The sequence below is a fragment of the Maribacter sp. 4G9 genome (assembly GCF_002742265.1).
Taxonomy (GTDB): Bacteria; Bacteroidota; Bacteroidia; order Flavobacteriales; family Flavobacteriaceae; genus Maribacter.
The window spans coordinates 1-111,843 of the sequence record NZ_MDGL01000061.1; the positions used below are offsets into that span (position 1 = coordinate 1).

At 41.7% G+C, this 111,843-nt stretch carries 103 protein-coding genes and 1 tRNA gene; 24 read left to right on the forward strand and 80 right to left on the reverse strand.

Annotated features, from left to right (window positions below; all coding sequences use genetic code 11):
• Positions 1–447 precede the first annotated feature (447 nt).
• Positions 448–780, forward strand: coding sequence for a single-stranded DNA-binding protein (locus tag BFP75_RS08290; protein WP_099544775.1), 333 nt, complete (start codon positions 448–450; stop codon positions 778–780).
• A gap of 284 nt (positions 781–1,064) precedes the next feature.
• Here BFP75_RS08290 and BFP75_RS08295 read toward each other — a convergent pair whose 3' ends face one another.
• The 32 genes from BFP75_RS08295 to hutH form a co-directional block, all read right to left on the reverse strand.
• Positions 1,065–2,726: a C45 family autoproteolytic acyltransferase/hydolase gene (locus BFP75_RS08295; protein WP_240531741.1), complete on the reverse strand. Its 1,662-nt coding sequence runs from the start codon at positions 2,724–2,726 to the stop codon at positions 1,065–1,067.
• Positions 2,727–3,602 carry a cupin-like domain-containing protein gene (locus BFP75_RS08300; protein WP_099544776.1) on the reverse strand — a complete coding sequence of 292 codons (876 nt, stop codon included), beginning with the start codon at positions 3,600–3,602 and terminating at the stop codon, positions 2,727–2,729.
• Entirely contained in the window at positions 3,602–5,152 is a 1,551-nt protein-coding gene (locus tag BFP75_RS08305; protein WP_123803362.1) for a phytoene desaturase family protein, read from the reverse strand. The genes BFP75_RS08300 and BFP75_RS08305 overlap by 1 nt, the downstream gene beginning before the upstream one ends.
• Entirely contained in the window at positions 5,149–8,832 is a 3,684-nt protein-coding gene (locus BFP75_RS08310) for a 1-acyl-sn-glycerol-3-phosphate acyltransferase (RefSeq protein ID WP_099544777.1), read from the reverse strand. The genes BFP75_RS08305 and BFP75_RS08310 overlap by 4 nt, the downstream gene beginning before the upstream one ends.
• The gene (locus tag BFP75_RS08315; RefSeq protein ID WP_317044516.1) at positions 8,825–10,024 is read right to left on the reverse strand and encodes a DUF2062 domain-containing protein; all 1,200 of its coding nucleotides are present in this window, start codon (positions 10,022–10,024) and stop codon (positions 8,825–8,827) included. The genes BFP75_RS08310 and BFP75_RS08315 overlap by 8 nt, the downstream gene beginning before the upstream one ends.
• Positions 10,025–10,080: 56 nt before the next feature.
• A complete protein-coding gene (locus BFP75_RS08320) occupies positions 10,081–10,563 on the reverse strand; it encodes a hypothetical protein (RefSeq protein ID WP_099544778.1) in 483 nt (160 codons plus the stop codon).
• The gene (locus tag BFP75_RS08325) at positions 10,560–10,931 is read right to left on the reverse strand and encodes a 3-hydroxyacyl-ACP dehydratase (protein WP_099544779.1); all 372 of its coding nucleotides are present in this window, start codon (positions 10,929–10,931) and stop codon (positions 10,560–10,562) included. The genes BFP75_RS08320 and BFP75_RS08325 overlap by 4 nt, the downstream gene beginning before the upstream one ends.
• Positions 10,932–11,522: a porin family protein gene (locus BFP75_RS08330; protein ID WP_099544780.1), complete on the reverse strand. Its 591-nt coding sequence runs from the start codon at positions 11,520–11,522 to the stop codon at positions 10,932–10,934. It abuts the gene before it with no gap.
• On the reverse strand, positions 11,519–12,127 hold the full coding sequence (locus BFP75_RS08335) for a hypothetical protein (protein ID WP_099544781.1): 609 nt from the start codon (positions 12,125–12,127) through the stop codon (positions 11,519–11,521). The genes BFP75_RS08330 and BFP75_RS08335 overlap by 4 nt, the downstream gene beginning before the upstream one ends.
• On the reverse strand, positions 12,108–12,725 hold the full coding sequence (locus tag BFP75_RS08340; protein ID WP_099544782.1) for a LolA family protein: 618 nt from the start codon (positions 12,723–12,725) through the stop codon (positions 12,108–12,110). Before BFP75_RS08340 ends, BFP75_RS08335 begins: the two co-directional genes overlap by 20 nt.
• Positions 12,718–13,494 carry a polysaccharide deacetylase family protein gene (locus BFP75_RS08345; protein ID WP_099544783.1) on the reverse strand — a complete coding sequence of 259 codons (777 nt, stop codon included), beginning with the start codon at positions 13,492–13,494 and terminating at the stop codon, positions 12,718–12,720. The genes BFP75_RS08340 and BFP75_RS08345 overlap by 8 nt, the downstream gene beginning before the upstream one ends.
• Positions 13,488–14,552 carry a beta-ketoacyl synthase N-terminal-like domain-containing protein gene (locus BFP75_RS08350; protein ID WP_099544784.1) on the reverse strand — a complete coding sequence of 355 codons (1,065 nt, stop codon included), beginning with the start codon at positions 14,550–14,552 and terminating at the stop codon, positions 13,488–13,490. Before BFP75_RS08350 ends, BFP75_RS08345 begins: the two co-directional genes overlap by 7 nt.
• On the reverse strand, positions 14,549–15,748 hold the full coding sequence (locus BFP75_RS08355) for a beta-ketoacyl-[acyl-carrier-protein] synthase family protein (protein ID WP_099544785.1): 1,200 nt from the start codon (positions 15,746–15,748) through the stop codon (positions 14,549–14,551). The genes BFP75_RS08350 and BFP75_RS08355 overlap by 4 nt, the downstream gene beginning before the upstream one ends.
• Positions 15,749–15,810: 62 nt before the next feature.
• The gene (locus BFP75_RS08360) at positions 15,811–16,068 is read right to left on the reverse strand and encodes a phosphopantetheine-binding protein (RefSeq protein ID WP_099544786.1); all 258 of its coding nucleotides are present in this window, start codon (positions 16,066–16,068) and stop codon (positions 15,811–15,813) included.
• Positions 16,058–16,672, reverse strand: a complete 615-nt coding sequence (locus BFP75_RS08365; RefSeq protein ID WP_099544787.1) for a 3-oxoacyl-ACP synthase — start codon at positions 16,670–16,672, stop codon at positions 16,058–16,060. Before BFP75_RS08365 ends, BFP75_RS08360 begins: the two co-directional genes overlap by 11 nt.
• Before the next feature lie 4 nt (positions 16,673–16,676).
• Positions 16,677–17,738 carry a methyltransferase gene (locus BFP75_RS08370; RefSeq protein WP_099544788.1) on the reverse strand — a complete coding sequence of 354 codons (1,062 nt, stop codon included), beginning with the start codon at positions 17,736–17,738 and terminating at the stop codon, positions 16,677–16,679.
• A gap of 59 nt (positions 17,739–17,797) precedes the next feature.
• Entirely contained in the window at positions 17,798–18,940 is a 1,143-nt protein-coding gene (locus BFP75_RS08375) for a beta-ketoacyl synthase N-terminal-like domain-containing protein (protein WP_099544789.1), read from the reverse strand.
• Positions 18,933–19,370: an acyl-CoA thioesterase gene (locus tag BFP75_RS08380; protein ID WP_099544790.1), complete on the reverse strand. Its 438-nt coding sequence runs from the start codon at positions 19,368–19,370 to the stop codon at positions 18,933–18,935. Before BFP75_RS08380 ends, BFP75_RS08375 begins: the two co-directional genes overlap by 8 nt.
• The gene (locus BFP75_RS08385) at positions 19,360–20,625 is read right to left on the reverse strand and encodes an ABC transporter permease (protein ID WP_099544791.1); all 1,266 of its coding nucleotides are present in this window, start codon (positions 20,623–20,625) and stop codon (positions 19,360–19,362) included. Before BFP75_RS08385 ends, BFP75_RS08380 begins: the two co-directional genes overlap by 11 nt.
• Positions 20,618–21,361, reverse strand: coding sequence for an ABC transporter ATP-binding protein (locus BFP75_RS08390; RefSeq protein WP_099544792.1), 744 nt, complete (start codon positions 21,359–21,361; stop codon positions 20,618–20,620). Before BFP75_RS08390 ends, BFP75_RS08385 begins: the two co-directional genes overlap by 8 nt.
• A gap of 10 nt (positions 21,362–21,371) precedes the next feature.
• Positions 21,372–22,379, reverse strand: a complete 1,008-nt coding sequence (locus BFP75_RS08395; protein ID WP_099544793.1) for a BtrH N-terminal domain-containing protein — start codon at positions 22,377–22,379, stop codon at positions 21,372–21,374.
• Positions 22,372–22,773: a hypothetical protein gene (locus tag BFP75_RS08400; RefSeq protein ID WP_099544794.1), complete on the reverse strand. Its 402-nt coding sequence runs from the start codon at positions 22,771–22,773 to the stop codon at positions 22,372–22,374. The genes BFP75_RS08395 and BFP75_RS08400 overlap by 8 nt, the downstream gene beginning before the upstream one ends.
• A 2-nt stretch (positions 22,774–22,775) precedes the next feature.
• On the reverse strand, positions 22,776–23,231 hold the full coding sequence (locus tag BFP75_RS08405; protein ID WP_099544795.1) for an ABC transporter permease: 456 nt from the start codon (positions 23,229–23,231) through the stop codon (positions 22,776–22,778).
• Positions 23,232–23,236: 5 nt separating this feature from the next.
• The gene (locus BFP75_RS08410; RefSeq protein ID WP_099544796.1) at positions 23,237–23,671 is read right to left on the reverse strand and encodes a hypothetical protein; all 435 of its coding nucleotides are present in this window, start codon (positions 23,669–23,671) and stop codon (positions 23,237–23,239) included.
• Complete coding sequence (locus BFP75_RS08415) at positions 23,672–24,805, reverse strand: beta-ketoacyl-ACP synthase III (protein WP_099544797.1); 1,134 nt, start codon at positions 24,803–24,805, stop codon at positions 23,672–23,674. It abuts the gene before it with no gap.
• Positions 24,805–25,731: a flavodoxin family protein gene (locus BFP75_RS08420; protein ID WP_099544798.1), complete on the reverse strand. Its 927-nt coding sequence runs from the start codon at positions 25,729–25,731 to the stop codon at positions 24,805–24,807. The genes BFP75_RS08415 and BFP75_RS08420 overlap by 1 nt, the downstream gene beginning before the upstream one ends.
• Positions 25,728–26,615, reverse strand: coding sequence for a lipid A biosynthesis acyltransferase (locus tag BFP75_RS08425; RefSeq protein WP_099544799.1), 888 nt, complete (start codon positions 26,613–26,615; stop codon positions 25,728–25,730). The genes BFP75_RS08420 and BFP75_RS08425 overlap by 4 nt, the downstream gene beginning before the upstream one ends.
• 24 nt (positions 26,616–26,639) lie before the next feature.
• Positions 26,640–26,882, reverse strand: a complete 243-nt coding sequence (locus BFP75_RS08430; RefSeq protein WP_099544865.1) for an acyl carrier protein — start codon at positions 26,880–26,882, stop codon at positions 26,640–26,642.
• Positions 26,883–26,893: 11 nt separating this feature from the next.
• Entirely contained in the window at positions 26,894–28,114 is a 1,221-nt protein-coding gene (locus BFP75_RS08435; RefSeq protein ID WP_099544800.1) for a beta-ketoacyl-[acyl-carrier-protein] synthase family protein, read from the reverse strand.
• A gap of 19 nt (positions 28,115–28,133) precedes the next feature.
• Positions 28,134–28,865 carry a 3-oxoacyl-ACP reductase FabG gene (gene fabG, locus BFP75_RS08440; protein WP_099544866.1) on the reverse strand — a complete coding sequence of 244 codons (732 nt, stop codon included), beginning with the start codon at positions 28,863–28,865 and terminating at the stop codon, positions 28,134–28,136.
• 28 nt (positions 28,866–28,893) lie between these two features.
• Entirely contained in the window at positions 28,894–30,015 is a 1,122-nt protein-coding gene (locus BFP75_RS08445) for a WG repeat-containing protein (protein ID WP_099544801.1), read from the reverse strand.
• Entirely contained in the window at positions 30,012–31,547 is a 1,536-nt protein-coding gene (gene hutH, locus BFP75_RS08450) for a histidine ammonia-lyase (protein ID WP_099544802.1), read from the reverse strand. Before hutH ends, BFP75_RS08445 begins: the two co-directional genes overlap by 4 nt.
• 118 nt (positions 31,548–31,665) lie before the next feature.
• On the opposite strand from hutH, the gene BFP75_RS08455 reads away from it, so the two are divergent.
• Complete coding sequence (locus tag BFP75_RS08455; RefSeq protein WP_099544803.1) at positions 31,666–32,910, forward strand: NAD(P)/FAD-dependent oxidoreductase; 1,245 nt, start codon at positions 31,666–31,668, stop codon at positions 32,908–32,910.
• A 29-nt stretch (positions 32,911–32,939) separates the two neighbouring features.
• On the opposite strand, the gene BFP75_RS08460 is transcribed toward BFP75_RS08455, so the two are convergent.
• The 3 genes from BFP75_RS08460 to BFP75_RS22560 form a co-directional block, all read right to left on the reverse strand.
• Complete coding sequence (locus BFP75_RS08460) at positions 32,940–33,542, reverse strand: hypothetical protein (RefSeq protein WP_099544804.1); 603 nt, start codon at positions 33,540–33,542, stop codon at positions 32,940–32,942.
• Between the two features lie 91 nt (positions 33,543–33,633).
• Positions 33,634–34,110: a serine hydrolase domain-containing protein gene (locus BFP75_RS22555; RefSeq protein WP_262497605.1), complete on the reverse strand. Its 477-nt coding sequence runs from the start codon at positions 34,108–34,110 to the stop codon at positions 33,634–33,636.
• 16 nt (positions 34,111–34,126) lie between these two features.
• A complete protein-coding gene (locus BFP75_RS22560) occupies positions 34,127–34,921 on the reverse strand; it encodes a serine hydrolase domain-containing protein (RefSeq protein WP_262497606.1) in 795 nt (264 codons plus the stop codon).
• Positions 34,922–35,142: 221 nt separating this feature from the next.
• On the opposite strand from BFP75_RS22560, the gene BFP75_RS08470 reads away from it, so the two are divergent.
• Positions 35,143–36,801: a solute:sodium symporter family transporter gene (locus BFP75_RS08470; protein WP_099544805.1), complete on the forward strand. Its 1,659-nt coding sequence runs from the start codon at positions 35,143–35,145 to the stop codon at positions 36,799–36,801.
• Positions 36,802–36,810: 9 nt separating this feature from the next.
• Here the strand turns inward: BFP75_RS08470 and BFP75_RS08475 are convergent, their stop codons facing one another.
• The 6 genes from BFP75_RS08475 to BFP75_RS08495 all read right to left on the reverse strand — a co-directional run bounded on the left by BFP75_RS08475 (position 36,811) and on the right by BFP75_RS08495 (position 40,812).
• The gene (locus BFP75_RS08475; protein ID WP_206073523.1) at positions 36,811–37,578 is read right to left on the reverse strand and encodes a nucleoside hydrolase; all 768 of its coding nucleotides are present in this window, start codon (positions 37,576–37,578) and stop codon (positions 36,811–36,813) included.
• Positions 37,579–37,590: 12 nt separating this feature from the next.
• Complete coding sequence (locus BFP75_RS22085) at positions 37,591–37,863, reverse strand: hypothetical protein (protein ID WP_206073525.1); 273 nt, start codon at positions 37,861–37,863, stop codon at positions 37,591–37,593.
• A gap of 145 nt (positions 37,864–38,008) precedes the next feature.
• Complete coding sequence (locus BFP75_RS08480) at positions 38,009–38,203, reverse strand: hypothetical protein (protein ID WP_240531742.1); 195 nt, start codon at positions 38,201–38,203, stop codon at positions 38,009–38,011.
• Positions 38,204–38,271: 68 nt separating this feature from the next.
• Positions 38,272–38,793, reverse strand: coding sequence for a ferritin (locus BFP75_RS08485; RefSeq protein WP_099544807.1), 522 nt, complete (start codon positions 38,791–38,793; stop codon positions 38,272–38,274).
• Positions 38,794–38,953: 160 nt separating this feature from the next.
• Entirely contained in the window at positions 38,954–39,784 is an 831-nt protein-coding gene (locus BFP75_RS08490) for a phosphatase PAP2 family protein (protein ID WP_240531743.1), read from the reverse strand.
• A 125-nt stretch (positions 39,785–39,909) separates the two neighbouring features.
• Positions 39,910–40,812, reverse strand: coding sequence for a histone deacetylase (locus BFP75_RS08495; RefSeq protein WP_099544808.1), 903 nt, complete (start codon positions 40,810–40,812; stop codon positions 39,910–39,912).
• 52 nt (positions 40,813–40,864) lie between these two features.
• Here BFP75_RS08495 and BFP75_RS08500 point away from each other — a divergent pair, with 52 nt between their 5' ends.
• Complete coding sequence (locus BFP75_RS08500) at positions 40,865–41,821, forward strand: L-threonylcarbamoyladenylate synthase (RefSeq protein WP_099544809.1); 957 nt, start codon at positions 40,865–40,867, stop codon at positions 41,819–41,821.
• Positions 41,822–41,837: 16 nt separating this feature from the next.
• On the opposite strand, the gene BFP75_RS08505 is transcribed toward BFP75_RS08500, so the two are convergent.
• The 4 genes from BFP75_RS08505 to BFP75_RS08520 form a co-directional block, all read right to left on the reverse strand.
• A complete protein-coding gene (locus BFP75_RS08505) occupies positions 41,838–43,985 on the reverse strand; it encodes a Tex family protein (protein ID WP_099544810.1) in 2,148 nt (715 codons plus the stop codon).
• A gap of 165 nt (positions 43,986–44,150) precedes the next feature.
• The gene (gene metG / locus BFP75_RS08510; protein ID WP_099544811.1) at positions 44,151–46,256 is read right to left on the reverse strand and encodes a methionine--tRNA ligase; all 2,106 of its coding nucleotides are present in this window, start codon (positions 46,254–46,256) and stop codon (positions 44,151–44,153) included.
• 126 nt (positions 46,257–46,382) lie between these two features.
• Positions 46,383–48,083: a DUF1501 domain-containing protein gene (locus BFP75_RS08515; protein WP_099544812.1), complete on the reverse strand. Its 1,701-nt coding sequence runs from the start codon at positions 48,081–48,083 to the stop codon at positions 46,383–46,385.
• A gap of 14 nt (positions 48,084–48,097) precedes the next feature.
• Positions 48,098–49,591 (reverse strand): DUF1800 family protein, encoded by a 1,494-nt coding sequence (locus tag BFP75_RS08520; protein WP_099544813.1) that lies wholly within the window; start codon positions 49,589–49,591, stop codon positions 48,098–48,100.
• Positions 49,592–49,780: 189 nt separating this feature from the next.
• On the opposite strand from BFP75_RS08520, the gene BFP75_RS08525 reads away from it, so the two are divergent.
• A complete protein-coding gene (locus tag BFP75_RS08525; protein WP_099544814.1) occupies positions 49,781–50,140 on the forward strand; it encodes a YraN family protein in 360 nt (119 codons plus the stop codon).
• Positions 50,141–50,227: 87 nt separating this feature from the next.
• Positions 50,228–50,887: an aspartate kinase gene (locus tag BFP75_RS08530; RefSeq protein WP_099544815.1), complete on the forward strand. Its 660-nt coding sequence runs from the start codon at positions 50,228–50,230 to the stop codon at positions 50,885–50,887.
• 201 nt (positions 50,888–51,088) lie between these two features.
• On the opposite strand, the gene BFP75_RS08535 is transcribed toward BFP75_RS08530, so the two are convergent.
• The 8 genes from BFP75_RS08535 to pdeM all read right to left on the reverse strand — a co-directional run bounded on the left by BFP75_RS08535 (position 51,089) and on the right by pdeM (position 64,202).
• Positions 51,089–52,417: a TlpA family protein disulfide reductase gene (locus tag BFP75_RS08535; RefSeq protein ID WP_165776563.1), complete on the reverse strand. Its 1,329-nt coding sequence runs from the start codon at positions 52,415–52,417 to the stop codon at positions 51,089–51,091.
• 16 nt (positions 52,418–52,433) lie between these two features.
• Entirely contained in the window at positions 52,434–53,741 is a 1,308-nt protein-coding gene (locus BFP75_RS08540) for a serine hydrolase domain-containing protein (RefSeq protein ID WP_240531744.1), read from the reverse strand.
• A gap of 212 nt (positions 53,742–53,953) precedes the next feature.
• Positions 53,954–54,286, reverse strand: a complete 333-nt coding sequence (locus BFP75_RS08545) for a TerB family tellurite resistance protein (RefSeq protein ID WP_099544818.1) — start codon at positions 54,284–54,286, stop codon at positions 53,954–53,956.
• A 106-nt stretch (positions 54,287–54,392) separates the two neighbouring features.
• Positions 54,393–57,800, reverse strand: a complete 3,408-nt coding sequence (gene mfd, locus BFP75_RS08550) for a transcription-repair coupling factor (RefSeq protein ID WP_099544819.1) — start codon at positions 57,798–57,800, stop codon at positions 54,393–54,395.
• A 211-nt stretch (positions 57,801–58,011) separates the two neighbouring features.
• On the reverse strand, positions 58,012–58,209 hold the full coding sequence (locus BFP75_RS08555; protein WP_099544820.1) for a hypothetical protein: 198 nt from the start codon (positions 58,207–58,209) through the stop codon (positions 58,012–58,014).
• Between the two features lie 152 nt (positions 58,210–58,361).
• The gene (locus BFP75_RS08560) at positions 58,362–62,369 is read right to left on the reverse strand and encodes a two-component regulator propeller domain-containing protein (protein ID WP_123803364.1); all 4,008 of its coding nucleotides are present in this window, start codon (positions 62,367–62,369) and stop codon (positions 58,362–58,364) included.
• A 300-nt stretch (positions 62,370–62,669) separates the two neighbouring features.
• Complete coding sequence (locus BFP75_RS08565; RefSeq protein ID WP_317044517.1) at positions 62,670–63,407, reverse strand: tryptophan-rich sensory protein; 738 nt, start codon at positions 63,405–63,407, stop codon at positions 62,670–62,672.
• 138 nt (positions 63,408–63,545) lie between these two features.
• A complete protein-coding gene (pdeM, locus tag BFP75_RS08570) occupies positions 63,546–64,202 on the reverse strand; it encodes a ligase-associated DNA damage response endonuclease PdeM (RefSeq protein WP_240531745.1) in 657 nt (218 codons plus the stop codon).
• A 78-nt stretch (positions 64,203–64,280) separates the two neighbouring features.
• Between pdeM and rbsK the strand changes: the two genes are divergently transcribed.
• Entirely contained in the window at positions 64,281–65,180 is a 900-nt protein-coding gene (gene rbsK, locus BFP75_RS08575) for a ribokinase (RefSeq protein WP_099544822.1), read from the forward strand.
• 11 nt (positions 65,181–65,191) lie between these two features.
• Complete coding sequence (locus tag BFP75_RS08580) at positions 65,192–66,187, forward strand: GRP family sugar transporter (RefSeq protein WP_099544823.1); 996 nt, start codon at positions 65,192–65,194, stop codon at positions 66,185–66,187.
• A 183-nt stretch (positions 66,188–66,370) separates the two neighbouring features.
• Here BFP75_RS08580 and BFP75_RS08585 read toward each other — a convergent pair whose 3' ends face one another.
• Genes BFP75_RS08585 through BFP75_RS08600 form a run of 4 tightly spaced genes read right to left on the reverse strand, consistent with a single transcriptional unit; the run spans position 66,371 to position 71,780 of the window.
• The gene (locus BFP75_RS08585; RefSeq protein WP_099544824.1) at positions 66,371–68,836 is read right to left on the reverse strand and encodes a ligase-associated DNA damage response DEXH box helicase; all 2,466 of its coding nucleotides are present in this window, start codon (positions 68,834–68,836) and stop codon (positions 66,371–66,373) included.
• The gene (locus tag BFP75_RS08590) at positions 68,823–69,077 is read right to left on the reverse strand and encodes a hypothetical protein (RefSeq protein ID WP_099544825.1); all 255 of its coding nucleotides are present in this window, start codon (positions 69,075–69,077) and stop codon (positions 68,823–68,825) included. The genes BFP75_RS08585 and BFP75_RS08590 overlap by 14 nt, the downstream gene beginning before the upstream one ends.
• Positions 69,058–70,761, reverse strand: a complete 1,704-nt coding sequence (locus BFP75_RS08595) for an ATP-dependent DNA ligase (RefSeq protein WP_099544826.1) — start codon at positions 70,759–70,761, stop codon at positions 69,058–69,060. The genes BFP75_RS08590 and BFP75_RS08595 overlap by 20 nt, the downstream gene beginning before the upstream one ends.
• Positions 70,758–71,780: a ligase-associated DNA damage response exonuclease gene (locus tag BFP75_RS08600; RefSeq protein WP_099544870.1), complete on the reverse strand. Its 1,023-nt coding sequence runs from the start codon at positions 71,778–71,780 to the stop codon at positions 70,758–70,760. The genes BFP75_RS08595 and BFP75_RS08600 overlap by 4 nt, the downstream gene beginning before the upstream one ends.
• A gap of 95 nt (positions 71,781–71,875) precedes the next feature.
• On the opposite strand from BFP75_RS08600, the gene BFP75_RS08605 reads away from it, so the two are divergent.
• Positions 71,876–72,307 carry a TerB family tellurite resistance protein gene (locus BFP75_RS08605; protein WP_099544827.1) on the forward strand — a complete coding sequence of 144 codons (432 nt, stop codon included), beginning with the start codon at positions 71,876–71,878 and terminating at the stop codon, positions 72,305–72,307.
• A gap of 141 nt (positions 72,308–72,448) precedes the next feature.
• On the opposite strand, the gene fbp is transcribed toward BFP75_RS08605, so the two are convergent.
• Positions 72,449–73,459, reverse strand: coding sequence for a class 1 fructose-bisphosphatase (gene fbp / locus BFP75_RS08610; protein ID WP_099544828.1), 1,011 nt, complete (start codon positions 73,457–73,459; stop codon positions 72,449–72,451).
• A 108-nt stretch (positions 73,460–73,567) separates the two neighbouring features.
• Here fbp and BFP75_RS08615 point away from each other — a divergent pair, with 108 nt between their 5' ends.
• From BFP75_RS08615 to BFP75_RS08625, 3 genes are all read left to right on the forward strand, one after another.
• Entirely contained in the window at positions 73,568–74,047 is a 480-nt protein-coding gene (locus tag BFP75_RS08615; RefSeq protein WP_099544829.1) for a GNAT family N-acetyltransferase, read from the forward strand.
• 23 nt (positions 74,048–74,070) lie between these two features.
• Complete coding sequence (locus BFP75_RS08620) at positions 74,071–75,318, forward strand: aspartate kinase (RefSeq protein ID WP_099544830.1); 1,248 nt, start codon at positions 74,071–74,073, stop codon at positions 75,316–75,318.
• 85 nt (positions 75,319–75,403) lie between these two features.
• Positions 75,404–77,218: a GNAT family N-acyltransferase gene (locus BFP75_RS08625; RefSeq protein ID WP_099544831.1), complete on the forward strand. Its 1,815-nt coding sequence runs from the start codon at positions 75,404–75,406 to the stop codon at positions 77,216–77,218.
• Position 77,219: 1 nt separating this feature from the next.
• Here the strand turns inward: BFP75_RS08625 and BFP75_RS08630 are convergent, their stop codons facing one another.
• From BFP75_RS08630 to BFP75_RS08705, 15 genes are all read right to left on the reverse strand, one after another.
• Positions 77,220–77,714: a GNAT family N-acetyltransferase gene (locus BFP75_RS08630; protein WP_099544832.1), complete on the reverse strand. Its 495-nt coding sequence runs from the start codon at positions 77,712–77,714 to the stop codon at positions 77,220–77,222.
• An 18-nt stretch (positions 77,715–77,732) separates the two neighbouring features.
• Positions 77,733–78,218: a DUF6428 family protein gene (locus BFP75_RS08635; RefSeq protein ID WP_099544833.1), complete on the reverse strand. Its 486-nt coding sequence runs from the start codon at positions 78,216–78,218 to the stop codon at positions 77,733–77,735.
• Between the two features lie 94 nt (positions 78,219–78,312).
• Complete coding sequence (locus tag BFP75_RS08640) at positions 78,313–78,636, reverse strand: ArsR/SmtB family transcription factor (protein WP_099544834.1); 324 nt, start codon at positions 78,634–78,636, stop codon at positions 78,313–78,315.
• An 83-nt stretch (positions 78,637–78,719) separates the two neighbouring features.
• A complete protein-coding gene (locus BFP75_RS08645; RefSeq protein ID WP_099544835.1) occupies positions 78,720–79,106 on the reverse strand; it encodes a hypothetical protein in 387 nt (128 codons plus the stop codon).
• 53 nt (positions 79,107–79,159) lie between these two features.
• A complete protein-coding gene (locus BFP75_RS08650) occupies positions 79,160–79,546 on the reverse strand; it encodes a VOC family protein (RefSeq protein WP_099544836.1) in 387 nt (128 codons plus the stop codon).
• 7 nt (positions 79,547–79,553) lie between these two features.
• Complete coding sequence (locus BFP75_RS08655) at positions 79,554–80,009, reverse strand: DUF1801 domain-containing protein (protein WP_099544837.1); 456 nt, start codon at positions 80,007–80,009, stop codon at positions 79,554–79,556.
• A gap of 1 nt (position 80,010) precedes the next feature.
• The gene (locus tag BFP75_RS08660; RefSeq protein ID WP_099544838.1) at positions 80,011–80,382 is read right to left on the reverse strand and encodes a VOC family protein; all 372 of its coding nucleotides are present in this window, start codon (positions 80,380–80,382) and stop codon (positions 80,011–80,013) included.
• A gap of 3 nt (positions 80,383–80,385) precedes the next feature.
• Complete coding sequence (locus BFP75_RS08665) at positions 80,386–80,847, reverse strand: DUF4199 domain-containing protein (protein WP_099544839.1); 462 nt, start codon at positions 80,845–80,847, stop codon at positions 80,386–80,388.
• A gap of 101 nt (positions 80,848–80,948) precedes the next feature.
• Entirely contained in the window at positions 80,949–81,359 is a 411-nt protein-coding gene (locus BFP75_RS22625; protein ID WP_099544840.1) for a response regulator transcription factor, read from the reverse strand.
• 9 nt (positions 81,360–81,368) lie between these two features.
• The gene (locus BFP75_RS08675) at positions 81,369–82,310 is read right to left on the reverse strand and encodes a 2-hydroxyacid dehydrogenase (RefSeq protein WP_099544841.1); all 942 of its coding nucleotides are present in this window, start codon (positions 82,308–82,310) and stop codon (positions 81,369–81,371) included.
• Positions 82,311–82,317: 7 nt separating this feature from the next.
• A complete protein-coding gene (locus BFP75_RS08680; protein ID WP_099544842.1) occupies positions 82,318–82,683 on the reverse strand; it encodes a cupin domain-containing protein in 366 nt (121 codons plus the stop codon).
• 19 nt (positions 82,684–82,702) lie between these two features.
• Positions 82,703–84,058 carry a magnesium transporter gene (mgtE, locus tag BFP75_RS08685; RefSeq protein WP_099544843.1) on the reverse strand — a complete coding sequence of 452 codons (1,356 nt, stop codon included), beginning with the start codon at positions 84,056–84,058 and terminating at the stop codon, positions 82,703–82,705.
• Positions 84,045–84,914, reverse strand: coding sequence for a 16S rRNA (adenine(1518)-N(6)/adenine(1519)-N(6))-dimethyltransferase RsmA (gene rsmA / locus BFP75_RS08690; protein ID WP_099544844.1), 870 nt, complete (start codon positions 84,912–84,914; stop codon positions 84,045–84,047). Before rsmA ends, mgtE begins: the two co-directional genes overlap by 14 nt.
• 55 nt (positions 84,915–84,969) lie before the next feature.
• The gene (locus BFP75_RS22630) at positions 84,970–85,599 is read right to left on the reverse strand and encodes a DUF4286 family protein (RefSeq protein ID WP_206073527.1); all 630 of its coding nucleotides are present in this window, start codon (positions 85,597–85,599) and stop codon (positions 84,970–84,972) included.
• A gap of 167 nt (positions 85,600–85,766) precedes the next feature.
• The gene (locus BFP75_RS08705; RefSeq protein ID WP_099544845.1) at positions 85,767–87,551 is read right to left on the reverse strand and encodes a tetratricopeptide repeat protein; all 1,785 of its coding nucleotides are present in this window, start codon (positions 87,549–87,551) and stop codon (positions 85,767–85,769) included.
• Between the two features lie 206 nt (positions 87,552–87,757).
• Here BFP75_RS08705 and BFP75_RS08710 point away from each other — a divergent pair, with 206 nt between their 5' ends.
• Entirely contained in the window at positions 87,758–89,065 is a 1,308-nt protein-coding gene (locus BFP75_RS08710; protein WP_123803366.1) for a ComEC/Rec2 family competence protein, read from the forward strand.
• A 3-nt stretch (positions 89,066–89,068) separates the two neighbouring features.
• Here BFP75_RS08710 and serS read toward each other — a convergent pair whose 3' ends face one another.
• Complete coding sequence (serS, locus tag BFP75_RS08715; RefSeq protein ID WP_099544847.1) at positions 89,069–90,340, reverse strand: serine--tRNA ligase; 1,272 nt, start codon at positions 90,338–90,340, stop codon at positions 89,069–89,071.
• 80 nt (positions 90,341–90,420) lie between these two features.
• On the opposite strand from serS, the gene BFP75_RS08720 reads away from it, so the two are divergent.
• Positions 90,421–90,801: a VOC family protein gene (locus BFP75_RS08720; protein WP_099544848.1), complete on the forward strand. Its 381-nt coding sequence runs from the start codon at positions 90,421–90,423 to the stop codon at positions 90,799–90,801.
• Here BFP75_RS08720 and BFP75_RS08725 read toward each other — a convergent pair.
• Positions 90,798–92,117 (reverse strand): HTTM domain-containing protein, encoded by a 1,320-nt coding sequence (locus BFP75_RS08725; RefSeq protein WP_099544849.1) that lies wholly within the window; start codon positions 92,115–92,117, stop codon positions 90,798–90,800. The genes BFP75_RS08720 and BFP75_RS08725 overlap by 4 nt on opposite strands.
• On the reverse strand, positions 92,117–93,046 hold the full coding sequence (locus tag BFP75_RS08730; RefSeq protein WP_099544872.1) for a bifunctional riboflavin kinase/FAD synthetase: 930 nt from the start codon (positions 93,044–93,046) through the stop codon (positions 92,117–92,119). The genes BFP75_RS08725 and BFP75_RS08730 overlap by 1 nt, the downstream gene beginning before the upstream one ends.
• Before the next feature lie 53 nt (positions 93,047–93,099).
• Between BFP75_RS08730 and BFP75_RS08735 the strand changes: the two genes are divergently transcribed.
• Both BFP75_RS08735 and BFP75_RS08740 read left to right on the forward strand, forming a co-directional pair.
• The gene (locus tag BFP75_RS08735; RefSeq protein WP_099544850.1) at positions 93,100–96,885 is read left to right on the forward strand and encodes a reprolysin-like metallopeptidase; all 3,786 of its coding nucleotides are present in this window, start codon (positions 93,100–93,102) and stop codon (positions 96,883–96,885) included.
• Entirely contained in the window at positions 96,882–97,565 is a 684-nt protein-coding gene (locus BFP75_RS08740) for a hypothetical protein (RefSeq protein ID WP_240531746.1), read from the forward strand. The genes BFP75_RS08735 and BFP75_RS08740 overlap by 4 nt, the downstream gene beginning before the upstream one ends.
• On the opposite strand, the gene pth is transcribed toward BFP75_RS08740, so the two are convergent.
• The 3 genes from pth to BFP75_RS08755 form a co-directional block, all read right to left on the reverse strand.
• On the reverse strand, positions 97,562–98,191 hold the full coding sequence (gene pth, locus BFP75_RS08745; protein ID WP_099544851.1) for an aminoacyl-tRNA hydrolase: 630 nt from the start codon (positions 98,189–98,191) through the stop codon (positions 97,562–97,564). The two genes, BFP75_RS08740 and pth, sit on opposite strands and share 4 nt — an antisense overlap.
• Before the next feature lie 83 nt (positions 98,192–98,274).
• Positions 98,275–98,928: a 50S ribosomal protein L25/general stress protein Ctc gene (locus BFP75_RS08750; RefSeq protein WP_099544852.1), complete on the reverse strand. Its 654-nt coding sequence runs from the start codon at positions 98,926–98,928 to the stop codon at positions 98,275–98,277.
• A 49-nt stretch (positions 98,929–98,977) separates the two neighbouring features.
• Positions 98,978–99,919: a ribose-phosphate pyrophosphokinase gene (locus BFP75_RS08755; protein WP_099544853.1), complete on the reverse strand. Its 942-nt coding sequence runs from the start codon at positions 99,917–99,919 to the stop codon at positions 98,978–98,980.
• A gap of 188 nt (positions 99,920–100,107) precedes the next feature.
• On the opposite strand from BFP75_RS08755, the gene BFP75_RS08760 reads away from it, so the two are divergent.
• Positions 100,108–100,189, forward strand: a tRNA-Leu gene (locus tag BFP75_RS08760).
• A gap of 402 nt (positions 100,190–100,591) precedes the next feature.
• Here BFP75_RS08760 and BFP75_RS08765 read toward each other — a convergent pair.
• On the reverse strand, positions 100,592–102,889 hold the full coding sequence (locus BFP75_RS08765; protein WP_099544854.1) for an ABC transporter permease: 2,298 nt from the start codon (positions 102,887–102,889) through the stop codon (positions 100,592–100,594).
• Positions 102,890–103,555: 666 nt separating this feature from the next.
• Between BFP75_RS08765 and BFP75_RS08770 the strand changes: the two genes are divergently transcribed.
• The 7 genes from BFP75_RS08770 (at position 103,556) to BFP75_RS08800 (ending at position 111,724) form a co-directional block, all read left to right on the forward strand.
• The gene (locus tag BFP75_RS08770) at positions 103,556–103,843 is read left to right on the forward strand and encodes a helix-turn-helix transcriptional regulator (protein ID WP_099544855.1); all 288 of its coding nucleotides are present in this window, start codon (positions 103,556–103,558) and stop codon (positions 103,841–103,843) included.
• A complete protein-coding gene (locus tag BFP75_RS08775; protein ID WP_099544856.1) occupies positions 103,840–104,697 on the forward strand; it encodes a toprim domain-containing protein in 858 nt (285 codons plus the stop codon). Before BFP75_RS08770 ends, BFP75_RS08775 begins: the two co-directional genes overlap by 4 nt.
• A gap of 185 nt (positions 104,698–104,882) precedes the next feature.
• Positions 104,883–105,179, forward strand: a complete 297-nt coding sequence (mbpA, locus tag BFP75_RS08780) for a mobilization protein MbpA (RefSeq protein ID WP_099544857.1) — start codon at positions 104,883–104,885, stop codon at positions 105,177–105,179.
• Between the two features lie 5 nt (positions 105,180–105,184).
• The gene (locus tag BFP75_RS08785) at positions 105,185–106,045 is read left to right on the forward strand and encodes a relaxase/mobilization nuclease domain-containing protein (protein WP_317044518.1); all 861 of its coding nucleotides are present in this window, start codon (positions 105,185–105,187) and stop codon (positions 106,043–106,045) included.
• Between the two features lie 4 nt (positions 106,046–106,049).
• Positions 106,050–106,505: a DUF6730 family protein gene (locus BFP75_RS08790; RefSeq protein WP_099544859.1), complete on the forward strand. Its 456-nt coding sequence runs from the start codon at positions 106,050–106,052 to the stop codon at positions 106,503–106,505.
• A gap of 281 nt (positions 106,506–106,786) precedes the next feature.
• Complete coding sequence (locus BFP75_RS08795) at positions 106,787–111,169, forward strand: AAA domain-containing protein (RefSeq protein WP_099544860.1); 4,383 nt, start codon at positions 106,787–106,789, stop codon at positions 111,167–111,169.
• Between the two features lie 9 nt (positions 111,170–111,178).
• Complete coding sequence (locus BFP75_RS08800) at positions 111,179–111,724, forward strand: hypothetical protein (RefSeq protein ID WP_099544861.1); 546 nt, start codon at positions 111,179–111,181, stop codon at positions 111,722–111,724.
• The last annotated feature ends 119 nt before the right edge of the window (positions 111,725–111,843 follow it).

A 111,843-nucleotide genomic window follows, 5' to 3' on the forward strand; every position in this document is an offset into this window, starting at 1 on the left:
GGCACCTGTAGCCCCCGTCCCACTTTAGCCAGGCCAGATGCGACAGGCAGCTGTCCGTGTCCGGGAATTTCTCCATAAAGTCGAAAAGGGACATGCTCTTGAATCTTTGCTCCATGTTCTTGATGTTTGTTTCCCCGAATTTACTACTTCTATCGTTATTGATTAAGTACCTAAGTCAATAGATTTAATTAATTGGGCTCATTTTGAATATTGGAATCTACCCTTTTTGTTTTTCTACTGAAATATAATTTAAATAATTTTAGTATTAATATATTCATTATAAATAATTGATATTATGTATTTTAAAAGTTTACAAACGACTGTAAACGATTACAAACGAAAATAAGTGTTTCAGAACCGAGTAATCTTTTGAGCTTAAAATATGTTTGTCCTGTCAAGTCAAGGAGGCTTGATAATATTAACTGTTTAACGCAAAAAATTAACATTATGAACGCACTTAAAAACAAAGTACAGTTGATTGGAAACTTGGGACAGGACCCAGAAATTATCACTATGGAAAATGGAACCAAACTGGCCAAATTTTCATTAGCCACTACCGAGAGCTACAAAAATGCCAAAGGCGAGAAAGTAGACGACACCCAATGGCATAACATCGTTGCTTGGGGGAAGACGGCAGAAATTGTAGAGAACTATTTGCTCAAAGGAAAACAGGTGGCTGTAGAAGGTAAACTTACCCACCGCTCATATGAGACCAAGGAGGGAGAAAAAAGATATATTACGGAAATTCGGTGCAATGAATTATTGATGTTGGGAAAATAATGTAATGTGAGTTCAATATTTGAGAGACATTATCCATTTGACTTTCATGATTCTATTACAATTGTCAGGTCGAGCTGTCATATCGAGCGCAGTCGAGATGCGAGACCTACTGCGACTTGAAGATTTCAAAAAGACTTCTCGACTGCGCTCGAAGGGACATTCTTATTAGCTTCTGCACCTATACAGTGTAGATTTCAATGTCGAATGCTCGTCAAATTAAATTGAAATTTGATATGCCCCGATGCCCTTTATGGGTTTCGGGGTTATTTTTTTTAAATCCCTAGTTATCGCAGTTTACGTAGATACTGTTCCACATTCTCCCGGTCAGGTACTGTGGTGATTTCTTTTTCCAAGGCCTTTTCAAAATATTTCTCGGCGACATAATCATATCCCATGTTGTAATTATATAAACCGGCCAAAAAATACCCTTCCCAAAAATTGGGGTTGAGTGCAACCAGATTTTCTAACCGGGATTGGTCTATATGGGCTTTTCCAGAAATGGCATCTTCCAATTCATCTCGCAACATTCTGTACCGCTCATAATTTTTATAAGCCTCACTTTGTAAAAAAGGGTCTTTAGGGATATTCAGGTTGGTCTGTGTTATAGGCTGGTTCGTTACCTTGGGTAAGTTAAAGACCTTGTTTAAATCATACGCTACAAATTCACCCAATTGATAGGGATTGCTGGACACCCAGACCAATAAATCTTCGGGCTGAAAAACAATACCGTGGTGGGCCAACAATTGGTTCAAGGCCTTTTCGTTCCCGTACCCGATACTTTCTTCATCCAGGCCCTCTTTGTTCCGCAGTATGGAAACCACACCTTCAGGACCAACTTTGGGTGTTTCTTCCAATAGTTCTTCCATACGCTCGTATCGGTATTGGGAATGGCTTTCCAAAATATGTTTCTGATTTTTTTTATCATTGGCATAGGCGGCACTTTGGAAGTGATTGGCACAGATCAACTGATTGTTATTTTCCACCTCATAGACTCCGAAATTATGCGGTGAAACCTCAATAATAGCCGCTTTTTTATCCTTGGCACTACCCACGAATATCGATTCCGATACAAAGACCTCTCTCTTCTTGGCAATGGCAATGGCCTCATCAATGGTGGAAGCATATTGCAAAATTTCGCGTGTAACTAAGGAAACCGGTGTTTTGGCAATCAATGGAAATTGGGACTTTCCGGCGTTCATGGTTACGGTAAGCCCTTGGTCGTTCATCCCGGAGACTACCCCGATCATACCTCCCCAGGTAACCGACATGAATTTGTGTCCATTTTCTGGTTCTACAAAAGCAATTATTTTGTTCTTGGCGAATTCGTCACCTGCATAAAAATCGAAATTCCTGCCGATCAATAATTTTCCGTCCTCGGTTTTGTCGCCCCAGGCTGCGAAGGAGGAACAGCCTACCAAAGCCAAATCCTGTAGTGCATGACCTATATCATGTGCTCCATGGAAATACATGACGCGCTGATAGGGTTTGGCGATATAATCATAATTGGGGGAGGCATATTTGGATATTCCATAGAGCTCCGTTTTATATTGGGCATCTATGTTGAGGTACATTTTCCGGTTGAACCATGCCAAGAACTTTCTCAGCAAATTTTGATAGCCCTTGGAGGGGACCAGTTCATCTATCTTCTTTACGAAAATGTCCTCCTGTTCGTTGAACAATTCTTGGGTAAGGCTTCCCGTTTTTAAACCCAATTCCAAAGAATTTCCACTGACATGGAGCTCCCAAAGCCCCTGTTTATTCTTTCGTAGAAAATTATCGGCTATGCTATAGGTGGAATCATTGATTTTTTTTCGCTCGGGAATTTGAGTTTCGTAGGCGGCAATGTCCGGTTTTTCTAGTAGGGATTTCCTAACCCCACAAGAGGAAAGAACACCTATACATAGAATGAGTGTAATTGCACGGTATGCTATTTTTAATTTTCCCAATTAGGTGAGATTAAGGATGTTCTTATGCGTTTTTTCTATGGCCTTTCTATCCTTGTAATCCAACCATTTCTGTCCCCAATGCTTTCGGGTAAAGTTGTCAAAATTGCGCATGACCAATACATTATAAAGCATGTTCGCGAATCTTTTGGGGTTTCGGGGAAGCGCGCGGAGCGTCATGGAGAAGCCGCCATCCAGATATTTTATATAGTGCCAATAACCGCTAGGCATAAAAAGGGCGTCCCCATGTTCCATATTCGCCGTTATACCTTCAGCATATTGTAGGGCAGGATACTTTTCAAAATCGGGATCGTCCATATCGATAGATTCCAGATTATGGATGGAATAGGGAACCCGATAGAGGTATTTTGTCTGTTCCGGTGAAAAGAGGGTCACATGTTTATGTCCATCAAAATGAAAGTGCATGCTATCTGGCAAATCGATATCATAATGCATAAAAACCTTGGATTCTCCACCGCCAAAAAAGAGTGCGGGCAATTTTTTGAAGAATTTTAGGCCTATGTCCGGATATTCGAAGTCGTGCACCAAATCGGGCATTTTCTTCAGGATTTCATAAAAGAATATACGAAGGTCGGTGGGTTTGGTCTTTAGGATTTCAATATAATCGGCCAGTTTCATTTCTTGGACCGGGGCGTATACGCTTTGCTTGTCCTTGGCAGGTTCGTTGTTATAAAGAGGTACAATTTGGTCCCCGGCTTTGTTCTGTATATAGTCAAGGGTCCATTTTTTATACGCTGGCCAATCCTTGGTCAATCCCTTGAGTAAAACCGGCTTTTGGGGTTTATAATAATTTTCAATGAAATCTTCCTTAGAAATTGTTTCCAATACGGTAATTGGAGTTGTTTTAAACGTACCCATTAGACAGTCATTTTTTTGTTGGTCTTACTGGAAAGTTCGTTGGTGATCTTGTTAATTAAATAGGATCCGCCCAAGATTTCGGAACAGGTAACCACCCCACTGATGGTTACGCCAAGAATACCGTGCATATTCAGGCTTTGACCAGTCAAATAGAGGTTTTCAATCTTGGTACGGGGCGATATAAAAGACTTTAGTGGATCGTTTACGTCCTTTACATAGCCATACATGGAACCTTGATGATTTCCGATGTAATCCCGATAGGACAAGGGTGTTGATGCATACACGGATTGGATACATTCCCTAATAGTAGGGAACTTTTTTTCCAATTCTGTTAGGAAGATTTCCGACTTGTATTTTTTGAATGCTTCATAGGTCTTTCCACGTTCATTTTTTTGGGCTACCGTATTATAAGTGTCTTCCCATTCCTTTACCTCTTCATATCGCATATACGTGATGGCCGTAAGTTGCTCGCCCCATTCATCCTGGTTTTTGCGAACCCCCATGGAAACCATATAGGTCTCGGGCCAAGTCTGTTCAGTGTAATTATGTGCCTCCCAAATTTTTCTATAATCCTTAAAATGATAATAATTTTTGTTCAGATATTTGAACGTTTTGGGCTTAAGGACGATATGGATGCTAAAGGCAGATATAATACTTTCCATATCTTGAATACGACTCGTGTACGATTTCCTAAAATGTTCCTCCCCGATCATCCGTAATGTATGCTTGGGTTCAATGTTGGATATAAAAATGTCCCCCGAGACGGTATTGCCATTTTTTAAAGTTACCGATTCCAACTTCTTGTCCTTACAGGTCATATCTACTACCTCACTGTGCTTGTAAGCCTCCCCTCCATTTTCCTTAAGTCTTCTAATCAGCAATTTGGTGATTTGGCTACCGCCATCCGCACAGCGATAAGCACTTTCAATGTAAGAATTAATGGATAGGGCATGAACGTATAGCGGCGTTTTATCCGGGTCGCCTGCATATAACAGGTTGGACCCCGCCAAAACCGCCCTCAACTTCTCATTTGCAGTAATACTTTCAATATAATCCTTTGCGGTTTGTTGAAATATCTCAGCATCGTTGCCATAAGGCTTGCCCTCTTCCAAATTATATAAAGGAAATTTGTTACAAATGGCTTGAAGTTTTTCGCAATAGCTTGCTATGGCCTTTTTTTCCTTTGGAAATTTCTTTATCAATTGGGCGATAAAATTATCGTAGCCCTGGGCATGGGGATAAGCGGTATCATCATTATCAAAGGTGATGATGTCAAAACCATCCGAATTCATTCTTTTTAAATGAAGTCCATCCAAAATACCTAGATAGTCAAAATAGCGGTATAGATTTTGACCCGGGGACAGACCTCCTATATAGTGCACGCCGGTGTCAAAAATCGTCCTGTCCCTAACAAAGGTCTGTAGATTGCCTCCAAACTGATTGTTTTTTTCCAAAACACAGACACTACGGCCTTCCCGAGCCATGATATTGGCGGCTACCAAGCCTCCCATACCACTGCCGATAATGATGACATCGTAATGCGCTTTCAATTTGATGGTTTTTTATTAAGAACAATAAATTTATCATTTTGCATAGTAACCAGGAAATCTGAGGACAAAACTTCTCTGTAATCCAATAACCTGCCCGTTTTTAGCAGAATGATGGTTTTAAAGTTCCTTATTTCTATGGAGGAAAACGAAAAGTTATCCAAATTAATAAGTAGTATATCCGCGGTATTTGAAAGCGCATCGTATATGGAAGTATAGCATGTAATCCTGGCGTAATTATGAAATAGGAAATTCTGCTCCAAAGCGGTTGAAGCCTCGTAGTTTTCCAAATAGGTGTGCATTTTTCGATCTATTGAATCCAAGGAGAATAGCAGATCCAATTGTCCCATGTCTCTTGATAGATGGACGATACTTGTTTTTGGGGGAACTAACTTTAGTAATTCATGATACGTTGCACTGTTTTGTTCTGTATCCAATTTCACCCGATTGAAAAGAGTATCCCCTTTATACCTGAAATTCTCCAAAAGGGTTTTGTTCCAGTAATCTTTGGTTTCTACATTATCCCGCAGTTTTTGAAATTCTTTTCTAAATTGTGCACCAACCTTTTTCGCCTGTTGGGAATAATTTTCCCCAAATCGGGTATCCCCAAAGGGTATTCTCTGCATGATTTGCACGGTAATACGACCATCCCTGATTACAAAACTGCCTTTGGGCAACACCTCGGAATTACCATGTATCAATATGGGGATGAGGTCCAACTGAAATTTTTCGGCCAAATAAAAAGCCCCCTTATGAAACCTTTTTATTTTGTTGGAGGTGGAGCGGGTTCCTTCTGGAAACGCTATTATGGAAAACCCTTGTTCCAATTTTTCCTTTAGGTATACTTCGCCATTTTCCACACCCCCGGAAACAGGATAGGCCCCAGCTAATTTGGCGGCTTTCCCAAAAATGGGAGAGTTGTACACCCAATCGTTCACTAAAAAGATACTCTTGGGATGTAACATGCCGATGCATAAAATATCCAGAAAGGAAGTATGGTTGGAAATCAACATGGCCGGTTTTTCAAAAGTTTCCTTTGAAGGATTCAATACCTGCTTTTTAACGAAAGGGTTGGTATATAAAACGGATTTCATCAATTTGGAGACCGCTTTGTGGAACCAAAGATTTTGTTTTTTAGCCTGATTGGGATTGAAAAGGGTAACAATCCAGGCATAAATGGAAAAGAGTATTCCGCCCAACCCGAAATATAAAAAGGAACCTACGGAATGGATGAAATACCGAAGAGAAATCGGTCGCTTATTTCTATTGCCTATAAATAGCCGAAACAATAAGGGTTGTATGGTAAAGGCAACAAAAGCTGCGGAGAAAATACCAATTAACGATACCCGTGAAATGGCATAAAGTGCCGGGTGTTTGGCGAAAATCATGACGCCCACGCTGGCAATTGTTGTAATGACCGAAAGAATTATGGAGGTTTTATGCGTGGGAAGGCATTGGGTACCCGTTCGATGTTCTGTAAGCAATCCATTGGTAACAAAAATGCTGTAATCCACTCCCAATCCAAAAATAAAACTGCAAATGATAATGTTGAATATGTTGAATTCAATGCCCAAAAGTCCCATAACGCCCACTGTCAAGAACCACGTTAGAAAAATGGGAATGGCCGTTACCAAGGTAAAGGAAAGGCTACTGTAAAATAAGCCCAAAATAATGACTACGGTTATAAGGGATAACCAAAGCAAACGATTAAAATCCTCTTTTAGAGTGCCCAGGAAGGACTCGTTCACTTCCTTTCTGTTGATCAGGAGTGTATTTTGATTGTGGGAGAAATGTTCCTTGATTATGGGATATTGTTCTTCATTCAGCTTGATCAAGGATGTGGCCGTTGTTCCGGAGCTATCGGAGACAATGTAATCATTGATATTCAAGGCGGGGAAATCCTTGAAATCAGTTACTTGCATTGGTTTAAAATCGCTATCGAGCCAAGTATAAAAATTTTGAAAGGTGCCAGCCTTGAAACCCAAGCCTTGGGCACTAGAATTTATATTTTCCCGTAAGGAGTCGTTCCTGGTTTGGGACCAAAAGTCTTGCCATTGCGCTATTTTATCTTTTTGGGTCCTATTGGATTTCACTAGACTGGATACCGAGGTGAAATTTATGATGCTTTGTTCCTTTTTAAGCTGCTGTAACTCGGCATAGATATTATCGTTCTCTTGCAGAACCTTCTCCCGATCTGCTCCGTAGGTGGATAGATATACGGACTTTGACTCCAAATCCGTAAGCGACTCCAACTTTTTTTGGGCCTTTTGCAATACTTCAGATTCAAAATTCAGTTTGGCGATGTCCTGGTCAAAACGAACCTTGTCATAGAAAAAAACACTAATGATAAGCCCCAAGACAATGATGCCGATTGCCCATGTGTTTTTGTGGAATTCGAACGCGGCCACTTTCTCCAGAACGCCAGGACTTTCCGTTTTAACTCCTTCAAACGCGTATACCTGAGGAATGAACAACAACGAAAAGACCGCCGCACCAACCACACTCACCGAAGCAAAAATCCCCAAATCCTGTAAGGCTTGGGATTCTAAAAATAATAGACATAAAAAGGCCGAAGCCGTTGTTAGACTGCTCATTAAAATGGAAGGGGCCACTTCACGGTACATGAGTTGCAGTTCCTCCCCTTTTCTTATGTGGGTTAATATATGCAGGGCATAATCCAGGGTGACCCCCAATAATATGGCTCCTATGCCCAAGGATACGGCGGAAAGTGATTCACGGGAAATAGCCAAAAGAGCCAACGCCAAAAGCGCCCCAAAAAGGGTAGGGGCAAACAGTATAAAAGGAAGGGTAACCCGTCTATAGAAGACCATAAGAAGTACAAGTAGCACCACCATGGCTATGCTTACCGTAAAAATAATATCGTTCTTTATCTGTTGGGCATTGGCCACCGCTACCAAAGCGGCGCCAAAAAAGGAAACATCCACTTTGTCGCCATACGTGTCGTTCAGTTTTCGCTGGATTTCATAAAGTCCATCGGCCAACGGTCTGTTTTCCACGGTGGCACTTGAGGGATACGTAGGGGTGATGAAAAGTAGGATATTGGTTTCCTCCTTGTTCAACAAAAAGCCGTTTTTAAGGATAAAATCCTCGGCAACCCCTATTTTTTGAAGTTTTTTAAGAGCAATAAAGGAGAGTCCCAAGGGGTCCTTTATGATAGTTTTTTTTGCGATGATTCCAGAGGGGGACACCAAGCTACGGTAGTTTTGCTCCATTTGAAGTTGGATACTATCCCTTGAAAGCTTCCCTTCGATTTCCTTATAATCGGTTTCGTTCAAAAAAAGGGGCAGATTGTCATAGACCAGATCCAGTGTGTTCAAGACCTGGGCATCGTCTACCTTACCTTGAATGTTTTTTACATACCCAGAAAAGCCTTCTTGGAGACTGTCTACAAAGTCCCTCGCGAACAGGGTCAATTCCTCCACGGAACTCGATTCCCCTTTTTCAATGTTCACAATGATCTTGTCCGTAAATGCGATGGACTTTAATACTTTTTGAACGCGTCTTGTCTCTGGATTGGAAGGTATCAAGGCGGTGATGTCGTCCTTGAAATGTACCTTGGAAACGCAAAATGCTAGACCTACAATTACAAGGAGTAGCAGAAAGACACTGATTCCCCTATGTTTTCTAATATGTTTGTATGTCCTAAAAAAGAAATCACCCATTGTTCACGGCCATTTTCCGCTTTCCAAAAAATGTAAGGGTAAGATAGCCTATTCCGCCTAAAAGTAATGCGCCCGTAAGGGCCAATACCATACTCCCCAACAAGTAAGCCTTTAAATGTATCAGGAAATTAAAATTTTCATTTATGGAATCCAAAGAGAAGGTAAAGGATTCCCCTAAAATCCAACTACCTGTCTGTAGACTTGCTAGTACTATAAATGGAATAAAAGGCGGCAAACTTACATTGGAAAAGGCAAAGGCAATGGGCTTGTTCAGTTTAAGGAGAAAGGATAAAAAAAGTACCAATAGGGTATGTAGTCCCCACAAAGGGCTGAGACCTATAAAAACCCCCAAAGCAATTGAGGAGGCCTTTTTCGCAGGAGTATCCTTACTTCCCAGAACATCGTTCAGCAGGAATTTTTTAATCCCCTTTTTTTTAACCTTTCTAAAAAAATCCCTGGGTTTTATATAGAAAATAGTAACCAGGACAAACCAAGTATTCAGGATGCTAATACGAGTAAAGTCCGGCACCGTTCTAAAATGGGAGACACGGTCCACGTCATCATATACTATTTTAACCGGTACGTTTTTGACCAAGGTTCCGTTCCATGAAGCCTTTACGATCACCTCAATTTCAAATTCAAACTTGGGTGTGTAAAGGGATAGCTTTTCAATTTCCTTCAATGGATAAAGACGAAACCCACATTGTGTATCCTCTAGCCATGTTCCTGTTTCGAACCAAAACCAAAAATTGGAGAATTTGTTACCAAAACTACTTTTGCCCGGTACATCGGCCTGGGCCATGTTTCTGGCTCCTATGTACAGTACATTTTTTGTTGCCTCGTTCTCCAGGGCATCCAAAAATACGGGGATGTCGTCCGCAAAGTGTTGCCCATCGGAATCCATGGTAATGGCATATTCATACCCCTTGTCCAAGGCTTCTGTAAATCCGGTCCTAAGGGCCTTGCCTTTACCTTGGTTTTTTTCAAGATGGATTTGATGGATCTTGGAAAAGCCTTGTAAAATTTCAAGGGTGCCGTCCGTGGCACCATCGTTAACTACTATGATGTTCGAAGTGAACCGCAATACATCCCGCAATACCCTGGCCAATGATTTTTCATTATTGTACGTTGGTATCAGTACACAGCAACGCCATTGTTGCATTCTCTCCATTATGGATGCTTGGTCTGGCACTTGGTTTTGATTTTATGATGCTAGAAATCCCAGTAAAGATACATAATCAAAAAGGTCTAGAAGCCCAACTTTTCCGTATCTGAAAAAGCCTTTGAGTCCTTGATATATTTCTGGATCATATTTTTTAAGGAGCCACCCTTCAATTCCGAAAAGTGCTGAAGAATAAAATTTTTATCGGCCTCCATAGCATCTCGGTACTTTACAATTTTGGGCGCATTTTCCTGTACGCTCAATCGAATGAATCGGAGTTCAATATTTTCCGGGTTGGATGCTACGGCGGCTTCGATGATGGCGACTCCCTCCTGAAAAAATTCCTTTTTATCCTTTACTGTTTTTGCGTGTTTTGCCTTTAGGGTAAAAACGGCTCCTTTATAGCAATATAGTACGGCGTTGTTCTCCAAGGTAATCGTGGCCAGCAACTCGTTCAGGTTATCGGTCTTGGAGGTGTCTTCTATGGCTTCGGGATATAGCTTGCGGACTTCCTCAATATGAATGAAAAAAAGAAAAAAGGATAGAAATCCCACGAGTACCAATTTCATTCGGCTGTAATTTTGAAATTGGCGTTCAATTTTAATGCCAAGGTATCTTCAAAACGTACGGTATTCTTGATCTTGACTTCGTTTTCATTCTGGTCAAGTTCAATTTCCAATTGTACGATATCGTTTTTCTCAGGGTTGATAACGGCCATGAACTTAACATTCGAAGCTACGGACAACACTAGTTTTTTCTCCAAGGATTTTTCGGTAAGCTCCTTAATGATTTGTATTACACAAACACCGGGCAATACGGGATGGCCGGGAAAATGCCCTTCGAATATCTCATGTTCCTTATTGAGTTTTATAGTGGCCTTCACATGAGGTTCCGCATACTCGAATTCCTGAATTTCGTACAATCCTTCTAACAACATCTATTTTCTTTTAAATTTATAGGAAGCACCCAATTGAAAAACACCGTTCAGGTTGCTTCCATCTTCTTCATAAAGGTCATCGGCCACAAAAAAGTCGACACTAACGGTCCCCTGTTTATAACGTGCTTCCAAGATAAGTCCAAAATTAAACTCATATACCATACCTCCAAATACCACAACATCAAAAGGGGATATTTCGCCATCTGCATCACCGTTGAACAAATTCACAAAGTTATTTTTTAGGTTTATGTCCAACCCCAGGCCTAGGTTAAAATGAAACCCTTTAGCTGGTCCTACATAAAATTTATTGGCGGCCATTACGGACAAGTAATCAATTTGAACATCCCCAAAATCGGGACTAACGGAGGCACCGCCTTGGGAGGAGTATAAAACTTCAGGTTGGATGGCATACCTGGCCGAAATGGGAATGTCCAGAAACCCGCCAATATATAATCCCGATTTAGGTTCCAAGCGGGTTTTGCTAATTCGACTTTCATTGTAGCCCAATTTGATGCCTGGAGCCACCTGTGCTTTTGATTCCGATATGCCGGCACAGGCAATAAAAAAGAGTATGGTGGCTAACTTGTTCATTTGATGGCCCGTAAAGATATGGCAAGTTTCAAGTTTTTATGTGAAATTTGTATATGTCTTGCCATGGTGTTGCCTATTTCAAAAAATGCGATGTCTACCTTTTCCCTTTGGTTTCCTACGCGTGTGATATTGGTCAGGGTATCGTTTTTGAACGTGTAGTATTGTATTTTGGAACCTATTTTGACTTTGTTCAATATGTTCTCCCCCTTTTCAAAGGTTTCCAAAGGGGATGTTTTTTCCTGGACCAGGCTTCTAAAATCCTGCTCCAATACACTCAAAAGAATCTTACGGTCTAGTTCTTTTAGGATACGGTTTACCTTAAATTCAGTCTCGCTTATAGAGAAGTCAAAGATGGTATTTCCTAGTTCTGTGGTAAAGGCAATCCGATGGGTTTCATCATCCATCTTCTTTAATACCAAGATCCCCCCAAAGGTATTCTTAAAAACGGTGATATTGGATTTGTAGACATAGTCCTTTTTTTTATCAGAAAAATAAGGGTTGACGATTTTTTGACTAACGATTTCAGTAGTTGTATATCCTATTTTTTTAGGATAGGAAGCACAGCCCAAAAGGAGTAGGAAAAGGCTAAAGGTCAAAAACCGCATCTGGAATCGCTTTGTTTTCTACCCTATTTGAAAATACGATTCTGGTATAATCGCCACTGGGTTCGATCATTTTTACTTCTTCTACGGTTCCCTCTTTGGAAAATGTGATGTGAAATGCCTTTATAAAATCCGAAAATTTGGGGTCTTTGGGCAAAAAGTGAACCAGGGGGGCACCATTTTCCCTAAAGTAGGCAATTTCAAATTCATCGGCGCTGAACATATCCCCGTTGATACTGGCACTGATCAAATGATTAAGCTGTTTGAAGAGTTCGTTGGAGCCCAGGTCCAACTTGCTCTTATTGCCGTTATCGTTAATGAGGAGTTTTTCATCTTTAAAAACAACCTTGTACGAAAATGGTTTTTGATATTGCCAACTGACATTATCAGGGCTTTTATAAGCTAATTTTCCGCTAGATTCAATATCATTGGACAAAAAGTCCAGGTGTTTGTACTGAACAAAGTCACTGGAGATGGTTTTGGTTTGTTCCGACTTTTGTTTTACCAATTTTTGAAGTGATTTTGATTCTTCAACGGACATTTTGGTCTGTGCGAAAGCCATACCGGAAAAAAACAGGAAGATTGCCAATAGTCTATACATAAGCCCTTATTTGCAGTAATTGGTCCACCGTAACCGATTCCAACTTTCTGTTCTCCAAAAATACCAATAATCGTTCCAAAACGACCACGGATTTTGCACTGGTATCATGAAGTAGGATAATGGAACCTTTTTCCGTTTTGGAAGTTATCCGTTTCAAAACCTGATTTTCATTCCTAAAAGTGGTATCCAAGGAACGAACGTTCCAACCTATGGAATTAAATTCTAGGTTTTTTACGGCTCGGGCTATGCTGGGGTTGGTGACGCCAAAAGCGGGCCGATACAAGGCCATTTTTAAACCCGTTAGGTTTTCCACAAGTTCGTTCGTTCGATTCAGCTCTTGCATTACTTTAGATGTGCCAAAAAAGCCAAAGGTGTTTGCATGTGAAAACGTATGGTTCCCTATAGAGTGTCCTTGCCTTATGATTTCCTTTAAAAGCTCTGGATGTTTCTCAATATTTTTCCCGATGCAGAAAAAGGTTCCTTTGGCGTTGTATCGTTTAAGAAGGGATAGGACTTTGGGCGTATGTTCCGGGTGCGGGCCGTCATCAAAGGTAATGGCAACTTGGCTTTCCGCTATTTCCCTGTTTGAGTTTAAGGAGTCCAGGTGGTAGTTCCATCGAATGAAAAAAGACCCGCATAATGTCAGTAGGAACCAACTGATGGCCAAAAGGGCAAATAGGATCCGGGGAATGGGTATAAAAATCGAAATGGCAAGAAGGACTATCAAGCCCAGCAGAAAAATAGTATTTACATTTTTCCGCTTTAGCATTTTTCCAATACTACCAGACTATGGTTTTTACCTCGATATTGGTTATATAACAAAAGCCTTTTTGGTTGGGTTACTTTTATATCGTTCCAACGGATTAACTCAGGAACCTTTCCGGTTTTTAAAATTTTATTGGCCATCCAAAAACCGAAACCGGATGCCGTGTCGTACTCCCCGGAAAGATGCTTGTAAACATATTGGGGAATATCCTTAAAAATGGAAGTTTCCAAATCGTGGTAAATTGTATCGTAATCCACATCGCCATTATTTCCCAGAATCACTCCGTCCAAATCCTCCTTACACAAGCCATTTTTCTCCAAAAAGGCCATAATCGTATGGGACACTTCAGAATTTGCCAAGGTATTGTAGATACCCATTCCAATAAGTTTTGAATACGTGGAGGCTTGTTTTTGGTTGGACATAACAAAAAAATGGGACCCTTCCCCAAACACGATGCCCTTGGTACCGGAACGGAGTACCTGCTTCATGGAAACAGGTTCTTTTTTTATATGGTCAATGAATTGATGGGTGGTTACATGGTGTTCTACCAATTCGTCCACGGCGCCCACCAGAATATTTTCGGCTTCGTTATTTTGCAACTGTAGCTTGGCGTCCCATAAACTGGATTCGAACGAAATGTTGGAATGGACATAGGTAAAATTATATCCCTTGCACCCCATATCCAAGGCAATGGAGCCTGCTACGGTGTTATGGGACGATTGAATGAATCGGGTAGGGGTAAGGTATTGTTCGTCGTTATCCAGTAAATCCCGTACAAATTTTTCGGATTCGCCCAAGCAACCTAGACCCGTTCCTACGATGATGGCATCCACATTTTCCAGACCCGCTTCCTTTAGGGCGTTTTGGGAACTTACGGCACTCATTTTAATGCCTTTAGCCATTCTACGGGCGGCGGCTGGTGGAATGAAGTCCTTATAATTGGGATCTACAGCTTTTACCGAAGTGCCTTCGTAATCCACCAAGTCATCCAAAAACCCTGAAGTATCAAAGGTTTTTTGAACGGAAACCGAGCCGATGCTATTTACGAAAACTTCCTTCATGCCTCTTTGGTAAAAATAAGGGTAGAACAATTCCCGCCAAAACCAAAGGAGTTGGAAAGGACCGTTTTTATCTCCTTGTTCATTAATTGGGTCTCGGGAACCAGGTTAAACTCGGTCATGGGTGTTTTAAAGTTGAGGTTTGGGTAAATAACGTTGTTCTGGATGGACAATATTGAATAAACGGCCTCAACACCCGCAGCTACTGCCAAGGTATGACCGGTAAAGGGTTTGGTGGAACTGAATTCTGGTATTTTGTCCTTAAAAACACGGAGGATGGCACGGCCTTCGGAAAGGTCGTTGTTGGGTGTGGCCGTTCCATGTGCATTGATATAATCCACTTCGTCTGGAGTAATACCTGCAACTTTTAAAGCTTTTTCCATGGCTAGAACGGCCCCGTCGCCGTTCTCAGAGGATGCTGTTTGGTGATAGGCATCGTTGGCGTTCCCATACCCTTTAACATAGGCCAAGACCTTTTTGTTTTCCTTGGAAACGATGGCATCGGATTCCAGCACCAAAAATGCGGCCGCTTCACCAAGGTTCAATCCTTTTCGGTTTTCATCGAAAGGGGTGTTGTAGGTGTCGGATAAAATCATCAAGGTCTTGAAGCCGTTTATGGTAAACTTTGAAAGGCTGTCCGACCCGCCCACGATTACCCTGTCCAGTTCACCACTTTTTATCATTCTGGCCCCTAACATTATCGCATTTGCGGCCGAGGAACAGGCCGTGCTAATGGTCGTTACAAAGCTTTTTGAAAGACCTATGGCATCGGCAATTTTTTGGGTGGAATCCCCGGCATGCAAAGAGTTGATATGGTTCCAGTGAACATTACTTTCATAAAAGTCGTAGAAATATTGCTCGGATTTGTCCATGCCGCCTACAGTGGTGCCGGATATAAGTCCGGTACTGTACTCCGATATATTATGAATGCCTGCTTGCGACAAGGCTTCATTTGCTGCCATGATACCCAGCAGGGGTGTCCGCGAATGGGAATCTGGAGGGAGGCCCAGTAATTTTTCCAATTCTTCATTGGTCAACGGAACTTCACCCACCATGATTTCATGTTCATGGACCGTTTTTATACGGCGGACTTTGGATATGCCCGTTTTACCGGAAATCAAGGAAGCGAAATTATCCGCAACATTGTTACCAATAGCGGAAATTAGGCCCATTCCAGTAATCGCAACTCCTTGATTCATTGAAAATATTTAGACAAATAGCAGATTACAACTTGTATATAAATCTGTGATAGGGTGTCAAGTTATGCTTTGTTCGCACTAATGTAAGCGGCCATGGTAGCGATGGACTCGAAGATTTTTCGGCCTTCCTTTGGATCGGCCAGTTTAATGCCATAATCCTTGTCCAACATTACGATAAGCTCCAAGGCGTCAATAGAGTCAAGGCCCAAACCGTCTCCAAACAATGGGTCGTTGTCCGCAATTTCAGCTGCTGTAACATCTTCCAGGTTCAACTGCTCTATAATTTTTTCCTTTAATTCTTGTTTCAAATCACTGCTCATGGGTCGTCTTATATAATCGGTTTATTTCAGCATCGGAATGGACAAAAGTACCTTTCTTCGCTACAACATACAAAAATGCATCATATTTTTCATTATCCACATCTACCCACCCACATAATACCTTTTCGGCCTTGTTTTCATCCATCAATTGCGAGGCATAGGAGCTCAAGGTTTCAGGGCTGAATTCGTCCATAACAAAGAAACAGTTTTCCGAATGAATTTTGTGTTTGATACTGATTTCGCCCATACAGATGTTGGCAAGAGTATATACAAATACGGAAGGGCTGGGATAATATTGGGTAGCATCCTTTATGGAATCTTGATACCCACGGTCCGTATCCAAACTTGCGGCCCTATTAGAGAAAACTATGGCGATGTTTTTTTCAGATTCATCCTTTAATATTACTTCCGCTGCCAAAAATCCCAGTTTGCTCAGGTTGTCCATTTTAAAGAATTTGGGATAGTCCAACCCCAGCTCTTTATAGGCTGCTTTCATGACCGATTTAAAATCTGTTTCCAAGGTTTTGAATGCAGGCGTACCGTTGACGGATACGCCACCATTGTTTACGTGGCTAAAGGATTCTATGTAATAGGGTTTCTCCAAAAATCTATTTCTTTTTGCAAACGAACAAGGTATGGAATTCGCCCAAACTTATATCATCTTTCAATTCCAAACCGGCGGCATCCGCCAGTTCCATAAGTTCCCTAGCCTTGTACATTTTGCTGTTTCCGTTGGCCAAAGCGGTAAAGTAGAGGGACGTGGCTTCCAAGGTGAATTTGGCGTTCTCGAATTTTTGTCGGTCCGTATAGGTCTCAATAATGATCAATTCCGTTTGGGAATCCATGGCGTTCGCTGCCGTTTTGAGGATTTTAAGAATCTCTTCCTTGGAAAAACAGTCCAAAAACTGGCTCATCCAAATGGTATCTGCCCCCGCAGGAATTTTTGGGTTTTCAGAAAGCCAATCTATTTCGCTTCCTTGGACCCTCTCACCAAAACCTTTTTCTGCTGTATTTTTTAAGGCAACCTTTAATTGTCCTGGCAAGTCGAAAATATGTACGTTTACATCCTGGTTATAGGCACAACACTGGATGGCGAACTTTCCGGTATTCCCCCCAATATCGAACAATAATTTGGGCTCGTGCCTAAAAACGATTTTTAGTGCTTCATCGAAAATACCATCGGAATAAAAATGATCAAAATCGAACCATGACTTTTGAACCTCCGGTTTTAATTGGGAGAGTCCCTCGTAAATGGTTTTCCAACTGCCCAATTCCTTTAGGCCGGCAGGTTTGCCCTCGCGGATGGCATCCTCCAGGTGAAATAATCCCTGATAACAGACATCTTGGGTAAAATTCATGTTCACCTGTGTCATGGGATTATAATTTAAGAAATACCCAATTTTGGTCAGTTCATACCTTCCCCTTTCGTCCATGGAAACGATGTTGGAGCTTTCGGCCATTTCCAAAAGTACGCCCAAGCCATATTCGCTAATGGAGAGTTCTTCACAAATCTCTGTAAGGGTGACCCCGCCTTTGGCGACATTTTGAAAGATAAAGTCAAAAACCCCTAAGTTTTTCAAGGAAACCGTGGTTTGGAATACAAAAGGGGCTAAAGATATCTTCTGTGCCTCCTGTAGTGCATCAATGGCCTTAATATATTTTTTTGGCATTTCTTTAATTCAAGGATTGAAAAAGGCGAATTTAATACCCCACGCCTAAATAACAAAGCTTAGACCTTTTTAAAGATAACGGCGGTATTGGATCCACCAAAACCCGATGCTGTTTTCAAAAAAACGTTTATATCCTTTTTCGTTGTCTCGGTAATGATGTTCATGGGTCTAGAGACGCCTAATTCCTTAAATCCAAGGGAGGCGAACAAGGTGTTTCTATGCAATGAATGCATGCCGATGATGGATTCCAACAGGCCCGATGCGCCCAAGGTGTGTCCAAAATAACTTTTTAGACTGTTCACGGGTGTTCTTGAAAGTCCGGCCCTATCAAAGGCGATCGATTCCATTTCGTCATTGAACATCGTAGCCGTACCATGCCCGGAAATATAATCGATGTCATTTTTTTCCATGCCCGATTGTAATACGGCATTTTCAATGCATCTGTAAAGGCCCTCACCGGTACGGGAAGGACCCGAGATGTGGTTGGCATCGTTACAGGAGGCTTCCCCCATTATTTGGACGGATTCCGGGGCCAATTCGCTAGGGTTTTTGGTCACTAAAACACTGGCCGCCACTTCACCAATGTTGATACCGGTCCTAGAATTACAATAGGGTCTACAAGATTCCAAACTTAACGCTTGAAACGCATTGAACCCAGAAAGGATGAATTGGGTTACCAAATCCCCGGCCACCACAAAAATACGGTCATACCTACCTTGCCGGATCAATCTTTTGGCAACGGCAATCGTCAAAATACCTGAAACACAGGCATTGGAAACGATGATTGCCTTGTCATGAAAGCCAAAAAAATCTTGTATTTGGTCGCCCAACTCAGAAAGATAGGCCCTGTATTCTGGAAAGGAACTTTCTTCCTCCAGCACATCGATGTTTCCCTTAGTGGTGGAAATAAGGAGTCCAGTTCTTTCGTCCAGAGTTACGTTGGATTTTGATATGGTGTCATAAAGGGAAACCAACATCATTTTTTCCAAACGGGTGTGTTCCGTTTTTGGACCTAGGATTTCGTACCGATTTTGAAGTTCCCTTGGATCTATCCTTGAGGAACAAAAGGGCACATGAAGGACCTTGTTGTCGTTATATACCGATAACCCACAATTTCCTTTTTCGATACTATCGATAACCGTGAAACTATCAAAACCTAATGACGAAAGGATATTATTATGTGATAGGTAAACATTATCCATCCAATAAACCGACTTTTTTCTTCCACTCCCTAAAAAATTCGGGGATGACCAAGGAGAGTTCCCCCTGCAGTTCCACGAAGACCTGTACGGTTTCCCCCGTACATACCACTTTACCTTCGGGGTTCATAATTTCATACCTGAATATCATTTTTGCTGCCGCTGTATCTACATAGGTTGTCTTTATCTCCGCAACATCGCCGTAGCGCAGCGGGAGCTTGTGTTCACAGGTAGATTTTACGATAGGGGAGGAAAAATTATGTTTCTTTTGATCTAGATAGGAAATCCCGTGATGTCTTCCAAAGGCCTCACGGCCATCCTCAAAATATTGGATGTAGTTGCCGTGCCATACGATACCCAATGGGTCTGTTTCTGTAAAACGGACACGGACCTTGCTTGTAAAACTGATTTCCTTGGTATTGTTAGAGGGCATTTTTTCTTTTGTTATATAAAATGGCTAAGGCGGTTGTGGCTATAAAGAACAGGAATAGAGCGGAAATTTCCGGAAGAATTTCTCCCATTCCAACATTTCTCAAAAATACATCATAAAAGGCATTTAATCCCCAATTCATAGGAGATAGCTTTGAAAGAACCTGCATAAAATGGGGCATGGCAAATACGGGTACCCAAACCCCTCCTATGGCCGCAAGGATGACTACAAAGGTTGCTCCAAAAGGGGCAGACTGTTCCTGTGACTTGGCTATGGTGCCTAACAGAAGCCCAAGGCCTATGGCCGCCAGTCCTGCAAAAAACGCAACTACCATCAAGAGCGGAATCCTACCGGCCACTTCCAATTTAGGAAGACCCATCAAAGGAAAAAGGTACACTCCCAACAGGAGCATCAAAATAAATTGGATGAGGGAAACGACTAGAAAAACAAAGGCTTTCCCTCCCAAAACCGTCGCGTAGGGAATGGGCTGCGTCCTAAGTCTTATGAACGTTCCCTGATTTTTCTCATGCACCATGTTTATGGATAAGGGCAAAATGATAAAGAAAATGGCGAACAAGGTCCAAGCTGGAATATTGTGTTGGGTGGAGTTGGGGATACCTGCCCTTTTGTTGGCGTTTGGAACAATTTCAGTGAAGGAGATAAAACTTTCCGTATCAAAAATGGGACGGTTCCCATCTTCTCCCAATTCCTCTTGAAACGCACTATAGATAGACTTACTTTCAATCTGGGAAATCATTTTGTCTATGTTGTTCCGTACAGAACTTTTGAAGGATTGTTGGGTAGCTGGATCAAAGTATAGCCTTATTTCCTTCTTTTCTATGGCAACCGGTTCGCCTTCCTGTTCCGGCTCTACGCCAAATTTGGCCAATATCCCCGATACATTTTGATCAATCTTCAAATGCAGGTCCCTGGTAAGGTTGTTGGGTAGGATAATGGCAAGTTGATACTCGCCTTTTTGCACCAAATCTTGGGCGCGCTCCTCGTTCTCTTCACTAATGATCTCAAAAAGACTGGATTCCCTTAGATTGTTGCCAACTTGATCGGAAACAGCACCTTTGTCCAAATCGACCAGGAGGATGGGTATTTTGTTCTCCTGTATGGTCTTGAACGTATTGTCCTGTATGAGCGTTATCGTAATGACCAAAAGCAGCGGCATGAGGAATAGGACGGCCAAGCCTCCCAGATCCCGAGAAAGCAACCAAAACTCTTTTTTTGCCGATACCCAAAGTTTATGCATAATCCCGCAAAGCTTTTCCCGTTTGAGCCAGAAAGACCTCCTCCAAATGTTCCGCACCTTGTTCGTTTTGGATCAACTCCTTGGGAGTGCCCAAGCAAATGAGCCTCCCATGGTCTATAATTCCCACTCGGGTACAAAGTGTTTCTGCCTCGTTCAAGTGATGTGAGGTGTACACAATGGTGGTTCCATGGGCGTTCAATTCCTTTAAATAATCGATTATGACCTTTTTGGATTGCACATCCACCCCAACCGTAGGTTCGTCCAAAAAAAGTACTTTCGGTTGGTGAAGAATACTGGCAATTAGATTTACCCGTCGTTTCATACCTCCAGAGAAGGCCTTTATCTTTTTATGGGCGAATTTTTCGAGCCCCAATATTCTTAAATGCTCTTTAATGGATGTTTTGAAGGAAGGCCCCTGTAACCCAAACATACTGCCAAAATAATAGAGGTTTTCAAAGGCTGTTAGGCTAGGATACAGGGCATATTCCTGGGGTACGATACCAATCAGCTGTTTCAATTCCTTACTGTGCGATGCGTAATCAAGGCCATCAATTTTGAAGGAACCTGTGGTAGGTTTTATCAATCCGCTTAGAATGGAGATAAGGGTGGTTTTGCCAGCTCCGTTAGGACCCAGCAATCCAAAAATTTCGCCCTGGTCAATGTTGAGTTCCAAACCGGAGAGGGAATATTGATCCGCATCCTTATACTTTTTGGAAAGTTGGTCGATTTGAATCATAAAACTATTCTTAAACCGCCTTTTTAAGGGTTTTAAAAAAGTGCTCTTCACGATCGGCCAGCACTTCCAATTGTATGGCTACATCTTCGTAACCGCTACTCTTTGAATTTCGGTTTTTGTATATGCGTGACGCATCCACGGCAAAGTCGCGCCAAGCATCGCCAATTGAGGTCATTTCTTTGGAAAGTTCCATAAGCTTTGGATTGCCCAAAAGGGTACTTGCCTCTTGTAAAAAGGCCGCATAAATGTACCTGAAACCGCCGCCGCCCGTGCCTATTTCTTCTTGCATACGAACAATTTGACCCAAGTAGTGGTTCGCTTTTTTTGGCCCTAACTTCATGGGCCATTTCCTTATATTCTTAGCTACCCATCGCATCGCCTTTACACCCACTATGGGCACAGGTGCGGTCATATCCCTCGCCGTTTGTTTGATTCCTTTAACGATAGCGGTCTTCAATTCTAGTGTCTCCGGAAAGGAAATGGGGTAGTACATATGTCCTTTGGGCGCAAACGCGCCTTTGGCAAAACGTACTTTCTCTAGTTCCTTAATGGAAAGGCTGGTTACCGCTTCCATGACAGGGTCACTTATTAAATAACGGTCTCCCTGTTTACCGTACACCACCATATTGTGGGCATTGAAATGGAAACGGTATTCGTCCGGGAAATATACCAGATTGTACACGCCCACTTGTAAACCTACCGGGTTGTTTTTAGCCAAATTTTGGTCGAGGCGTTCCTGGGCTTTTTTGGGATTCTTGAACTTTTCCCGTTTCATTTTTATACCCGTGCGTTTCGCGAATTTATTGAATATGAACCCTGGCATGGAACGGTAGGTGAAAACCGGGGCATAATTTACCTTTAGGAAGGGCAGGTAACTGAACAATAGACCAGAACCAATTCCAAACACCATGGGTTCGCTTATTTGGAAACCATTATGTTTCATAAGATTTGAAACAACACCATTTTCACAGTGGGCGGATTGGTTGTGGGCAAAGTCTATTTTAAGATTTTCAGTCATCAATGGATTTCAATTGTTCAATACTGATGTCGAAGACATCGGCATATTTCTGTAATGTCTTCTGGTTTAATTTTTTAAATACCGATGGTTTAAAGTGTCTTTTTACGCGCCATTGCCAAAGACCCATATAGCTAGCTAGCACGGGCAGATCCATTTTATGGACTTCCATGTAATATTCAATGGGACTCGTCTCATTGTTCAGAACCCGATTTTTTGCATGATTGACACGCTCCTCTATTTCCTTGATGGCGTTGTCCAGCGCAATTTTTTTGGGGTCCCAACCGGTACTTAAAGAGGTAGTGTATTTTCCATCATCATCCACTGCGTACAACATCTCCCTAAAATTGGCAGATGCAAGGTTGCTCTCATCCTGCGGTACATCTTCTTTCTTCATTCTTATACTTCTTGTATCAAACAGTTCAAAGTACAATCTACAATTAAATCGGCATTTCTAAAAGTGCTGGAACTCATCGTGCAGATACTTACGCCGTTCAGGTCATACCGAGACATGAGTTGTGCCTTCGTTACCAGTATATCATGAACTTTGGGCAATTCATAGATCTGCACCTTTTTTATGGCACTTATATAGCCTATAAGGTCGTTACTGGTACCTTCCATGTCCTTTTTATCGTAAAAGCTTTGACCAACGATGGCGGAACAGGTTTGGGCGGCATTTTCAATAAGTCCAGCTTCGGTAAAAAAACCGTTTTCCAAAAAAATGCAATGGGGGAGTATCTTGAATTCAGTAATGACCGATGTATCGTCCACAAAGGGCATATTACTTACAAAAAGCATTGGGGGCCTGTGGGGCAAGAATTTTCGAATGTCTATTTTTTGCCCATCCCTTTCCATGATGTTTATGCTAAGGCAGTTTTAATCTCACTGGTGGCAATCAAGGTATCGCCGCACTCCACTTTTGCCTCTACTAAAGTGACCCCCATGATATCGTGCAAAATGGTAACTGTGGTAATCAATTCCGAACCTAGTTTGGGCAGTTCGAAAATTTCTGCTTTTTTAATGGCTCCTATATATCCTACGGGAGCGGGTTCATTTTTTAAGTAATAGGTATAGCCTTTGTGCATGGCCACGGTTTGGGCCATATTTTCAATAAGCCCAGGTTCCAGAAAGATATTATTGTTACAGAAAAGGTTTGTGTTGTATATGGTCAATCCAGAGACGATTTTGTTTTTCGAGAAATGGTGCAACTTGTCCACCATTACGAATGGCTCTCTTTGAGGTATAAGTTCGATGACGAAATCAGAATCAGTTATGGGCGGCAGTAGTCTTTCCATCTAATAGACCGTTAAATAGGCGTACATATAAGAAAACCGAGCGCTTTCCGGTACATGTAATAATATTTTGTCCCCTTTTTTCAACTTTCCGGAGGCAACCAGTTCCTCCAGCATCACATAAATGGAAGCAGCTCCTACATTGCCTACATGCTCAAGGTTCAAAAACCACTTTTCCCATGGCATGGGTATCCCTTGTTTTTCCATTTCCGCATATAGACCTTCCTTAAAGTAGTACGAGGAAATGTGAGGCAAATAGTAGTCTACATCCTCTGGTCCAATACCATGTTTTTCGTAGGCCTGTTTTAAACTATCGACCCCTTTGACCAAGATGTTGGCACCTAATAAACGGGTGTCTTGTTTCATGGCAAATAGGGACATCTTACCCCAGTCCTCTGCAGGATATTCACTCCATGGCTTTAGATTTCCATCCTCTTTTTTTTCAGCTCCCGCGTACATACATGCATCCATTTCGAAGGCATAGGAATAGCCATCCATCCACTCAATTTTAAGAGGGTTCGCACCACTGGGTGTATTCTCCAATAGCATTGCCCCGGCTCCATCGGATAGCATCCATCTTAGGAATTCCTTGTTAAAGGCCAATATGGGATGGTCCTCCAATTCCTTCAAATGGGTCACTTCGTTTTCGAAAATATCGCTGGTCATCCAGGAAGATGTACGTTCTGAACCGGCACAAACGGCATTGTCCACTTGTCCGGTCATAACGGAAAGATATCCGTATTTTAAGGCATTCATCCCCGAACAACATGCACCGGAAGGTGAATTGATTTCCATGTTGCCATTTTTTAGATACCCATGGACCATAGCGGCGTGGGAAGGCAAAATCTGATCCGGACTAGATGTACCGCAGGACAATAATTGTATGTCTTTGGTAGTAAAACTCCCATCACACAATTTTTCCACGGCCTCTTTGGTCAGTTGTGCGTTGTTATGGGTCGTGTTGCCTTGATCATCAATGGCGTAGTAGCGTTGTTTTATTTGATTGTTCCTCAGGACAATACGGCGAGCTTTGGATGCTTTACCGTCTATAACCCCCAATTTATCTTCCATTTCCTCATTGGAAACAGGTTTATTGGGTAAAAATTTGGCAATTTTAGTTATAAATACGTCCTTCATCAATTCTCTTTTAACGCAACAGAAGAATAATAGTCCTTATCCTTTTTTCTCTGTATATAGCTAGGCAAATAAGTCAGCAAAAATACGACAAAAACTATAGGGGCTATGACCCAAATAGCAAATAACAAATAAATTTTGAAGAAACCAATCCATTTGAGGCGTTTGGGATTTCCAGGTTCTCCCTTCTTGATAATGTGGTTTGCCCATTTTGAGAAAAGGATGTTTCCTCTTTTATCGGTCATGATCAGAAACGGGTGTACCTTTACTCCTCCCAAGGCGATAATCCTATCCTGAAGGTCGTTGTAATTTTTGGAAAGAAGGGCTTGTTTTATAGGTGTTCCAAATCGGTCCGCGGCCTTTATGTCCTTTTCCGATACCCCTGGTTTGGGAAAGATGCCCAAATACCGATCCTTCCTCCCGGAAAACATCCAATGTGCGATGGTAATCACGCTTATATGGTTAATATGTCCATCCACCAAGGCTATATGACCTACCAATTTTGCCCCGGTATCCTTGAGTAATCTTTTCATTTTCTCCTGTGCCATAATCCACATGTTTCTACAGGCAACTACCGTAATTACGGGGGTTTCGTTCAGGAGTGTTTTTGCAACATCCGATTTTAGAAAGGAATTGATGGGAATGGACGGGGTGAGATACCAAACCTGGTATCCTAGAAGTACCAAATCGTATTTTTTCTCCAGGATGGTTTTGGAAGGGTGTTCAAAATCCCTGGGTATCTGTAAAAAGGATTCCGGAAAGCTATCATAGAAATTCTCTTTTTTCCAAGGGAAGTCATAGGCAGGTTTTGCAAGTATTTCATAATAGGAGATATGAATGTTTTCACCTTGGATATTTTTTGCCATATTTTCCAATATGGTCAACAATTGACCGGTTTGGGAATAGTAAACGATTAAAACTTCCTTCATTTTTTTAAACTGTCTTTCCAAAAGTCAAAATAATTGAACCATTGATAGGGATATTTTTCCAAGACCCATTCCATACTTTGGGTAAATTCTTTCAATAAGGATTGAGGGTCCCTGGCTTTGGCAATCGCTTTTTTTGCATACAGATGATATTCCTTTTTAGGACCTTTTAAAACATATACAAATAGCACCGGTACCTTCAAGCGGGTAGCCAATAGATAGGGTCCCAATGGAAATTCTGCTTCGGTACCCAAAAATTCCTGTTTTAGGGTTTTGGTTCCCGGGAGGTATCGGTCTCCCGTAAAAACGACTAACCCTCCTTGTCCCAGAGCACTGTGAATCTCAAAAATATGCGACATGTCTTCACGTACCACAATAAATTCCATGGAGGATTTTGCAACAATGCCGTCCATGTACTCTTTAATATTCTCATGTTCCGCATGTGTGGTCACCATGAAAATTTTGGAGATAGAGTATCTGTTTTCCAGAAAATAATGGGATACTTCAAAGTTTCCAATGTGGCCACTGATCAATATGCCGCCTTTATTCTGTTTGAGCAGATCGTCTATATGCTCAATACCGTCATGGGTGTAACGATATTGTTCCCTAAAGTTCGTGGAGATGGCCACCCTATCCGTTAGCACTTTACCAAGCATATAATAGCTTTTGTATATGGCGGCAATGCTTTTCAGTTTGGTGAATCTGAGTCTTCTGTTGAAATAATAGAAAATGGACCTGGAACTTTTATATGAGAACAAAAAGTAATAGAATACAACGAACCTTAGGATAAAGTAGGCGATTCCTAGTCCAAAAGTATTGAGGAAAAAGATGTATAGCTTATAGCCTAGGACGGTACCTTTAGATTTTCCTTCCCACTCAGTCGCCATTCATCTAGATTCTAAGGTTTGGGTTTAGTGCAGTTTTCTTTCAATTAGGTTGTAGAAATCCTGAAGGGTAAAAACGTTTACAAAGTCTTCTCCAACCAATTTAACCCCAAAATTGCTTTCCACTGCAACAACCAAATCCACAAAGTCCAAGCTGTCAAGGCCAATGGTGTCCTTAAGGTTTGCATTGGGTTCCAATTCATCCTCCCCTACTTCAAAATCTTCTATCAAGAAGTCGTTGATCTTCTCAATAATGGTTTGTTTGGTCATCATACTGTTGGTCAACATTTTTTAATGATAAGTGCGGAGTTGGTTCCGCCAAATCCAAATGAATTGGACAAAAATACATCAATTTTTTTATCTATGGTTTTGTTGGCCAAGTTAAGTTTTGCCGAGTCCTCGTCTGGATTTTCAAGGTTTATGTTGGGTGCCACAAAGTTATGTTCCATCATCAACATAGAGTAGATGACCTCACTTGCGCCTGCCATCCAACATTCGTGTCCGGTCATCGATTTTGTGGAGCTTATGAGCGGGTTGGTTTTACCAAATACCTCAAAAAGGGCTTTGGCTTCATTGGCGTCCCCTACCGGGGTCGAGGTTGCGTGGGCGTTTATATAGTCAATGTCCCCCGCATCCATTTTTGCGTCTTCCAATGCTCTTTGCATCGCCCTTGAGGGTCCTTCAACATTAGGTGTAGAGATATGGTCCCCGTTGGATGAAAAGCCATAACCAATGACCTCGCCCAGAATTGGTGCGCCCCTTTGTATGGCACTATCATAACTTTCCAAAATCAAGGTAGCACCACCGCCACTGGGAATCAATCCATTTCTATCTAGGTCAAAGGGTCTTGAGGCCTTTGTTGGGTCATCTGGACGGATGCCAAAAACGCCAAGACCATCAAAACTGGCCATGGATATGCGATTGGTCTCCTGGGCTCCCCCTGCGATGATACAATCTTGCAGTCCGCTTTTTATTAAATGGTAGGCCAGGCCTATGGAGTGTGAGCCGCTCGCACATGCCGCGCTTAATGTCAAATTAATGCCTTTCAGCTTAAAAATTGTGGAAAGGTTCATGGTCACCGTAGAGTTCATGGCCTTAAAAATGGCACCTGAGCCAACAAGGGTGGTATCTTTTTTCTCTTTAATAATGTCTACGGATTCAACAACGGACAATGCAGTGCTGTCATTTCCATAAATGATCCCAACTTCGTTTTGTTCAAAAAAGTCTTCGGTAATCCCGGCCTTTTTCATGGCCTCCAGGGTGGCGACATAGGCATACCTGCTTTCCTCGCCCATACTGATCCGCTGTCTTCGGGAAAGCAATTTCTTTAGGTCCGGATCTTCGACTATGCCGGTAAGCGGAGATCTATAACCAAATTCAGTTCTAATAGGGTCGATTCCAATCCCCGATTTTCCATGATAAAGGGACTGCTTAACTTCCTCCAGACTCTTCCCAATACAGGAATAAATGCCCATGCCCGTGATCACGACTCTCTTCATCAGCCTCTACGTTTTCAATTCATCAGGAATAAATACCTCCGTTTATATTAATTACTTCGCCCGTAATATAGGATGTTTTGTCCGAAGCTAAAAATGAAACGACATGGGCCACTTCTTCGGGTTTCCCAAATCTGTTTACGGGTATCATCTTTTTTAGTTCCAATTCATCCAAATCCTCCGTCATATCTGTTTCTATAAATCCGGGGGCAACCGCATTTACAGTTATCTTTCTCTTGGCTACTTCCTGGGCCAATGCCTTGGTGGCACCAATTACGGCACTTTTGGCCGCTGAATAATTCGTTTGTCCTGGGGTTCCCTTGAGTCCGGATACGGAAACTATATTTATTATCCTGCCGTATCTATTTGTCAACAATTTTTGAATGAGGGCATTGGTGACATTATAAAATCCGTTGAGGCTTGTATTGATAACGGAGGACCAGTCCTCCATGGACATCCACATGAACAGTCCGTCCTTTTTAATACCTGCATTATTCACCAATACCTCGATAACGGCGTTTTTATTTTTGTCATGCCAATCGTCCAGTGTATTTTTTACTTCTTGGGAGTCGGTTACATTGAATTGTAGGATTTGTCCTGAACCACCCACTTCCTGGACCATCCTCAGTGTTTCCTCCGCAGCTTTCCTGTTACTGTTGTAATTGATCAAAAGCTGATATTCCAAATCCTTGGCAAGTTGCAAACAAACAGCCCTTCCAATTCCTCTAGATCCACCCGTGACCAAGGCGTATTTGATTTTTTCCTCTCCCATTAAAAATCGGATATTAATTTTTTACGAATGGCTCCGCATTTTGGTACCATTTGTTGCCAAGTAGTTCGCCTTTGGTATTAAAAAATCCCCAACCATCTTTTGATTTTATTCGGGCGAAATCGCCCAAAAAACCCTTGTCGTTGTTTCCGGCCAAAAAGGCAAGTCCGGCGGTTATGTCATATTCCATAGGGATAATTAGGTTTCCCTTGGTGTCGATAAATCCCCAATCCTTATCCTTAACGGGGGCCAGCCCATTTTCTGAAAAAATTTCCGCATCCTTGTATTGGAAATCAATGACCGTTTTTCCTTGTTCGTTTATAAACCCCCAATCTTTATTTTCTGCTACCGGTGCCAGCCCATTGGAAAATGCCCTTGCTTTTTTATAGATAGGTTGAATGACCCATTCGCCTTTAGAGTTTACAAAACCGGTCATTTTATCCTTTCTGGCATAGGTTAGGCTAGAGTTTCCATGGAAGTTCCAAACCTTGTCTGCACCTTCGATGACGTTGAAGGATCCATTATGAATGATGCCAAAATCAGCTCCTTTTTTACCGTAAACCCCGGCTTTGTTCCAGGTGTTTCCAATTTCTTCGTATTCAAGGGGAATAACAACTTTCCCCTTGTTGTCAATCATACCCCATAATTCCCCATTACGAACCTTGGCGTATCCGTCCCTAAAGGATTTAATTTCATCATAGGAGGGTTCCAAAAGCATTTTCCCATTGGTACCTATCAGCCCTATTTTATCTCCTTGACGGATAAAAGCCACGCCCTCCTCAAAGTCATAAAATTTCTCTGTATTGGGAACCTCCAATTCCTTGCCACTAGGGTCGATGTATCTCCATCGGTCTTCCTTTAAAACTAAGGCATATCCAGAATTAAAGTATTTTACTTTATCATACATTGGTTCAATGGCCCAATCCCCTTTCGTGTTGATATACCCCCACATTTTGTCCTTTTCAGCGGCCGCATATCCTTCCGAGAAGCTTTTGGCTCCTTCAAATTGGGGCTGGATCACATATTTGCCCGATGTGTCAATATAACCGAAAAGGTCGTTTTCACGAACCAGCGCCAGTTCTTGTCCAAAGGAAAAGATGACGGAAAAAAGGATTGCTAAAGTTAAAATTCGTTTCATGATTTTATATTTTGATGGTTAATAATATAGTTCTTTACTTGATTTACATAAGGATACATAATCTCATCCTCTTTGAATGGGGGAACTATGCTACGAACCGCATCGTACATTTTTTTGGTTTTGGAAGAAACCTTGTTGGCCATTTCAAGGTATTCGATCGCTTGAACAATGGTTATCATTTCTATGGCAATTACCTCATAGGTATTCTCTATTACTTTTTTGGTGATCAGGGCTGCATTGGTACCCATGCTTACAATATCTTGATTGTCGTTATTGTTAGGGATACTATGAACATACATAGGGTTGGACAACATTTGATTTTCCGCAGTAGTGGAAGTCGCGGTGAACTGAACACCCTGCATGCCAAAATTCAAACCTAATGTACCTAAATTAACGAAAGGAGGCAAGATATTGTTCAATTTAGAATTTAATAAATAGTTAAGCTGCCTTTCTGCCAACATACTCAACTTGGTAACCACAATTTTCAACTTGTCCATTTCCAGGGAAACGTAATCGCCGTGGAAATTACCGCCGTGATATACATGTTTTTTTTCCACGTCCACAATGGGATTGTCATTGGCGGAATTTACCTCTTCCATTAAGATTCGCTCTACCTCGTTGAGCGTGTCCCAAACGGGTCCCAAAATCTGCGGAACGCATCGAATGGAATAATATTCCTGGACCTTTTCCTCAAAAACGGATACCTCGTCAGTGGAAGTATAGAGATGATGTTCTCTCTTTCTTGTGAGGGAACTGTCTATTAAATGACTGCGCATGGCCCGGGCTATTTCCCTTTGGCCTTTATGTTTTTTGGTTAGATTGAGCGCTTCCGAAAGATGGTCGTCATACGCCTGCATAATTTCATTGATGGCCGATGAACAGGCAATGCCCCATTCCAATAATCTTCTCGTATAGATAGTGTTCACGATACCTATACCGGTCATTACCGAAGTTCCGTTCATAAGGCCGAGTCCTTCCCTTAAGGCTATTTTTATAGGGCTGATGCCTTCAATTTCAAATACCTCCTTAGTTGGCCTTCTTTCCCCTTTGTAAAATACTTCGCCTTCACCGATCAAGACCAACGCCAAATGGGCCAATTGCACTAGATCGCCACTGGCGCCAACACCACCATGTTCGTAAATTAAGGGAACGATGTTCCTGTTCAGCAATTGTGCCATTACTTCTATGACGGAGACATGAACTCCAGAATTCCCTAAACTTAGGGTATTCAGGCGGGCCAACATGGCCGACCTAACATATTTTGGTTCAATGGGATTCCCTGTACCAGAGGCATGACTTCGAATAAGATTATACTGCAATTGAAGTGTTTGGGAATCCTTTATTTTATATTGGGCCATGGGGCCGAAGCCTGTATTCACTCCGTAAATAATCTTATTTTTGGAGAATTCCTTTAAGAAATTATGACTTTCCTCTACGGTGTCTAATAGTACTTTTGAAAGAGTAATGGACTTTTGATTAAAAATTACATCGTAAAAATCCTGTATTCCTAGACTTCCTTTAATTTCTGGCATGTATGGTTGATTCTATAAGGTTTTAATAATACCTTAGTCTTTAAAATTAAGCCTCTCTTGGGCAAATTTAAAATAATTAGTGAATTAGGTTCATGATTGTCTAGGAAATCATTTTTAAATGAAAAAAGAAAAAACAGACGTATTGGTGATCGGTGCCGGACCTTCCGGTTCCGTTGCGGCCGCCTACCTTTTTAATGAGGGTTTTTTTGTCAAGGTGGTTGAGAAAAGCAAGTTTCCCAGATTTGTCATAGGGGAAAGTTTGATACCCAGGTGCATGGATCATTTTGAGGCCGTGGGCCTACTTGATTGCCTTAAGGAAAAGAACTTTGAAATAAAAACCGGTGCCCGTTTCTTGCAAGGTGCTAAAGTCTGTGAGTTCGATTTTAGTAAAAAACATACCAAAGGGTGGGATTGGACTTGGCAGGTTCCCAGGGCGGAATTTGATAAGACATTAACGGATGAACTACTAAAACGTGGGGTGGACATCGAATTTGAAAAAGAGGTTTTGGCGGTGGATTTCAAAGAGAATCATTCGGTTACCACAATTATGGACCAAGAAGGCAATTCTTCTGAGATTGAGGCAAAATTTATTATAGATTCCAGTGGTTTTGGAAGGGTGTTACCTAGATTGCTCGATTTGGAAAAACCCTCGGAAATACCCAAACATTCCTCTATTTTTACCCATGTACGGGATATAAGAAGACCCAGCGGATGGGAAGGGCATCGCATTACTTTTGATATTGTAAGCCAAGAAACTTGGTTATGGGTCATACCCTTTTCCAATGGATATACAAGTATTGGATATGTTGGGCCCACGGAGTATTTGGAGTCCTTTGAAGGAACCATGGAGGATAGGCTTAGGAAGATGATGAAATTGAGCGACCACTACCATGATAGGTTTGAAGGCCTGGCCTATGCCTTTGAACCCAAAATGATCAAGAACATTGCCAAATCTGTGAAACAGCTTTATGGAAAAGGTTTCGTCCTTACAGGAAATAGTGCGGAGTTTCTAGATCCCGTTTTTTCTTCAGGGGTAACCTTTGCAACGGAGTCGGCACATGTATCGGCAAAGCTTATCGCCAAGGAACTTAGAGGTGAGGAAGTGGATTGGGAAACCGAGTATTCCCAATACATGTTGGAGGGGGTAGAGGTATTTTCTACGTATGTCAAGGAATGGTATACAGGGAACCTTCAAAAGATATTCTTTACCGATTCTGAAAATCCGCTTATCAAGGAACAAATTTGTTCCGTATTGGCCGGTTATGTGTGGGACAAGACCAATCCTTTCGTAAAAAACCACCATCGGTTAGTTCGCACTGTAGCCCATATTACAGATTTGGAAAAAGAAAATGCCGGTCTTTAGACTGTCGTTTTCATGTAGTAATGTTACTTCTACAAAACTTTTTTGTTAAATTCCTGTGCTATGTTTTTTGCCAACTTGGCATAGCATTCGGAAATTCTGTATCCAGAGTTGTAATCATAACCCATAGCACCATTTCCTTGCACGTCTTGGTAACTGCCGGAGAAAAGCACTTTATCCTTTTCACCTGTTTTGTATATGGTGAAGGTTACGTCGATTTCCGCATTATGTCTTACAATTCCAACATTGTAGCCTGGATATATTTTTGTTGTATGTATTTCCATAGTATATTCCTCCGCAGTATCCTCATTAACAGATAGTTCGCCGTTATCAAAACGTTTATTAAAGGATTCTATAAATTTAGGATGGTACCTATCCGGGCGGTCACTGAACCATTCCTTTTTGAATCGTTCACCGTCTCCGGCCTCTTTTTCTTCGCGTTTGTCCATTTTGTCCTTCAAGAAGGCTTCTTCGTTTTCAAATTTCGGAATTTGCACATCGGTATAATCAAAGACAACGCTATAGGTATTTATTCCTTTTAGGTTTTTAAAATCTCCCTCATTGATTTTTAGACGTTGGGCCGATACACTTAGGGTAATGAATAATAGTAAAACGGATACAAATTGTTTTTTCATGATTTTAGTTGTTTAATTTTTTAAAAATATGGGGATTTTATTGGTTTATGATTAAATGCCCAATTGGTTAACATGCATATGGTCTTAAATTTTAATCATCAATAGTAGCAAACACCATTTGCCTAAACTTCCAACCTGTATCGTCATTTATTGGGTCCTGGGTCTGTTTCATAAGAATTCCAATGATATTTTCCCGGGGATCCGCAAAATATTGGGTATTGAAATATCCTCCCCAACTAAATGTACCTTCGCTACCATCACCACCGGACATGGCCCCTTTTTCGTTTACAATTTCAAAAGCAAGGCCGTAATCCTTGCCCCCTTCCCAAATACTTCCAATCTGATTGCTTAGAATGCTATAGACGGTCGTCCTGCTCAAAAGTCTTTTTCCGTTTAACTCGCCACCATTCAAATACATTTGAAGAAAAGTAGCGTAATCCTTAGCCGTACTGGACAAACCAGCGCCACCTGAGAAAAAGGTTCCCAGGCTGTTGGGGTAGTCTATATCAAAAATAGGCGTAGTGAAACGTTTCCATTTTTTTCCATCCTTATATTGGACGGCGACCAATCTGTCCCATTTTTCCTTAGGTAGGTAGGTAGAAATACGTATCGTTCATTTGTAAAGGCTCAAAGATTCGGGTGCGCAAAAATTCATCAAAGGGCATTCCTGAAACTATTTCTATGAAATAGCCAAGTACATCCAGACCTTCGCTATAGGTCCAAGCTTCGCCCGGTTCATGGTGCAAGGGTAGGGTCGCTAGTTTTTTTATGTTTTCCCCAATCAATATTTTTTTTGAAGTAAAGGCATCGATGATGCCGGCTTTGGCATAGATTTTTCTAAAACGGTCGTCGCCATCGATCATCCCATAGCCTATACCAGAAGTATGTGTGATGAGGTCCCTAATGGTAATCTGGTTTTTCGCAGGTTTTGTGATGTAGGTGGAATCGGCCTCGTTGAAGGCGTCCAAGATTTGTGCAGCCTGAAATTGGGGTATATACTTTGAAATAGGGTCGTTCAATTTGAACTTGCCTTCCTCCCATAGCATCATTACGGCCGTAGATGTAATGGCCTTTGTTTGCGATGCAATTCTAAAAATGGCATCTTTTTTCATTTCTTTTCCGGATTCTGAATTGTCCATTCCATAGGCCTTGTGAAAGACAATTTTGCCATTCCTTGCAATTAGCGCTACAGCCCCCGGGAGATTGCCCTTTGAGATTTCATTACTTAGCATTAAGTCGATTCTATCCAATCTTTCAGAGGACATCCCCTGTTCCGATGGATTCCCTTCTGTAAGGGCAGGACTATTTTTTATAGAACTCGTTTGTGCGGTTAGGTGTATGGACAAAAGCACAAGGAAAAGTCTGGCGAGTTGTTTCATTTCTATAGCGTTTGGATTGATTTTATTAAATGTAGCAAATGTTTTTCTTATTTAATCTATAAAATGCATCGGCCAATATTGTATGTATTATATTAGTTGCCGTCCTTTTGTGCAAATTTCATAATTTGCAGGTTTCCGTATGCAAACAGCAATTTCTGGATATTTCGGAAGGAACGCATAAAAAAAGTATCAAACTATAACAACCAACTAATTCCCTCTTTATGGATTTTCTAGCAGTATTCTCATTCCTAGGTTTTACGTTACTTGTGGCCATTATTGCCTGGTATGCCACTCGAAGTACCAACGAAAAATCATCCGATGGTTATTTTTTAGGAGGGCGAAGTCTTACGGCAGGGGTCATAGCGGGATCGCTGTTGCTTACCAACCTTTCTACGGAGCAGATTGTAGGTTTGAACGGGAGTGCTTATAAGGATGGATTGTCCGTTATGGCATGGGAGACCCTCGCGGCCATGGCGATGGTGGTTACGGCAGTGTTTTTGTTGCCCAGGTATTTGAAAGGCGGACTGACCACCGTACCACAATTTTTGGCAGACCGCTTCGATGTTACCACCAAAACGATCACCTCTGCACTCTTTTTGACCGGATATGTTGTGGTATTGTTACCGGTCATATTGTATTCGGGATCTGTAGCCATTAGCGGTATGTTCGATGTTCCGGGAATGTTCAATATATCGGAATCCTCCGCCTTGGTCTATTGTATCTGGGGGATCGGTATCATTGGTTCTATCTATGCGGTTTTTGGTGGACTCAAAGCCGTTGCCGTTTCAGATAGTATCAACGCCATAGGTTTGATAATTGGGGGATTATTGATTCCTGTTTTTGGATTAATGGCCATAGGTGACGGCAGTGTTACCCATGGACTGGATGTTTTGATGTCGGCCAATCCAGAACGTTTCGACTCTACTGGCGAGAAGGGGCAGGAAGTACCCTTTGTGACCATATTTACAGGGATGATGTTGGTACAGTTGTTCTACTGGGGAACCAACCAACAAATAATTCAGAGGGCCTTGGGGGCCAAAAATTTGGCAGAGGGACAAAAGGGATTGTTGTTGGCTGCCTTCCTCAAGATTTTGGGGCCTATTATTTTGGTACTTCCAGGAATGATTGCCTACCACTATTTTGAAGGAGGACTAGCTTCCAGTGATTTGGCCTACCCGGAATTGGTAAGGGCGGTGTTGCCTAAAACCTTGGTAGGATTTTTTGCTGCGGTTCTCTTCGGGGCTATTTTAAGTTCCTTCAATAGTGTACTAAATAGTTCTGTAACCCTTTTCGGTATCGATATTTACAAACAGCATGTCAATAAGGACGCCTCAGAGGCTACCGTAGTAAAATATGGTAAGGTTTTTGGGATTTGCTTGGCCTTGGCGGCCATGTTCATCGCTCCGTTGATTGCTAACGCAGGAAGCCTTTTTAACTATCTTCAGGAAATCAATGGAATTTATAGTATTCCCATTTTTACAATCATCGTGGTGGGATATTTAACAAAGCGGGTTCCCGCCATTGCAGCCAAAATTGGAATATTCCTGGGTTCCGCCCTATATATTGTGAGCCAATTTATCATGAAACCGCATTTTATTGGAAATGCCTTGGAGGAAGCCAAGAACGCTGGGGTTACGGACCCGGCCCAATTATCCTTGGTAGAGGCCGATGCCTATCCGCACTACTTGCACGTGATGGCCATCCTGTTCCTGATGAACTGTATCATTATGCTTGTTATAGGTAAGTTTAACCCTAGGAAAGAGGCTTTTGAATTACGGTACACGGAACAGGTGGATATTTCACCTTATAAATACGTGAAACAAGGAGGTATAGCCGTAGTGTTGATCGTCGTTGCCATTTACGTTTACTTTGCAAAGTAGCCCATATCTTTAATTTGATGGATGCAATGAAATAGGCACAGGGCGTTCCAAGGTGCTGTAGAAATCGGTCAAGATAGGTTCCTTTTCAAAATTTTCCCATAGCGTAATTTTTCGTTGGTTCTGCGGACGTTCCACCCATTGATTATCGATAAGTATGGGCGCGGGAATCTCTTGGGTGCTGCCCCAAGAAGGATTTTTAAGGATGGCCAAGGCGACCATATCGAACAAAGGCCTGCTCTGTTGGCTACCTTGATGGTCAATATGGTCAAATATGTGTTCGAATAAATTGACGGAGTAGTCTCCAAAGGTACTAAAGGAGCCTCCATGCCTACCTTCGATAGGTTCTGATGCCACCGGTCCAAGTCCGGGCATCTTTTGGTTTACTTCGGATTTGGTCACGCTTACGGCATCCGTACCAGAAGGCTTTCCATAGCGTACGGTGAACATTTCAAAGGGTATCTTACTATTGAGTACGTAGTTCATGGCGATGGTATCGTTATCCTGATTGTATTCCCCAGGCTCCGGATAATTACTACCCAACCAGACCACTTTTGTACGATCTGCAAAAGAAGGGTCTTTTTTCAATGCCAATGCTATATTGGTCAGTTTACCTACGGCTACAATGAGGACCGAATCCTTTTTCGTGGTTTCCAGAATGAAATCTACTCCTTCCTGGCCATCAAAGGCTTCAGGGTCAAATTCCTTAGAAATTTCCTCAAAATTCTTTTCTGAGCCTTTTAACAAGGGTACGGCATCCTTAAGGTTACATAGCTGCATGATGCGTTCCGCTTAATCATGATGGCCTTGGATGCCCTTTCCATTGTAGGTGGCATTCACCGTAATTCCCTTAACATCAAAAGTATCCCCATTTAGTAGCATATAAGCCAAGGCGTGTTGATCGTCGAGTTCGTTATTGGCATCGGTATCAAATATGACTTTCACTTTTTTGGGCGCTGCTTCTGCCGTGGATGATTCACCTGGGTTTGTAGATACTTTGTTGGGTTTACATTGGCAAAGACATGCCATTGTAATAAGCGTTAGAAATAGGGTGTATGTTTTCATTGCCTTGGTTTTCGGAGACCTCAAAGTACTAAAAAATATCCTGCAATGTATAGTTTGTAGGTTCTTGAGAACATGTAGTTCTTGCCCTTGAGGGTTAGAAGATGGTATATGATAAGGAAAAGGGGGGGGAACAGTTTAACGAAACTTAGGCCACCCGCTTCAGCAAATCTAAGCAAGGGCATTTGCCGCACCGTTTGTGCTCTGCCTTTTTGTACTTTTCACAACATTTGCGCTTCACCTTGCCTTCCTTGGCTAATTTATTTAAAGCCCTCTGTTGTAATTTACGTACTTTCTTTTCCTGTTTTTGGCTTTTTTTGGCCTTTTTTTCTTTTTTGGACACGGGCATTATACTACAACAGCCCAAAAATAATTATTTAAAATAAATCTAAATAAAAAGCCTTGTTAAATTTAAACCCCGTTGTTGGGCGAGGCAGCGCTTTCTACATTGATTTGCTGAATATCCCGGTCAAATAGATACAATCCGCCTTTGTCATTGCCAATGAGCTTTATTTTATCCAAAATGCTCCTTGCCAAGGCTTCTTCCTCAATTTGCTCCGCTACATACCATTGTAAAAAATTATGGGTGGCATAGTCTTTTTCCCCTAGGGAGACATGTACCAGTTCATTGATACTGTTGGAAACCATGATTTCATGTTCGTATAACTCCTCGAACATTTTTTGAAAGGTTCCAAACTCGGTTTTTGGGGCCTTTAGGGTTGAAATTTTTGCGTGTCCGCCGCGCTCGTTTACGTATTTCACAAGTTTTAACATGTGGCTTCGCTCCTCATCGGAATGCTTGTACATAAATTGCGCTATACCTTCAAGTCCCTTTATCTCCGCCCATGAGGCCATGGATAAATAAACTTGCGATGAGTCTGCCTCTACCTTAATTTGCTCGTTTAAGGCTGCTTCCATATTTTTTGACAACATTTTCTGCCGATTTTAATAGGTTTTCATAAAGATACGATTTGAAAGCGTTCCGTGCCAGTACTTACTTGGACAAGAATAGTGGAAAGAACTTAGGGTCAAATTGATTGAAGGTATTTAATAACGCGGTTATTTGACTTTGCTTGGGACTGGATGAAGAGTATTAAAATCGTAGGTTTAATCCCACCTGCCCCGGACCAAAAGTTAGGTTCCAACTTACTTTTTTGTCCTGGTCATTATATTTTTGATCGTACTTGGAATCCAAATAACGGTCAATGGACTCTACGGTAGCAATACTGATGGCAAAAGCAAAGACCATGTCGCTCAACCAATGCTGTCCGTCCCATACCCTAGATATTCCAGGAATGGCCCCAACCGTATAAATACCGGCCTTGAGCCAAGGATTTTTAAACTGTTTCGCAATGGCATAAGCGTTCGTAAAGGCTAATATAGCATGGCCTGATGGAAAGGAATGGAAATTTCTACTGGAGTTAAATGGGTCAAAGGTATCCTTTCCCAAACGCGCCAGTGGCCTGGCCCTTCCTACTGCCGATTTTAAAACCTGTTGGAGTAGCCCTGCGGAGGTAGCAGATGCCACCAAGAGAACGCCGGTCCTTCGCAATTTTTCATTTTTAAGGATGAGTCCGGTGAAATAGACACCCGATGTTGCCAAGTAATTGTTCTCAGGGTTTCCGTAGGTCTCTCCATAATCCCGAATCCATTGTGGTACCCCTTCCCGATTGTTCCTAATAAACTGGGAAGTATTATCGTCAAATAGATACACAAATCCCGTACCGCCCACAACCATTCCAAAATCGGTCCATTGTTTCCCTTTCCAATGAAATGGTCTGGAGTAAGAATGCCCGACACTTTTAAAGATAGTACCCATATCATAGGTAAACATTTTCCATCGGGTATCTACTGTATCCACGGGCTTAACTTGGGCATTTGAATACAAGGATATGGATAGAATGATTAAAAGAATGTATTTCAAAATAATTGTTTAAGATTTTAAAACTATTAAAAAATTGATTTTCACCTATGTCATAAAAGTAAAAAGCTTGACCCATACCGAGTTAATTTTAAGAACACTAGGGTCTTTGTGTGATTTTGCCGGGTTCACGTAAAAATATCCGAAGCTAATCTAAACGTATTGGCATGTGCCTCAATAATGGTTTTGATATCCTTGGAATATCCGCCCCCCATACTACATTGGACCGGAATTTCGTGTTCTCTGCAGGTCTTTAGTACAAATTCATCACGTTGCTTGCAACCGTTCAGTGTTAGGGCAAGAGTGCCCAGTTTGTCCGTTGCCAAAACATCAACACCACATAGATAGAATATAAAATCGGGCCGATGTTTTTCTATCAGCCCGGGCAGGGTATCCCTTAGCATGGAGAGATATGCTTCGTCGCCAGTTCCTTTTTCCAACGAAATATCCAAATCTGATTCCTCCTTTTTAAAAGGATAATTCCCTGCACCGTGCATGGAAAAGGTAAACACGGAAGCATCGTTTTGAAAAATTTCCGCCGTACCGTTTCCTTGGTGTACGTCCAAATCCACGATCAATATGTGGTTTGCCAAGTTTTTGGACTGTAAATATCGGGCGCCAATGGCTTGGTCGTTCAGCATGCAAAAGGCTTCCCCGCGATTGCTATAGGCATGATGGGTACCTCCTGCAATGTTCATGGCAACACCATATTGTAGGGCATATTGACAGGCTTTCATAGTGCCATCGGCTATGACCCGCTCCCGTTGTACAAGATTTTCGCTCAGTGGAAATCCAATTTTTCTAGCTTCCTTGTGTGGGATTTTTAAATTCAAAAGGTCATAAAAATATTCGGGGTCATGTGCGGCCACAATGTACTTGTCATTGGGGATTTTGGGTTCAAAGAAATTTTCATCGGTACAAGTCCCTTCGTGCAGCAGCTGCTTGGGCAGGAGTTCATACTTGATCATTGGGAACCGATGCCCTTCCGGCAACGGATGTTTATAAATGGGGTGAAAAGCGATTTTTAGCATAGATGGGTTTCAAAGTACAAAAATATCCAAACCTTAACTACCTTTGGCCCCAATGGAAACTACAATTACAACGGATATTGAAAAATGCCAAAAACTTCTACAAGAAGGACAACTGGTTGCCATACCTACGGAAACCGTATACGGCTTGGCCGCCAATGCTCTGGATAGCAATGCGGTGAAACGTATTTTTGAAATGAAGGGTAGGCCCGCGTTTAATCCGTTGATCGTACATATCCACCAAATGGAGCAATTGCCCATTTTGGCGAAGGATATTCCCCTAAAGGCCTATGACTTGGCCGAGGCTTTTTGGCCAGGTTCTCTAACCTTGATTTTGAACAAACAGGACATAGTTCCGGGCATCATTACTGGAGGAAAACCCACCGTGGGTGTGCGAATGCCCAATCATAAAATAACCTTGGACCTATTAAAACGATTGCCTTTTCCTTTGGCCGCTCCCAGTGCCAATCCGTTTACAAGGGTCAGCCCAACCTCTGCCAAACATGTTCTGGACTATTTTGGCGATCGAATACCCGCTATTTTGGATGGAGGGCCCTGCCAGGTGGGTTTGGAATCGACGATTATCGGTTTTGATGGGGAGAGTCCGATATTGTACCGAAAAGGAGGTATTCCCAAGGAAGCCATTGAGGCAGTGGTAGGTAAACTCAGGATATCCACGGAAAATGAAACGGCTCCCGAGGCCCCGGGGATGCTGCTTAAGCATTACTCGCCCAGAACCCCATTGGTGGTCTGTGATAATATTAAAGAAAAACTAAAGGAGAACTCTCTAAAAAAGGTAGGTGTTCTATCATTCTACGAGGAAGATTTTCCTTTGGCCACAAAAGTGATTGCCCTATCCAAAAACAAAATGTTGGAGGAAGCCGCCATGTCCCTTTTTGAGGCCTTGCATACTTTGGATGCGAGCGGACTGGATTTGATCCTTGCCGAACGTTTTCCGGAAAAGGGTTTGGGCAGTAGCATCAACGACCGCTTGTTCCGGGCCCAGAACTAAAAACACTTTTTAAATCCTAGCCTTTGTGAAGCTTCAGTTGTATCCGTTTTCTAGGAATATCGACGGACAAGACCTTTACGATAACCTGCTGATGAAGGCTTACATGGGCGTTTACGTCCTTTACGAAGCTATCTGAAAGATTGGAAACATGGATCAGGCCACTTTCTTTGATACCTATGTCCACAAAACAACCAAAATTGGTGATGTTGTTTACAATGCCGGGCAACAACTGTCCGTCCCGCAAATCCGATATGGTTTTGATGTTTTGGTCGAAAGTAAACGCCTTGGCCTTTTCCCTACGGTCAAGTCCGGGTTTTTCCAATTCGGAAATAATATCCTCCAAGGTGGGGAGTCCAATGATATCCGTGCAATAGTTTTTTAAATCGATTTCCCTCAGGAGGGCCTTGTTTCCAATAAGTTCAGATATTCCTTTCTTTTTGTCCGATGCCATTTTTTTTACGATGGCATAGCTTTCCGGGTGGACGGCAGAATCGTCCAAAGGGTTTTCTGCATCCTTTATCCGAAGAAACCCGGCGCCCTGTTCAAAAGCCTTTCCTCCCAAGCGGGGAACGTCCATAATATCTTTCCTACTCCCAAAGGGTCCGTGGGCCGTTCTATGGGCCACAATATTTTCGGCCAGTTTTGGTCCAATACCAGATACGTAACTTAACAAGGGGACACTTGCCGTGTTGATGTTCACCCCAACGGAATTCACACAACTTTCCACGACGGTGTCCAAGGATTTCTTCAATTTCGTTTGGTCTACATCGTGCTGGTATTGGCCTACACCGATGGACTTGGGGTCTATTTTTACCAATTCGGCCAAAGGGTCCGCCAAGCGCCTTCCAATGGAAACGGCTCCCCTGACGGTAACATCGTAGTTGGGAAATTCTTCCCTGGCAATTTTGGAGGCCGAATAAATGGAAGCCCCGGCCTCACTGACAACAAAAACCTCGATGGGATTTTTAAACGCAACTCGCTTTACCAATCGCTCCGTTTCTCTGGAGGCCGTTCCATTTCCAATGGCAATGGCCTCAATTTTATAGGCATCGGCCAAGGAACTGAGTTTTTTGATTGCTCCGGTAGTATCGTTTTGGGGAGCATGGGGATATATGGTTTCATTATGCAAAAGATTACCCTGTGCATCCAAACAGACCACCTTACAGCCTGTTCTAAATCCCGGGTCAATCGCTAAAGTTCGTTTTTCTCCCAAAGGCGCCCCCAATAATAACTGGCGTAGGTTTTTGGAGAAAACGGCAATAGCCTCATCATCTGCTTTTTCCTTGGCATTTTTGAGCAGTTCATTGGAGAGGGAAGGGAACAGTAATCTTTTATAACCATCGGCAATGGCCAATTCAATCTGGTCGGCACACGCGTTTTTGGATTTTATGACCCTGCTATGAATACGATCCAAGACACGCGCATCGTCCAATTCTATTTTTACTCGGATGATTTTTTCGGATTCCGCCCTTAAAATAGCCAATAATCGGTGCGAGGGACAACGGTTCAATGGTTCGCTCCAGTCAAAATAATCCCGGAATTTCTGGGCTTTTTCACTTGTGCTGAGCGTAGTCGAAGCATCCTTCATCGCCGTTACCACTTTTGTGGTAATCAAAGCAAAGCGTTCCAGTTGGTTCCGGATCATATTTCGAATATCCGCGCGCTCATTGATCCATTCGGCAATGATGTGCCGGGCACCTTCCAAGGCTTCGTCCTCGTTTTGTATTTCGGGACCCAGGTATTTGGAGGCAATAAACTCGATATCGTCCGTACGTTGGGCCATGATAATTTTGGCCAAGGCTTCCAGACCTTGTTTGCGAGCTACTTCAGCTTTCGTTTTTTTACTTTTTTTGAAGGGGAGGTATAAATCTTCCAGTTGGGTCAAATCTTCAGCCGACTTAAATTTGACTTTGAGTTCCGGTGTTAAAAGATTTTGTTCCTCAACAGATTTAATAATGGCGATTTTCCGTTTTTCAAGGGCCTCAAACTGTTCCTTGTACTGCACAATACTTCCAATTTGAACCTCGTCCAAACCCCCTGTGGCCTCCTTTCGATATCGGGAAATAAAAGGTACCGTGCAATCTTGGTTTAAAAGGTTGACCGTGTTTTGGATGGCTTTTTCGGGGAGGTTGGTGTTTTTTTGGATGTAGGAAGTAAGTAACATGGTAAATTATTTTTTGTCCGTTCAAGTTTCCGCCAAAAAGGAGCATTTTTTTGGAGTGGCAGTAGCGAAGTTATCAAACGGGCATATTTCTAATAGGTCTCCCATCTCGACTCCGCTTGATCTGACAACTAGATACAAGAATTTATTGGAACCAATACTATTGATCTAATTAATAGTCGCTCCGTTAGAGACTCCATTCCCTGCGCCATCCCCACTAGAATCAGAAGAATTATCGGGATTTACAAACACCAATTTACCCTCCGTATTTTCCGTCATTAAGATCATACCTTCACTTTCTACACCACGTAGGGCCCTGGGTGCTAAATTGATAAGAACGGTCACTTTTTTACCAACGATTTCCTCCGGGGTAAAACTTTCGGCGATGCCGGAAACGATAGTACGAACATCCAATCCCGTGTCAACTTTTAGGACCAATAGCTTTTTGGCTTTAGGCATTTTTTCCGCTTCCACGATGGTGCCTACTCGCATATCCAATTTGGAGAAATCGTCAAAGGTAATCGTATCTTTTTGAGGCATAAGTGCTTTGTTTTCTTGTTGGTTTGCTTTTTTAGTGGCTTCCAGCTTGTCCAGTTGCGCTTGTATTTCAGAGTCTTCTATTTTTCGAAACAAAAGTTCCGATTGGCCTATTTTGTGTCCGGGTGGTAACAGGATATCTTTGGAAGATACCTCATTCCAAGAGGTCTCGACTGCGCTCGACCGAACCCCTAGTATGCTTTTTAACTTATCCGATGTAAAAGGTAAAAAGGGCTCACTAAGAACTGCTAATCCAGAAGCAATTTGCAGGGCGACGAACATAATCGTTTTTACACGCTCTTCGTCTTCTTTAATTACTTTCCAAGGTTCAGCGTCGGCTAAATATTTATTGCCCAAACGGGCAAGATTCATCAACTCCTGGCCTGCTTCCCTAAAGCGGTAGCGTTCCAAGGAACTGGAGATGATTTCGGGATATTTTTTCAGTTCGTCCAAAGTCTCGGAATCCACAGATGTAAAATCACTTGGATTTGGGATGACGCCATCATAATATTTGTTGGTCAATACCACCACACGGTTAATGAAATTCCCAAAAATGGCTACTAATTCGTTGTTGTTCCTTGCCTGGAAATCCTTCCAGGTAAAATCATTATCCTTGGTTTCCGGGGCATTCGCGGTCAATGTGTACCTAAGCACATCTTGCATACCTGAAAAATCCTCTAGGTATTCGTGTAACCAAACCGCCCAGTTTTTGGAGGTAGAAAGCTTGTTTCCTTCTAAATTCAGGAATTCATTGGCCGGAACATTCTCGGGTAGAATATAATCGCCATGCGCTTTTAGGATGGAAGGAAAGATAATACAGTGGAACACAATGTTGTCCTTGCCTATGAAATGCACCAATTTGGTATCCTTATCCTTCCAATAGGGCTCCCAGTCCTTGTTTTCGCGTTCTGCCCATTCCTTTGTAGAGGAAATATATCCTATAGGGGCATCGAACCAAACGTACAAAACTTTGCCTTCTCCACCTTTTACAGGTACGGGGATACCCCAATCCAGATCCCGAGTCACCGCACGGGGTTCCAGACCGCTATCGATCCATGATTTGCATTGTCCATACACGTTGGGTTTCCAGTCGTCCTTGTGTCCTTTTAGTATCCAATCCCTTAAAAAGTCCTCATAACGGTCCAATGGCAAAAACCAATGGGTGGTTTCCTTTGTAGAAGGAACAGAACCCGTAATGGTGGATTTTGGATTGATCAAATCGGTCGCGTTCAGGGACGACCCGCAATTTTCGCACTGGTCGCCATAGGCTTCTTCGTTACCACATTTTGGACAGGTACCTATGACAAAACGGTCGGCCAAGAACTGCTTCGCCTCCTCATCGTAGAGTTGTGCGGTGGTCTCCTCAATGAAATCCCCTTGCTCATATAATTTTTTAAAGAACCCCGATGCCGTATCGTGATGTACAGCAGCCGATGTCCTGGAATAATTGTCGAACGTAATCCCAAAATCTTCAAAGGAGGTCTTGATCATGCCGTGGTACTTGTCTATGACTTCTTTGGGGGTTACGCCCTCTTTTTTTGCCTTCATAGAAATGGCCACACCATGCTCGTCGCTGCCGCAAACAAAGGCAACATCTTTTCCGGTCAGGCGTAAATAACGGGCATAAATATCCGCTGGTACATAGACCCCGGCCAAATGGCCTATATGAATGGGTCCGTTGGTGTAGGGCAGGGCAGCGGTAATCGTATATCTCTTGGGTGCTATAGTTGTAGACATCAAATTAAATTAAAGGCACAAAAATAACCATTTTTAAAGCTGTGACGGGCCGTTTTTATTAAAAACAAAAAACCCTCGGTGTACCATAGTACGACCGAAGGTCAAGTTGCATAGTGGGGAAATCGTTTAAGCTACCATAACCGACTTGCTCATCTTTTGATTCTGTACACTTATTCGATAAATGTACTTGCCGGTTGATAGGTGCTTGGGCACGCGCTCTCGTATATTGATTTCGGTGGAACCTTCTAGCATCATTTCGTTGAAGACGGTTCCTACATGTTGCCCAAGAATATTGTAAAGTTGAATGTCTACTTGTGCCGAAAATGGCATTTCCAAGTAAATATGGGGTGTGCTATCCGTAGGATAGAAAGGTTTATGTACAATGGCGTTCAATAAATCCGGATTTACGGGATCCGTTCCTTCCTCACCGGGTTGTGTTGGCGGGGTTACCGGACCGTCGCTGTACACGATATCGGGGAAATCCGTACCACTACAATTGAATCCTAAATTCACCGGATTGTAAGGGTGATCCAGTAGATGTTGTTCCACCAGCGGAATGTCCACGCACAACCATTCTGCCAAAACCGTGGCATAAAGGTCACGGAAATCCATAGTGTATTCCAGGTTGCCCCTTCCATCAGGATCTTCCAACGTGGGGTGGTCGCCTACAAAGGCACTTCCGTTCAAGCCCGAACCAAAGAACAGGGTAGGAGCGGCCTTTCCATGATCGGTTCCATTGGAACCATTTTCAAAGATTCTACGGCCAAATTCAGAGAAAGTCATACTTAAAACCTTATTGTCCTGTTGGGTAAACCCTAAATCCTCATAGAAGTTGTTGATGGCAACTGAAAGGTTGGTCATTAATCGCTCATGGGCCAAAGGTTGGTTGCCGTGGGTGTCAAAACCGCCCATGGATACCATATATACCTTGGTGCCCAAATTGCCTTTTATCAACCTGGCCAAAAGGGCCATTTGACGGGCAAATCCATTATCCTGATATTCTACTTGGTTTTGACCCCTTTCGTAGGCTTCGTGAATCAATCCGGAATATTCATAGGTAGTATTCGCCACACCTCTTAAAAACTTTAATTGGTCTCCGTACATACAGCCGTTAAAGAGGGCGTTGTCCAAACCGTATACCACACCAGATTCCGCAATTTCCTGTAATTGGTCCACATTGGAAGTCACAAAGGCATAATTGGTTTCTTCCCCCTGGAAAATTAGATTTCCAAACTGACCTATCTGTATCGCTGCCGGAGCGGCGGGAGGATTGATCAAATAATCAGGATAGATATTCTCGAAATGTCTTCCCATCCATCCGGTGTTCAGGCCACTAAAACCGGTTGTGGTCAAATCCGTGTTGGCATAGATGTCCGACCCTGTAAAATGGGACAAACTTTGATTTTCATAACCTACCCCATGAACCGCTTTAAACTGGCCGTTGCCCCACAGAGGCTCCAAGGCGCTCATGTAGGATGGAACCCCAAACTCGTCCGTAAGTTTTAACACTTTACTTTCGGGAATATAAATATTGGGCCGTGCATTGGCATAACTGTCATATTGTTCAATGGGGATAACGGTACTTAGACCATCGTTTCCACCGGATAACCTTATGAGAATTAGGATATTATCCGTTTCCGCTGCTGCAATTCCTGCAGTCAATGGAGACGGGGAGGATGCCGTTAGCATATTGGCTCCCAGCAACATAGAACCGGAACCGGCAATTCCCAATGCCTGTAAGAAGGAACGACGGCTCCATATTTGATGTTCTTTATCATGACCATCGTGTTCTAGTCCTTTGTGGGGTGAGTGGTGTGTATGGCACATAGCAGTAGGTGTTGTTATTTTAATTGATATTCAGGTTGTCTGGCAAGGTATTGCATCAAGAGATATACTTGATATGGGGCTTGTTGCCACATGGCCAAGGTCCAAGATTCTTGGTTCCCGCCTTCGTAGTACACGTCTTCCACATCGCTTCTAAAAATGGCGAAAGCTTTTGCGTATTCTCCCTCGTCCAATAATCCTTTGGGGAGGATAAAATCGATGATGAGTCGGGCTACCACATCTGGGTTGGTACTGGTCAACCCGGTGTTTCCTGTAATGGATAGGCCCAACGTCCTGAATTGTTCATTGTTCTGTTGGTAGAAGGTCTCCAATATGCTTTCGATGGTAAGCCATCTACCAATAATAAAGTTGGTGTTGATCCACGTTCTATCCCTTTGCCAACCGGCTACATCAAAAGGGTCGAACAGCTCTTGGCCTAACATTCCGCTATAATTGAGCATAGAGCCCAATACGGTATCATCATAGGCAAAGCTAGTTTCCTTTAAGGTGTTCAAATAGAAATCGAACGGACTTTTAATTATCACGCCAATGGCCTCATCGTCAAAAAAATGTTGACTTTTGAATAGTTGCCGTAGTACCGGAGCCAATTCAAAATTATTGGAAATGAAGGTGGATGCCATTCCGTCAATTATCGTTTGTGCGTTGTTCGCATCGTCCTGGGAATCTGGGTGTACAAAGAACTCATAGAGTTTTCTACAGATGAATTCAGCAATTTCGTTGGGCCGTTGTTGGAAAAGGATGGTGATGACATCATCATAGCCCCAGGCGCCTGTCTGTCCCAAAATAGTTTTGGTGCCAGTATCATGTCTGTCAGCCCTAAAGGTTACTTGTGTACAACCTTCCTCACCACGCTCTACATAACCACTAAGAGCCCTTGCAGTTTCTATGATATCCTGTTCCGTGTAGCCATTACCTTCACCAAGGGTGAAAAGTTCGTATAACTCTCGAGCATAATTCTCGTTTGGATTGTTGCCATTGTTGTAGACACCGTCCAAATAATAGAGCATGGCACTGGTAAGGCCAATTTCACTTACGAACGTCCTGAAATTTCCAATGGCGTTTCTTTGAAGGCAGTTGATGTAGTGGTACAAAAAGGAATTACACTCGTAAACATCCAATTCGGTTACAAAATGATTGCTCCAAAAGAAACTCAATCGGTCCCTAAGGTTGTTGGATAATAAGGCATTAGCGTATCCTAGGGCGAATTCTGACCGTTGTTGGTTTACGAGTTGTCTGCGGGCATCATCGTCAACCGGGTAATTGGCATTGTTCCAATCTGCCCAAACGGGGGCTGCCGTGGGAGCCATGTTCATGGCCTGGTCCACAAGGTTGTCCACAAGGGTTCCTGCGTTCTGGCCAACAGCTTGGTTAATGGTATCTACCGAGGCACTGAATCCTAATCTTCTGTAAAGGTGTAAAGCTCTGGTCTGGTCTAAAGGTGCCGTATACGGAGCAAGCGTAGAAGTATTACAATTAATGAAATATTCCATAGTCCTGATGTAGGGCGTTAATAATGTTACGTTCTATAGAGTTGGGGCTTCTATTTAACGAAACGAAACTTGGGATAGTATAAGAATCCGTATATTTTCGTTGTCTGAGAGCCGAATTTAACATGTTCATTTTTTAAAAACGGTAAAAAGTCAATTTTTTCGACGAAATACACATTTTTACAGAATATTATGGGAAAACATAATGAATTTGGAAAGGAAGGCGAGGAGATGGCCAAAAACTATCTCCTTAAAAAGGGATATAAAATCTGTTATCAGAATTATAGATACCTGAAGGCCGAAATTGATATCATTGCGAAAAAGGACAATGTCTTGGCCATCGTAGAGGTGCGTTCTAGAAGCTCTGATTTCTTGGAAAACATTGCGGAGACGGTAACTCCCAAAAAGATAAAGCTTTTGGTTATGGCCGCCGATCACTATGTAACCTCACATGATTTGGACGTTGAAACCCGGTTTGATATTATTACAGTGCTAAAGGAAAAGGGAGGTGTTCAACTGGAACATCTAGAATCCGCGTTTTACCACTTTTGATTATCCTATTAAATTCATAGAATAATATTTAAAAACATTTTGTTTTATTTATAACAAGTTGTTATATTTGCACATCAATCAAGAGTTATGAAGACCATTTCATCCGTAGTAGAACATTACATTAAGAAAAAACCTTTTTTACAAAGTGCTTTAGCGCAAGGAATCATCAACCTTACATCGCTATCAAGAATGGTAAAGCCAGAAATTGAAGCAGAATTGGGAAAGGACATACGAAACGGGGCCATAGTTATGGCCTTAAAGCGTTTGTCCGATGATTTGGAGTTTAGGGCCACCCATAAGATTTTGAAGGTTTTAAAGAATATTGGGGAAATTACGGTTAGGTCTTCCCTTACCGATTATACCTTTTTGGCCTCTGACACCATATTGGTGCATCAGGCAAAATTATTGGAAGAAATCAATGAAAACCAAGATGTCTTTTATACTTCCAGTAGGGGAGTGAACGAGATCAATATTGTGATCAGTAGCGTTATGGATCCAACGGTCCAGAAATTGTTCAAAGACGAAAAGTGTACACAAAAGGCGGACAATCTTTCCTCCATCACGGTAAAGTTACCTGCAGAAAACGTTTCCGTACCGGGTATTTACTATTTCATTTTTCAGCGTTTGGCCTGGGAGGGAATCGTCCTATACGAGGTCATTTCTACCACAAACGAGTTTACCATTCTTGTAAATGACGAACAGGTGGACGTTGCTTTTAAGACCATTAAGGATTTAAAGACGCTTTAGTTCCTTTTTAGTAAGTTTGAAGAGCAAGGGAGAACTCTTAGGACTATAATAATCAAAAAATCCAAGTTGCAAATTCCATATATCAAAATGGGAACTAGCCAATTAATTTACTTTTGGAAACTCCCAAGCCTACAAGTAAGACGGTAAATTATAATGCACTCCTTTTTTTAGCGAAAATTACCTACGGTCTGGTCATCAGGTTTATTTTTGAATATCCCTCTTTAGATATTCGATAACGGCATTCGCGTCTTCTAGTCTGTCCAAGAAACGTTTGTCCTTGTCCAAAATGAAGTAGGTGGGCGTTTTTTGAACGGCAAATGTTTGCACATAGGGACTTTCCCATTTCTCAAGGGCAATGGCGTGATGAAAATCAGCCAATCTTGGTATTGTTTTTTTCCAGTTTTCCATCCCATCCTCCAATCCAACGGCTACCACTTCCACATCTTGAATGTTCTTAAGTTGTTCATGGAGTACCGGTACTTCATTTAAACAGTGGGAGCAAGTGCTGCTCCAGAATATGAGGAGGTATCTTGATGCCCCTGATAGGCTGGACAATGATTTTTTCTCACCGTTTTCCTCCCAGGTTATCTCTGGCGAAACGGCCCCTTTGCGAAGTCGTGTCTGGGTCTCGATAATTGAAATTAGGTTATCGTTTTTGGTTTCCTGGGCAAGCTTTTTCAAATAAGTTTCGTAAATATGGTCCGATACTTCATAGGCCTCACTTTCATTAGCTTTCTTCCAGGCCTTTGCCAAAACGTTCGTTTGTAAAATTTTGGGTACGACTTCTAATTTGGAGGTTAGAAAATCAACGTTTTTATTTATTTCCTGTACCAAACCACTTTCCGGTGTTCCAGGTGGAATGGCCCAGAACATATAGTTCAGTACTTTATCCGAAAAGAACTCGGAAGCCTGAAGCGTATCATTTGTAAAATCTATATGGTCAAAATAATGCTTTTTCTTCGCTAATAGGTAATTACTCAGTGACATATACTTTTCCGGTAGATAATGCCTATTCGCCTGGATAAAGGTATCGGCAATCAAACCTTTGGATTTTGACCCGTAGCTGTTTTGAATCTGTGCCATCTTATCGACCAATTGCATATACTCTTTTTTGTCGGATTTTCCATCGCTATAAAATGCCATGAACGCATCCTTGGCGTTTTCGATTTCAGAGAAATAGTCATAATAAATTGAGTTTTCTTTCGAACTCACTATGTCTATACCAGCTTCCAAATCAAAGTTGAGGACGATATCCTCTTCACAGTTATAAATTATGTCTATAAAATATTCATCTTGGGGAACGGCATAGACCAATCTATACAATCCGGGAGAAACGGAGTGGGGTAACGTAAATGAAAATTGGCCGTCCTTTACACCGGTATCCGTTACATATTCTACGCCATTGTTTGCAAGATGGTAGACCATAATATACCTGAAGGAATTGGCCGGGGAAAAATTCCCTGAAACCGTATGCTGGGATTGCACACCCATTGAAAAAAACACTACTACTAAAACCTGTAAAAACCTCATCTTTAAATTTCTGTATTTAATTGGCATTTTCAATTTTATAGGGACCATATACGGCATCCCTGAATTTTTTGTGTAACCCTATTTGGTCATAGGGAAACAATTGGACAAACATGACGGCCGTCAATTTATTTACCGGGTCCACCCAAAAAAGTGTGCTGGCCGCACCATCCCAATAAAACTCGCCTACCATGCCATGATTTTCGGCAGCATCTGCGGGCGGGTCCACCCTAACTGCAAAATCGATTCCAAACCCTACCTGTCCTTTGGAAGGCAACCAGGATCTTTCGGTAATGCTATCGGCCAACTGGCTGGTGGCCATTAGTTTTACCGTTTCCGGTTTTAATATTTGAACGGAATCAAGACTGCCATGATGTACGAGCATTTGGGCAAACCTCATATAATCGTCCAAGGTTGAGGTAAGGCCGGAACCCCCTCTTGTTAGCGGCCATCGCTGGGTATAATTACTGTAGGTGACGGAATCTTGCACCAAGGCACCTTCCCCTGTCCTAATGTATAGTTTGGCAAATCTGTCGCGGTCCCCTTCTGGAATAAAGTATCGGGTTTCTTTCATTCCCAGTGGATCCAACACATTGTTTCTAACATATTCCCCATAGGGAACCCCGGATATCCGTTCCACCAATAGGGCCTGCACATCAACACTGGGGCCGTACTCCCATTGGGTGCCCGGTTGAAACCAGAGGGGAATATTGCCTAATTTTTCTCCTAAATCACTTAAGGTTGTTTCACGGTCGTAGATGTTCTTCTCCTCCAAGATTTCACTAAGTCCTTGAATATCAGGTCTGTTTGGAAACCCGGCAGTATGTCTGGTTACATCCCTAATCGTGACCGGCCGGTCTAAAGGTTCCGTGATTATTTTTCCCTTTGGATCCACACCGGTATAGACTTCCATTGCCGAAAATTCCGGAGCATATTTTGATATAGGGTCGTCCAAATCGAATTTTCCTTCTTCATATAGTGTCATGAGGGCCGTTCCGGTAATGGGTTTGGTCATGGAATAAATCTGGACGATCGTTTTACGGTCCATTGGTTTTTGGGCTTCCTTGTCCGCATACCCAAAAGCATTGTAATACACTTCTTGACCGTTTTCGAATATTAGGGCCGAAACTCCGGCAATGTTTCCAGAATCAATGAAAGATTTCAGGGTGGAATCTATTCTTTTTTTTGTCGATTCTGTAACCACTGAAATTTCCAATGGCCCTTTTTCCGATTTATTAATTTCCTTCTTGCACGAAACCAATACTATGAATGCAAGGCCAAAGCACATTGCGATGGGTTTCTGAAGTCGTCTTAAGAAAGTATTCATACCTACTTTTTTGATTTTTTGTAAATGAACTCCATAAGGAAGCAGCTAAAGATAATTGAAATTGAATCGATTACCTTGGAACGTAAGACTCAAATTTGCAAAGAGTTGACCTGCGAGAGTGCTTTGGATATAATTGGGAAGAGGAACAGGCGTTTAATTTGTCTTGGAGATTATTAGGTAGGATTCATCCATGAACAATAAAAAAGTATCATTTACACATTGGAATGAATGCGCATTTTGATGGAAGAAAGAACACTTTCCATCATTTCAATTTCCTTTTGATGGACAAAACCATCCGCTTTTGATACTTGATCCATGATATTTTCCAATAGCTCTTTTTTTTCATTTGAAAAGTTACAAATCATGGAGATGCTCTGTTCCGTTTCCAAAAAACGAGCCTGTATCAAAAAATTGGCGTCAAAATCCAAAACTTCCATAAGTTTTCCAAAGGCATTGATTTCCCCATTGTGTACAACCCCATCTGCATGGATTAAGGCGTCAATCACCTTTACTATGGCCAGTTTTTCAGAGATATCAAAAGTCATATGTAAAGAACTTCACGTGGTTATTTATAGTTTAAGCTGTTGTGCTAAGGTATCTGAATTAGGTTGTATCTGAGTGTTAAATCTGTCAAAAGTGCTATTTTTTGGATTAACCACTTTTTTGCTCTGATAATTTTGAAGAGTTTTCATTTTTAGGTGTTCTTTCAAAAGGCAATAAAGCTTGTAGGGCTTTATCCACGGTATTGATGCCATCAAAAGTTAACAATAAACGAAGTCCGTTACGGGTCTGTTTTTCCTTGATCCTGCATTTTTGCTGATGTGCCTGTACATATTGCAATACCCGCGTAAAATTCTCTGTTTGGTAGAAATCGGATTGCTGGTCGCTAATAAAATAGCCAATCAACTTCCCTTGTTTCATTACTATTTTTTCTAGGCCAATACTATTCGCTATCCATTTTATTCGTACCGAATTCAATAAATCCTCCGCCTGTGGGGGCAATTCCCCAAAACGGTCTATCAATTGTTTTTCAAAGTTCTGGAGTCCTTCCTCGTCATCTACCTGATTCAGGTCGGTATACAGCGTAAGCCGTTCCGTGATGTTGTTGATGTAGTCGTCGGGGAACAACAGTTCAAAATCCGAATCTATCTGTGTCTCCTTTACATACACTTTTTCATGTGGGCCATCCACCTCATCATACAGCTCCTTAAACTCGTTCTCCTTTAATTCTTCAATGGCTTCCGCGAGTATTTTTTGGTAGGTTTCAAAGCCGATTTCGTTGATGAATCCGCTCTGTTCGCCCCCCAGTAAATCGCCCGCACCACGTATTTCCAAATCCTTCATCGCGATATTAAAGCCACTACCTAAATCCGTAAATTGTTCCAAAGCCTCGATACGTTTTCGGGCATCCGTTGTCATTACTTCATAAGGAGGTGTAATGAAATAGCAAAAGGCCTTTTTGTTTCCACGGCCAACACGGCCCCTCATTTGGTGCAGGTCGCTCAGACCAAAATTGTTTGCGTTGTTGATGAAGATGGTATTGGCGTTGGTTACATCGAGCCCACTCTCTACAATGGTAGTAGAAACCAGCACATCAAATTCTCCGTTCATAAAGGCCAACATGAGTGTTTCCAGCTTTTTGCCGTCCATTTGGCCATGACCTATACCCACTTTGGCATCGGGTACCAAACGCTGGATCATGCCGGCTACTTCTTTGATGTTCTCGATCCTGTTATGGATGAAAAAGATCTGTCCGCCACGTTCTATTTCATAGCTTACCGCATCCCTAACGGTTTCCTCGTTAAACCGGATAACTTGGCTTTCAATTGGGTATCTGTTTGGCGGGGCCGTATTGATGACCGAAAGATCACGGGCGGCCATTAGACTGAATTGAAGTGTTCTTGGGATCGGGGTGGCCGTCAAAGTAAGCACATCCACATTTTCCTTGATGGACTTTAACTTGTCCTTTACTGATACGCCAAATTTTTGCTCTTCGTCCACGATCAACAATCCCAGGTCCTTGAACTTTACATTTTTGTTCACCAATTGATGGGTGCCAATGATGATGTCCACCTTTCCGGAAGCCAAGTTCTCCAAGGTCTCTTTCTTTTCCTTGGCCGTTCTGAATCGGTTTAGATAATCTACCGAAACCGGCATATCCTTCAATCGTTCCGTAAAGGTCCTGTGATGTTGAAAGGCCAGAATAGTGGTTGGTACCAGAACGGCCACCTGTTTGCCATTGTCTACCGCTTTGAAGGCTGCCCTAATGGCCACCTCGGTCTTCCCAAAGCCAACATCGCCACAGATCAACCGGTCCATGGGGCGTTCGCTTTCCATGTCCTTTTTAACGTCCTCCGTCGCACTACTTTGGTCCGGGGTGTCCTCATAAATGAAGGATGCTTCCAGTTCGTTCTGCAAGTAACTGTCCGGCGCGTATTGAAAGCCTTTTTCCAGACGTCTTTTGGCATACACTTTGATCAGGTCAAAAGCGATTTTCTTGACCCGGTTTTTGGTCTTGTCCTTGATTTTTTTCCAAGCACCGGAACCCAGTTTATATATCTTGGGAACGGCGCCGTCCTTGCCGTTGAATTTGGATATTTTATGAAGGGAATGGATGCTTACATAGAGGATGTCTCGCTCGCCGTACATCAATTTTATAGCCTCCTGTTTTTTGCCCTCCACATCAATTTTTTGCAGTCCCCCAAATTTCCCGATACCATGGTCAATATGGGTCACATAATCCCCAATCTCCAATTTATTGAGTTCTTTTAACGTGATGGACTGTTTTTTGGAATACCCATTCTTGATATGGAATTTGTGATACCGCTCAAAGATCTGATGGTCCGTATAACAGACCAATTTTAAATCGTCGTCAACAAAGCCTTGGTACAAAGGAAAAACTAAGGTCTGGTAATGTACTTTTTGGTTAACTTCCTCAAAGATGTCCTGAAAACGTTTGGATTGCTGCTCACTGGCACAGAATATATAGTTGGTATACCCTTTTTCCCTATAATCGTTTAGGTTTTCGATCAATAGATCGAACTTCTTGTTGAAGGAAGGCTGGGGTTTTGTGTTGAACTCAAACTGGGGTTGGTCCCTTTGGGAGCCATTTGCATTCAGGACCGGAAAATTTTGTAATTGCTCCTTGAAAGCTGTGCCGCTCAAAAAAAGCTCCTCTGGACTGGCGTGTTTTATGTCTTCGGAAAGTTTTGAAAATGCTTCCTTCGCCTTCTCAAAAAGGTCGTTGAGGCGGCCAAAAAGTAAATCGGTGTTCTTGCTGTAAACCAGCGTATTGGCTGCTATATAGCTTAAAAAACCCTGCCGTTGTTCCGTAAGGAACTTGTTGGCCATGTTGGGAACTATGGTTATGCCATTGATCTTGGCATTGGATAGTTGTGTTTCCACATCGAAGGTTCTGATACTATCGATTTCGTCCCCAAAAAACTCAATACGGTAGGGTTCGTCATTGGAGAAGGAATACACGTCCACGATACCTCCCCGCACCGAAAATTCCCCGGGTTCCGTCACAAAATCTACCCGTTTAAATTGATATTCGAACAGGACCTCGTTCAAGAAATCGAGGGATAGCGAATCGCCCAATTTCATTTTAAGGGTATTCTTGTCCAATTCCTTTCGAGTCACTACTTTTTCGAAAAGGGCATCTGGATAGCTTACAATGAGAGCGGGTTTTTTTCGGGAATTGATTCGGTTTAGTACCTCCGCCCGAAGCAGCACATTGGCATTGTCCGTTTCCTCAATTTGATAGGGCCTTCTATAACTTCCTGGAAAAAAAAGAACATGTTCTTCACCAACGATCCGTTCCAGGTCGTTGAGATAATAGGCGGCCTCTTCCTTGTCGTTGAAGATGGCCAAAAATGGTCTTTCCTGTTTGTCAAAAATTTCTGCCAGTATAAAGGATAGCGCAGATCCTGATAGCCCTTTCAGACCAATACCTTGAACAGTATTGTGGTGTGAAACCTGAAATTGGGCAATGGTATTCCGCAATTTCCCAAGGTTGGGAGACCGTTCAAAAAAGCCTGCTATGGATGATTTGGTCAATCCAAGAAATTTGCGTCAAAAATAACCCCGGCAGGCTTACCAAACAATTTTTTCCAAATACATTTTTAACGCTTTCAAAAAATCCCAATAGATGTTACTGCTTCAAACAAAAGCATAATAAAAGAAATTTTGAGGATGCAACGCCCTTTTGAGGTGGGATAAAAGCCCCGTTCACGATTATTGGTACGGATTCTGTCCTATGGCAAGCAACTTAAAGTTTGAAGTCTACATCAAAGCAGTTGCGTACATCCCTAATTACCGTGTGCGCATAATAGGCTATTCCCAAAAAGAGTTCCGCCCCTCCAACGATATAGGGATTTAGAAAGCCTAGAAGTTGTGTTCCTAGCACCCCTGCAAGGACACCGGAATTCATAAGAAGTAGCACGATCAATACACTTGAAGTTTTCATTGTTTTTTCTTTATTTGGTTCAAAACAAAATTCAATAACAAGGGGGTATTTCTTCTTGGCTATTTTGGCAAAAGGAATGATTATTTATGCACCGATAAGAAAAATCACGGGTAGTATTTTTGCATAAATACTTGTAAATACCTTATATATAGTTAGTTGCGAAATTGTGTAGGACTTTTACCAAACTCTTCCCGGAACGCTTTACTAAACCAGTTGGGATCGTTAAAACCTGTTTCAAAAGCTATTTCGGCTACTGTTTTGTCGGAATTTCGTAGTAATTCTTTCGCTTTTTCCAGACGTACATGGCGTATGAAAATAGCTGTGCTCCTGCCCGTGATGGCCTTGAGTTTTCTGTAAAGTTGTGAGTCGCTCATGGCCATATGCTTTGCCAATTGCTCACTGTCATATTGGGCATTGTCCAGATTGTTCTGGATCAGTTCCACGGCCTTGTTCAAAAACTGTTGGTTTCTATCGGGTATTGAAGAGGACTTTTTTGATGGATTTAGGACGGTCTTTTGGTATTTGGTCTGCAACCGATTTCTTTTTTCGATCAGGTTTGAAATTCGAAGTTTTAGTTCCGCTTCGTTAAAGGGTTTTGCCAGATAGGCATCGGCACCGCTTTTTAACCCGTCGAGCATGTCTTCATCCATGGACCTTGCCGTAAGCATTATGATAGGTATGTGATCGGTAACAGCATCTTCCTGAAGCTTTTTGGTCATTTCATATCCATCCATTAGGGGCATCATTACATCGGTAAGTATGATATCCGGTATTTCCCTTTTGGCGATTTCCAGACCCTCTTGCCCATTGTATGCGAACAATAGATGGTAATAGGAATCAAGTCTAGAGGCTATATATGTCGAGATATCGGCATTGTCCTCCACCACTAGGACCGTATGGGTGTTTTTCGTGTTTATGGCCGCCTTTTCCACCAAGGTTCCTTGATCTATGTACTCTGTATCCGTTTTCTGCATTTCGTCTGTACAACAATCACCGCCGGATGCCGGGAGCAGTTTTGAAATAGGGAGTTTTACTTTGAATGTGGTGCCAATATTCTCTATGGAATCCACCATAATTTCACCCTCCATTAAGTGGATCAACTCTTTGGTCAAGGAAAGCCCGATCCCGGTCCCCAACGTAGTGGTGGATGTTTTGGGCGATCGATAGAACCGGTCAAAAATATGGGGCAGTTCGTCTTTAGGAATGCCCATGCCCTGATCTTGTATTGTAACGGTCGCCCAATCCCCTTCTGTGGCCACCAATACCTTTACCGTACTTCCCCGCTCAGAAAACTTAAGGGCGTTGCTGATAAGGTTGTACAATATTTGTCGAAGTTTTTCGGTGTCCACTTTTGTTACAATGGAATCATCGGCCTTAAAAAATTTAAGTTGGATATTATTTTTTTGGGCGAGACTGGAAAAACTTTGAACGATATAAAGGGTAAACGCCGCCAAGTTTATGGGGATCATGCTCAGCGTTAGGTTGCCAGTCTCCAATTTGGCCAAATCAAGCATTTCGTTCACCAATTTTAAAAGATTTTTACTGTTTTGCTCAATGGCGTTGAGCAGAAGCTTCATTTTTGAACGCCCCACAAATTCACTGTTCAAGGTATTCAAATAACCAAGGATTACGGTAAGGGGCGTTCTAAATTCATGGGTGATATTTGTAATGAGCCGGGATTTGATATCATCAAGCTCCTTAAGCCGTTTTGCCTCTTGGAACGCCATTTTTTGGCGCAATCGAAAACGATACATCGTATAGCCGGTCCCCAAAAGTAGCAGTGCATAAAAGCAATAGGCAAGGTTGCTGTTGTACCAAGGCGGGATAACTACGATTTCCAGTTCCAATGGTTCCTTCTGCCAAAAACCGTCCCTGGAACTGCCCTGTATTTTTAAGGTGTGCTTCCCTTTGGGCAATTGAAGCAATTGAAGTTCATTGCTGTATCCAAGGGCGTTCCATTCCCTATCATCCAAGGAATAATGGTATTGGGTGTTTTTGTTGGGGCGGTAATCAAAATCGGTGAACTGGATGTAGCAGGGGAATGAGTCATGGTCCAAGGATATTTTTTTCGCCGTGCTAAAACCAAGATCCAAAACCTGTGGATGCGTAATTGGGTTCACTTCCCTATCCTTTATTTTAAGTGAGGTCAAGGAAAGATTGCCCTGCCAGTCCAGAATATGTACGTTGCGCGGAGAAAAGGAATTGAACCCATTGATGCCTCCAAAATAAAGTTCGTTGTTCGTTTGGTCATTAAAATGGGCACCCAGGTTGAATTCCGAACTTTGCAGCCCGTCCTTGACCGTAAAATGGGTGAACTTTTCATTTTTCTTGTCAAAACGGAACAATCCGTTGTTTGTGCTCATCCATAATTGGCCATCGGCATCCTCCAAAATATTATACACATAATCGTTGCCCAATCCTTCCTCTTTTCCGTAATGGATAAATGTATCTGATAGTTCATCGTATTTGTCGATTCCGCTTTGCGTGGCTACCCAAAGGGTGCCATCAGAATCCAAAAATGTGTTCAGCACGCTGTTGTTTTTTAATTCCCCTTCCTTTCCATTGGCGAAGTATGTCTTGAAAAGCGGTACTTGATAATCCTTTTCTTTAAAGGTCAGTTGGTTAAGGCCGTTTTCGGAGCTTATCCAATAGCGGTTTTTTTGGTCCTGAACTATGTTGTAGACAAAATCTGAACTTATGGACGTTTCACCGTTAAGCATGCCATACCTTTCAAAAGTGATCATGTTTTGGCTCAGGTCGCCCGTAAAACGGTTTAGTCCGCTGCCATAGGTGCATACCCACATCGTTCCTTGTGGGTCTTTGTAAATACTCCTGGTGTTATCGTTGCTCAGGGAGGTTGTGTCGTTTTCGTCAAAATAAAATGAAATAACCTTCGGTTTTCTAGGGTTGAAATCGTTTAGGGAAATTACAGAAACACCCTTGGTGGTCGCTACCCAAAGGTTGTTGTGGTCATCCTTGGCCATTCCCCTTATGACATCGTATGCCAGTTGTTGCCGGGTACTCTCTTTGGAAATTACATATACAAAGCCTGTTTTGTCAATACAATGGATACCCTTTCGAGTACCTACAAATAAATAATCGGTATCCTTGAAAATGGAAAAGACGTAATTGTTGGTCAATGCCGGTTTGGTATCTGGGTTCATGGTCTTGAAGACGTTTAGACCTTCTGAGGCGATGTCCAGATTATTGGTTCCGATATAAATTAGGTCATCCTCTACCAAAACATCGTAAACCCGGTTGCTGGTGATTGTATTCGTATCTTCCAGGTCGCCCTTGTAGACCTTGCCCGAAGCAAATCTGCCCGATGCCCTATCCAAACCTTCTAGAATAAAAAATCCGTTGTCCGTCCCTAGATAGAGTTGGTTTTGTGTGTTGTAAATGGATTCGATAAAAAAGACCTCGTTGGAAGTGGTATCATGCTCGGCAATGTTCAGATAGGTAGTTCTTTCCTGAGTTTCGTTGTACAGATAAAGTCCTCGCGAAGTACCCAAGAGCCATTCGCTCTGGTAAGGGACAATTTCTTCAATGCTTCCGGGAAGTATCGTTTTGGAGGTTGACCATTGGTCCAGCTTGTCCACCGTGCCCATTAAAATGTTGCCCGATTTGGTTCCCAATAAAATGGAGTTGCCTTTGATGGCTATGGAGGTGATGGTTTTCTCTTGTGCCGAATAATATTCCGGGGCATAGTTGTTTGCTTTTTTGAGCACCGTTAAACCAGTTTGGATGGAATTGGTATAAACATTTCCATTATTGTCCAAGGCCAATGTGATGTAGTTTCCATCTTCCACGGGGGCTTTTTGAAAGGTATCCGTATCCGGATGGTAATAACAGACGCCTTTACCGCCGGTTGCCACCCACAAGGTTCCGTCATCACCTTTAATCAGCCGATTGATGAAATTGCCTGCAAGTGAACGCGGGTCATTTTCCTTATGTTGGTAGATTTTAAAGTTTTTACCATCGAACCTGTTAAGGCCGTCCTGCGTACCTAGCCATAGAAACCCATCACTAGTTTTGGAAATGCACCTTATGGTCTGTTGCGACAAACCCTCATCAAGACCATAATGTTGAAAAAACAAATCCTGCGAGGTACCTATTTGAATGCCGATCAGAAATATAAAACAAACAACAAATCTATTCACAGGTTTCTCATTTTACCCACCTTAAAATTAAAACGATTTAATATTGTAAAAAATAGCTTGGTTTAAAAATGAAATTGTATTTCTAGAAAGGTTTTATGGATAATCGGTGGGTTTAGGGGATACAAATGGAAGACTTCGCCATGTGATTAGGAAGTAGATCTTCGAAGTTTGTCAACTTCGAAACACCAAGTTTTATAGTGGATGATGAAATAATGTAGTGCGAAGTTGTAAACTTCGTACAGCAAAAAAAATAGGTTGAGGAAGAAGGGAGTGCTTGATTATAAAAAGGAAATACTTAAATTAAAGTTGTCGTGGACTGTTATAAAAGGGATTACTTTTTCTATTGTTGAAACCCTGCCAAAGAATATACCCAACAAGAAGCAGCCCTCCAATCAAGGCGCCAATTGCAATATTCTGATAGGTATTCCAATGCCGTACCGCAATTGCGACTAAGGCCCAAACCCCCACTGCGGCAAACTCCCGCATAAACCGTGTCCTTATGATCACCAGATTGAGGATTGTGGCAACGGTTATTAAAATAAGGGTCCAACTGATTTCAGATAACGGGGCACCTGTCCAACCCAATTTCGTGAGAAAGGCCGCTACATTGGCAATGGTGGCCACGGCGATCCATCCACCATATAAGCAAATGGGCCACCATACAAAGGCGATGGTCGCTTTAGGGGCGTCCCAGCGCTCCATGTTCGTGTTCAGGATAATCTTAATCAGTGAGAAAAGTATGCCCAGCATGATCAAAACGGATAGCCCTGTATGATCGTAAACAAAAGCAATCACCCAGGCACTGTTCAATAGATTCGCCAAGCAGAACCAATATCCAATTTGACCAATGAATTCTGTGGATTCTTTGCTGAAAAAGGCCCTTTTAATTTGAAAAACGGAAAAAACGATCAGGCCCAAAAAAATCAGGCCCCAAATGGAAAAGGCATAGCTGGCCGGGGTAAAGAGATTGTCATAAGTGTTGCTTACTTCACCAATGGTGGTATCGTTTAATCGAACCGCCTGTGATATGTAGTTCACACCAATGACAAGTAGAACAGATAATAGATTTAACAGAGCTAAAAACTTTTGCTTGGCTTTCATTTCCATAAACATACGGGAAAGGGATGAACAACGGGTGCGCAAATGAACGAAATTTGAGCCGAGTTGCAAATAATATTATTTTTTGCGACCGTGTACCTGAACAGGAAGTACCGTATCCCCCAAAATGGCGAACACCTCGCTGTCCCTTGTAACTGCCATGGTATGGGAACCCGTGAACTCTCCCATGGCCGGCAATATCATTTGTACGGAGGATTTGTAAAAGCAGCGCAAACGAACGGATTGCCTACCAAGTCCGGTAAGGCGCACGGCAGGGTGTAGGTGCCCAGAAAAATTGAACTGGCCTTCACGCTCCTCCGGGTGGTGGGTCAAGAAAAAGGTGCCCAATGAAAGCTCCGGGCATACCGAGATTCCCAACGCCTCGTATTTCATAGGGGATATAATATCGTGATTGCCCACTACCAAGGTCATCCCCATTTTTTTTCTGCCAACCCAATCTTCAAACAAATCCCATTCCTTGTTCAAGGATGAATGAAAGAGGTCCCCCATAAAGACGACGTGTTTTGGGGTAAATTGGGAAATAGCCCCGTCCATGGTCTCAAAATTCTTTAATAGGGCATGCTGCGGCACAGCGGCACCATACTTTCTAAAGTGGGAGATCTTTCCTAAATGCACATCGCTCATCATCAATAGGGATTGATTTTCCCAGAATAGAGCCCCAGAAGGGTGTAGGTGAAAACTTTGTCCGTGTATATCCAAAGGGAACATATTCATGGCGACAAAGTTAAAATTTCACAATTGGTTTTCTGGTAGTTATTTTCTACTTTGTATACTGTTCTTTTAACTTTTAGTATGATACGCCTTTTTGTGATTGGTAGCTCCAATACGGACATGGTTGTTAAAACCCAACGTTTCCCGGAACCTGGTGAAACCATTCTTGGGGGTGATTTTTTCATGTTCCCAGGAGGAAAGGGTGCTAACCAGGCTGTAGCGGCGGCACGGGCAGGTGGAGCCGTACATTTTATATGTTCCGTGGGAGATGATGTATTTGGGAAAAATGCCATCAATGGTTATTCCAAAGAGGGCATTGATGTTTCCGGGGTCCAGATTATCCATGGAAAGGCCTCCGGAGTGGCTTTGATTACGGTAAACGCTGAAGGCGAGAATGAAATCGTAGTGGCTTCCGGAACCAATGCCCTTTTGAGCGATGACCATGTGCACCAAGCGCTAAAAGAATATAAAGAATCCGCCATGGTACTCACCCAACTGGAAACACCGATGGAGACCTTGGTACGTTTAACCGAAATCTGTAAAAACAAAAATTGGACATTGATTCTTAACCCAGCACCTGCCCAAGAATTGCCTCCTGAAATTCTGGATGGGTTGTTTTTAATTACCCCAAATGAGACCGAAGCCAAATTGTTGACGGGGATTACCGTGGCGGATGAAAGTAGTGCTTCCGCAGCGGCTGCTTCCCTTATTCAAATGGGTGTAAAAAACATCATCATCACCATGGGATCTAAAGGTGCTTTTTTTAAGAATGCCGATGAATCTTTTTTAATATCGGCACAAAAAGTAAAGGCAGTTGATACCACGGCAGCAGGCGATGTTTTTAATGGGGTATTGGCCGTAGGCTTGGCAGAAGGCTTGTCTTGGAAGGATTCCATTTTAAACGCCACAAAGGCTGCTGCCATTTCCGTTACAAAAATGGGCGCACAGGATTCTGCGCCGTTTAAAGAAGAATTCATCTAAACCAACATACCATGTTTATAATTGAAACCTATGCCATAGCAGTGCTTTTCTGTGTGGTTACCATGTTTGCCTGGGGTTCATGGGCCAACACCCAAAAATTGGCCGCCAAAGATTGGCGTTTTGAACTCTTTTATTGGGACTATGTGTTTGGCATCGTTCTCTTTGCCCTGCTTTTTGCTTTAAGTGCAGGAAGTATGGGACAGGGTGGCCGACCGTTTTTGGAAGACCTTGCCCAAGCGGATAATGGAAATCTTTGGTCCGCTTTCTTAGGAGGTATTCTATTTAATTTAGCCAATATTTTGTTGGTGGCCGCCATTGCTTTGGCAGGTATGTCCGTCGCTTTTCCCGTAGGTATAGGTTTGGCCCTTGTGGTGGGGGTTATAGTTAATTATCTTGACGCACCATTGGGAGACTCCACCCTTTTGTTTACTGGAGTGGGCCTCATCGTTTTGGCCATCTTATTGAATGCCAATGCATATAGACGACTTTCCGCCCATCAAAAGAAAGTTCCTACCAAAGGACTGCTATTGGCGGTAGTGGCCGGTCTGCTAATGGGTCTGTTCTACAAATATGTGGCCAATGCCATGTTTCCCAATTTCCAAGAGCCCCTTTCGGGAAAGTTAAGTCCCTATAGTGCGGTCTTTATTTTTTCACTAGGTATATTGGCCAGTAATTTTCTGTTCAATTCTTTCCTTATGAGGCGCCCTTTTGAGGGCGCGCCATTGGCTTTTGCTGATTATTTTAGGGGCACTCTAAAAAGTCATGGCATGGGTGTATTGGGAGGTGTTATATGGTGTGTGGGAATGTCATTTAGTATTCTTGCGTCCGATAAGGCAGGGCCCGCCATTTCATACGGTTTGGGTCAGGGTGCCACTGTTGTCGCTGCACTTTGGGGTATTTTTGTATGGAAGGAATTCAAAGGGGCGCCAAAAGGTGTGGGTGGAATGTTGAATGCCATGCTTTTATTGTATGTCCTAGGATTGGCCTTGATAATTTCGGCTAGATGACATTATTGTTTCCGATAAGTAAAGGATAGCAATTTGCTGAATACAATTTGGTCTCGATTGAGTTTTAGCTGAAGAAAATCGGTTAAATAAATTAGGACTGAATTCATTAGTGCCATTGGTACAGCTCAGGCAGTTTGGCAAGTTAAATGGGTTAACTGAATCTCCACATTGGGGCTTTGGGGTTTACTTCATCAAAATCGCTGCCATGCGTTTAATTCTGTCCTCCAATTTTTCACTGGATAATTTTTCACGGCTCAATCTATCGGTTATCAAAGGGAAGGCAAAAGGCGTGGCTTTTTCACATTGTTTCCAGATAATTTTTTGTGTCGCTATGCGTTCCATGGAAAGTCGCAATCGGCCTTCTTCCAGCTGATGCTCAAAAGTTTCGGTAAAGGCCTGTTGAAACAATAAATTATCCGGTTCATAATCCCGAAACACCTCGAACAACAATTGGGAATTGCTCTGTAAATGCTTCATTTTTATGACCTTATTGGGATATCCAGTAAATACCAGCCCACTGATGATGGCAATGTCCCTGAACTTTCTTCGGGCCATTTCGGTCGCGTTCAGGCTCTTTTGTAAGTCGTCCAACAAAAAATCGGTCGTAAAAAGGTTGTTGTCCAAAACCTGTTGCATGTCTATCGGCTTGTCCGAAAGCAGTTCAAAACCATAATCGTTAAAGGCGAGGGAAAAGGTGATAGGAGAGAGCAGACTGATTCGGTATCCCAATAGGCTTCCCATGGCTTCATGGACAAAACGTCCTTCAAAAGGGTAGAAAACCGCATGGTAACCATCCCTACTTTTAAAGGTTTCTATGAGGAATTCATGGGGTTTGGGAACAATGCTTTCCCGCCGTTGTCTTTTAAAAATATGGGCCAGGGATTGGATTTCCGGAGATTGCTTTTCAATAGTTTCGTCCGAACTGTATAGTTCGTTTCTAAGTAGTTCTGACATTTGTGCCGATAGCGTCAACCTACTGCCCATCCAACTGGAGACCTTGCTGGTCTTCTTCTTGGAATTTTTAACGTGTACCTGCATGTCCTTAATTCGGATAAATTCCAGGTTTCTTCCCGCAAAGGTAAACACGTCGCCTTTATTCAGTTTGGATACAAAGTACTCTTCAATAGTGCCAATGCAACCCCCTTTTTGATATTTTACCGTAAGGTTTACATCCCCAACAATAGTTCCTATTTGAAAACGGTGACGCATGGCCACCCCCCGATTGTTCACCTTGAACTTTCCATCTTCTTCTACCTCCACTTTTTTATATTCATCATAGGACTGTAGGCTTTGGCTGCCCATGACCAAAAAATTCAACAACCATTGCCAATTATCCTTGCCAAGTGCCTGATAGCAAAAGGTATCCGCTACTTCCCTATAGATTTCATTGGGATAAAAACCGTCTGAAATGGCCAAGGTGGTCAAGTATTGAAGCAATACATCATAGCTATTCAGGTAGGGAATACGGTCTTCCACGGTATTGTGTTTCACGGCCTTTTGGAGGGCCGAAGCTTCAATAAGTTCAATGGCATGTGTGGGAAGAAAATAAATGACACTTTCCTTTCCCGGTCGGTGGCCACTTCTTCCAGCTCGCTGTAAAAATCGGGCAACACCTTTTGGACCTCCAATTTGTACCACGGTCTCCACAGGAGCAAAATCAACACCCAAATCCAGACTTGAGGTACACACCACGGCCTTTAGGGTTTCATTTCTGATGGCATTTTCCACCCAAACCCTTGTTTCCTTATTGATGCTCCCATGGTGCATGGCAATCTCACCGGCAAATTCCGGATGTTTTTCCAATATTTTTTGGAACCAGATTTCACACTGGCTTCGGGTATTGGTAAAGAGTAGGGTGTTCCTACTGTTCTTGATGATTGGGACTACATATTCCAATAAGTGGAGGCCCAAATGTCCCCGCCATGGAAAAGTTTCCATTTTCTTTGGAATGATGCTTTTGACGGTTATTTTTTTGTGGATGTTGGCCTTTATTAAAACCGAATTTTCCAGGGCCTTAGATTGCGGGCCAAGCAGCACTTCCCGGGCCTGCTCCATGTTTCCTATGGTGGCGGAAATTCCCCAAATCCGTAGTTTTTTCGAAACGGTTTTGAGTCGGGACAAGGCCAGCTCCATTTGCACCCCACGCTTTGTGCCTAAAATTTCATGCCATTCATCCACCACTATTGCTGTACAGTCCTTAAATATCTTGTCATACCCTTTAGTGGCCAATAGCAGCTGCAAGCTTTCAGGGGTGGTAATCAGCAAGTCTGGCATCTGTTTTTTTTGTTCCGTTCTGGTTTTTGTGGAGGTATCCCCGGAACGAATACCAACGGTCATTTGGGTTCCCAGATCGGTGACAACACGCTCGGCGGATTGTCGTATTTCTTGTGAAAGGGCACGTAAAGGCGTAATCCAAACTGCTTTTAATCCTTTTTTATGTTTGCTTTTATAATCGGGATTTTGTTTTATATAATTGAGGACTATGGGAAACCAAAGCGCATAGGTTTTACCACTACCTGTAGGCGCATTTAAAAGACCGTGCTTTCCATTGAGAAAGGCTCTCCAAGTATCCTTTTGAAAGGGAAATGGTTTCCAGCCCTGCTCCTGGAACCAGTTTTCTGCGATATGGAAAAGTTCATCTCTGTTCATAATCCCGAGCATACTTTCTCGAACCTTCTAAAGGTAGTAAAAGCTCCTTCCCTTGGAAAGGGAAGGTGGATTCAAAATCCCAGATTTTGAATTCGGAAGGGATTGATATCGATTGTATTTTCCGTTTTGCCACAAACGGCGTAATGAATTCCCGACCCTTTCCGGTCTCGCTTCGCTCGGCCTCCTTTCCCTGGCCAGGGAAAGGAGTTGTTTTAAGGTTTTTACTGAGAGATTCCTTCATTCCTGGTTTCGGAATTTGGGATTAGGTTTTTAAGCTCTTCCAAGCTATTCGCCTCATGGATACTTTTATCCTGCCGCCAACGTAGCATTCTAGGAAATCGGGTGGCCACTCCGCTTTTATGTCGTTTGGAATGGGCAATCCCCTCAAAGGCGATTTCAAATACGTGATGGGGGGTTACCGATCGTACCGGACCAAAACGTTCCAAAGTATTCTTTTTTATCCAAGCATCCAGTTTTCTAAATTCGGCATCCGTAAGACCCGAGTAAGCCTTGGCAAAGGTGACCAACTCCCGCTTCCCTTCCTCATTTTCATCCCAGAGGGCAAAAGTGTAATCTGTAAAAAGGTTACTTCGTCTTCCATGTCCCCGCATGGCATAGGTGAGCACGGCATCTATGGTCAACGGATCAACCTTCCATTTCCACCAATCCCCTTTCTTTCTTCCAACGAGATAGGGCGAATCCTTTCGTTTCAGCATCAAGCCCTCGCTGTGTTTCTCTCTGGAAAGCTCCCTTTCTTTGGCCACTTGTTCCCAAGAGGTAAATTGCATGGTTTCTGAAAGTTGTAGGGGCAGGTCACTTCGACTTCGCTCAGTGACCCCACTTCCACTTTGCCCTGTAGCTTTTGATTTCTGGTGGCTGAACCTAGCCGAAGCCACCGTTCCAAACAGGGCTTCCAACAACTGTCTACGTTCAGAAAATGGTTTTTCGCGTATGTCCTTTCCTTTCCATTCCAAAAGGTCGTAGGCTTTTAGTATAACCGGAATTTTAACAAGCAGGGAATTGGAAACGGTTTTTCTTCCTATTCTTTTCTGAAGGTCATTAAAGGTCCCAATTAGCCCCTTTGGATAAGGAAGTATTTCCCCGTCGATGACCGTTCCATTGGGAATAACGCCTATAAATTGTTCAAATTCCGGATACTTGTCCGTTACCAGTTCCTCGCCGCGGCTCCAAACAAATAGTTCGTCATTTCTTAAAATTACCTGAGATCGTATGCCGTCCCATTTGTGTTCTATGGCCCATTCGTTCACATCACCCAAACTTTCCGGGACTTCTTCCAGCGCATAGGCCAAATAAAAGGGATAGGGTTTGGATAGGTAGTCGGTTTTGTTCTCCTCCAGAATCAGTTGTTGAAAGGAAATTTTATCAGGGTCCCAATTTCCCATGAGTTTGTAGGCTAGAATATCCTCATCAATTTTTGTAGCCATGGAGAGCGCACGTGTCATTAATTTTTGACTCACTCCAATCCGGAACCCGCCCGTTATCAATTTCGTAAAAACGAACCGCTCGTAGTAATCCAGGACCTTCCAGTTTTCAAATAGGTAGGCTTTTTTTTCGTGATCCGACTTCCTTTTGAGCAAGATCATTTCCTTCAAAAATTGGGTCAGGGTCTTCTCTGTGGACGATTTTGCCGAAGGAACAACCAAAGCGATGGTTTCGGCCAAGTCGCCAACAATATGGTAGCTCTCCTCAAAAAGCCACAAAGGTATGTTCGAAAGTTCCGATGCCCATTCCCTTAAAAGTGTTGTATTAACGGGTCTGGGAGGCCTTCTGTGTGAAAGGATGGCTATGGTCCAAACTTTATCGGTATCGTTTGCCTCCAAAAAGTATTGGGTAAGGGCATCAACCTTTACTGTGGTCTTGTTGGTACTGTCCAAGGTTTTTATCAGTTGGGCAAATCTTTTCATGTGTCGGTATTCGATTTTGAAGATTCCAACTCTTCCTGTTCACCTTCGTATTGGGTAGCTTCGGTGCGTGCATCGTATCCTTGTTCCCTAAGGTATCGGGAAAAAATATCGCTATAACCATGCGTACAAATGACCTTTTCTGCGCCTGTAGCCTCAATACTGGAAAGTAAGCCTTGCCAATCACAATGATCGCTCAATACAAATCCCTTGTCGATGGCACGTCTGCGTCGGGCACCCCTAAAGGTCATCCAACCACTGGCCGAAGCCGTTACATAGGGAACCATTTTCCGTATCCAAGTACTACCGTGGGCACTGGGAGGTGCCAAAACAATATTGCCCAAAAGTTCCTTTTTTGTTGTTTCCTTGGTAATCAATTGGGTTGGCGGAAAGGAAACCATCGGCCTTAAAACATCGGTCATATTTTCGATGGCCCCATGGGTGTAAATAGTACCAATATCGGTATCCAAGTACTTTAGCAAGCGTTGGGCCTTGCCAAGGCTATAGCCAAAAAGTATGGAGGTCTTGCCCTCCTTTTTATTCTCCAGCCACCAATCGTTTATATCTTTCAAGACTTCATGTTGGGGCAGCCATTTAAAGGCGGGGAGTCCAAAGGTACATTCGGTTATGAACGTATGGCATCTAATGGGCTCGTAGGGCGTGGAAATACCGTCGTCCTCGGTCTTGTAATCACCGGTAAATACCCAAACTTCGCCATTGTGTTCCACCCGTACTTGCGAAGCGCCAATGATATGCCCCGCAGGATGAAGGCTGAATTTTACATTGTTTATGATAAAGGTCTCGCCCCATTCAAACCTGGTAGTCTTAATATCCCCTAATCTGTGTGAGATAATGGGAATATTCCTGTGGTGGGTGATATATTGCTTATTTCCCCATCGACTGTGATCTGCATGACCATGGGTTATGATTGCCTTATTTACGGGTCTCCAAGGGTCTAAATAAACGTCCGCTTTGTCACAATAGATTCCTTTATCGGTAAATTGTAGGAGGGGTAATTTCATAGCCATGGAAAGTTACAAATTTGCCTTGAAACAAAGTTTGGCAGGATGTAAACTATGACCTCTAAAAAAATTATATTTGCCCAAAAGAATAGAACATGTCAATTTCAGATTTTTTTGATAGTGGTTTTCAAAAAAGGAATCAAGACCACTTTGCGGCCATAGTAAGGGTTGCCATGAGCGATGGGGTAATTACCAGTGAAGAACGGGCTTTCTTGGACCGATTGGCCCGGAAGTTGGATATTTCAGATAGCGATTACAAGGAGATTTTAAAGGATTATGCATCCCATGATATTAATCCGCCAACCAGCTATGATAGAAGACTGGAGCGTTTGTATGACTTGGCTCGAATGGTATATGCTGACCATCAATTAGGTGAAAAGCAGGTGGCCATGCTCGAGCGTTTGGGCATTGGATTAGGCTTTAACCCGGTTAACGTGACCTATGTTGTGGATAAAGCACTTAAATTAGTGCAAGCGGGCGTGGACGAGGATAATTTTATCGACGAAATAAAAAATATGAACCGATAAGGTCCGTACGTTAAGACCAAAAAAGGGAGCGATTCGCTCCCTTTTTTATTGGCATCGCCAAAGGGTTTAATACACCGAGGCTTGTATCGAAATTAAAAGTTCGTTTTCTAAGAATGCCTCGTGGACTTGCCCCGAGGTAGTTTAATGATACTTTTCCAAGAATTCCTGTAATTTTTCCACCATTTTTCGACTACCGCAGAAAAAGGGAACCCGTTGGTGCAGTTCGGTGGGTTGTATGTCCAGAATCCGCGTTTTACCACCAATGGCGATCCCATTTGCTTGCTCTGCAATAAAGGCCATGGGATTGCATTCATAGAGCAGTCTTAATTTACCGTTACCTGTCACGCTACTTTTTGGATACATATATATACCTCCTTTGATCATGTTACGGTGAAAGTCTGAGACCAAAGAACCTATGTATCTTGAAGTGTATGGCCTGTCACCTTCCTCCATTTGACAATACTTAATATAATCCTTCACACCTTTACTAAAGTGGATATAGTTCCCTTCGTTCACAGAATAGATTTTTCCCGTTTCTGGAAATGTCATGTTAGGGTGCGAAAGATAAAAGGTTCCCAATGCTGGATTCAGGGTAAAACCATTGACGCCGTCGCCTGTTGTGTAGACGATCATGGTTGAGGTTCCATACACAACATAGCCAGCGGCCACCTGTTGGTTTCCTGGTTGCAAAAAGTCCTCAAGGGTTGCCGGGGTGCCTACCGGTGTTACCCTTCTGTATATGGAAAAGATGGTACCTACGGAAACATTGACATCTATATTTGATGAGCCGTCCAAAGGGTCAATAAGTACCACATATTTGTTTTGGTGGTTTTCATCATTACTGTTTATCGAAATAAAACTATCCTCCTCTTCCGATGCAATACCACAGACAATTTCCCTATTCGTTAAGGTCTGTATGAACTTTTCATTGGCAAAAACATCCAGTTTCTGTTGATTCTCTCCTTGGATATTGGTCTCTCCGGCAGTGCCAATAATATCTACTAGCCCGGCTTTGTTTACCTCATGATTTACCACCTTGGCCGCTAAACGTATTGCGTTGATCAATTTGGAAAGCTCCCCGGAGGAATATTGGAAGGATTTTTGGTTTTCAATGATAAATTCCCCTAAGGTTTGTTTTCTGTTTGTAGACATAATTAGTACAGGTTGGTCTCACTACAAATAACGCTTATTTTGTGAAACTCTTGTGTTTGGTTTTCACTTCTTTGTTTAAAATTATAACTTTGTGTTTTATTTGTAACAATGAATTATTTGATTAGAGATTCCCGAAAGGAAGATATGGTCCAAGTGTTGGAGTTGATCCGTGAGCTCGCCGTATTTGAAAAAGAGGAAAATGCCGTTGAGGTTACCGTGGCCGATTTGCAACAAAGTGGCTTTGGGAAAGAAAAACAGTTCCACTGTTTTGTAGCCGAACAGGAAGATAAAATAGTGGCAATGGCCCTGGTCTACCCCAGATACTCCACCTGGAAGGGACCAATCGTCCACTTGGAGGATTTGATCGTTACCGAAAAAATGAGGGGAAGCGGTTTGGGTACCGCCTTGTTGAACGAGGTAGTGAAGTATGGCCGCAAATTGGGTGTAAAAAGGATAAGTTGGGAGGTGCTCGACTGGAACGAACCTGCCATTGATTTTTATAAAAGCAAGGGTGCAGATGTGAAGCGCGATTGGGACGTAGTGCACTTGGATGAAAAAGGAATAGCCAATTATTTGGCGAATATTTAAAAATTTAGAATCGTATTTCGTGTATGAGAGTATTTAAATTTGGAGGTGCTTCCGTGAAAGATGCAGAAGCGGTAAAAAATGTAGTAAACGTATTGCAGACGGTGGGTTATGAAAACACGCTGTTAGTAGTGTCAGCTATGGGAAAGACCACAAATGCTATGGAAGAGGTGGTGAATGCCTATTTCAAGAACAAAAAGGATATTCCCTCAAAAATTTCGGACATTGTTGAGTACCACAACAGTATAATCTCTGATCTTTTTGAAAACAAACAGCATAAGATATACAAGGACTTTAAAACGTTGATAGACGAGATCAACGGATTTTTGGTCTGGAACAAATCGCCCAATTATAATTTCGTCTACGATCAAATCGTAGGATATGGGGAATTGATATCAACGACTATCATAAGTGCCTATTTTGAAAAAGTGGGAATATCCAATAATTGGCTGGATGTGCGCCATTATATCAAGACCGATACCAGTTATAGGGATACCACGGTAAACTGGGAAAGGACCCAAGCCAACGTAGCGGATATCGATAAGAAGGTGCTGAACATAACGCAAGGTTTTTTGGGAAGCGACGATAACAACTTTACGACCACCTTGGGAAGGGAAGGTTCCGATTATACCGCTGCCATCTTGGCCTATTGTCTTAATGCGGACTCGGTAACTATTTGGAAAGACGTTCCCGGGGTATTAAACGCGGATCCCAGATATTTCAAGGAAACACAATTATTGAACAACATTTCCTATAGGGAGGCCATTGAGCTTGCCTTTTATGGGGCATCGGTAATACATCCAAAGACTTTACAACCGCTGCAACGCAAGGAAATACCCCTTCATGTAAAGTCCTTTTTAAATCCAAAGGACCCAGGTACTACAGTTGGCAAAGGAATGGGCATCGAACCCAAGGTCCCATGTTTTATTGTGAAGAAGAACCAAGTACTTATGAAATTGTCCTCCTTGGATTTTTCTTTTATGGTGGAGAACAATATCAGCGAGATTTTCAAACTATTCCACGACTTTAAGATCAAGGTGGACCTTATCCAAAATTCCGCGATCAGTTTTTCCGTATGTGTTGATAACAAGTTTGGCGGTTTGCAAGATCTTCTCCAGCAATTAAAAAGTAAATTTAAGGTGGTACACCATGAGGGTGTTTCCCTATACACCATAAGACATTTTAATGCCCAAGCACTTGATTCACTGACCAATGGGCACGAAGTATTATTGGAACAACGAGGTAAGGAGACGGTCCAATTGGTAGTTAAGTAACTATCCCGCATACTTTTTCCCTTTGTTAAAATGGCGGCCTACACCTCCATTTTCCTATATTTATACTTTGAAATAAATCAGGTATATGGGTTTAGTGACCGCAAAGGAAGTGGCAAAGGCCGTTAACTTATCCAAGTTGGGCTTTATTGGAACTTTTATGGGTTGGGCTTTGATGAAGGTCACGCGCATTTCTGGGATTAATCGGTTTTATGATAGCATTGCCCATTTGGAGGGAACCGATTTTACAAAGGCTATTTTGGACCATTTTGAAATCGACTTTGAGATTCCTGAAGAAGATTTTAAAAGGTTGCCAAAGGAAGGACCCTTCATTACCATTAGCAACCATCCGTTAGGTGCCATAGACGGTGTCTTGTTGATGAACCTGATGCTTCCCAAACGACCGGATTTTAAGATCATGGCCAATTTTCTTTTGCAGCGAATGGTTCCTTTGGATCCCTATATTCTTCCCGTTAATCCTTTTGAAGGACATAAGGATGTAAAAAGTAGTATCATGGGGTTTAAAAAAACCCTTGAACATTTAAAAAACGGACATCCTTTGGGCATTTTTCCGGCAGGTGAAGTATCCACGTACCGTGATGGAAAATTAATCGTTGACAAGCCTTGGGAAGATGCTGTCCTAAAGCTTATCAGAAAGGCAGAGGTACCGGTAGTCCCAATTTATTTTCATGCCCGAAATAGCAAGCTTTTTTATAGGCTTTCCAAACTGAACGATATTTTTAGAACGGCCATGATTCCTTCGCAGGTATTTTCACAACATAACAGACCCATAAAAATCAGAATCGGCCAGCCTATATCCGTACAGACCCAAAAGGAACAGGAAGATATGGTGGAATTTTCAGGGTTGTTGCGAAGAAAGACCTATATCCTCTCCAACGCCTACGAGAAGGAGCGGTTGATTGATCAGATACCTACCTCCTTAAAAATTCCCAAGCCACCCAAAAAAATTGCATCCGCCATGCGAAAGGAAGTGATGCAAGGCGAAATCGAAAAGCTAAGGGAAAAGGACTGTAGATTGTTACAAAGCAAGAATTATGAGGTTTTCTTGGCCAAGGAAAAGGATATCCCCTTTATCTTGAAGGAAATTGGTAGACAGCGCGAAGTTACCTTTCGGGAAATAGGGGAGGGCACAAACAATGCCATTGATCTTGATAAATTTGATTCCTACTATTACCATCTTTTTCTTTGGGACGATGCGGAAAAATGCATTGTAGGGGCCTATAGAATGGGTCTGGGATCTGAGATTTTTCCGGAGTATGGTATAGATGGTTTTTACTTACAGGACTTGTTTCGTGTGGAGCCTGAACTGTATGGGATGATGAAGAATTCCATTGAAATGGGTAGGGCCTACATCACCAAGGAATATCAGCAAAAACCCATGCCCTTGTTCTTATTATGGAAAGGTATCGTCCATACGACCTTGCGCCATCCGGAGCATAAATACCTTATTGGAGGAGTGAGCATCAGCAACCAATTTTCCAATTTTTCAAAGTCCTTGATGATCGAGTTTATGAAGTCCCATTATTGGGATCCCTATGTGGCTCAATACATACGCCCCAAAAAGGAGTTCAAGGTAAAACTGAAGGATGCCGACAAGGAGTTTGTTTTTGACGAGACCCAAGCCGATTTGAACAAGTTTGATAGATTGATCGATGAAGTGGAGCCGGGCAATCTTAGGTTACCGGTACTCATTAAAAAATACATCAAGCAGAACGCCAAGGTGGTCGCATTTAACGTGGACCCCTTGTTCAATAATTCCGTGGATGGATTGATGTACATAAAAATTGCGGATTTGCCCGAAAGTACCGTAAAGCCGGTAATGGAGGAATTTCAGGCGGAATTGGAGCGTAAGCTTGCCGAGGCCCAGCAGCACCCGGAATAGCTTAGTCTATCCCAATGACTTTGCTACGTCTTTCGTATAGGACATTATCGATCCAAACACCGTTTAAATTTCCAACCCGCTCGCGTACTCCTATTTTTCTAAATCCTACGGATTCATGAAGTTTTATACTTGCCTTGTTCGTTGGGAAAATTCCGGATTGGAGGGTCCAAAATCCTTGCGCTTCACTTTCCAAGATCAAGTGTTTCATTAGGGCATTTCCCACGCCCAATCCTCTATATTTTTCACCAATATAGATACTAACTTCTGCGACACCCCTGTAAACATAGCGACTGGAAACGGGGGACAAGGCGGCCCAGCCGGCAACCTCTTTGTTGGCAATGGCCACAAATCTGCAATTTTTTAAATGGGCACCATCCCACTTCCCATAACTAGGGATTATGGTTTCAAACGTAGCCATACCCGTTTCTATTCCTTCCAGATAGATGTTGGAAACCTGATGCCAATCAGCGGGATCCATGGTTCTTATTAAAAGCATTGTATCGTATGGGGGTTTTTAACAACAGCCGCTGCCCGGAGCACATTCTGATACCGTTTGGGTAACGGTTTCTGGAATACCGCAGGTTTCCTTGGCCTTACAGTCCGTTTGTTCCACACCTAGTTTAAAAATTAGGTCATCGTGGGTAACTTGATAATCATTGACAAATAATTGCGCCGTATGAAAGGAAGCATTGCTATATTCAAACTTTACTTCTACATCCCGCTCCATCGGTTTTATTTTATCCACTTTTTTAAGGATAGAAAGTGCCTTGTAGGCCGACATATATTTTCTTTTGCCCTTTTCTTTGGGGCTTTCCCATAATTGGATTACGGTTTCCTTCCAAAAATCTGGATTTGCACCGCAATCAATGGAATCGATAGTTACGTTTTTCACTTCGGTAATATGGTAGTTTGCAGCAACCAGTTCACCAGACTTGTATTCGAACAAAAGGTTTTTATTGGGGTTTTCCTGTAACAGGGATAATAATTTACGTGTTTTCATAATGACGATTTAAATGATTCATTTTGTTTTGTATGCTAAGGCTTTTATCTCCCTTTTGGAGAGGTCGAAATACTAATGTAATTGCGGGAGGGGCCTAGCAACAATTCGTTTTGGTTTTATTAAAAAAGGAGTTGAGCATATCTTGAATGGCCGACCATTTCTCAAGATTGATGCAATAGCATACTTTTTTACCTTCTATTTCCCCAGATATCAAATCGATGCTTTTCAATTCCTTTAAATGTTGCGAAATAGTAGGTTGGGCCAGACCTATTTCATCTACAATATCATTGCAGATACAGGCCTCTTGTTTGCTTATGTATTCCAGTATCGCAATCCGTGCCGGATGGGCCAAGACCTTAAAGATAACGGCCAATGCGTTTTGCTTTTCATTAAAAATTTGTGTTTTGGTAACTCCCATTGTAATATTTTTATATTGCAATATTACGATATTAAATTAAAATAAAAAAGACCAAATAAAATAGTTTGGTCTTTAATAAAGAATTATAGGCTCTTAAACCAATCTTGGAAATAGGTTCCTACACCAACTATTGGGACCATTTTACCGTTAGCGGCGTTCACTAAACTAATTATGATCAAAACTAGGCCCAAAAGGCTCGCAAAGCAGCCCACTATTGGAATAAAGCTTAAAACCATCATTAAAATCCATATACCCAAGGTTTGGCGGATGTAGTAGCTTCCAAATTCCGTTTTGTTCTGACTGTTCATGACAATGGCTACAATCCAGCCTATAAATGTAATGTGGGCTATTATTGCCACTGTTTTGCCACTATCTGGGCTCTTGGGGTCAAAAGTTTCTTTGACACTCTCCTTAAATTCGTTGGCAGCTTCTTCTGCCTTATCGCCAAAATCTTTGTTTTCTTCTGACATGTTATTGTTTTTAGGTGGTTAATTGTCCTCTAAATGTAAAGAATAAATGCATATCACAAAAATACTTTATCAACAGGTTCCCAAAGTTCCAATTTGTTGCCATCCGGATCCAAAATCCATCCAAATTTACCATAGGGATATTCCTCAATTTCTCCAGTTACCGTTACTCCTTCCTCTTTTAACACTTTCAAAAGTTCGACCAAGTTTTCCACCCTAAAATTCATCATAAATTGGGACTTGCTAGGTTCAAAATACGTTGTGTCATTTTTCATAGGACTCCACTGTGTAGAACAGTCATTCCCCTCTTTGTCTTTCCACCAAAATGTACAACCGTATTGATCTGTATTCAGTCCTAAATGGTTTCTGTACCATTCCTTGGTTTTATCTGGATCTGATGTCTTAAAAAAGAAGCCACCCAATCCTGTTACCCTGTTTTTCATGTCTTTATTATTTTCTAGTGTTTTTCTCGTAAAGGACTATCCATTCCTGAACCGTTATTTTGCGCGCTAGTTCCCCAATCAGTTCATAAGGAATGTCGTCCAAGCTCTTGAAACGGATACAGCTTTTTCCCATATCCAATTTGCGTTTGCAATGTTTTGGATATTCCAAAGTAAACCATTTTAAAAGGTCTGGATCCGCATAGAGTCCGGAATGGTATAGGGCCACAAAGTTCTTTTGGGATGCCAAGTTGATAAAGGGGAGGGGAAGTTCCGGATTTACATGGTATCCTTTGGGATATATGGAGTGGGGTACTACATAACCCAACATGCCATAACTCATTTGTTCCTCAAAACCCTCAGGTAGATTTTCCAGAATTTGTTGTCTAATCCCCAAAATCACTTCCCTTCTTTCTATGGGTAATTGGGAAATATAGTCTTCTGGTGAATCCGCCTTGTACTGCATCTTACACGTGTTGGTCTATTAGAATGGGGTTGCCATCGGGATCTAACAAGGTGATGCTAGCAGGACCTGTGGTGCCTTCTTCTACTTTACGTACAAGGTTTAGACCTTTGGCCTCTAGCTGCTTTTGGATGTTACGGATATCGGTGAAACTTTCCAAGTTTTTTGCATTGGAATCCCAACCGGGGTTATAGGTGAGGATGTTTTTCTCGAACATGCCTTGGAAGAGTCCAATGGTAGAGGTTTCATTTTTTAGAATGAGCCAATTTTGTTCTATATCCCCATGAAAAACCGAGAATCCCAAGGCTTCATAAAATTCTTTTGAGACCTTAATGTCCTTAACACTAAGGCTCACTGAAAAGTTACCTAAATTCATATTTTAATTTTTACGTTGTAATATTAAAGCTGAGATAAGAGTAATAATAAAGCCTAGTAAGATTACGGTAAGAAACATAATTAAGGACATCATTCCACTACTCCATTCCGGAATTGACTCCGAATTACCTTGCGCCTTCATCATCTCTGCGTACTCTTTGAAAAAATTTGGGTTTATCCAAGTGGTATAGATATAATCGGCAATGGCAATACCCAAAGCGGGAAAACCAGAAATAAGCATACCGATACCCATAGCATTTCCAAAAGATATGAAACCATTATTTATTTTGTCCCTATAGTGTTTAATTCCAATAAAAATAAAGGACAATGATGCAATCATTGTGGCGTATCCAAAAATCTCGGCAACTGACAAATTGGAATCTTCAATTATAATAAGTCCCAAAAGAAAGAGACCAAGGCCAAGTATAAATCCATATAGACCATATTTTACTATAATACTTTTCATATAGGGATAGATTTGTTATCGGTGATTTAAATCTATAAAAATCAGTTTATTATGTCATCATACTAAAGTACCAATTTATTTTTATGCGCTATAAAACCTTACTAAAGGATATAAAGTTCCTTAGCAATTTGAATAGCTTGAGTTCTTCTTTTGGCATTTAGTTTTAGTAATAAATTGGAAACATGGGTTTTTATGGTACTTTCAGTTAAAAAGAGTTTTTCCGCTATTTCCTTATTTGAAAGCCCTAAGGCGATTTCCTTCAAAACTTCGTATTCTCTTTTGCTAATTTCAAGTTCCTTAATTTTACGGACATCAATATTGCTGGCACTTGTCTCGTTTTCTGGCTTTATTTGTTTGTTGATATAAGAACCTATAAGGAAGAAAATTAGAGCAACTGCAATTAAAATAATTTCAATCGTTGTGTTTCCCTGTAGAATAGTATATGAACTTAGTTTAATAAATAAGAAGGTCGCCAAGGCCAACAAACCGAAAAGCAAAACCGTCTTTCGCATTATATAAATTTAGCAAAATTTACTTTTTACTTTGTCCACCACGGTCTGTGCCAATTTGATTTTGCTCTCTACCGTCCATCCAGCTACATGGGGAGATAGTAAAACGTTGTTGGCTTTGGTCAAATATTCAAAGGCCTCTGGAAGTCCGTCCCCGGTAAACATATTTTCAAAAGAGGATTTTTCATACTCCAAAACGTCCAATCCGGCTCCCAAAACTTTCCCCGATTTCAGGGCGCCGACCAAGTCGGCCGTTTTTATGCATTTTCCCCGGGCCGTATTGATGATCCAGATATTTTTATGGAACTTATTAAGAAACTCCGTATTGATCATACTTATGGTCGATGCCGTCTGAGGAACATGCAAGCTCAACACATCGGTGCGTTGGTGTAATTCCATGATGCCCACTTGTCTGGCGTTTTCGTCTTCCACGCCACCTTCGATATCATAACAAATGACCTCGTCCACATCAAATCCTTTTAACTTTTTCGCGAAAGCCTTGCCCATATTCCCATAGCCGATAATACCGACGACCTTGCCCTCTAATTCAACCCCCCGGTTGCCTTCCCGGTCCCATTTCCCGTTCCTAACTTCCGCATCGGCTTTATTTAGGTTATTGAAAAGGGACAACAACATGCCCAAGGCGTGTTCACTTACCGCATTTCTGTTGCCTTCCGGGGCAGCGGCCAAAAATATGCCCAGGGACTTGGCATATCTGGTGTCAATATTTTCCAGTCCCGCGCCCAATCGGCCTATGAATTTTAAATTTTTTGCCTTATCCAAAAAGGAGGCGTCAATGGTAAACCTACTCCGGATGATGAGTCCGTCATACGCTTCTATTTTTTCTTCAATTTCCTCTTTTGTATTAGTATAATCCTCATCGTTCTCAAACCCTAACGCATTGAACTGTTCAATTATCAAAGGGTGGTTTCGATCTACATGGAGCACTTTCATAGGGTTTTTAAATTTTTGGATATTTGGTTTGGGTGAGGTCATGGGTTACATCGCCTGTATGTGCCGTGGAATTTTTTTCAAATAAAAGGATGTGGACTTCCTCCCCCTCATCGGTTTTAGGACAATGTTCCACCCCTTTTGGTACGACAATGATTTCACCTTCCTTTACTACCTCGGTACGATCCCTGAACTGCATGTACAATGTACCTTTTTGGACCTGGAACAATTCATCTTCGTGTTCATGGGAATGCCATACAAATTCACCTTTTAATTTGGCAAGCAGTACCTGCATATCATCTACAACCGCTATTTGATGTGGGTGCCAATAGTTGTTGAATTGGGAATATTTATCATGTAGATTTATGGTTTTCATTCTTGAAAGGAGATTAAGTTTAAATCCCTAAAATGAGTTTGGCGATCATAAAATAAATGAGAATGCCAAAAATATCATTGCTGGTGGTGATAAAAGGCCCTGTAGCAATAGCTGGATCAATGCCTCTTTTATGAAGGAACAAAGGCACAAAAGTACCGATCAAACCTGCAACAATTATCACCGCGACCAATGAGATGGAAATGGCGAATGATATGTTTATACTACCTTCGTAGGACCACACAAATACAAAGAGCAAAATTGCCAATATAATACCGTTAAGGGTAGCAAGAAGCATTTCTTTGATTAACCTATTGCTTATACTCCCCTTTAAATCATCATTTGCGAGTCCTTGAACGATGATGGCACTGGATTGCACGCCCACATTACCCGCCATGGCAGCGATCAATGGGGTAAAAAAGAAAATAATGAACTGTTCCTGCTTAAAATCTTCCTCGAATCCTCCCATAATAAGAAAGGCTCCAATACCCCCAATAAGGCCTAAAATCAACCAAGGCAATCTTGCCCTGGTCAAGTCCAGGATGCTATCATCTGCTTCCACATCCTGTGAGATACCCGCGGCCATTTGATAATCCTTGTCAGCTTCATCCCGGATCACGTCGACAATGTCATCGATGGTAATACGGCCTACCAACCTGCCAATTTCATCAACGACGGGAATGGCTTCCAAGTCGTATTTCGACATGATTTTGGCCACCTCTTCAGGTTTTTCATTGACGTTGACCGAGTCTACCTTTGAAATGTATACGTCCTTGATATGCGTTTTTGTGGAAGTGGTCAACAAATCCTTAAGCGATAACCTGCCAATGAGCTTGTCCTCTTCGTCCACTACGTAAATGGAGTGTACCCGGGTCACGTTTTCTGCTTGGGCCCGCATTTCCTTAACACAGGTGAGTACGTTCCAATTTTCCCTAACCTTGACCAATTCCTTGGCCATAAGACCTCCGGCTGAATACTCATCGTATCGAAGCAGGTCCACAATATCCTTGGCATGCTCCCTGTCCTCGATTTCGGAAATGACCTTTTGAACCATTTCCTGCGGAAGCTCCCCAATAATATCCGCAGCATCATCCGTATCCAGTTCCGCAAGTTCCTCGGCAATTTCCTTGGAGGAGAGATTGCTTAAAATGGCTTCCCTAACGTCTTCGTCCAATTCCGTTAGGACATCCGATGTTTTATAGCTATCGAGAAGTTTTATAAGGTAGGTGGCCTCCACCTCGTTGAGTTCATTGATAATTTCTGCAACATCCGCATAATGCACATCTTCCAAAAGGGAATTAAGCTCGTTATCCCTTTGGTGTTCGATGAGCTCCTCTATCTGAGCAATAAGTTCCTCTGTGAGTTTAAATGGCGTCATGTGCTATCTTCTTTGTCAACGCAATAAACTCCGAAACGGAAAGCTGTTCCGGACGTTGATCAAATATAGCATCTTCTTTAAGATTTTCGGAGAGTCCTAGTGTTTTTAAACTATTACGGATCGTTTTCCTACGTTGGTTAAAGGCGGTCTTTACAACGGTGAACAACAATTTTTCATCGCAATCCATAACATAATCTCTTTTTCGGGTAAGGTTCAATACTCCGGATTGCACTTTTGGTGGCGGGTCAAAAACCTGCGGATGCACCGTAAAAAGGTATTCCGCATCATAAAATGCCTGTGTTAGGACCGATAATATCCCATAGGTCTTACTGCCTTCCTTCGCGCAGATACGCTGGGCCACTTCCTTCTGGAACATCCCTGAAAACTCTGGGACCTGATCGCGCATTTTGAGCATTTTAAATACGATCTGTGTGGAGATATTGTACGGGAAGTTTCCCGTAATAGCAAAGGGATCATCTCCAAAAAGAGCGGATAGGTCATAGTTAAGAAAATCTGCCTCTACCACTTTAAAAGAACCTTTTCCTTGCATGACTTTAGGGTGCTCCAGGTGAAAGCTGTGATTGAGGTAAATGATGGAGTCCGCGTCCAGGTCCATGGCAACCAGGTCAATTTCCTTTCGCAATAAATATTTTGTGAGCACCCCCGTTCCAGGGCCTATCTCCAGTACCTTCGTGTAGCCTTGAAAGGAAAGCGTTTCGGCAATTTTTTGGGCGATGCCCTCGTCTTTTAAAAAGTGCTGGCCAAGGTGTTTTTTGGCCTTAACAGGACTGTTTTGTACAGGATTGTTTTCATGTTCGTTATGAGGCTTTTTATTCTTTCCCTTTCTTTTTCCCATTTCAGCTTTTATAAGATGCTTGCCAGAACAACTGGGTCTGGATACCGCTAGGCGTTTACCGGGCCAAATATACCCAAGCTTTTTTACCTGAACGTAACCCAACTTCGATTCTTTCGTAGGCATCTCCTTCGTAAAAATCGGCCTTTTTCAATTCATCGTCTGTCAGCACATAGACTTTACCGTGAATTTTGTCTTTGGGATTTTGGGTCGGTTCCAAGGTTGGGTACAGTCCCGCAACCTTTATATCGGAAATCCGATGTCCGTGCAGGGTATCGTCATAGCCCCCTAAAACTCTTGAGAATACACCCAGCTGAACCTCTTTTTCCTGTAAGGTGCCGTAAGTAAACAGATGGTGGGTAGCGGTATTCCGATGCACAAAAAACTCGTCGACCACCTCAAGCTCTGTCCGAAAGGAAATCAGTTGGTCCGCAAATAATTTTTGTCCTTCCAGCCTTAATTTTGGTGCATCCTCCAAATAATAGGAATCGAGAATTTCCTTGCTCGCTACTGTATATTGCACGGAATAGGTATGTCCCGTGCCTTCTTCGGCCAAGACCTTGGTCATTTTTGCACCAAGGAATTTTCCCGTGGCCAGTACTTCTGGAATATGGACGGTTTTCATCCAATGGAGCCATGTATCATGGGCCCTGTCCTCTATGTTGCTGGTTACGTTATATATGTACATGGGGTGATGGTTGTTCGTTTTTGGTTGATGGTTGATGGTTGTTCGCTTTGCGCTGAACGCTTACCGCTGTTCGTCTTTAGCTATTAGCTGTTCATTGCTAATTGTTCATTGCTTATTGCCTCCTACTCACTTCTAACTCTTAACTCTGCACTCTCAACTTTCAAAAGCTAATTGACCACATCTCCTCGCAACATTCTAAAATTCTTGCGCGCTTGGGGAAAGTAGTAACTGTCCTGAAATTCATAAATGATGCGCTCGTAGTAGGCCTTTGCTTTATCGGGCTGGTCCAAAACATTTCGGTATAACTCCCCAAGGGCAAAGAGGGCATCGTCCGCCAAGATACCGTTGCCGTAGAATTCAATGATTTTTTGATAGTTGAATTCCGCGGCCTCGTATTTTTTTTGGGTCTCCAGTAACTGCGCCTGTTTTAAAAGTGCCTCGTCCTCGATTTTCTCCCCTTTGTGATTTTCCAAGATATCGTTGAGCCCTTCGATGGCCTCGTCCGTTTTGTTCTGATACGCCAGAAAGTCCGCCCTTGCATATTTCTTCAAAGCCGTCTGGGTGGAATCCTCCAAGGAATTATCGGATATCAATAGACTTAATTGCATGGCATCATTAGCAATGAGTTGGGAGGTAGAACCCCTTAGCACCTTTAACTGTGTAAGGGCCCAATCAAAATCCCCTTTGTAAAAACTGGTTTCCGCTACTTTATACCGGGCATCCTGCCCCATAACATCGTTTTTCAATTTGTCCTGCACCTGGGAAAAATAAATGAGTGCCTCGTTAAAACGTCTGTCATACACCAAAATATCGCCAAGGGCCAGTTTTATGTAGGCCTTGCTGCGCTCGTTCATGGGAAGCTCCAAACTGTTCTTGAGAAGTTCAATGGCGGGGCTTGGCTCGTCTTTCCTGAAGGTAAGGAAATTGGCGTAAGCTACTTGGAGCTGTAACGTTTGGGTCTGATAGCCATACTGGTCTATAAGTGCTTCATAGCGTTTCTGGATACCGTCCAATTGATTTTTTTCGGTTTCATCCAAAACGATGTCTATCAAATACAGCTCGGCGTTCAATTGTACTATAGGGTCCGCACTTTCTTCCTTTATATATTCAAAAACATCCTTTGCGACCTCATGTTCGTTCTCCTCAAGAGCCGTGGCGCCCAAATTTTCCAATCTACCGGTATTACCGCCTTCCATACGTTTGAAAATGGCTTTTTCCTGTCGCAGTGCACTTGCAAACTGCCGTTGCTTTATAAACAGCCAACTCAGCAATTCGTTCCAAATGATATCTGGATTTTTTTGTGCTTTTTGCAGCAGTATGACCCGTAGGGTCTGGTTATTGACATCTTCCGGGTCTGAGGTTATAAAGTCATCAATACTTCTAAGGATATTGGATTTGGATGTTTTGTTGTTCACCAAAAGTTCCAGGTAGGAAGTGTACATTCTTTCTATATCGCCTTGCTCTCCATAAATTCTGGCCAATTGATAATTGTAGTCCAGGGTTGGATTCAATTCCATGGCCTTTTTATAGGCCGCAACGGCCCTGTCCAACAAGGTATACTTTTGGAATTGATATCCCAGTGCATATCCATAGTTTGGATTTTCCTCTATAAAAGCCAGGGCGCGGTCAAAGTAATCATTTGCCTTTTCCGGCATGTCCTGTAGGGAATAATTGTAGCCCATCTCTATCAACAGGGTGGGGTGGGGGTTTCTTTGGTCTAACTGTTCCAGTAGATAGGCCTCAGCATCGGTATAGCGTTCCAACTGTTGATAACATGCGACAAGACCTTGGAGGTAGTCCGTTCTTCTGGGATTTTGTTTGGCCAATTTTTCGTAAAAAACGACCGCTTTTTCAAAATCGCCATCGGCAAAATATTGCTTGGCCAAAAAGTCCTCTTGGGCGCTAATGGATAGGGACAGGAGTATAAAAGTAAAAAATCCAAGAAGCTTCATACTTGAAATTTATCAAATTTAAGCAAGTACTCCCAAAGAATCTGTTAACCGAACCATAATTAGGTCAATACAACGCATTCACCTAATCGGTTTCAATGCAAATCATACAGATTTACTTACAAAGTATAAATCTTTAAATTGTAGGAATGGGATTAAGGCGTAGATTTAAGAAAGGACAATCCAATATCTATCAAGTAATTTATTGCATGGAAACAAGGTTTTTAGCATCAAAAACGAAACGATTCTACTTTAATAACGGGGTAGAGGATGTTAGTTATGTGGTAATTTATGGCGATGAGCTTCTGGTGGAACCGCTGGAGGATAACATAGCGGATAGATACAGAACGGCCATTTATAGGGGTCGTGAAGGAAAAATAGCCACCAATGCCAAACTGATGACCAAGCGGAGTCTGGAGTTTTATTTTCTGGATATTGGGCAAGGGGATGCCTCTTTCACGGTCACACCGGATAACATAAAAATATTGGTCGATGGCGGATTAAAGGACAGGGCCCTTGGATTCCTTATTTGGAAGTATCGGTTGGACCAGCCCGATACCAGCGTAACGATTGACCATTTGTTTTTAAGCCATGCCGATAAAGACCATATTGATGGTTTGGCACCGCTAGTTGAACACCCAAGAATTACGGTCAAGAATATATACCACAATGGTATCGGTTTGTATGCCGATGGACACAACACGGAAATAGGTACCATGGAAAACAATCGATTGGGAACCATTCATGACTCGGTACAGGATCTGGAAAATGAACATCTCAAAAGTGATTTTAGCGAATGGATCGATGCCGTTAAAAGCTCAGGAGCTACCTACCAAAGGGTGGACGCTTCCAACGGATATTTGCCCATTGGGGATGCCAGCGTACAGTTGGAAATATTGGGACCCACCCTGGAACCGGACAATTCTTTCAAGTGGTTTGGTGGAAAATCCCATACCATCAATGGGCATTCCCTAATCTTTAGAATGGATTACGACTACGTGCGGGCTTTTTTTTCGGGAGATTTGAATGTGGAGGGAAGTGAACATTTGTTGTCCAAACCAGGGAATACCCTTAAGGTAAATGCCCATATTTTTAAGGCACCACATCACGGGAGCCATGAATTCTCGCAAGATTTGTTGAATCACGTAAATCCTATGATTACGGTTGTTTCCTCAGGGGAAACACCGGACCACGGGCATCCAAGAGCTGTTTTTTTAGGAGGATTGGGGCTGGCCGGCAGGGGACGAATGCCACTTATTTTTTCCACGGAACTCTCTGCCCTGTTCGTGGATGCCGGGGACGTTGAGGCCCAAATACATTCTGGTTCCACGGTCACCACCTTGAACGACCTCGATTTTTCAGATTCCTTGGCAAACACAGAAGCCCGTCAACGCTTCAAAAAAGTGTTACCGGGTATTATAAACGTACGAACGGATGGTGAAAAAATATTCGCTTTTCGCAGGGTCCAAATGGGCTACCAATGGGAATCCTACGAATTGAAATATAATGACCTTTAGAAATTAGTATATTCGATCAAACCCACAATAAGGAATCAAAACCTCGGGAATTTGAATACCTTTTTCGGTTTGATAATTTTCCAATATACCTGCCAATACCCGTGGTAAAGCAAGGGAACTTCCGTTCAAGGTATGCGCTAGCTGGCTTTTTCCGTTTTCATCCTTGTATCGTAGTTTTAGGCGATTGGCCTGGTAGGTTTCAAAATTGGAAACGGAACTAATTTCGAGCCATCTGTCCTGCGCCGTTGAAAAGACCTCAAAATCATAGGTGAGGGCAGAAGTGAATCCCAAGTCTCCGCCACATAAACGTAAAATGCGATAGGGCAATTTCAATTCGCGCAAAATAGTTTTTACATGATCTACCATGCCATCCAAAGCTTCGTAGGATTTATTGGGATGCTCCACATGAACTATTTCTACCTTGTCAAATTGGTGCAATCTGTTCAGTCCGCGTACATGGGCGCCATAGCTACCCGCTTCCCTTCTAAAACAAGGCGTATAACCGGTATACTTTATGGGGAATTCGCTTTCCTGAAGTATAGTATCCCTAAAAATATTGGTTACGGGAACCTCTGCCGTAGGTATCAAATAAAGGTCGTCTGCGGTTATGTGATACATTTGACCTTCCTTGTCCGGTAATTGCCCGGTTCCATACCCAGATGCCTCGTTCACTACATGGGGCACCTGCATTTCTGTATATCCAGCTTCGGTATTCCTATCCAAGAAATAGGAAATCAGTGCGCGTTGCAGACGTGCGCCTTTTCCTTTGTACACCGGGAATCCGGCACCGGCAATCTTGACCCCAAGCTCAAAATCAATAATGTCATATTTTTTGGCCAGTTCCCAATGGGGTAGGGCACCGTCCACTAATTTGGGAATTTCCCCTTCCCTAAAAACTTCCTCATTGTCCTCATCAGAACTTCCGGCGGGCACCAATTGGTTTGGAACATTGGGAATTTGGTATAAAAGCGCTTGCAGCTCTTCGGCGGTATTCGCAAGGTCTTCCCCTAATTGCTTGGATTCTTCCTTAAGGGTTGCTGTCTTTTCCTTTAAAGCATTCGCTTCTTGGGCCTTACCTGATTTATATAGCATGCCAATCTCTTTGGACAGTTTATTGGATTCCGCCAGGATAGTATCCAATCGAGTTTGGGTGGCCCGTCTTTTCTCGTCCAAAAGCAGTACGCCGTTCAACATGGATTCGGCATCAACATTCCTTTTCTTAAGGGCTTTTAAAACGTTCTCCTTATCCTCTCGTATGACCTGTAATTGTAGCATCGCTCTATATAATTTGGCAGCAAATTTAAGGGAAAGTTATCATTTAAAAGGTATACTTTTAACTCCTAAAATAAAGGTTTATGATTTTTGAGCATTTTGCGTTGAACGTTACCGATATTGGGCAGGTGGTTGATTGGTATTGCAAGAATTTGGGTCTAACCATCGTAAGCGAGCAAAAGGCCGCCCCCTTTATGACCTTTTTGGCGGATGGGACGGGAAGGGTCGTTTTGGAACTTTACAGTAGGGACGATGCCGCAAAAAGGAATTTTGAAGCCGAACATCCCTTGACGTTTCATGTGGCATTTGTTTCTGCCGATGCCCAGAAGGACAAGGAACGCCTAGTGGCTCAAGGGGCCACTTTTTTTGAGGAAGTTCACAAACCGGACGGAAGCCACCTCATAATGCTTAGGGACCCATGGGGAATGCCCTTGCAACTTTGCCAAAGAACGGAGAAATTCTAATCGTCCAATTGGGAGGGTAGGATCCAGTCACTGTGCTTAAAGGGCGTCCAAGGGATATTCGCCAAATCAACGTTTGGGTCAATAAAGGGTGCAGGTGGCCTACCATTGATACTCACTTTTGAATTGATCAGGTATACCGATAGTTCTTCGCCTTCCTGTTTTAGATCCTGTTTTAGATACTGGGCAAATTGCCATGCAAAATCGGGATAGGACAAGACTTTTCTTTGCTGTCCAATAGTGAGGAACTTATGGATATCGATAAACAGTTCCTTACCATTGCTTCTTATTACCTTAAATTGGCCTGTTCCACTTCTTTCCCTCAGCATCATTCTCCAGCTCATTCTATGGCCTTCTTCTGTCCAAAGAACATTGTCTTTTATAAAATAGTGCCTGATAGGTAGGATTAACTGGAGCAAAAAATAGATACCGAACACTATCAGGAATGGTTTTTTATAGTTAGGGACTACTGTTTTTTGCAGGCTAAAAGGGATTTTTCGTTTGAAAAATAACTTGCGGATGGTTTCCGGTTCAAAGAAGAAAACTGTGAAAGCCAAGGACAGATACGGGAATATCCCTATCTGAAAAATGATGGAATTGAACAGGTGGAAGAAAATGGAGGCGATAAAGGCGCCTTTTCTTGTGGGCTTCCAAAGCAGGGCGGGAATCACCAAAAAATCAAAGAGAATACCAAAAGATCCAATGATCTTATGTACCCAGGCCTTTTGTAACAAATTGCCCACCAAGGGATAGTCCAACTTTGATTTCATAAGTATCTCGATCATGCCAAAATCCAACCAATCACCATACAGTTTTGCAATGGAGGCGTAGGTATATACGATGAACAATTGCAGGACTATAATCCACTTTACATAGCCGTACATGGAATTTTCCTTTTGAACTTTTCCCATGCGAACATCCAAGGAATAATCCGTATGGGCGGGGAAGAGGCACATTAGGGAAGACACTAGAACTAGCAGGTAATAATGGTTGTTGTAAGCGGTTTTTTGCATCAGGTAGCTGCCGGTCCAAAGTATGGTGAACGCCAATATCGAGAACCTATATTTAAATCCGAGTGCTATACATATTCCCAAAATGCCCATCACGGAAAAATAGAAATACATTCCCGGTCCCGTAAGCGGTTCCAACCATACAAAATCAATAAAGGGAAAGGTGTACTTGGGTTCTACAATATTCCTTTTGAGCCAGCCCGTGGCTATGGCACCAAAACATTCCAAAGATACCAGAAGGCCAAAAAATATTCGGAAAATGATAAGCGGGCTGTTGTCAATTTTCTGAAATAACAACCTGTTTAGCATTATCTATTGGATATGAAATGAAGTGATCTCTCCTTGTCCTTTGCCAATTGCAATTTCAGGTCCTTCAACGAATCGAACTTTTGCTCGTCCCGGAGTCTGGATAGCAAATCTACTTGGAGCTTTTGGTCATAGAGGTCGTTGTCAAAATTAAAAAAATGAATCTCTATGGTTTTGGATGTGCCGTTCACCGTTGGGTTATAGCCAATATTCATCATACCATAAACCTCCGTTCCCTGAATGTGGCTTTTTACAATGTAAGATCCGTTTTTGGGAATGAGTTTATAGGATTCTTCTATATGAAGGTTTGCCGTTGGAAAATGGATTTTTCTACCTAGCCCTTTTCCTTTTCTAACGGTGCCGGTAAGCATGTATTCATAACCCAGATAGGCATTGGCCGTTTCTATTTCCCCATCCTCCAAAGCCTTCCTTATTTTGGTGGAACTTACGGATACCTCATCGATCTCTTGTGCGGGGATTTCTTCTACTGAAAAGTCAAGGGCGTTCCCAAAAGCGATCAAATCGGTTATATTGGCGTTCCTGTTTCTGCCAAAGCGATGGTCGTAACCAATAATGATATTCTTGGATTTTAATTTGTTGACCAAGAGGTCCCGTACAAATTCCGTTGCCGATAGACGGGAAAATTCCTTGGTAAATGGGTGGATGACCAAAATGTCTAGACCCATTTTTTCCAGAATGTATTTTTTTTCATCTATGGTATTCAGAAGCTTTATATTGGCATCCTTTTGCAATACCATTCGTGGATGCGGAAAAAAAGTAAGTACGGCCGATTTTAAATTGGAGTTCTTGGCACGATTTATGACTTTTTCGAGTATTTTTCGGTGACCTATGTGTACCCCGTCAAAGGTGCCAATGGTTATGGCGACAGGATGTTCTTCATCGTATTTGGAAATGCTTTGAACTGTAATCAATTGTGCTAGAAAATAAAAAGAACTATATTTGATTTGGAGATAAAAGCCCCACAATGACCGCTAAATTACGTCTTGTTTTCTCAATTACCATAGCATTTCTTTCCTTTTCTGGGCTTGCACAGACCAAATATTGGGGCAATGTGGATCTCAAAAATCAGGATAGGCAGGTAACATTAAAGCGATTGGATGTCCGTAAGGCCAAGGCGTTCACCTTGGATGAAGCGGCTTTAAAATCGGAACTTTTAGGGGTGTCCAGCGCTAAAAGTTCTACCAAGACCCTTTTTTTTCCTGATGATGAAGGTATTTTGATTCCCTTTCAAGTAGCGGAAACCCAATTGTTCGCCCCGGAATTGTCGCAAAAATACCCTACTATAAAATCCTACAGAGGAAAGAGTCTACAAGCAGATGGAAAAAAAATATTTTTCAGTCTTTCTCCCAAGGGACTGCAGACGATGATCATGGATCCAAAAAAGGAGGGAACCGTTTATATGGAAAAGGGAGCCAGCGGAGATTATATCATTTACAATGCAAAAGATCATTTGACCCAGAAATTGGATTTTGTCTGTAAAACGAGTCCTGATTCCTTTACTTCGTCGTCCGGCCCGTCCACCGCCAAGTTGGTGGATGACCAGAGTTTAAGAAAGTTTAGGGTCGCCATAGCGGCATCCGGGGAATATACCCAGTTCCATGGGGGTACCATTGCCGATGCCCTTGCGACAATCAATGCCACTTTAACAAGGGTGAACGGCGTTTTTGAAAGGGACCTTGGCGTTACCTTGGAGTTGATTGCCAACACGGATCAGGTGATTTATACCAACCCGGATACGGACCCATTTTCGGGTGGGCTTAGTTCACAGACACAGAATACCCTAACTAGTGTCATTGGCGAGACCAATTACGATATTGGCCATTTGTTCAACCAACAGGACGGTACTTTTGATGGCAATGCCGGATTTATTGGGTCTGTATGTCAGGACAACAGAAAGGGCAGTGCCTACACTACTTTGTTCGCACCACAGGGAGACCAATTTGATATCGATTTGGTGGCCCATGAAATGGGGCATCAATTTGGGGCGAACCACACTTTTTCGCATTTGTCCGAAGGTACCTTGGTTCAAGTGGAACCTGGAAGTGGAACCACCATCATGGGATTTGCTGGAATTACTGGAGCCAATGACGTCGCCACCAATTCCGATGATTATTTTCACTACGTAAGCATTGTGCAGGTGAGGGAATATTTGCAGACCATTGGCTGTGGTGAAACCATACCTTTGGCCAATAACGCCCCTATCCTAAATCCGGTGAGCAATTATACGATTCCCATGGGAACGGCTTTTGTTTTGACCGGAAGTGCCAGTGATCCTGATACCACGGATGTTTTGACCTACGATTGGGAGCAAATAGACAATGGTATCGTCACGCAGGCTACCTTTGGACCCAACAATCCCACAGGGGCCATGTTTCGTTCGTTGCCGCCGTCCATTTCACCTGAGCGCTATTTTCCAAGATTGAGCAGGGTGGTGTCAGGCGATCTTACCCAAACCAGTCCGATCGAGGGCGGTGCATGGGAAACGGTTTCCAATGTGCAGCGCGACCTGAACTTTTCGCTTACCGTCCGTGATAATGTTTTGAACGGAGGACAATCCGCTTCCGATGAGGTTACTGTTACGGTATCCAGGGAGGCAGGTCCTTTTGTGGTTACCTCCCAAGAATCGTCCGTTTCTTTTATGGCGGGCGAGACGGAGACCATTACCTGGGACGTTGCAAATACCAATGTACTTCCCATTGGCGCGCAGAACGTGGATATTTTTCTCTCCACGGATGGGGGCCTCTCTTTTCCAAATTTGATTGCCCAAAATGTAACCAATGATGGTAGTCATGCCATTGTTATTCCGGGGGGATATAGTACCACCTCCGGTAGGTTTATGGTAAAGGCGGCCAATAATATTTTCTTTTCCGTGAACCAGGCCGATTTTTCCATTACCGAATCTGAAGTAGTTCTTAATTTTGACAACCTCAATTATGAGGTCTGCAAACCGGACGATTTGATCGTAAGTTTCAATTATGAAACATATTTAGGGTTCACTGAGGAAAGTAATCTGAGTGTTGGGGGACTACCTGCCGGGGTCACTGCGGTTTTTTCGCAGGATACCGTTTCCGTTTCCAATACCACGATTGATCTTAATATTTCGGGAACTGAAAATTTGGCCATCGGTAGTTATCCTATTGATGTAATTGCCACTTCGGCCAGCGTCCTAAAAAGTATATCCTTGCAATTGAACGTGTTCGACACGAATTTCTCGGAAGTCGTACTTACCGCTCCATCGGATGGAAGCCTGGACGTATCAAAAGATGTAGTCCTGGAATGGGAACCGGATTTGGTGAGTACCTCCTATGATGTGGAAATAGCCACAGATGTCGGTTTTGCAACTATTATTGAATCCAAAACGGTAGCTACAAATTCCTACCAGCCTAGCTTATTGTTGAACGAAACCCAATATTTTTGGCGGGTAAAACCCAAGAACACTTGTGGGGAAGGAGTTTTTGGGACAACGTTCAGCTTTACGACCATACAGTTTAATTGTATTACCAAGGCTAGCAATAATGTCCCTATCACTATTTCACCCGTTGGCACGCCAACGATAACTTCGAGAATTCTTTTCTATCAGGATTTGAATTTGGCGGATATCAACGTAAACCTGGATATTGAACATACGTATTTGTCGGATTTGGTCATTAGCCTCACTTCACCAGCAGGAACTACGGTGGTGTTGGTTTCCAGTGCCTGTGGTAACAATTCCAACATCAATGCCATTTTTGACGATGAGGCAGCCAATGCCTTTACCTGCTCAGGTTCTCCTGCCATTAGCGGTACCGTGAGGCCCATTGGTACGTTGAGTTCCTTTTATGGGGAGTCCATTCTTGGGGAATGGGTCCTGGAAGTACAGGACAACGCCGCCTCCGATGGAGGAAGGCTAAACAATTTCTCCTTGGAAGTCTGCGTGGAAGGCGACTTTAGGCCCGATGACGACGAGGACGGAGTTTTCGATGATGGCGAGGACCTCTGTCTCGATACCCCACTGGGGCAGGAGGTTGATGCATCTGGTTGTGCCATTTACAGGTTTACCCAGGAAAACTTTAATGTAAGCTTGGAGAGTGAAACCTGTAGGCCCAATAATGACGGCGCCATAAGGATAGTGCCCAAGGTATTCTTGGACTATGAAATAACCATAAACGGGAATGGGGTCAACATTACCGATAATTTCACCAATAGTTTCAATCTAACGGATTTAGGTGCGGGAACCTACGATATCTGTATTACCGGAACCGATGGCACCATTAGCTATGAACCTTTCTGTTTGGAAGTGGTCATAACGGAACCCGCGCCACTGAGTGTTACGTCCAAAGTTTCCTTACAGGCTTCCCAAATAGTTTTGGATTTGCAAGGAGCAAAAGGATATTATGTAGAACTTAATGGTTATACTTCCTATACAGCGGGCGACCAGTTTACGGTGGATCTGTCCAAGGGAATCAACTTTTTAAAGGTGTACACCGATATTCCTTGCCAAGGAATATATGAAGAGGAAATAGTTCTTTCCGAAGGTCCTTTGGTTTTCCCTAACCCTTTCCACGATTTTATTGAAATCTATTTTGACGTACCCACGCAACGGGCTACGATGATGTTGTTCAGTTTGGATGGTAGGTTGTTACGAACAGATAAATTACAGGATGGCATATCCTCCAAGGAATACGATCTGAGTATTTTGCCCGTTGGTATGTATTATTTGCAATATAACAGTAGAGGAACGAAAAAAACAACTAAGATTTTAAAAAGATGATGAGAAAGATACTACTTCTTGTGTGCCTTTTTGCGGTGTTTGGTTGTAAAAAGAAAGACGACCCCAAACCTCCGGGGCAGGTTCTGTTGTTGTTCCCCGAAAAAAATTCTGAATGCACCACCGGGGTAGATCAGGATTCCGCTACTAGCAGGGTGACCTTTCAATGGCAAAGATCGGACAATACGGATAGTTATGAATTGCGGGTCACAAATATAAGCTCCAATACGGTCCAGACCATCTCAACCCAAAGCACAACGGCCAGTCTTCCCTTATTAAAAGGGCAACCATATTCATGGTTGGTAAGATCTAGGAACAATCAGGTAGATAACACGATTTCTAGTGAACAGTGGAATTTTTATAATGCGGGGTCGAGAACCACCTTTGCCCCCTTCCCCGCTGAAATATTGGCACCTAGCATGTCTGAAAGGGTATTTAAGGATATTAATAATGAGGTGACCTTGTCTTGGTCCGCATCGGATTTAGATGATGACATAGAGAATATCGAGGTGTATTTTTCAGAGCAGAATCCACCTTTAGATCTTGAAGCTACATTGTCTGATGTTGCCACCACTTTGAAAGTATCTGTCGCATCAGGAACTACGTATTATTGGAGTGTGGTCACAAGGGATTCTGAAGGCAATGCAACGAATTCAGGGATTTATAGTTTTACTGTCCTTTAAGCCCCATTAAATTGATTCATGGTCCTTGATACACCAGACAGTACAAAGGATTCAATAAGCGCTATGGATTTTTCCAAGCGCTCTTTCATTTTGGCGTTCTCCTCTTCGTTCCATTGACCCAGGACATATTCAACCTGTCTGCCCTTTCCAAATTCAGAACCTACACCAAATCGGAATCGATTGTAATTCGTGGTTTGCAGTATCTGTTGAATATCCTTTAGACCGTTGTGTCCGCCATCGCTACCCTTGGTCTTTAATCTGAGCGTTCCAAAGGCAAGATTAATGTCATCCGTTATTATAAGGAGGTTTTCCAAGGGGATTTTTTCTTTATCCATCCAATAGCGCACCGCTTTGCCACTTAAGTTCATATAGGTGGATGGTTTTAGGCAAAGGATGCTTCTGCCTTTCAATTTATAGATGGCCACATCACCAAGCTTTTGGGTTTCGAAATTCAGCTCTTTTTGATGTGCAAGGGCGTCCAAAATTTTAAAACCAATATTGTGCCGGGTTTCGGCATACTCATCACCTATATTGCCTAGGCCTACTATCAAGTATTTTTTCATGGTGTCTACCTTTTCTAAAAATTGGTCTCTAAAGCCTAAAAGCGCTTTAAAATATGTAAGCATGGAATATCCTTTAACGATCTCCTAAAAATACAAAAGCACCCCAATAATTAAACCGGGGCGCTTTTTGTTTTTGTAAATCAAATTTATTCTTGGGCAGCTTCTTCCGCTGGGGCCTCTGCTCCATCGGCACTTGCTTCTGCACCTTCTGCTTCCTCGTCCAATTCTTCGTCATCGTCATCGGTCATTACGGCCGTACGTGCAGTTTTAACCTGTACTACCGTTGTGGAATCTGGGTGAAGAATTGTAAAATCGTCGCTCAATAATGAAGAAACGGCAATGTTCTGGCCAATTCTAAGTTTGGAAATGTCCACGTCAAAGAAATCCGGTAATTTATCCGGTAATGCCTTAATGGCAAGTTTTCTTTTCCTGAACAATAGACGTCCACCATTTCTAACCCCTGGGGAGTTACCTTGCAACCTAACAGGAATGTTCATGGTTACAGGTTTGTCCTCGAACAACTGATAGAAATCGATGTGCATGATGCTATCGGTTACGGGGTGGAACTGTATGTCCTGCATTACGGCGTTCACTTTGGCCCCATTGTCCAATTCAATTGCAACTGTGTGCGCATTGGCGGTGTAAACCAAATCCCTGAACGCTAGTTCGTCTGCTGAAAAGTGCAATGGTTTATCCCCTCCGTATACTACGCAAGGAACCTTTCCAGCATTACGTAGGGCCTTTGTCGACTTTTTGCCCACGCTTTCTCTTTCTGATCCTTTAATTGTAATTGACTTCATTATATATATTAAAATTAATAATTCAAATTGTCGCCATTTCGCCGATTCGTTACATCAAAAATTTGGACGAAATGGAATTGTTATTATGTACTTTATGCATGACGTCCGCAAACAGATCGGCACAACTGAGTACTTTTACTTTATCACTCTTTATTTCCAAAGGAATGGAATCGGTAATGATCAATTCCGTTAGTTTGGACTTTTCAATTTTCTCATAGGCATTGCCGGACAGTAAACCATGTGTTGCAATAGCCCTTACGCTAACGGCACCTCTCTCTATCATCAAATCTGCCGCCTTTGTCAATGTGCCGGCGGTATCCACCATATCATCCACTAACACTACGTTCTTTCCTTGTACATCCCCAATCAATTCCATGTGAGAGATTACATTTGCCTTTGCCCGTTGCTTGTAACATACAACAACATCACTATCCAAGGCCTTGGAATAAGCATAGGCCCTTTTTGAACCACCCATATCCGGGGAAGCTATCGTGAGGTTTTCCAACCCTAAATTTTGTAAATAAGGTAGGAACAAGGTAGAGGCAAACAAATGATCTACGGGTTTTTCAAAGAACCCTTGAATCTGGTCTGCATGCAAATCCATGGTAATGATTCTAGTGGCTCCGGCGGTCTCCAACATTTTAGCAACAAGTTTCGCAGCAATGGGTACCCTAGGTTTGTCCTTTCTATCCTGTCTGGCCCAACCAAAATAAGGCATTACAGCGGTTATATGACGCGCGGAGGCCCTTTTTGCACCATCGATCATCAACAACATTTCCATAAGATTTTCAGGTCCTGGGTGGGTAGAACCGATAATAAAAATTCTAGTACCCCTTATGGACTCCTCAAAGGAGGGCTGAAACTCTCCGTCGCTATATCGTGAAAATATGATGTTGCCCAGTTCCACGCCAAAGGCCTTGGCAATTTTTTCTCCTAAAACGGTACTTTGGGTGCAGGCAAAGAATTTAGGTTCTGGAACGCTGTATGGCATGTCTATATTATTGATTCTCGATCCTTATGAAGAAGGGACCTTAAAGTGCCTACTCCGTCTGCGCAAAGCACAGTTGTTTTCTAAGGAGGTGCAAATTTAGAAATTAATTTGTCTTGCTGAAGGATAATTGTTTAATTTTTTGGTGTGGAAATAAAAATATTTTATAGTTTTGCAATCCTATTTTACAAGCTCGAGTGGCGGAATTGGTAGACGCGCTGGATTCAAAATCCAGTTCTTTCGGGAGTGTGGGTTCGATTCCCACCTCGAGTACTTATAAACCCTGTTAATCATTTGATTTTCAGGGTTTTGTGTTTTTTGAAGTGACGGTTAAGTGACGGTTTTTTAAATATAAACCTAATTTTCACCTTTTATTTTCCTGAAAGAAAGATATGAAAATTGTCGCTAATTATAGGTGTTTTATTGAATTCAACTTGAGAATGGTGCCGATAACTATACCATATTAAAGCACCTTAGGCATCGCTAATTGCAAACAACCGAATTCTTAACAAAGATTATTGACAAGAAAATAAAGGCACCACAAATATGATCCCTGAATTGGAGATGAACATTGCAGTATAAAATAGCCTACCAGATGTATCTAACGGAGTTTCATAAAAGGTTACTTAAAAAGACAGATAAAAAATCGAAGTCCTTTGGTTGATAAAACAATTTCTACTCAGTGCTTATTTCCTCTATTGGATTTTTTCTGGTCGCTTTTATTGTTTGCATACTTAAAGTCAACACAGAAATTAATATTACGATAAGGCCCGATAGAATAAAAATCCATATGCTGAGATCAATCCTGTTTGCGAAACGTGTAAGCCATTGATTCATCAAATAGTAGCCCATGGGGATTGCTATTATGAAAGCTAGAAGTATACGTTTGCTAAATGCGTAAGTCAACAAATTCACAATATCTTTTGTCGAGGCCCCTAGTACTTTTCGAATTCCCATTTCTTTAGATCGACTTTGAGTAACTGCCCATGACAAAGCAAACAAGCCGAAACTTGCCAATATCATACTTATAATTGCAAAAGTCACAATGATATTATAGAAAAATGTGTCCTCTTTGTACTTCTTCATGAGTTCTTCTTCAAGAATTATGTAAGAAAAGAAATAATCTGGAAATAGCTCTTTCCATTTTGTTTCAATTTCTGGAAGAATTAATCCTAAATTGGTGCCTTTGTAATCAATGAGCAATGAAGGCCCATCCTCATAGTAAGCTATTATGACTGGCGGAATCTCCTCTTTAAAAGAACCACATGTAAAATCTTCCACAACACCAACAATTAAATCCTCAGTACCGGGCACTTTTTTTCCAATTGGATTACTTAGGTCAAACTGATGGATCAATTTTTGATTGACAAGTTTACCGTTACGTACTGCTGAAGGCAAACTGCCTTCGATTAAATTTAAATTAAGCGTTTCAATGAAATCTTCATCACCTCCAAATAAAAAGGGTGTATAAAACTTTTCGTTTTCAAGCTCATATCGCACCATTCGATTTCCGGATATAGGGTTTCCACCACTAACGGTTACACTTTTGACATTTGGCAATTGACTAATTTTCTGTTTGAGGACAGGAAGAACTTTCGAGTATTTCGGGTCGGGGGTATCAAGTTGAATAATTTTTCGGTTGAAACCGAGTGGAGCATTCTCAATATAGTTCATTTGTTCAATAATCGAGATGGAGCATATTGTCAGTGTAATTGAAATAATGAACTGGAAAGTGAAGAGAAATCCACTAAAGGTAACCTTGGAGGATTCGTTTTTCATTAAATTGACAGGTTTCATTCTCCATTGTTTGGATACCGAAAATATTACTACCAAGGCGGCCGAGAAAAGAATCACTAAACCTATATATGAAGCAACCTCTATATTCAACAAATACTCCGGTGATAGGTTAGCCTCAAAAACAGAATTGAATACAGGAATTGTTAGAAGTGTTATTATAAGCGATAATAAAAAACTAGTAATAATGTAAAATCCTGCTTCTGCTATTGAGAAGTAGAACAATCCTTTTTGAGTAATTCCAAGTGTTTTTTTAATGCCCATTTCCTTTCTTCTATCCTGCCAAAAAAGCAAGAATAGATTTATGAAATTAAAGCTTGCAATAAAGAGGATCAAGCCGCAAACAATATACCCGACCTTCAAAAAGGTAGGGTTTCTTGTTTTCATGTATTTCATTTTATTTTCAGCGGTGAAATAAGAATTACTTAAGGGCTCAAAGAAGTAATCCATTTTGCCGGGGCCAAGTAATCCGGGTCGTATAGTATCTGCCCTGATCTTGCTTTGCAATGCTTCCGTAGAACTATTACTGGTTATTAAAGCATAGCTGGGCCCGCCGTTCCATCTGTTTTCAAAATCGGAATGATGCACTAAAGCATCAAAAGATAAATGACTATTTGAGCTCGACTTTTTTGTAATAGCCGAAACGGTCATTTGCTGGATAGTATCGGGAGTAATTAAAGACACAGACTTACCGACCGCTTCCGATTCCCCAAATAAAATAGCAGCCTTTTCTTGTGTGAGTACAATATTACCAGGTGACAACCCCCCACTTTTAGTTCCTTGACCAATAGGGAAATCAAAAACTGAAAAGAATGACTCATCGGCCAACAAAATATTTAAATCATGGAAAACGGTTTTTTCAACCTCAATTGAAGCTTTATCTAAATTTCCAATCTGACTTACATCTGCAATTTCTGGATAATTGTTGGTTAGATAATCATAAAGAAACTTGGGTATGTAGGCAATGCGGCCGCTTTCGCCAAATGGATCATTGCTGAATATCTGGAATATCCTTTCATGCTTGGAATGAAATTTATCCGTATTTGTTTCATAAACAAGAAATGATATGAGAATATTGCAACATACAAAAGCCACTATTAGGCTCAATAGAATAATAGAAGTATATATTTTATTCGCCCACAAATTCCTGATTATAAGTTTAAGATTATGACGTAGCATAGAATGTTCAATAATTTAAAATATCGTATAATTAATGCTTGAAGCATAACTCGCATTAATTATATACTTCTTTATTAAAAATAACAAATCCCTTTTTAGTAACATATAGCAAGGAATAAAATTAATCTAGTGCTAACTTCACAGCAATGAGCTTTGTTCATTTCGTGAAGTTCTATTTAAAGATTTTGACTCCTGCTATTAAGTCGATATAGTAATCGGTATTGACTAGAAAGAAAATTTCTTTATTTCTTTGGTGCCAAGAAGCAAACCTTTAATATAATAGGGCAGCATTCATCGTAATAATAGAAAGTTTCTTCAAATAACAATCATGCAATGGACTGCTCCTAATACAATATAATCGACGCTTTTAAAACCAGAATTTTCATATTTGGCTATCTTAAATTGTTGATAACTCAAAATTCTTCCATTTTTAACAAAAATCAAATGATACCATTTGAATCCATTTGAAACCAAATCTAAATCACCACATTACATTTGATTTCATTTGAATTCATTTGATGTAACTTATTGTATATCAGATTTTTGTGAATAACTTAAATCAAAAGATTAAGCTTTACCCCTTCCTTTATTTTACCTTTATCCCAAGAATTCTTTAAAAGAAAACAAAAGCGCTTTTGCTCATTTCGTAACCCTAAAAAGAAACAAATGGACAATTTTTTAATCCTTGAACGACTTGATCGTTTGGAACGGCTTTTAATAGCCCATAAGGAAGTACTCACCTTTGAGGAAACCTGCGACTATACCGGAATATCGAGAAGCTATCTGTATAAACTGACTGCCTCTGGAAATATCCCGCATTCGAAACCCAATGGCAAGATGCTATTCTTTGAAAAGGCCAAACTCAATGCGTGGCTTCTTCAGAATAGCAGGAAGTCAAATTGGGAAATCGAGACCGAAGCCTTGAACTACACCTTTAAAAACAGGCGCAGATGAAAGGGGAAGAAATAAGCTGGCAAAAAGCCCGTGCCATGTGCATCGTGAAAACGATGGCAAAGGCAGGGCACTTTCCCCGCAGGGAAACAAAGAAAGAAGCTTGGTTTCTAAGTCCGTTCCGGCTAGAAACCCATGCCTCTTTCAAGGTATCGAAAATCAAGAACCTTTGGTTCGACCATGGGTCGGGCTTCGGTGGGAACACCCTCGATTTGGTCATCCGGCTCTACGACTGCCGTTTGCTGGATGCGCTTGACTTTCTTTCTGACATACCGCCCTCTTTTTCTTTTCACCCGCAACCTTTTGAGCCAGCTAAGAATGATGGTCTAATTATCAAAGGTGCCCGTCCTATTTGGCATTACGGGCTAAAAGTCTACCTAAAGGAGCGGAATATAACGCTGGAAACCGCCAATAAATATTGTAAAGAAGTCCATTACTCCTGTAAAGGAAACCATTACTTCGGTATTGGACTAAAGAGCGATTCCGGTGGTTGGGAACTTCGTAACATGTACTACAAGAGTTCCTCTTCCCCAAAGGACATTACCTATTTTTCAAACGGATGTATGCAGTTAGTCGTAACTGAAGGAATGTTCGATTTTTTAACGGTCACTAATTTCTGCCACGACAACATGTCTTTTCTCATTTTAAACTCGCTTTCCTTTCTTAAAAAGGCGATGAGACATATAGAATTTTTCAAGGATGTTAAGCTGTATTTGGATAATGATAGAGCCGGAAATGAAGCTACAGAATGGTTGATGCAAAACCATAAAGGATGCATCGATAAATCCTATTTATATGAAGATTACAAAGATATAAATGAGATGTGGATAGGGACAAATCGAGGATACGGAAGGTAGGTTTGGAAATGCGTCTGAGTGAGAATTCAAGATGTGTCATTGTCATGACAAATCTTGCTTTTTCTCCCGTTGGTCGCAAAAGGATGGGAACTGTTAATTGCGTTTTCGATGTGCGATTTGAAATGGGGTCTCTGACATAATTATTTTAAAAAAAAAGACTTGTTCATATCAAAGAAATACAGAAAGTGAAAAAGGAGTTTGTACAATTTCGATGTTCCATTTATGAAAAGAAGCTGCTCAAGATCAAGGCCAAAAAGAGCGGACTTTCGATAAGTGAATATTGTCGTCGTGCTGCCTTTGATCATAGAATTGTCGAGCGGTTTTCCGATGAACAAATCGATGTCTACAAATTACTGGTGCAGTATCAGGTCAACTTTAAACGTATCGGGAATATGTACCGAAAACGCAATCCGAAATTGGCTGATGAAGTCGTACAATTGGCAAATGAAATACGGAAACATCTTTACAATTTCAAGAAATGATAGGCATGGGAAAATCCATATCGCATACAGGAGCTTCCATGGGTTACGGTTGGAACGAGGAGAAAGATGCCAAGGTGGTCTATCGTGAACATCTGGCAGGAGACAATCCCAAAGAGCTAACACAGGAATTCAAAATCATTCAAACACAAAACCACCGATGTAAAAAGAACACCTTGAGTTTCGTGCTTAGTCCCACAATTAAAGATGGACAGGAATTAAAAGAAAATGAACTAAAGGAAATTACGGAAAGATTCATCAAAGAAATGAAACTGCAAGAACGACAGGCAATCGCTTTTGTACATCAAGATAAAAGTCATCGACACATCCATTTATACGTAAACCGCATCGGTTTTGACGGCAAAGCATATAAAGACAACTATATCGGAAAACGAAGCCAACAGGCCGCCGAAAAGGTTGCCAAACAAATGGAATTGACCACGGTCAGGGAAGTGCAACAAGAAAAATTGAACGAAGTAAAAAATGTACGCCAGGAAATAAAGCAGATTCATGAAAAGGTTATTGCCGAAATGAGGCCCAAGGATTTTGACCAATATATTAAGTACATGAAGCAAAATGATGTAAAGGTTATTCCAAGCATCAGTAAATCGAATCAGCTGAGAGGTTTCAGATTTGAATACAAAGGCAAAAACCTAAAGGGAAGCGAAGTACATCGTTCCATGTCAATGGGGCGAATAGCGGAGCGAATCGGTTTTGATAAAAATATGGCTCAAAAAATAGCCAAAGAAAACACGTTAACAATGCTTGGTAAGACTGTAGGTCTATCCCCCAATTTGGCAATAAGTATTGCACAAAAGGCAATCAAGATAGCCGTTAAAAAAACAATAGGATTAGGAATGGAAATTTAAAATTATGGCAAAATTAGACGAAATAGCAGAATTGATAACCGAAGAAATTAAAGAGTTCGAAAACTCGGTCAGCCGCTTGGAAGAGCTGCAAGCTTTTTTGATGAACTACAAAATCAAGCCCGACACCAAGGACATTGACTTTATCTTAAGGCGATACAATGACGACCAGAAGAGAACAATCCAAGACCAACACAAACTGATGGCGAATGTGGTCTACTACATTAAGAAGTCGATGACCATTCCGAAATGGGCGGTAAAATTGTTCGCGGGGTTACTGTTCTGTATCATTTTGGTTCTGGGCTTTTCCGTTTATAAGGTTTCACGAATCTCCGACATAAAGCTGGAAGCTTATGGAAAGGGAGAAGAAGAAGCGGTCGGGCATTTCAGGGCTTTCTTCGAGGCCAGCCCAGAGGCAAGCGAACTCTACCATGAATGGCGAGAACCCCAAAGCAAAAAGTAGGGTGCGCCCTATCCGCTTTTTGCTTTACGCTAATCTGCCGGAATCGCTACAAAAACCGGACAGGATCCACGCGCAAAGTTTTTGGGTAAGATTTGGGTTTCACCTGTGACTCATTTGAATCATCCACTTTAAATTTCAATAACAGTAAAGATTTCTTACTTTATATTTAGTAAAACGTACGATTTTTATTATAAATAAATATCTTTAAAGGCAAACTTAAATAACAGCCAAAGCTAAGTCTGCACCAAAACAGACTATCTAGTTCGACCAAAAATTGAAGTATGGAAATAACCGAAAGGTTACTAATAGAGTTACAAAACCGACTAAAGGTTGGTAGCCGAAGAGGTGTTCATCTAAATGCAATACCTGCACGTTCGAGGTATAAATTTGACTTAACCAGACTTTCCCATATTGACGAGAATTTACCAAATAATTTCATCAATTCTTTATTGACAGAATTACCCTTAAAATTTAAAATTAGCTGGAAAGATAATGTCCCTGATTTGAACTCGCTTTTTGAAGAAGACCAAACCCAATTGGTAAAAATCACAAAATCGTTTGAGAACCTAATCAACCAAACAGATGCAATAGAATCGGAAAAAGGCCTCAACACTTTTGGTTTTGGTTTTCCATTGCTAGTAAGGAGAGACCAGTCAGACAACAAATTAACTGTCGCCCCGATTTTAATTTGGTCTTTGCGAATAAGACGAACAAAGGAGTTTAATACTTGGGAAATACTGAGAAATGAGGACGACCCAATTTATATCAATGAAGTATTAATCAACCATTTACAAAATGATTCAAAAATCGAAATCGACCAAATCTCTAGCGAACATTTGGATGACGGCTTAATTGATAGAAATGAGCTTTTGGATATTTGTGTAAACATCATTGAAGCCATAAACAGCACAACCCCCAACGACCTACGCGAAACATTTGAGAAAAAGCTTGACGAAATAAAATCCATTCCAGACAAAAAATACTACGAAAAACTACCATTAACTTCGAATAATTCATTCATTGACTTTGGTGGCTTGTTTTCCATTTTTGAAGTTCAAAAACAGAATATAATTCATGATTATGGAAATCTGCTTGAACTGAAAGGTGCAACTATTGACCTTGAGGATATGGATAAACACTTTTTTCAACCAATCTCATCAGTTGAAACCGACCCATCTCAACAAGGTATTTTACATTCCTTAAAAACATCAAGAAATATTCTTATTCAAGGGCCCCCAGGAACTGGGAAAAGCCAATCATTAACGGCTATTTTAGTAAATGCACTTGAAAATCAAAAAAAGACAATCGTTGTTTGCGAAAAACGAACTGCCTTAGAAGTCCTGTATAATGCTTTATATGAAAAAGGACTGAATTACCAGTCTATTTTAATTAAAGATATTATAAAGGACAGAAGACTTGCTGTAGATTCAGTGCGAGACAGGGTTGATAATTCTTCTTATCGAAGATATCGATACACCCATTCCAAAGAAACTTTGGACAACATTATTCAAAAATCTAAGGCTCTAATTGATGCAATTAACAAAAGACATCAGAAATTAGATAAAAAATTGATTGGCAATAAGAATTGGACTAGCGTTGTTGGCTCTTTACTTTCCGAATTAAAGGACAATTCAGAAGAATCCAATCTAGACTTGGCAAAAGATACTTTTTCTTATGAGTCCACTGAACTCAATAGACTTCTTGAATTGATTAGAAAGGGGCAAAATCTTTACAACGAATACAAACTTCACAAAAATTTATCCTTTTTAAACTCTTCAAAATTAATTGGAGATAATCCTTTCATTATCGAACAGCAAATACAAGAAGACTTTTTGTACTACAAGAAGGAACTTGAAGCGATTGGAGAACAATTTTTGGCGTACGAACAAGAGTTCTACAATATTAGAAAAGAGCAGTTAAACCAACAAGGAGACGAAATTGATAAAATTTCTAGCCCACTTTTGAAAATCTTCTCGAAATACGAGAAAGCAGACGACTTTTATGATGAGGAAAAAACCAAAAGCTTTATTTATAAAGGTGTTTCTATTTTCTCCAAAACAAAAAAAACAATCATTCATGACCAATTGAAAGTAAACACTTCTTATGCAAAAATCCAAAATGCAACAAAGGCAAGCAAAGACCTCAAAACCATTATTTATGCCAAAACCATTGCCGACAAAGAATTAAGCCTTGAAAAATACAAATCAGTTATTGAGAGCACCAAAAAAGATTTTCAAAGAAAAATTGAAGCCGAGTACAAGGACATAGATATTCTTCAACCTCTTACGGGAGAATTTGAAACCGAGTTGTTACTTTCTATTAAAAATCAAATTACCAGTTTAACAACAAAAATTCTTGAAGATAATTGGAGTACTATCGAACTCAATCAAACATCGTACAAGTCTTTTGTGGAGGCTGTTGAACAATTGATTGAATCCAAAGAATCTTTCTTTGGAAATGAAAACGACCTTTTTTCCATTGAATTTAAATGGTTTCAGTATTACAATTCTCTTTCTGCAGAAGACACACTAATAATAGACCAACTGATTGAAAAAGATGATTGGCGAAAAATATTTTTAATTTTCTACCTCAGTTCACTGCTCGTAAACTCGGCAAATATGGACTTGCCAACCAACGATAACGACCACGTAGAATTAGAAAAATCATTGTCCGAACTTGAAAGAGAACAGATAAAATATATTAGGGAATATTGGTTTTCCAAACAAATTGATGCCACAAGGGATTTCGATAACAGAAATCCAGATATAGCAGTTGAAAATCTATATAATAAAAGGGCAAGCAACAAGCATAAAAGATTGTCCTTGCGAGAAATCGTAAAGTTGGATATGGATTTGTTCACTACGTTTTTCCCAATTATCCTAACCACACCAGATGTGGCCAGCAATCTCTTTAAAGGACAAAATCAATATTTTGATATTGTTATGTTTGACGAAGCCAGTCAGCTAAAATTGGAGGATAATCTGCCTGCACTACTAAAGGGAAAACAAATTGTTATTGCGGGAGATGAGCATCAAATGCCGCCTTCAAACTATTTCAGCAAAATATTTGATGGAACAATTGATGATGAAGATGAATTTGAAGAGGAAGAAGACAGGATTAAGAATACTTTGGGCAACTCAATGTTAGATTGTGAATCGCTACTTGATTTCGCATCTATTCTAGGTTTTGAGAAAAAACATTTGGATTTTCACTATCGTTCAAGACATCCTTATTTAATAGACTATTCCAATTATGCGTTTTATAATCAACGCTTAAAACCACTTCCGAATAGTTTTGATTACATTCCGATTAATTATGTTCCGGTAAATGGCACTTATTCCGATAATTCAAATGATGCAGAAGCTGAAACAGTTTTATCGATTATTGACAATAACATTTCTCGATTACCTGATGGCAAATATCCGACTGTAGGAGTAGCAACCTTTAACATCAACCAGCGAAACCTCATTTTAGGAAAAATCAATGAAAGGCGAAAATTTGAACGATTCAGGGATTTTAACGAAAAAATCGTTGAGCTAGAGGAAAACGGATTTTTTGTAAAGAATCTTGAAAACATACAGGGAGACGAAAGAGACGTTATAATTCTTTCCACTACCTATGGAATCAACAAAGAAGGGAAATTTGCCCAACGTTTCGGCTCCATTAACCACCAAAAAGGTTACAAGCTATTAAATGTCATCATTACTAGAGCAAAATATAAGGTATATGTTTGTTCGTCAATCCCGCAAGAAGTCTTTTTAAACTACAAAGAGCATTTGATTACCGAAGGTTCAAATAACAGAAGAGGAGCTTTTTATGCTTATTTGGCGTATGCAAAAGCAGTAAGCGACCAAGATAATGAGGCAAGAATTTCCGTCTTAAATACATTGGCAGAAAATTCAACAAAAAGCACGTCTATTGACAATTTCAATGAAGACCTCGAATCTCCATTTGAAGAAGAAGTTTACGAAGCCCTGACCGAACATTTTGACGAAAGTAAAATCGTCCCTCAACTCCAATTTGCTGGTTTCAGAATCGATATAGTTTATGACACTAAACATATAGGATTACCTAAAATAGCAATAGAATGCGATGGTGCAGAATATCATTCCAGTCAAGAAGCCTATTTACACGATAGACATAGACAAAAGATTCTTGAGGGACACGGTTTTGTTTTTCATAGAATTTGGAGCACAAATTGGTGGAGGAATCCACAAAAGGAAACACAAAAATTGGTGGACTTCATAAGGAATATTGAAAATAGTAATCCTTCAATCTTTGAAGATAAATCGAGAACAGGTCTTGCATTTACGGACAACATAACCATTATCGAAAATGAAATCGCTAAAGTCGCTCCGAGCCTGCAAAAAGACCTAAAGGAAACCGTTAAAGCCGTTACCCAAAAAGAAGATTTTCAAACTGAATTATTTAAGGAAACCATTGACTTAAATAGCAAAGTAAAAGTCAAGTACTTGAATATCGATAAAGATCTGAAAGTCCATTTAGTCGAGCATACTGTATCAAAAGCAGAAAAATCAAATGGATTACAGAAAATTAATATCAAATCTCCCTTGGGTGCAGCACTAAAAGGAAAAGCCGTTGGAGATACTGTAAAAATAGGAGACTTGGATAAGTATGTTAGGATTTTAGAAATTGTTAAATAACACCTAAGCTTGAAGCTGACCAAAACTGATTTCATCCATTACCTCAATTGTCCAGAATCTTTATGGCTTTTGAAAAATAGACCTGAAGAATATCCAAAAGGGGAATTCTCTCTGTTTATAAAGAAATTAATAAAGGATGGATATGGAGTTGAAAAATATGCCCAACAATTGTTTCCTCAAGCAATACAGCTAAATGAATTGGGGACACCTCGTGAAACTCTACGCGCTCTAAAACACAAAAAAAAATCTTTCTTTCAAGAAGCTTTTGAGACTGTGACTGGTGCCTTTGCCCGTATCGACGTAATGGAACGCTTAGCGAATGATACTTGGCATTTATATGAAATTAAATCTTCCAATGAAGTAAGTACCAAAAAGAAGCATAATCACATTTTAGATGCTTGTTTTCAAAAATATGTACTACAAGAAAATGATTTGGAGGTTTCCAAGGTTTCTATTATTCATTTGAATCGAGATTACATTAAGCACAATACTGGATACTTCGGTTCGTTTTGTGCCATCCATTTCGGAGTTATAGTGCCAGGCATTTCGGTTTGATCTGTGCCACTTTTGGCCATCGGCCCGATCCGTTTCGGTTCGTTTTGTGCCAGTGATATCGGTTCGATCTGTGCCACTTTGAAAGATCAAGTAACAATTACCTTGTCGCTTAAAAACAA

Bases quoted from the DNA above. Each gene is read 5' to 3' on its own strand.
- BFP75_RS08290 (WP_099544775.1), top strand. From the start codon at position 448: ATGAACGCACTTAAAAACAAAGTACAGTTGATTGGAAACTTGGGACAG.
- BFP75_RS08300 (WP_099544776.1), bottom strand. From the start codon at position 3,602: ATGGGTACGTTTAAAACAACTCCAATTACCGTATTGGAAACAATTTCT.
- BFP75_RS08310 (WP_099544777.1), bottom strand. From the start codon at position 8,832: ATGGGTGATTTCTTTTTTAGGACATACAAACATATTAGAAAACATAGG.
- BFP75_RS08320 (WP_099544778.1), bottom strand. From the start codon at position 10,563: ATGAAATTGGTACTCGTGGGATTTCTATCCTTTTTTCTTTTTTTCATT.
- BFP75_RS08325 (WP_099544779.1), bottom strand. From the start codon at position 10,931: ATGTTGTTAGAAGGATTGTACGAAATTCAGGAATTCGAGTATGCGGAA.
- BFP75_RS08330 (WP_099544780.1), bottom strand. From the start codon at position 11,522: ATGAACAAGTTAGCCACCATACTCTTTTTTATTGCCTGTGCCGGCATA.
- BFP75_RS08335 (WP_099544781.1), bottom strand. From the start codon at position 12,127: ATGCGGTTTTTGACCTTTAGCCTTTTCCTACTCCTTTTGGGCTGTGCT.
- BFP75_RS08340 (WP_099544782.1), bottom strand. From the start codon at position 12,725: ATGTATAGACTATTGGCAATCTTCCTGTTTTTTTCCGGTATGGCTTTC.
- BFP75_RS08345 (WP_099544783.1), bottom strand. From the start codon at position 13,494: ATGCTAAAGCGGAAAAATGTAAATACTATTTTTCTGCTGGGCTTGATA.
- BFP75_RS08350 (WP_099544784.1), bottom strand. From the start codon at position 14,552: ATGAAGGAAGTTTTCGTAAATAGCATCGGCTCGGTTTCCGTTCAAAAA.
- BFP75_RS08355 (WP_099544785.1), bottom strand. From the start codon at position 15,748: ATGAATCAAGGAGTTGCGATTACTGGAATGGGCCTAATTTCCGCTATT.
- BFP75_RS08360 (WP_099544786.1), bottom strand. From the start codon at position 16,068: ATGAGCAGTGATTTGAAACAAGAATTAAAGGAAAAAATTATAGAGCAG.
- BFP75_RS08370 (WP_099544788.1), bottom strand. From the start codon at position 17,738: ATGCCAAAAAAATATATTAAGGCCATTGATGCACTACAGGAGGCACAG.
- BFP75_RS08375 (WP_099544789.1), bottom strand. From the start codon at position 18,940: ATGGATAATGTTTACCTATCACATAATAATATCCTTTCGTCATTAGGT.
- BFP75_RS08380 (WP_099544790.1), bottom strand. From the start codon at position 19,370: ATGCCCTCTAACAATACCAAGGAAATCAGTTTTACAAGCAAGGTCCGT.
- BFP75_RS08385 (WP_099544791.1), bottom strand. From the start codon at position 20,625: ATGCATAAACTTTGGGTATCGGCAAAAAAAGAGTTTTGGTTGCTTTCT.
- BFP75_RS08390 (WP_099544792.1), bottom strand. From the start codon at position 21,361: ATGATTCAAATCGACCAACTTTCCAAAAAGTATAAGGATGCGGATCAA.
- BFP75_RS08395 (WP_099544793.1), bottom strand. From the start codon at position 22,379: ATGACTGAAAATCTTAAAATAGACTTTGCCCACAACCAATCCGCCCAC.
- BFP75_RS08400 (WP_099544794.1), bottom strand. From the start codon at position 22,773: ATGAAGAAAGAAGATGTACCGCAGGATGAGAGCAACCTTGCATCTGCC.
- BFP75_RS08405 (WP_099544795.1), bottom strand. From the start codon at position 23,231: ATGGAAAGGGATGGGCAAAAAATAGACATTCGAAAATTCTTGCCCCAC.
- BFP75_RS08410 (WP_099544796.1), bottom strand. From the start codon at position 23,671: ATGGAAAGACTACTGCCGCCCATAACTGATTCTGATTTCGTCATCGAA.
- BFP75_RS08415 (WP_099544797.1), bottom strand. From the start codon at position 24,805: ATGAAGGACGTATTTATAACTAAAATTGCCAAATTTTTACCCAATAAA.
- BFP75_RS08420 (WP_099544798.1), bottom strand. From the start codon at position 25,731: ATGAAGGAAGTTTTAATCGTTTACTATTCCCAAACCGGTCAATTGTTG.
- BFP75_RS08425 (WP_099544799.1), bottom strand. From the start codon at position 26,615: ATGGCGACTGAGTGGGAAGGAAAATCTAAAGGTACCGTCCTAGGCTAT.
- BFP75_RS08430 (WP_099544865.1), bottom strand. From the start codon at position 26,882: ATGACCAAACAAACCATTATTGAGAAGATCAACGACTTCTTGATAGAA.
- BFP75_RS08445 (WP_099544801.1), bottom strand. From the start codon at position 30,015: ATGAAACGAATTTTAACTTTAGCAATCCTTTTTTCCGTCATCTTTTCC.
- hutH (WP_099544802.1), bottom strand. From the start codon at position 31,547: ATGCCAGAAATTAAAGGAAGTCTAGGAATACAGGATTTTTACGATGTA.
- BFP75_RS08455 (WP_099544803.1), top strand. From the start codon at position 31,666: ATGAAAAAAGAAAAAACAGACGTATTGGTGATCGGTGCCGGACCTTCC.
- BFP75_RS08460 (WP_099544804.1), bottom strand. From the start codon at position 33,542: ATGAAAAAACAATTTGTATCCGTTTTACTATTATTCATTACCCTAAGT.
- BFP75_RS22560 (WP_262497606.1), bottom strand. From the start codon at position 34,921: ATGAAACAACTCGCCAGACTTTTCCTTGTGCTTTTGTCCATACACCTA.
- BFP75_RS08470 (WP_099544805.1), top strand. From the start codon at position 35,143: ATGGATTTTCTAGCAGTATTCTCATTCCTAGGTTTTACGTTACTTGTG.
- BFP75_RS08475 (WP_206073523.1), bottom strand. From the start codon at position 37,578: ATGCAGCTATGTAACCTTAAGGATGCCGTACCCTTGTTAAAAGGCTCA.
- BFP75_RS22085 (WP_206073525.1), bottom strand. From the start codon at position 37,863: ATGAAAACATACACCCTATTTCTAACGCTTATTACAATGGCATGTCTT.
- BFP75_RS08485 (WP_099544807.1), bottom strand. From the start codon at position 38,793: ATGTTGTCAAAAAATATGGAAGCAGCCTTAAACGAGCAAATTAAGGTA.
- BFP75_RS08495 (WP_099544808.1), bottom strand. From the start codon at position 40,812: ATGCTAAAAATCGCTTTTCACCCCATTTATAAACATCCGTTGCCGGAA.
- BFP75_RS08500 (WP_099544809.1), top strand. From the start codon at position 40,865: ATGGAAACTACAATTACAACGGATATTGAAAAATGCCAAAAACTTCTA.
- BFP75_RS08505 (WP_099544810.1), bottom strand. From the start codon at position 43,985: ATGTTACTTACTTCCTACATCCAAAAAAACACCAACCTCCCCGAAAAA.
- metG (WP_099544811.1), bottom strand. From the start codon at position 46,256: ATGTCTACAACTATAGCACCCAAGAGATATACGATTACCGCTGCCCTG.
- BFP75_RS08515 (WP_099544812.1), bottom strand. From the start codon at position 48,083: ATGTGCCATACACACCACTCACCCCACAAAGGACTAGAACACGATGGT.
- BFP75_RS08520 (WP_099544813.1), bottom strand. From the start codon at position 49,591: ATGGAATATTTCATTAATTGTAATACTTCTACGCTTGCTCCGTATACG.
- BFP75_RS08525 (WP_099544814.1), top strand. From the start codon at position 49,781: ATGGGAAAACATAATGAATTTGGAAAGGAAGGCGAGGAGATGGCCAAA.
- BFP75_RS08530 (WP_099544815.1), top strand. From the start codon at position 50,228: ATGAAGACCATTTCATCCGTAGTAGAACATTACATTAAGAAAAAACCT.
- BFP75_RS08535 (WP_165776563.1), bottom strand. From the start codon at position 52,417: ATGAGGTTTTTACAGGTTTTAGTAGTAGTGTTTTTTTCAATGGGTGTG.
- BFP75_RS08540 (WP_240531744.1), bottom strand. From the start codon at position 53,741: ATGAATACTTTCTTAAGACGACTTCAGAAACCCATCGCAATGTGCTTT.
- BFP75_RS08545 (WP_099544818.1), bottom strand. From the start codon at position 54,286: ATGACTTTTGATATCTCTGAAAAACTGGCCATAGTAAAGGTGATTGAC.
- BFP75_RS08555 (WP_099544820.1), bottom strand. From the start codon at position 58,209: ATGAAAACTTCAAGTGTATTGATCGTGCTACTTCTTATGAATTCCGGT.
- pdeM (WP_240531745.1), bottom strand. From the start codon at position 64,202: ATGAATATGTTCCCTTTGGATATACACGGACAAAGTTTTCACCTACAC.
- rbsK (WP_099544822.1), top strand. From the start codon at position 64,281: ATGATACGCCTTTTTGTGATTGGTAGCTCCAATACGGACATGGTTGTT.
- BFP75_RS08580 (WP_099544823.1), top strand. From the start codon at position 65,192: ATGTTTATAATTGAAACCTATGCCATAGCAGTGCTTTTCTGTGTGGTT.
- BFP75_RS08585 (WP_099544824.1), bottom strand. From the start codon at position 68,836: ATGAACAGAGATGAACTTTTCCATATCGCAGAAAACTGGTTCCAGGAG.
- BFP75_RS08590 (WP_099544825.1), bottom strand. From the start codon at position 69,077: ATGAAGGAATCTCTCAGTAAAAACCTTAAAACAACTCCTTTCCCTGGC.
- BFP75_RS08595 (WP_099544826.1), bottom strand. From the start codon at position 70,761: ATGAAAAGATTTGCCCAACTGATAAAAACCTTGGACAGTACCAACAAG.
- BFP75_RS08600 (WP_099544870.1), bottom strand. From the start codon at position 71,780: ATGAAATTACCCCTCCTACAATTTACCGATAAAGGAATCTATTGTGAC.
- BFP75_RS08605 (WP_099544827.1), top strand. From the start codon at position 71,876: ATGTCAATTTCAGATTTTTTTGATAGTGGTTTTCAAAAAAGGAATCAA.
- fbp (WP_099544828.1), bottom strand. From the start codon at position 73,459: ATGTCTACAAACAGAAAACAAACCTTAGGGGAATTTATCATTGAAAAC.
- BFP75_RS08615 (WP_099544829.1), top strand. From the start codon at position 73,568: ATGAATTATTTGATTAGAGATTCCCGAAAGGAAGATATGGTCCAAGTG.
- BFP75_RS08620 (WP_099544830.1), top strand. From the start codon at position 74,071: ATGAGAGTATTTAAATTTGGAGGTGCTTCCGTGAAAGATGCAGAAGCG.
- BFP75_RS08625 (WP_099544831.1), top strand. From the start codon at position 75,404: ATGGGTTTAGTGACCGCAAAGGAAGTGGCAAAGGCCGTTAACTTATCC.
- BFP75_RS08630 (WP_099544832.1), bottom strand. From the start codon at position 77,714: ATGCTTTTAATAAGAACCATGGATCCCGCTGATTGGCATCAGGTTTCC.
- BFP75_RS08635 (WP_099544833.1), bottom strand. From the start codon at position 78,218: ATGAAAACACGTAAATTATTATCCCTGTTACAGGAAAACCCCAATAAA.
- BFP75_RS08640 (WP_099544834.1), bottom strand. From the start codon at position 78,636: ATGGGAGTTACCAAAACACAAATTTTTAATGAAAAGCAAAACGCATTG.
- BFP75_RS08645 (WP_099544835.1), bottom strand. From the start codon at position 79,106: ATGTCAGAAGAAAACAAAGATTTTGGCGATAAGGCAGAAGAAGCTGCC.
- BFP75_RS08650 (WP_099544836.1), bottom strand. From the start codon at position 79,546: ATGAAAAACAGGGTAACAGGATTGGGTGGCTTCTTTTTTAAGACATCA.
- BFP75_RS08655 (WP_099544837.1), bottom strand. From the start codon at position 80,009: ATGCAGTACAAGGCGGATTCACCAGAAGACTATATTTCCCAATTACCC.
- BFP75_RS08660 (WP_099544838.1), bottom strand. From the start codon at position 80,382: ATGAATTTAGGTAACTTTTCAGTGAGCCTTAGTGTTAAGGACATTAAG.
- BFP75_RS08665 (WP_099544839.1), bottom strand. From the start codon at position 80,847: ATGAAAAGTATTATAGTAAAATATGGTCTATATGGATTTATACTTGGC.
- BFP75_RS22625 (WP_099544840.1), bottom strand. From the start codon at position 81,359: ATGCGAAAGACGGTTTTGCTTTTCGGTTTGTTGGCCTTGGCGACCTTC.
- BFP75_RS08675 (WP_099544841.1), bottom strand. From the start codon at position 82,310: ATGAAAGTGCTCCATGTAGATCGAAACCACCCTTTGATAATTGAACAG.
- BFP75_RS08680 (WP_099544842.1), bottom strand. From the start codon at position 82,683: ATGAAAACCATAAATCTACATGATAAATATTCCCAATTCAACAACTAT.
- mgtE (WP_099544843.1), bottom strand. From the start codon at position 84,058: ATGACGCCATTTAAACTCACAGAGGAACTTATTGCTCAGATAGAGGAG.
- rsmA (WP_099544844.1), bottom strand. From the start codon at position 84,914: ATGGGAAAAAGAAAGGGAAAGAATAAAAAGCCTCATAACGAACATGAA.
- BFP75_RS22630 (WP_206073527.1), bottom strand. From the start codon at position 85,599: ATGTACATATATAACGTAACCAGCAACATAGAGGACAGGGCCCATGAT.
- BFP75_RS08705 (WP_099544845.1), bottom strand. From the start codon at position 87,551: ATGAAGCTTCTTGGATTTTTTACTTTTATACTCCTGTCCCTATCCATT.
- BFP75_RS08710 (WP_123803366.1), top strand. From the start codon at position 87,758: ATGGAAACAAGGTTTTTAGCATCAAAAACGAAACGATTCTACTTTAAT.
- serS (WP_099544847.1), bottom strand. From the start codon at position 90,340: ATGCTACAATTACAGGTCATACGAGAGGATAAGGAGAACGTTTTAAAA.
- BFP75_RS08720 (WP_099544848.1), top strand. From the start codon at position 90,421: ATGATTTTTGAGCATTTTGCGTTGAACGTTACCGATATTGGGCAGGTG.
- BFP75_RS08725 (WP_099544849.1), bottom strand. From the start codon at position 92,117: ATGCTAAACAGGTTGTTATTTCAGAAAATTGACAACAGCCCGCTTATC.
- BFP75_RS08735 (WP_099544850.1), top strand. From the start codon at position 93,100: ATGACCGCTAAATTACGTCTTGTTTTCTCAATTACCATAGCATTTCTT.
- BFP75_RS08740 (WP_240531746.1), top strand. From the start codon at position 96,882: ATGATGAGAAAGATACTACTTCTTGTGTGCCTTTTTGCGGTGTTTGGT.
- pth (WP_099544851.1), bottom strand. From the start codon at position 98,191: ATGCTTACATATTTTAAAGCGCTTTTAGGCTTTAGAGACCAATTTTTA.
- BFP75_RS08750 (WP_099544852.1), bottom strand. From the start codon at position 98,928: ATGAAGTCAATTACAATTAAAGGATCAGAAAGAGAAAGCGTGGGCAAA.
- BFP75_RS08755 (WP_099544853.1), bottom strand. From the start codon at position 99,919: ATGCCATACAGCGTTCCAGAACCTAAATTCTTTGCCTGCACCCAAAGT.
- BFP75_RS08765 (WP_099544854.1), bottom strand. From the start codon at position 102,889: ATGCTACGTCATAATCTTAAACTTATAATCAGGAATTTGTGGGCGAAT.
- BFP75_RS08770 (WP_099544855.1), top strand. From the start codon at position 103,556: ATGGACAATTTTTTAATCCTTGAACGACTTGATCGTTTGGAACGGCTT.
- BFP75_RS08775 (WP_099544856.1), top strand. From the start codon at position 103,840: ATGAAAGGGGAAGAAATAAGCTGGCAAAAAGCCCGTGCCATGTGCATC.
- BFP75_RS08785 (WP_317044518.1), top strand. From the start codon at position 105,185: ATGGGAAAATCCATATCGCATACAGGAGCTTCCATGGGTTACGGTTGG.
- BFP75_RS08790 (WP_099544859.1), top strand. From the start codon at position 106,050: ATGGCAAAATTAGACGAAATAGCAGAATTGATAACCGAAGAAATTAAA.
- BFP75_RS08795 (WP_099544860.1), top strand. From the start codon at position 106,787: ATGGAAATAACCGAAAGGTTACTAATAGAGTTACAAAACCGACTAAAG.